The sequence below is a fragment of the Halopseudomonas xinjiangensis genome, assembly GCF_900104945.1.
GTDB classification, from domain to species: Bacteria; Pseudomonadota; Gammaproteobacteria; order Pseudomonadales; family Pseudomonadaceae; genus Halopseudomonas; species Halopseudomonas xinjiangensis.
The window spans coordinates 803,406-918,748 of sequence record NZ_LT629736.1; the positions used below are offsets into that span (position 1 = coordinate 803,406).

Annotated in this window: 93 protein-coding genes and 3 tRNA genes (2 of these 96 cut by a window edge); 58 read left to right on the plus strand and 38 right to left on the minus strand. The window is 60.4% G+C overall.

Going from position 1 to position 115,343, the window contains the following annotated elements; translation table 11 throughout:
• The 10 genes from galU to BLT85_RS03690 form a co-directional block, all read left to right on the plus strand.
• Positions 1-124, plus strand: partial view of a UTP--glucose-1-phosphate uridylyltransferase GalU gene (galU, locus tag BLT85_RS03645; RefSeq protein ID WP_231701530.1) — the 3' end only. It extends 755 nt beyond the left edge of the window; 124 of the gene's 879 nt are visible here — the last part of the coding sequence; the start codon falls outside the window, past its left edge; its stop codon occupies positions 122-124.
• Positions 125-133: 9 nt separating this feature from the next.
• On the plus strand, positions 134-1,432 hold the full coding sequence (locus BLT85_RS03650; protein ID WP_093391875.1) for a UDP-glucose dehydrogenase family protein: 1,299 nt from the start codon (positions 134-136) through the stop codon (positions 1,430-1,432).
• Positions 1,432-3,081 carry a glucose-6-phosphate isomerase gene (pgi, locus tag BLT85_RS03655; RefSeq protein WP_093391876.1) on the plus strand — a complete coding sequence of 550 codons (1,650 nt, stop codon included), beginning with the start codon at positions 1,432-1,434 and terminating at the stop codon, positions 3,079-3,081. Before BLT85_RS03650 ends, pgi begins: the two co-directional genes overlap by 1 nt.
• Positions 3,082-3,092: 11 nt before the next feature.
• Positions 3,093-4,487, plus strand: coding sequence for a phosphohexomutase domain-containing protein (locus BLT85_RS03660; protein WP_093397360.1), 1,395 nt, complete (start codon positions 3,093-3,095; stop codon positions 4,485-4,487).
• Positions 4,488-4,602: 115 nt separating this feature from the next.
• Positions 4,603-6,609, plus strand: a complete 2,007-nt coding sequence (locus BLT85_RS03665; protein ID WP_093391877.1) for a polysaccharide biosynthesis protein — start codon at positions 4,603-4,605, stop codon at positions 6,607-6,609.
• A gap of 231 nt (positions 6,610-6,840) precedes the next feature.
• On the plus strand, positions 6,841-7,527 hold the full coding sequence (locus tag BLT85_RS03670; RefSeq protein ID WP_093391878.1) for an NAD-dependent epimerase/dehydratase family protein: 687 nt from the start codon (positions 6,841-6,843) through the stop codon (positions 7,525-7,527).
• Positions 7,517-8,500 carry a glycosyltransferase family 2 protein gene (locus tag BLT85_RS03675; RefSeq protein WP_093391879.1) on the plus strand — a complete coding sequence of 328 codons (984 nt, stop codon included), beginning with the start codon at positions 7,517-7,519 and terminating at the stop codon, positions 8,498-8,500. The genes BLT85_RS03670 and BLT85_RS03675 overlap by 11 nt, the downstream gene beginning before the upstream one ends.
• Positions 8,497-8,895 carry a GtrA family protein gene (locus BLT85_RS03680; protein WP_093391880.1) on the plus strand — a complete coding sequence of 133 codons (399 nt, stop codon included), beginning with the start codon at positions 8,497-8,499 and terminating at the stop codon, positions 8,893-8,895. The genes BLT85_RS03675 and BLT85_RS03680 overlap by 4 nt, the downstream gene beginning before the upstream one ends.
• Positions 8,896-8,909: 14 nt before the next feature.
• Positions 8,910-10,241 (plus strand): NAD(P)/FAD-dependent oxidoreductase, encoded by a 1,332-nt coding sequence (locus tag BLT85_RS03685; RefSeq protein WP_093391881.1) that lies wholly within the window; start codon positions 8,910-8,912, stop codon positions 10,239-10,241.
• A complete protein-coding gene (locus tag BLT85_RS03690; RefSeq protein ID WP_093391882.1) occupies positions 10,242-12,233 on the plus strand; it encodes a hypothetical protein in 1,992 nt (663 codons plus the stop codon).
• 102 nt (positions 12,234-12,335) lie between these two features.
• On the opposite strand, the gene glmS is transcribed toward BLT85_RS03690, so the two are convergent.
• Entirely contained in the window at positions 12,336-14,165 is a 1,830-nt protein-coding gene (glmS, locus tag BLT85_RS03695) for a glutamine--fructose-6-phosphate transaminase (isomerizing) (RefSeq protein ID WP_093391883.1), read from the minus strand.
• 220 nt (positions 14,166-14,385) lie between these two features.
• Entirely contained in the window at positions 14,386-15,945 is a 1,560-nt protein-coding gene (locus BLT85_RS03700) for a methyl-accepting chemotaxis protein (protein WP_093391884.1), read from the minus strand.
• Between the two features lie 177 nt (positions 15,946-16,122).
• Here BLT85_RS03700 and acnA point away from each other — a divergent pair, with 177 nt between their 5' ends.
• The gene (gene acnA, locus BLT85_RS03705) at positions 16,123-18,837 is read left to right on the plus strand and encodes an aconitate hydratase AcnA (protein WP_093391885.1); all 2,715 of its coding nucleotides are present in this window, start codon (positions 16,123-16,125) and stop codon (positions 18,835-18,837) included.
• 81 nt (positions 18,838-18,918) lie between these two features.
• On the opposite strand, the gene BLT85_RS03710 is transcribed toward acnA, so the two are convergent.
• Together BLT85_RS03710 and BLT85_RS03715 are read right to left on the minus strand one after the other, a co-directional pair.
• Positions 18,919-20,577, minus strand: a complete 1,659-nt coding sequence (locus BLT85_RS03710; protein WP_093391886.1) for a Vgb family protein — start codon at positions 20,575-20,577, stop codon at positions 18,919-18,921.
• A 133-nt stretch (positions 20,578-20,710) separates the two neighbouring features.
• Positions 20,711-21,436: an SOS response-associated peptidase gene (locus BLT85_RS03715; RefSeq protein ID WP_093391887.1), complete on the minus strand. Its 726-nt coding sequence runs from the start codon at positions 21,434-21,436 to the stop codon at positions 20,711-20,713.
• A 189-nt stretch (positions 21,437-21,625) separates the two neighbouring features.
• Between BLT85_RS03715 and BLT85_RS03720 the strand changes: the two genes are divergently transcribed.
• Positions 21,626-22,744 carry a GGDEF domain-containing protein gene (locus tag BLT85_RS03720; RefSeq protein ID WP_093391888.1) on the plus strand — a complete coding sequence of 373 codons (1,119 nt, stop codon included), beginning with the start codon at positions 21,626-21,628 and terminating at the stop codon, positions 22,742-22,744.
• 19 nt (positions 22,745-22,763) lie between these two features.
• On the opposite strand, the gene BLT85_RS03725 is transcribed toward BLT85_RS03720, so the two are convergent.
• Positions 22,764-23,198, minus strand: coding sequence for a 3-phosphoshikimate 1-carboxyvinyltransferase (locus BLT85_RS03725; RefSeq protein ID WP_093397363.1), 435 nt, complete (start codon positions 23,196-23,198; stop codon positions 22,764-22,766).
• 149 nt (positions 23,199-23,347) lie between these two features.
• Positions 23,348-24,223 carry a PhzF family phenazine biosynthesis protein gene (locus BLT85_RS03730; RefSeq protein WP_093391889.1) on the minus strand — a complete coding sequence of 292 codons (876 nt, stop codon included), beginning with the start codon at positions 24,221-24,223 and terminating at the stop codon, positions 23,348-23,350.
• A 378-nt stretch (positions 24,224-24,601) separates the two neighbouring features.
• Here BLT85_RS03730 and BLT85_RS03735 point away from each other — a divergent pair, with 378 nt between their 5' ends.
• From BLT85_RS03735 to BLT85_RS03780, 9 genes are all read left to right on the plus strand, one after another.
• Entirely contained in the window at positions 24,602-25,627 is a 1,026-nt protein-coding gene (locus BLT85_RS03735) for an alpha/beta fold hydrolase (RefSeq protein ID WP_197673883.1), read from the plus strand.
• Positions 25,628-25,834: 207 nt separating this feature from the next.
• Entirely contained in the window at positions 25,835-28,639 is a 2,805-nt protein-coding gene (locus BLT85_RS03740; protein WP_093391891.1) for a bifunctional glycoside hydrolase 114/ polysaccharide deacetylase family protein, read from the plus strand.
• Positions 28,617-32,174, plus strand: coding sequence for a tetratricopeptide repeat protein (locus tag BLT85_RS03745; RefSeq protein WP_093391892.1), 3,558 nt, complete (start codon positions 28,617-28,619; stop codon positions 32,172-32,174). The genes BLT85_RS03740 and BLT85_RS03745 overlap by 23 nt, the downstream gene beginning before the upstream one ends.
• 26 nt (positions 32,175-32,200) lie before the next feature.
• On the plus strand, positions 32,201-32,719 hold the full coding sequence (locus BLT85_RS03750; RefSeq protein WP_093391893.1) for a penicillin-binding protein activator LpoB: 519 nt from the start codon (positions 32,201-32,203) through the stop codon (positions 32,717-32,719).
• Positions 32,719-34,086, plus strand: a complete 1,368-nt coding sequence (locus BLT85_RS03755) for a PelD GGDEF domain-containing protein (RefSeq protein WP_093391894.1) — start codon at positions 32,719-32,721, stop codon at positions 34,084-34,086. Before BLT85_RS03750 ends, BLT85_RS03755 begins: the two co-directional genes overlap by 1 nt.
• Positions 34,064-35,050 (plus strand): transporter, encoded by a 987-nt coding sequence (locus BLT85_RS03760; RefSeq protein WP_093391895.1) that lies wholly within the window; start codon positions 34,064-34,066, stop codon positions 35,048-35,050. The genes BLT85_RS03755 and BLT85_RS03760 overlap by 23 nt, the downstream gene beginning before the upstream one ends.
• Positions 35,047-36,573: a GT4 family glycosyltransferase PelF gene (gene pelF, locus BLT85_RS03765; protein WP_093391896.1), complete on the plus strand. Its 1,527-nt coding sequence runs from the start codon at positions 35,047-35,049 to the stop codon at positions 36,571-36,573. Before BLT85_RS03760 ends, pelF begins: the two co-directional genes overlap by 4 nt.
• Complete coding sequence (gene pelG / locus BLT85_RS03770) at positions 36,573-37,943, plus strand: exopolysaccharide Pel transporter PelG (RefSeq protein WP_093391897.1); 1,371 nt, start codon at positions 36,573-36,575, stop codon at positions 37,941-37,943. Before pelF ends, pelG begins: the two co-directional genes overlap by 1 nt.
• Before the next feature lie 375 nt (positions 37,944-38,318).
• Positions 38,319-39,173, plus strand: a complete 855-nt coding sequence (locus tag BLT85_RS03780; RefSeq protein WP_093391899.1) for a hypothetical protein — start codon at positions 38,319-38,321, stop codon at positions 39,171-39,173.
• Positions 39,174-39,987: 814 nt separating this feature from the next.
• Here BLT85_RS03780 and BLT85_RS03785 read toward each other — a convergent pair.
• From BLT85_RS03785 to BLT85_RS03805, 5 genes are all read right to left on the minus strand, one after another.
• Positions 39,988-40,830 (minus strand): PA2778 family cysteine peptidase, encoded by an 843-nt coding sequence (locus BLT85_RS03785; RefSeq protein WP_093391900.1) that lies wholly within the window; start codon positions 40,828-40,830, stop codon positions 39,988-39,990.
• Positions 40,818-41,219: a PA2779 family protein gene (locus BLT85_RS03790; RefSeq protein ID WP_093391901.1), complete on the minus strand. Its 402-nt coding sequence runs from the start codon at positions 41,217-41,219 to the stop codon at positions 40,818-40,820. The genes BLT85_RS03785 and BLT85_RS03790 overlap by 13 nt, the downstream gene beginning before the upstream one ends.
• 125 nt (positions 41,220-41,344) lie before the next feature.
• Positions 41,345-42,628 (minus strand): NAD(P)/FAD-dependent oxidoreductase, encoded by a 1,284-nt coding sequence (locus BLT85_RS03795; RefSeq protein ID WP_093391902.1) that lies wholly within the window; start codon positions 42,626-42,628, stop codon positions 41,345-41,347.
• A gap of 91 nt (positions 42,629-42,719) precedes the next feature.
• Positions 42,720-44,267, minus strand: a complete 1,548-nt coding sequence (locus BLT85_RS03800) for a DHA2 family efflux MFS transporter permease subunit (protein ID WP_231701531.1) — start codon at positions 44,265-44,267, stop codon at positions 42,720-42,722.
• Positions 44,260-45,291 carry an HlyD family secretion protein gene (locus BLT85_RS03805; protein ID WP_093391903.1) on the minus strand — a complete coding sequence of 344 codons (1,032 nt, stop codon included), beginning with the start codon at positions 45,289-45,291 and terminating at the stop codon, positions 44,260-44,262. Before BLT85_RS03805 ends, BLT85_RS03800 begins: the two co-directional genes overlap by 8 nt.
• Before the next feature lie 106 nt (positions 45,292-45,397).
• On the opposite strand from BLT85_RS03805, the gene BLT85_RS03810 reads away from it, so the two are divergent.
• From BLT85_RS03810 to BLT85_RS03830, 5 genes are all read left to right on the plus strand, one after another.
• Positions 45,398-46,324 carry a LysR family transcriptional regulator gene (locus tag BLT85_RS03810; protein ID WP_093391904.1) on the plus strand — a complete coding sequence of 309 codons (927 nt, stop codon included), beginning with the start codon at positions 45,398-45,400 and terminating at the stop codon, positions 46,322-46,324.
• Between the two features lie 45 nt (positions 46,325-46,369).
• Complete coding sequence (gene gltX, locus BLT85_RS03815; RefSeq protein WP_093391905.1) at positions 46,370-47,845, plus strand: glutamate--tRNA ligase; 1,476 nt, start codon at positions 46,370-46,372, stop codon at positions 47,843-47,845.
• Between the two features lie 164 nt (positions 47,846-48,009).
• A tRNA-Ala gene (locus tag BLT85_RS03820) sits at positions 48,010-48,085 on the plus strand.
• An 84-nt stretch (positions 48,086-48,169) separates the two neighbouring features.
• A tRNA-Glu gene (locus BLT85_RS03825) sits at positions 48,170-48,245 on the plus strand.
• A gap of 43 nt (positions 48,246-48,288) precedes the next feature.
• Positions 48,289-48,364, plus strand: a tRNA-Ala gene (locus BLT85_RS03830).
• A 70-nt stretch (positions 48,365-48,434) separates the two neighbouring features.
• Here BLT85_RS03830 and BLT85_RS03835 read toward each other — a convergent pair.
• Positions 48,435-50,684, minus strand: coding sequence for an Orn/Lys/Arg family decarboxylase (locus BLT85_RS03835; protein WP_093391906.1), 2,250 nt, complete (start codon positions 50,682-50,684; stop codon positions 48,435-48,437).
• A 154-nt stretch (positions 50,685-50,838) separates the two neighbouring features.
• Between BLT85_RS03835 and BLT85_RS03840 the strand changes: the two genes are divergently transcribed.
• On the plus strand, positions 50,839-51,288 hold the full coding sequence (locus BLT85_RS03840; RefSeq protein WP_093391907.1) for an acyl-CoA thioesterase: 450 nt from the start codon (positions 50,839-50,841) through the stop codon (positions 51,286-51,288).
• A 104-nt stretch (positions 51,289-51,392) separates the two neighbouring features.
• On the opposite strand, the gene ppnP is transcribed toward BLT85_RS03840, so the two are convergent.
• Positions 51,393-51,674: a pyrimidine/purine nucleoside phosphorylase gene (ppnP, locus tag BLT85_RS03845; protein WP_093391908.1), complete on the minus strand. Its 282-nt coding sequence runs from the start codon at positions 51,672-51,674 to the stop codon at positions 51,393-51,395.
• 141 nt (positions 51,675-51,815) lie between these two features.
• Here ppnP and BLT85_RS03850 point away from each other — a divergent pair, with 141 nt between their 5' ends.
• The gene (locus tag BLT85_RS03850; protein WP_093391909.1) at positions 51,816-52,094 is read left to right on the plus strand and encodes a DUF5666 domain-containing protein; all 279 of its coding nucleotides are present in this window, start codon (positions 51,816-51,818) and stop codon (positions 52,092-52,094) included.
• Between the two features lie 77 nt (positions 52,095-52,171).
• Positions 52,172-53,044 (plus strand): NAD(P)-dependent oxidoreductase, encoded by an 873-nt coding sequence (locus BLT85_RS03855; RefSeq protein ID WP_093391910.1) that lies wholly within the window; start codon positions 52,172-52,174, stop codon positions 53,042-53,044.
• Here BLT85_RS03855 and BLT85_RS03860 read toward each other — a convergent pair.
• Positions 53,028-53,375: a DMT family protein gene (locus BLT85_RS03860; protein ID WP_093391911.1), complete on the minus strand. Its 348-nt coding sequence runs from the start codon at positions 53,373-53,375 to the stop codon at positions 53,028-53,030. The two genes, BLT85_RS03855 and BLT85_RS03860, sit on opposite strands and share 17 nt — an antisense overlap.
• Positions 53,376-53,454: 79 nt before the next feature.
• Here BLT85_RS03860 and BLT85_RS03865 point away from each other — a divergent pair, with 79 nt between their 5' ends.
• Complete coding sequence (locus BLT85_RS03865; protein ID WP_093391912.1) at positions 53,455-53,706, plus strand: YkgJ family cysteine cluster protein; 252 nt, start codon at positions 53,455-53,457, stop codon at positions 53,704-53,706.
• Between the two features lie 112 nt (positions 53,707-53,818).
• Here the strand turns inward: BLT85_RS03865 and gltA are convergent, their stop codons facing one another.
• Positions 53,819-55,093: a citrate synthase gene (gene gltA, locus BLT85_RS03870; RefSeq protein WP_093391913.1), complete on the minus strand. Its 1,275-nt coding sequence runs from the start codon at positions 55,091-55,093 to the stop codon at positions 53,819-53,821.
• 361 nt (positions 55,094-55,454) lie between these two features.
• On the opposite strand from gltA, the gene sdhC reads away from it, so the two are divergent.
• The 11 genes from sdhC (at position 55,455) to BLT85_RS03925 (ending at position 68,180) form a co-directional block, all read left to right on the plus strand.
• Complete coding sequence (sdhC, locus tag BLT85_RS03875) at positions 55,455-55,829, plus strand: succinate dehydrogenase, cytochrome b556 subunit (RefSeq protein WP_093391914.1); 375 nt, start codon at positions 55,455-55,457, stop codon at positions 55,827-55,829.
• Complete coding sequence (gene sdhD / locus BLT85_RS03880; RefSeq protein ID WP_093391915.1) at positions 55,823-56,191, plus strand: succinate dehydrogenase, hydrophobic membrane anchor protein; 369 nt, start codon at positions 55,823-55,825, stop codon at positions 56,189-56,191. The genes sdhC and sdhD overlap by 7 nt, the downstream gene beginning before the upstream one ends.
• Positions 56,192-57,964 (plus strand): succinate dehydrogenase flavoprotein subunit, encoded by a 1,773-nt coding sequence (gene sdhA, locus BLT85_RS03885; protein WP_093391916.1) that lies wholly within the window; start codon positions 56,192-56,194, stop codon positions 57,962-57,964.
• A 9-nt stretch (positions 57,965-57,973) separates the two neighbouring features.
• Positions 57,974-58,678: a succinate dehydrogenase iron-sulfur subunit gene (locus BLT85_RS03890; protein ID WP_093391917.1), complete on the plus strand. Its 705-nt coding sequence runs from the start codon at positions 57,974-57,976 to the stop codon at positions 58,676-58,678.
• Positions 58,679-58,985: 307 nt separating this feature from the next.
• Entirely contained in the window at positions 58,986-61,823 is a 2,838-nt protein-coding gene (locus BLT85_RS03895) for a 2-oxoglutarate dehydrogenase E1 component (protein ID WP_093391918.1), read from the plus strand.
• A gap of 38 nt (positions 61,824-61,861) precedes the next feature.
• On the plus strand, positions 61,862-63,115 hold the full coding sequence (odhB, locus tag BLT85_RS03900) for a 2-oxoglutarate dehydrogenase complex dihydrolipoyllysine-residue succinyltransferase (protein WP_093391919.1): 1,254 nt from the start codon (positions 61,862-61,864) through the stop codon (positions 63,113-63,115).
• An 85-nt stretch (positions 63,116-63,200) separates the two neighbouring features.
• Complete coding sequence (lpdA, locus tag BLT85_RS03905) at positions 63,201-64,637, plus strand: dihydrolipoyl dehydrogenase (protein ID WP_093391920.1); 1,437 nt, start codon at positions 63,201-63,203, stop codon at positions 64,635-64,637.
• 210 nt (positions 64,638-64,847) lie between these two features.
• On the plus strand, positions 64,848-66,014 hold the full coding sequence (gene sucC / locus BLT85_RS03910; RefSeq protein WP_093391921.1) for an ADP-forming succinate--CoA ligase subunit beta: 1,167 nt from the start codon (positions 64,848-64,850) through the stop codon (positions 66,012-66,014).
• Positions 66,015-66,896 (plus strand): succinate--CoA ligase subunit alpha, encoded by an 882-nt coding sequence (sucD, locus tag BLT85_RS03915; protein ID WP_093391922.1) that lies wholly within the window; start codon positions 66,015-66,017, stop codon positions 66,894-66,896.
• A 145-nt stretch (positions 66,897-67,041) separates the two neighbouring features.
• Positions 67,042-67,788, plus strand: a complete 747-nt coding sequence (locus tag BLT85_RS03920) for a DUF599 domain-containing protein (protein WP_093391923.1) — start codon at positions 67,042-67,044, stop codon at positions 67,786-67,788.
• Entirely contained in the window at positions 67,785-68,180 is a 396-nt protein-coding gene (locus BLT85_RS03925) for an MAPEG family protein (protein WP_093391924.1), read from the plus strand. Before BLT85_RS03920 ends, BLT85_RS03925 begins: the two co-directional genes overlap by 4 nt.
• Before the next feature lie 43 nt (positions 68,181-68,223).
• Here the strand turns inward: BLT85_RS03925 and BLT85_RS16615 are convergent, their stop codons facing one another.
• The gene (locus tag BLT85_RS16615) at positions 68,224-68,610 is read right to left on the minus strand and encodes a hypothetical protein (RefSeq protein ID WP_157718116.1); all 387 of its coding nucleotides are present in this window, start codon (positions 68,608-68,610) and stop codon (positions 68,224-68,226) included.
• A gap of 140 nt (positions 68,611-68,750) precedes the next feature.
• On the opposite strand from BLT85_RS16615, the gene BLT85_RS03935 reads away from it, so the two are divergent.
• The 11 genes from BLT85_RS03935 to BLT85_RS03985 all read left to right on the plus strand — a co-directional run bounded on the left by BLT85_RS03935 (position 68,751) and on the right by BLT85_RS03985 (position 83,194).
• Positions 68,751-69,221, plus strand: a complete 471-nt coding sequence (locus BLT85_RS03935; protein ID WP_172829851.1) for a PaaI family thioesterase — start codon at positions 68,751-68,753, stop codon at positions 69,219-69,221.
• Positions 69,222-69,226: 5 nt separating this feature from the next.
• Entirely contained in the window at positions 69,227-69,661 is a 435-nt protein-coding gene (locus BLT85_RS03940) for a PaaI family thioesterase (RefSeq protein ID WP_407920168.1), read from the plus strand.
• A gap of 21 nt (positions 69,662-69,682) precedes the next feature.
• On the plus strand, positions 69,683-70,678 hold the full coding sequence (locus BLT85_RS03945; protein WP_093391928.1) for a hypothetical protein: 996 nt from the start codon (positions 69,683-69,685) through the stop codon (positions 70,676-70,678).
• Between the two features lie 95 nt (positions 70,679-70,773).
• Positions 70,774-72,678 (plus strand): molecular chaperone HtpG, encoded by a 1,905-nt coding sequence (gene htpG / locus BLT85_RS03950; protein ID WP_093391929.1) that lies wholly within the window; start codon positions 70,774-70,776, stop codon positions 72,676-72,678.
• 107 nt (positions 72,679-72,785) lie between these two features.
• Positions 72,786-73,568 carry a dienelactone hydrolase family protein gene (locus BLT85_RS03955; protein WP_093391930.1) on the plus strand — a complete coding sequence of 261 codons (783 nt, stop codon included), beginning with the start codon at positions 72,786-72,788 and terminating at the stop codon, positions 73,566-73,568.
• A 291-nt stretch (positions 73,569-73,859) separates the two neighbouring features.
• Entirely contained in the window at positions 73,860-74,855 is a 996-nt protein-coding gene (locus BLT85_RS03960) for an efflux RND transporter periplasmic adaptor subunit (RefSeq protein WP_157718117.1), read from the plus strand.
• Positions 74,856-74,871: 16 nt separating this feature from the next.
• On the plus strand, positions 74,872-78,000 hold the full coding sequence (locus BLT85_RS03965; protein ID WP_093391932.1) for an efflux RND transporter permease subunit: 3,129 nt from the start codon (positions 74,872-74,874) through the stop codon (positions 77,998-78,000).
• 288 nt (positions 78,001-78,288) lie between these two features.
• Entirely contained in the window at positions 78,289-79,638 is a 1,350-nt protein-coding gene (locus tag BLT85_RS03970) for a hypothetical protein (RefSeq protein ID WP_093391933.1), read from the plus strand.
• Between the two features lie 372 nt (positions 79,639-80,010).
• A complete protein-coding gene (locus BLT85_RS03975) occupies positions 80,011-80,736 on the plus strand; it encodes a hypothetical protein (RefSeq protein WP_093391934.1) in 726 nt (241 codons plus the stop codon).
• 185 nt (positions 80,737-80,921) lie between these two features.
• Positions 80,922-82,712, plus strand: a complete 1,791-nt coding sequence (locus tag BLT85_RS03980) for an ABCB family ABC transporter ATP-binding protein/permease (RefSeq protein WP_093391935.1) — start codon at positions 80,922-80,924, stop codon at positions 82,710-82,712.
• Between the two features lie 77 nt (positions 82,713-82,789).
• Positions 82,790-83,194, plus strand: coding sequence for a nuclear transport factor 2 family protein (locus tag BLT85_RS03985; RefSeq protein ID WP_093391936.1), 405 nt, complete (start codon positions 82,790-82,792; stop codon positions 83,192-83,194).
• Between the two features lie 52 nt (positions 83,195-83,246).
• Here BLT85_RS03985 and cobA read toward each other — a convergent pair whose 3' ends face one another.
• From cobA to pyrC, 12 genes are all read right to left on the minus strand, one after another.
• Positions 83,247-84,002, minus strand: coding sequence for a uroporphyrinogen-III C-methyltransferase (cobA, locus tag BLT85_RS03990; RefSeq protein ID WP_093391937.1), 756 nt, complete (start codon positions 84,000-84,002; stop codon positions 83,247-83,249).
• Between the two features lie 76 nt (positions 84,003-84,078).
• Positions 84,079-86,775, minus strand: a complete 2,697-nt coding sequence (locus BLT85_RS03995; protein WP_093391938.1) for a nitrate reductase — start codon at positions 86,773-86,775, stop codon at positions 84,079-84,081.
• Between the two features lie 82 nt (positions 86,776-86,857).
• A complete protein-coding gene (nirD, locus tag BLT85_RS04000; protein WP_093391939.1) occupies positions 86,858-87,184 on the minus strand; it encodes a nitrite reductase small subunit NirD in 327 nt (108 codons plus the stop codon).
• Positions 87,181-89,637 (minus strand): nitrite reductase large subunit NirB, encoded by a 2,457-nt coding sequence (gene nirB, locus BLT85_RS04005; RefSeq protein WP_093391940.1) that lies wholly within the window; start codon positions 89,635-89,637, stop codon positions 87,181-87,183. The genes nirD and nirB overlap by 4 nt, the downstream gene beginning before the upstream one ends.
• A 372-nt stretch (positions 89,638-90,009) precedes the next feature.
• A complete protein-coding gene (locus BLT85_RS04015) occupies positions 90,010-91,677 on the minus strand; it encodes a bifunctional protein-serine/threonine kinase/phosphatase (RefSeq protein ID WP_093391942.1) in 1,668 nt (555 codons plus the stop codon).
• Positions 91,678-91,679: 2 nt separating this feature from the next.
• A complete protein-coding gene (locus tag BLT85_RS04020) occupies positions 91,680-92,891 on the minus strand; it encodes a nitrate/nitrite transporter (RefSeq protein ID WP_093391943.1) in 1,212 nt (403 codons plus the stop codon).
• A gap of 195 nt (positions 92,892-93,086) precedes the next feature.
• Positions 93,087-93,659 (minus strand): ANTAR domain-containing response regulator, encoded by a 573-nt coding sequence (locus BLT85_RS04025; RefSeq protein ID WP_093391944.1) that lies wholly within the window; start codon positions 93,657-93,659, stop codon positions 93,087-93,089.
• A gap of 9 nt (positions 93,660-93,668) precedes the next feature.
• A complete protein-coding gene (locus BLT85_RS04030; protein WP_093391945.1) occupies positions 93,669-94,892 on the minus strand; it encodes a CmpA/NrtA family ABC transporter substrate-binding protein in 1,224 nt (407 codons plus the stop codon).
• A 142-nt stretch (positions 94,893-95,034) separates the two neighbouring features.
• Positions 95,035-97,593, minus strand: coding sequence for a TRAP transporter permease (locus BLT85_RS04035; protein ID WP_407920169.1), 2,559 nt, complete (start codon positions 97,591-97,593; stop codon positions 95,035-95,037).
• A 114-nt stretch (positions 97,594-97,707) separates the two neighbouring features.
• Positions 97,708-98,682 carry a TAXI family TRAP transporter solute-binding subunit gene (locus tag BLT85_RS04040; RefSeq protein ID WP_093391947.1) on the minus strand — a complete coding sequence of 325 codons (975 nt, stop codon included), beginning with the start codon at positions 98,680-98,682 and terminating at the stop codon, positions 97,708-97,710.
• A 224-nt stretch (positions 98,683-98,906) separates the two neighbouring features.
• Positions 98,907-99,593 (minus strand): ribonuclease T, encoded by a 687-nt coding sequence (rnt, locus tag BLT85_RS04045; RefSeq protein WP_093391948.1) that lies wholly within the window; start codon positions 99,591-99,593, stop codon positions 98,907-98,909.
• Positions 99,594-99,619: 26 nt separating this feature from the next.
• The gene (gene pyrC / locus BLT85_RS04050) at positions 99,620-100,654 is read right to left on the minus strand and encodes a dihydroorotase (RefSeq protein ID WP_093391949.1); all 1,035 of its coding nucleotides are present in this window, start codon (positions 100,652-100,654) and stop codon (positions 99,620-99,622) included.
• 134 nt (positions 100,655-100,788) lie between these two features.
• On the opposite strand from pyrC, the gene BLT85_RS04055 reads away from it, so the two are divergent.
• The 4 genes from BLT85_RS04055 to BLT85_RS04070 all read left to right on the plus strand — a co-directional run bounded on the left by BLT85_RS04055 (position 100,789) and on the right by BLT85_RS04070 (position 104,757).
• Positions 100,789-101,640 (plus strand): flagellar protein MotY, encoded by an 852-nt coding sequence (locus BLT85_RS04055; protein WP_157718118.1) that lies wholly within the window; start codon positions 100,789-100,791, stop codon positions 101,638-101,640.
• Between the two features lie 389 nt (positions 101,641-102,029).
• Entirely contained in the window at positions 102,030-103,247 is a 1,218-nt protein-coding gene (locus BLT85_RS04060) for an argininosuccinate synthase (protein WP_093391951.1), read from the plus strand.
• A 234-nt stretch (positions 103,248-103,481) separates the two neighbouring features.
• Entirely contained in the window at positions 103,482-103,886 is a 405-nt protein-coding gene (gloA, locus tag BLT85_RS04065) for a lactoylglutathione lyase (RefSeq protein ID WP_093391952.1), read from the plus strand.
• 19 nt (positions 103,887-103,905) lie between these two features.
• The gene (locus BLT85_RS04070) at positions 103,906-104,757 is read left to right on the plus strand and encodes a nitrate- and nitrite sensing domain-containing protein (protein WP_093391953.1); all 852 of its coding nucleotides are present in this window, start codon (positions 103,906-103,908) and stop codon (positions 104,755-104,757) included.
• Here BLT85_RS04070 and BLT85_RS04075 read toward each other — a convergent pair.
• The gene (locus BLT85_RS04075; RefSeq protein ID WP_093391954.1) at positions 104,744-106,072 is read right to left on the minus strand and encodes a deoxyguanosinetriphosphate triphosphohydrolase; all 1,329 of its coding nucleotides are present in this window, start codon (positions 106,070-106,072) and stop codon (positions 104,744-104,746) included. The two genes, BLT85_RS04070 and BLT85_RS04075, sit on opposite strands and share 14 nt — an antisense overlap.
• Positions 106,073-106,205: 133 nt before the next feature.
• Between BLT85_RS04075 and BLT85_RS04080 the strand changes: the two genes are divergently transcribed.
• A complete protein-coding gene (locus BLT85_RS04080) occupies positions 106,206-106,469 on the plus strand; it encodes a glutaredoxin family protein (RefSeq protein WP_093391955.1) in 264 nt (87 codons plus the stop codon).
• 1 nt (position 106,470) lies between these two features.
• Complete coding sequence (locus BLT85_RS04085; protein ID WP_093391956.1) at positions 106,471-106,923, plus strand: YcgN family cysteine cluster protein; 453 nt, start codon at positions 106,471-106,473, stop codon at positions 106,921-106,923.
• 402 nt (positions 106,924-107,325) lie between these two features.
• On the opposite strand, the gene BLT85_RS04090 is transcribed toward BLT85_RS04085, so the two are convergent.
• The 9 genes from BLT85_RS04090 to rsxC form a co-directional block, all read right to left on the minus strand.
• Positions 107,326-108,099: an MlaA family lipoprotein gene (locus BLT85_RS04090; protein WP_093391957.1), complete on the minus strand. Its 774-nt coding sequence runs from the start codon at positions 108,097-108,099 to the stop codon at positions 107,326-107,328.
• On the minus strand, positions 108,086-109,390 hold the full coding sequence (locus tag BLT85_RS04095; RefSeq protein ID WP_093391958.1) for a hypothetical protein: 1,305 nt from the start codon (positions 109,388-109,390) through the stop codon (positions 108,086-108,088). The genes BLT85_RS04090 and BLT85_RS04095 overlap by 14 nt, the downstream gene beginning before the upstream one ends.
• Before the next feature lie 82 nt (positions 109,391-109,472).
• Entirely contained in the window at positions 109,473-109,661 is a 189-nt protein-coding gene (locus BLT85_RS04100) for a DUF2061 domain-containing protein (RefSeq protein ID WP_231701576.1), read from the minus strand.
• Between the two features lie 189 nt (positions 109,662-109,850).
• Complete coding sequence (locus BLT85_RS04105) at positions 109,851-110,033, minus strand: PA3496 family putative envelope integrity protein (RefSeq protein ID WP_093391959.1); 183 nt, start codon at positions 110,031-110,033, stop codon at positions 109,851-109,853.
• A 104-nt stretch (positions 110,034-110,137) separates the two neighbouring features.
• Positions 110,138-110,773 (minus strand): endonuclease III, encoded by a 636-nt coding sequence (gene nth, locus BLT85_RS04110; protein ID WP_093391960.1) that lies wholly within the window; start codon positions 110,771-110,773, stop codon positions 110,138-110,140.
• A 263-nt stretch (positions 110,774-111,036) separates the two neighbouring features.
• Complete coding sequence (locus BLT85_RS04115) at positions 111,037-111,750, minus strand: electron transport complex subunit E (protein WP_093391961.1); 714 nt, start codon at positions 111,748-111,750, stop codon at positions 111,037-111,039.
• Positions 111,737-112,393, minus strand: coding sequence for an electron transport complex subunit RsxG (gene rsxG / locus BLT85_RS04120; protein WP_093391962.1), 657 nt, complete (start codon positions 112,391-112,393; stop codon positions 111,737-111,739). Before rsxG ends, BLT85_RS04115 begins: the two co-directional genes overlap by 14 nt.
• A gap of 1 nt (position 112,394) precedes the next feature.
• Positions 112,395-113,459, minus strand: coding sequence for an electron transport complex subunit RsxD (rsxD, locus tag BLT85_RS04125; RefSeq protein WP_093391963.1), 1,065 nt, complete (start codon positions 113,457-113,459; stop codon positions 112,395-112,397).
• Positions 113,459-115,343 carry the 3' portion of an electron transport complex subunit RsxC gene (gene rsxC, locus BLT85_RS04130; protein WP_093391964.1) on the minus strand. It continues 488 nt past the right edge of the window, so 1,885 of the gene's 2,373 nt are visible here — the last part of the coding sequence; the start codon falls outside the window, past its right edge — the gene reads right to left on this strand; its stop codon occupies positions 113,459-113,461. Before rsxC ends, rsxD begins: the two co-directional genes overlap by 1 nt.

Genomic DNA, 115,343 nt, shown 5'->3' on the forward strand with positions numbered 1-115,343 from the left:
TATTGCCGGCCGCTCGTACGACTGTGGCAGCAAACTCGGTTACCTTGAAGCGACAGTCGCTTATGGCGTCAAACATCCCAAACTCGGTGAGGGATTTCGGGACATTCTAAAGCAATACACCTGAGGGTCGCGCATGTTCATCGATGTGTATGGAGACACGTTGTGCGCTTTGGTGAGTGCCGCTGCCCTGGCCTCTACCGGACATAACGTAACAATGCGGGTCCCCAAGGGGCCTGCGGCAACCACCCTGGCCAGGGGCGGCTGCCCGTTTCGCGAGCCGGGTCTGGCCGAAATGATAGCCGAGCAGACCACCGCGGGACGCTTCAAGCTGGCCCGCGTCGATGAGCCGGTTGACGACAAGACCTCTGTCGTCTGGCTCGCGCTTTCCCCCAATGACATCGATATCGCCTACGAGGCGATCGCGGCGTTGCCATCGGGGCCTGAGCGCAGCTGGTTGCTGATCAACCAGTCCACTTTTCAGGTCGGCACCACCGAGGCGTTACAGAAAGCCCTGCGCGAGCTTCCCGGAGCGGAGACCGCGCAGCGTGCAGCAGTCTCGGTCCCTGATCTGCTAACTGAAGGATCTGGGTTGCAGAGCTTCACCCAGGCGTTGCAATGGCTGGTCGGTTGCGACTCGGACTGGGCACAACGTATGACCGCCGAAATCCTTCGGCCCTTCAACCGCCGCGTTGATCGCATGATGTTCATGCTCCCGCGTGAGGCGGAATTCACCAAGCTGGCGATCACCGGGATGCTGGCGACCCGCCTCAGTTTCATGAACGACATGGCGAATCTGGCCGACATGCTCGACGTGGATATCGAGCGGGTTCGCCGCGGCATGGGGGCAGACAAACGGATCGGTGAAGGTTATCTCTATCCTGGCTGTGGCTTTGGCGGGCTGAGTTTTTCTCGTGACGTCATGAGCCTCGCTTCGACTCTCCAGCTGAGTGGTATCCAGGCGCAATTGCTCGATCAGGTTCTGCGCATCAATGAGCGGCAGAAAGAATCCTTGTTCCGCAAACTCTGGCGCTACTACGGCACCGACCTGCGCGGGCGCAAGATCGCTATCTGGGGGGTGGCGTTCAAGCCGGAGACGGCACGAATCGACAATGCACCCGCACTTCGCTTGATCGAAGCCTTGTGGGCCCAGGGCGTGCAAGTCCATGTGCATGACCCTCGCGCGATGCCCGCACTGGCGGAATGGGCCGGCGGGGCACGCGAGGATCTGGTTTTGCACCAGGATCCGTACGCTGCGGTGGTCGACGTTGATGCGTTGATGCTGGTTACCGAGTGGAAAGCCTATTGGAGCCCCGACTTCACCCACGTCAAGGCCAGCATGAGACATCCATTGCTGCTTGACGGCCGAAATGTGTGGGACCCCGAATACATGAAACAAATCGGGTTTGAGTATTACGGAATCGGACGACGCTGATGACTGACGCCAAGAAACGCCAATGGGATGAGTTGCTCACGCATGGAGCGACGGCCAGCAAGCAGCATCTTGCCGATCTGTTCGCTGAGGACCCCGACCGGTTCACCAAGATGCACCGGCAGTTCGGACCGCTGATGTTCGATTTTTCCAAGCAGCGTGTAACCGAAGAAACCCTCAATCATCTGTTCGAGCTGGCGCGTACGCATGAGCTGAACGAATGGATCGCTCGTCTGTTCGCCGGTGAAAAAGTGAACGACACCGAAGGACGTGCGGCCATGCACTGGGCCTTGCGGCTTCCGCAGGACGCTATATGCGAGGTCGACGGCGAAAACGTCACCGCACAGGTGCATGAACAGCTTGCACGCATGGAGCGCATCGTAGAGAAGATCCAGGCCGGCCAATGGCGCGGTGCCACGGGTGAAGTCATCACCGACGTGATCAATATCGGCGTCGGCGGCTCCGACCTCGGGCCATTGATGGTGACAGAGGCCCTCGCGGATTTCTCCACCCGGACGCGCCATCGCCTGAATATTCACTTCGCTTCCACGATCGACGGCAGCCAGCTCTCACAGCTGTTGCGGGACAAGAAACCGCAGACCACGCTGTTCATCGTATCGTCAAAATCGTTCACCACCATCGACACGCTGACCAACGCTTCTACCGCATTGCAGTGGCTGCAGCGGTCCTTCGGTCGCCGGGCGAGCTCAAGCATCCTGCACTGTCACTTCGTCGGCGTTTCCGCCTCGCCGGACAAGATGACCGAGTGGGGCATCGCCGAAGAGAATCAGATCGGCTTCTGGGGATGGGTTGGTGGCCGCTATTCGATGTGGTCAGCGATTGGTCTGCCGATCGCACTCAAGATTGGCGTGCAGGGCTTCCGCGATTTCCTTGCGGGTGCTTATGACATGGATGAACACTTCAAGAATGCCCGCTGGGAAGACAACCTGCCGGTGCTGATGGCGATGCTTGGAGTGTGGAACACCAATGTGCTCGGCATCAATGGCCTGGCGATCCTGCCGTACGATGGCCGGCTCAAGCAGCTCCCTCTTTATCTCGAGCAGCTGGAGATGGAATCGAACGGCAAGAGCGTGACCCGAGAGGGCGAACCGGTGGAACGCGCGACCTGCCCGATCATCTGGGGCGACGTCGGACCGAATGCACAGCATGCGTTCTATCAGCTGTTGCATCAGGGCACCGAGGCCGTCACCTGTGACTTCATCGTGCCGGCGCGCCGGTATCACGAGTCGCTCCATCACGATGCGGCGGATGAGCTGATTGCCCAGCATCAGCTGGCATTGGCGAACTGTCTTGCTCAGTCGCGGTTGCTCGCGCTGGGCGATGCTGCGTTGAAGGATGCCGAGAACGAGCCCCTGTACAAGCGCTATCGCGGGAATCAGCCGAGTTCGACCTTGCTTCTCGACGAGCTTGATCCGTACAGCCTCGGCGCGTTGATCGCTCTCTACGAACACAAGGTATTCGTTCAGTCGGTGATCTGGGGCATCAACCCGTTTGATCAGTGGGGCGTGGAGATGGGCAAGAAGATCGCCATGACCACCCTTGGCAAGATCCGCGGGGAAGACAACGAGCTGGATGACACCGACGTCTCCACAGCCGGCCTGCTACGCCGGATTCGCGCAGAATGGAAATAATGGGAAACGACATGACACAGCTGACCTGTTTCAAGGCTTACGACATTCGGGGCCAGCTTGGCACCGAATTGAATGAAGACATTGCTTATCGCATCGCCCGTGCTTTCGCCAGATTCCTCAAGCCCCGGCGCATCGTACTGGGCGGAGATGTTCGTAAAACGTCTCCAGAGCTGAAAGCGGCTTTGGCAAACGGTCTGCGCGACGAAGGCGTGGACGTGCTCGACCTGGGGCTCGCCGGTACGGAAGAGGTGTATTTCGCTACTTTCCATCTTGAGGTGGATGGCGGCATCGAAGTGACTGCCTCGCACAACCCGATCGATTACAACGGCTTCAAGCTGGTGCGTGAAGGCTCTCGGCCTATATCCGCAGATACTGGCCTGGCTGATATTCGCCAAACGGCGGAAGAAATGAACATCGAGCTGCAGGACGGCCGCGATCCCTCAGTGCCTGACAGCGCTCGGGGACAATACGAACAGGTCGATACGCGGAAAGCCTTTGTCGAGCACCTGATGGGCTATATCGAGCCGGATAAATTCACTCCGCTCAAGCTCGTTGTCAACGCAGGAAACGGCGCCGCCGGCCCGGTGATCGATGCGATCGAGCAGGCGTTCAAGGACAAGCAGATCCCGGTCACCTTCATCAAGATCTGCCATGAGCCCGACGGCACCTTCCCGAACGGCATTCCCAACCCCATTCTGATCGAAAACCGAGAAACCACCAGCAAGGCGGTACTCGAACACGGCGCGGACATGGGTATCGCCTGGGATGGTGACTTCGATCGTTGCTTCCTGTTCGACGAACAGGGTCGCTTCATTGAAGGTTATTACATCGTAGGCTTGCTGGCAGAGGCATTCCTGAAAAAAGAGCCGGGCGCCGCGATCATCCACGACCCACGGCTCGTCTGGAATACGGTTGAGCAGGTCGAAGAGAACGGTGGCCGGGCGGTACAGACCAAGGCGGGCCACGCCTTCATCAAGGAACGCATGCGCAAGGAAGACGCAGCTTACGGCGGTGAAATGAGTGCGCATCACTATTTCCGCAATTTCGCCTATTGCGACAGCGGTATGATCCCATGGCTGCTGGTGGCTGAACTGCTGTGCCGCAAGGGAGGACCGATGTCGGAAATGGTCGGAGAGCGTATTGCCGCTTATCCGTCTTCTGGTGAAATTAATCTGAAGGTCAATGATGCACCCGCGGTGCTCAAGTCCATCGAGCAGCAGTATGCCAAGGATGCGCTCGACGTCGACTACACTGACGGCGTCAGCATCTGCTTTGCCGACTGGCGTTTCAACCTGCGTGCGTCTAATACGGAACCGGTGATACGTCTCAATGTAGAGAGCCGCGGCGACTTTGATCTGATGGAACGGGAGACTCAGCGGCTGCTGGAGGCCATCAAAGCCTTGTAAGGTGTGCGGATCAATTGAGACAATTTGGTGTCAGTACTGACGACGGAAGTTCTACGGCACTTTCCTGACACCATTTCTCTTACCTGCCCTGCAACTTGGGCGCGAAGGTGGACCATTGATTCGAGAGCGGTTAGCGAACCTCAGCTACAGCCAGAAGCGCAGCATCCAGATCGTCCTCGACGTGTTACTCCTCTGGCTGGCGCTATGGACCGCATTTTATCTCCGCCTTGGTACTGAGGAGGGTTGGCTTTGGCCAGAGCATGGGCAAGGTTGGATTTTCATCCTCGCTCCAATTCTCGCCATTCCTTTCTACATACGCCTGGGTATGTACCGTGCTGTCCTGCGGTATTTCGGCAATGACGCGCTCAAATGCATTGCCAAGGCGGTAACGCTCGGTTTCGTCGCGCTGGCCGCCACCATGTATATCCTGCGGGAAGTAGGTATGGAAGTCCTTCTCTCCCGCTCTGTTTTCTTCATGTATTGGTGCCTCAGCCTCTGCCTGCTAGGCGGTCTTCGCTTGGCGGTGCGGGAGTACTTTCTCGGCGACTGGTTCACTGCCGGTAATCCGTTCGAAAAAAGTCTGGTCGACCGCGATGTCGGCAGACCAGTGGCAATCTATGGCGCAGGCGGTGCGGGCAACGAGCTGGTTGCTTCGCTAAAGATCAGCCGCATGTACAAACCTGTTGCCTTCATAGATGAAAATCCATATTTGCACGGACGTACCGTGCAGGGGCTACCGGTATATTCGTCTGAACAGATCGGCGAGATGATCCAGGACACAGGAGTCAGAGATCTGTTTCTCGCAATTCCATCTGCTAGCCGTTCACGGCGTCGGGAGGTGCTCACAACATTGGAGCAATACCCGCTCCACGTGCGGAGCATGCCCGGTATCATGGATCTGGTGACGGGGAAGGTGAAGGTGGACGATCTGCAAGAGGTCGACATCGCCGATCTCCTCGGGCGCGATGCCGTGCCGCCGGATCCTTCGTTGTTCGCTCGTTGCATCACAGGCAAGACCGTGATGGTCACCGGGGCGGGCGGCTCCATCGGCAGCGAACTTTGCCGGCAGATCGTATCCTCGCTTCCTTCCCGCCTGGTCCTATTCGAACACAGCGAATATGCGCTGTATAAAATTCACGCCGAGCTCAAACACTGGCTCGGCAACCGTTTAGGCAACGTGGTCATCGTGCCTATCCTTGGGTCCATCCGCAACGAAGCGCGGCTGGAGCAGGTTATCGAACGCTGGGAAGTCGAAACGATCTATCACGCGGCTGCGTATAAACATGTGCCGATCGTGGAACATAACGTGTCCGAAGGGGTGATGAACAACGTATTCGGTACTCTCAACGTGGCGCAGGCAGCGATTCGCTGCCAAGTGGAGAGCGTTGTGCTTGTCTCGACCGACAAGGCGGTTCGACCTACGAATGTAATGGGCTCGACTAAGCGTCTCGCGGAGATGGTTCTCCAAGCTCTGAATACCGAGCAGGCTCCGCGATTGTGGGGCAAAAGCTCATCAGTCAACCACCTCAATCGCACACGTTTCGAGATGGTGCGGTTCGGGAACGTCCTGGATTCGTCAGGTTCTGTCATCCCCCTGTTCCGTGAACAAATTCAACAGGGCGGCCCGGTCACCGTCACGCATCCGGACATCACTCGCTATTTCATGACCATTCCCGAGGCCGCGCAGCTCGTAATTCAAGCGGGTGCCATGGGGCAGGGTGGGGATGTATTCGTACTGGACATGGGTGAACCCGTCCGCATTCTGGATCTTGCTCGCAAGATGGTATTGCTCTCCGGGCTCAGCGTTCGAGACGAAAGCAGTCCCAAAGGTGATATTGAAATCGTGTTTACTGGTCTGCGGCCCGGTGAAAAGCTCTACGAAGAGCTGTTGATCGGTGATAATCCCGAGCCGACGATTCACTCCAAGATCCGGCGAGCGAATGAGGCGCATCTCTCTTGGGACCGGCTTCTAGGCGTGCTTGACGAGCTTGAATCGGCTGTACGGCAGGAAGACCCTCAGCGAGTGCGGGAAATGCTTCTTGCCACGGTCCAGGGTTACACCCCCGGCGTCGACATCGTAGACCTGCTCTACGACGAGCGTTTTCGCAAGGACGGAGCGTGATCGCTGGCCGTGCGAGCCCCCGTGCTGAGATCTATCTGGACTAACCTATCTCCTGTGTGTCTGGTCTCGCAGTGAAGAGCGCGGCTATACTCCCCGGCGGTCAGGAGGGTATCGCGCTTCTGGTTATTGCCGGCGTGCTTGGTTGTCCTCGATTCAAACTTGGTTGGAGAGCGAGCCGGCAAATGCCTGCGGCAAGCTGAACTAAAAAATTACTGAATACGGAAGACGCTGATGGTGGTTGGACGAGGTCTGCTTGCAACTGCTTTTGCGTTGGAGCTCGGAGAGCGAGACGACCTGATCGTCTTTGCATCGGGGGCGGCCAATTCAAAGGGGCGCGATGCGGAAGCTTTTCTTCGTGAACGACGGATGCTCGAAGAGTGTACGCGCCAGGGCCGCCGGCTCGTGTATTTCGGCACCTGCAGCGTCCATGATCCTGAACTGCATGATTCGCCATATACACAACACAAGTTGCGCATGGAGGAACTGGCGAAGCAGTCTGCCCGCTATGCGATTTTCAGACTCCCCCAGGTTGTAGGTCCTACGCAGAATCAACACACGCTGACGAATTACGTTCGGACGATGATCATGTCGGGCCAGCCATTCACTGTCTGGCGTGGCGCCCGAAGGAACATCATCGACGTGACGGACGTAGCTCGCATCGCTCATGTGATGCTCGATGACGCCCCTGCGGACAGTTGTTTCACCGTAAACATCGCCAATCCCCGTTCGATTGCGGTGACCGAACTGGTACACACCTTCGAAACCGTCCTCGGTAAGAAAGGTACATACACCGTGGTCGAAGGGGGCGGAGCTTACGAGATCGACACTTCAAGATCCTCCGAGGCAGCCGTGCGTGCCGGGATCAACTTCGATACACACTACGTTGAAAATGTTCTGAGGAAGTATTATGGCAAGTGAGCCGCCGCGCGAGGTGTCGATAGTCATCCCGGTGTATGGGAGCGAAAAGATCCTGGCTGAGCTGGTAAGACAGGTCGATGAGGTGATGACCGAGAAGGGCCGGCATTACGAAATCATTTTCGTATGCGACCAGTCACCCGACCAAAGCTGGAATGTGATCACCCGGCTTGCTCAGGAATACGAGACTGTGCGAGGCATCCTGTTACGGATGAACGCAGGTCAACACAATGCGCTGATGGCGGGACTTGCTCAGGCTCAAGGTGAAATCATCGTAACGATGGATGACGATCTGCAGCATGCACCCCGGGATATCCCCTCTCTGGTCGAACAGGTCGAGAACGGTTTCGATGTCGCTTACGGCCGCTTCACTTCCCGTAAGCATCCGCTCTGGAAGATCGTAGGTAGCCGCATCAACAATCTGGTTGCCGGCTATCTCATGCACAAGCCGATGGATCTATACCTCTCTCCGTTTCGAGCGTTCAAGGCGGTCATTCGTGACGAGGTGCTCCGTTACCAGGGTCCTTATGTCTACGTGGATGGGCTGATCCTGACGGTGACCCGCAACATCGCCCAGGTTGATGTGGCACATCAGGAGCGGCACGCGGGGGATAGCCGATATGGCTTGGCCAAGTCACTTTCGCTCTGGATGAAAATGGCGACCAACTTTTCCATCGTCCCGTTGCGAATAACGTCGTTCCTGGGGCTGGTTTTTGCTGGCGTCGGTTTTCTTCTTGCGCTTGTACTCATCATCCAGAAATTCACCTTGGATCTCATGCCGATCGGCTGGTCGTCGCTGATCGTTACCGTGCTCATCATAGGTGGAGTACAGCTTTTGGCGGTCGGAATGGTGGGAGAGTATCTCGGCCGAGCACTGTTGACGCTGAATGCCAGACCGCAATACGTCGTGGCTCAGCGCGTCGGCGGTGATGGCGCTGATCCAGGCGCGGTAGAGCAGGAGCAGAAGTCTGCATGATTCGATTTGCGCTGTATTGTTTTTGCGGTGGCATCGGCGTCTTGAGCGATCTTTCCCTCTACTATGTGCTGTTGGCGTTCGGCGTTCCCTATCAGGCTGCCAACGCCGCCGGTTACATGATGGGCACCCTGATCAGTTTTATTCTCAACCGACGGATAACCTTTGGCGTCCGCGATCAGCTGCTGCGACGGCTAGCCATGTTCTTCGGCGTTGCCGGGGTGGGCTATCTTGCCTCCGCGCTGATGCTGTGGGTAATGATCGACCGCTTTCACATTGACGCGGCTCTGGCCAAGATCCTTACCCTGCCAGTCGTCGTCATCATCCAATTTTCCTTGAATCGTTTGCTCACGTTTCGTCAGAACCGGACGGGCGTAGACGCAAGCGAATCGATTTGAACAAGGAGTGTTTCGTGGCAAACACCTACGACGCGGTAATTATTGGAGCCGGGTTCACCGGTCTCACAGCTGCCTTCGCGTTATCCAAGCAAGGCAAGAAAGTATGCGTACTTGAAGCCGATGACAGGCCTGGCGGCCTCGGTGGAACCTTTGAATTCGCCGATGGGGTGACGCTCGAGAAGTTCTATCATCATTGGTTCAACAATGATGTATACGTGCCGGAGTTGGTCAAGGAGCTAGGGCTCGAGGGCGACATCATTACGTTACCGTCGCGTACCGGGATGTACTTCAACGGCAGGATGTGGAAGCTGTCCACGCCGCTAGATCTCTTGCGCTTCACGGCGCTGTCCTTCGTTGATCGCATACGGTTGGGCCTGCTGGTGTTCCAGGTTCGACGCATCAAGGACTGGAGAGCGATTGAGCACCTGTCGATTCGCGAGTGGTTGGAGCCTCTTTGCGGTAAGCGCGTATACAAGGTTGTATGGGAGCCGCTGATCGACTCGAAGTTTTCCGTCTACGCCGAAGCGGTTAACGCTGTCTGGATGTGGAAGAAGCTGGTTTTGCGCGGAAATACGCGCAACGACAAGGGTGGTGAGGAGCTGGCCTACTTCAAGGGAGGCTTTGGTAGGCTCGCGCAGGCAATGGCTGACGCTATCACGACGAACGGAGGGGTGGTCCGGTACTGTGAAGAGGTGGTTAAGGTAGAGCCGGACGGCAAACAACTGCGTGCAGTACAACTGGCGACAGGAGAGCGGGTGGAAGCAGAACAGTTTCTGTTCACGCCGGCTTTTCCGCTCATCGCCCGGATGTTCGAGGGTGCTGCCGATGAGACATGGCTCAAGTCGCTGCGCCGGGTGAAGTATCTGGGTAACATGTGTCTTGTACTTCGCCTCAAGCGGAGCCTATCCCAAACGTATTGGCTCAACGTCAACGATCCAGGGTTCCCCTTTGTGGGAGTCATCGAGCATACCAACTTCGACGCACCGGAAAATTACGCTGGCTCGCATATCGCCTTCCTTTCCCGTTATCTGGCAGTCGAGGATCCGGTCTGGTCGTATTCCGACGAACAATATGTCGATTTTGCTTTGGAGCATTTGCAGCGGATGTTCCCCGAAATGGACCGCAGCTGGATCATCGAGCACCGTGTTTGGCGAGCCGAGTATGCACAACCTGTGACCGAGCGCGGGTATTCGGAATATGTGCCTGGGCAGGAGACTCCGTTCGATAACGCATTCATTTCCACTATGGCGCAAATCTATCCCGAGGATCGAGGGACGAACTACGCTATCCGGGAAGGGCGCGCCATTTCGAAACGACTAGTGGAGCAGAAGAAGGTAAGCCGGTAAATGCGCGTTCCCAAGGAAAGGGCGCTCACTATACTCGCGCTGGCATTCGCTTTTGCCGGCGCCTGTGTGTTTCTGCTCCGCGTACATATAGGGCTTTCGCTTCTCGAATTTGGTGATGAGGCGGAAAAATACGTTGCCGCCCAGCTGATTGTCGCCGGAAAGAAGCTCTATCTAGATATTTTCGCGCACCACGGTCCGGTGCCGTACATGCTGTCGCATTGGTACGCTGTGCTCTACAGCGATAGCGACTTCACTTATGCCCGGGTCATCGTCATCGCTCTGGCGCTAATGGCGGCGTTCTCGATTTTCGTCTCCCCAGCGTTCCGGAGTTGGTCGGCCAGGGGCTGGGCGACCGGCTCGTTTTTGCTGATCATCTCTTCCATATGGGTGTTGAGCAGCATTCAGATGCTGCTTTACCAGCAAATCACGGCATTCCTGGCACTGGTCGCGGTGTTCCAGCTTCTCTTGCCTACGATGATGGGCCGGGTTCCGACTCGTGTGGGTAGCTGCGCGGCAGGGGCGGCGGTTACGTTGGCGTGCTTCGCTTCGTACGCAGTGGGCCCCGCAGTGGTATGTCTCGTTCTCGGTGCGTTCGTCCCGCTGATAAAAAATCACGCGGTTTTGAAACGAGTGCTGCTCCCGTTCCTTTTGGGCGTTCTGATCTCCCTCGCTGTGGTCTTGATCTGGATGTTCTCCTACGGCGATTTGACAGGTTACTTCGCCTATCATTTTTACTTCAACCAGGTCATCTATTCGAAGTTTATTGATGTGTCTCTGGGCGATATGAAGGATCTTTTTGCATTCGAACTGAAACCCATCTCATATACGCAGGATCTTTCGGTTGTATGGTTGTTGGCGGCGGCTGCGCTATTGAGTGTTGTTGTCATGCGAAGCAGTACTCAGTTGAAGGCTTTCAAGCTGCTCGCTGTGCTGCTGACCATCTTCTTTGCCTTGTTGCTTAACCCCCGTGGCAAATATGGATTTCACGGCACTGCATTTGTCTTGGCCAACTGCGCTCTTTTCATCGCGGCCATCGCCCTGTTGATAGATCGTGCCTTCGTGAGCTGGAACTTGCGACGACAGGCGTTCTGGGTGGCCGTGCTAGCCATTTCAGTCATTGGAATGGAAGCTGTCAGCCGCATCTCCATCTCTTCGCCGCACGGTATTCTCAAGCGCGATCTCGCTTCGAACCGGGTGACTTTGAGACCTCCGCCAGGCGGTGAGCTCGGGTTCGTACGCTCGATCACTGAAAAAAACGGCGACCTGTTGGCGTTGGTATTCAACCCGAGCGTTTATCTGCTGACCGATAGGAGACCGGCCTCCGGCCATTATTATTATCTCCCTTGGCAGGCTGCGTATAAGCGCAACCCGATCCTGGGACACAATATTGATATCTGCGCTGATATCGCTAACAACTCGCCAGCCGTCATCTGGTTCCATGATTGGAAAGTGTGGGATCAATATGCAATTGCTGACTATGAGCCATGCGTACCTCAGCTGCTCAGCGAACGGTATGCTCCGTTGCAACCTGACGGTCATTGGTACCTACGCAAAGACATCCACGCGCAGGAGCGGTGGGTACCGCCGACTGCGGCCACTGTGCTGCAGCCAAGCCAGCCGCTGGCACCGGGCAATAACATCGAGGTTATTTTCCCGGACCGTCACGTTTCGGAGGGTGCAGCCCTGCAACGGGTAGGGGTTCTGTTCGGCACCTATGCCAATACTGGTAGGGGCAAAGCCGAGCTGCGGCTGGAAGGCCCTGGGGCGGATGCATATCACGCCGAGTTCGATCTGGCTCAGCTTGACGATAACCAGTATCGCTTTTTCGATGTGAACGGTGGCCACTTTGATCGCGGCACCATTGAAGCGGTTTCTGGTGGCGGTGTAAGCAGCTGGGAAAACCACAGCCAAGCGGAAGCCGTCCTCACGTGCGTGGCGCTCGACTATGTCGACGGAACTCGGCGAGTGACAGCTGGCTGTCCGTTTCACTGAGGAGCGGGTCGCTCTCTACCAGCTCCGGACGTATAAGCTGGTAGGGAGGTGGGGCTGTCGCAATCGAGCTGAGCGGGTCATGCCCGAACAGTTCGAGCCGCGCTATTCGACTGTAACCGACTTCGCCAGGTTGCGCGGCTTATCCACATCAGTGCCCTTCACCAACGCTACGTGATAGCTCAACAACTGAAGTGGAATGGTATAGAGAATTGGCGATATGCAATCCTCCACCCATGGCAGCGTAATAGTCTGCGCCGTGCCTTCCTCGGCGTGCTCGACCCTCTCGCAGGCAAACGTAATCAACTGTCCGCCACGCGCACGAACTTCTTCCAGGTTGGATTTGAGCTTCTCCAGCAGACTGCCGCTGGGTGCGACGCTGACGACGGGCATGTTCTCATCGACTAACGCTAACGGTCCATGCTTCAGCTCGCCAGCGGCGTACGCCTCAGCGTGAATGTACGAGATTTCCTTGAGCTTGAGCGCACCTTCCATGGCAATCGGGAAGTGCGTACCGCGCCCGAGAAAGAGTGCGTGATGTTTATTGGCGAAGCGCTCGGCAAGTTCGGCAATGCGTGTGTCGAGCTGCAACGCCTGCTCGACCATGCCGGGGAGCGATTTCAGCGCATTGATGTTGGTGATGATTTGCTGCTTGTCTCCACCGCGAGCCTGTATCAGAGCAGTGGTTAACCAAAGCAGGGCGACCAGCTGGGTGGTGAACGCCTTGGTCGAGGCGACGCCGATTTCCGGGCCGGCATGGGTCAGCAGCCGCCAGTTTGCCTCCCGCACAAGTGAGCTGCCCGCGACGTTACACAAAGCCAGTGTCGCCAGGTAACCCTGATCCTTGGCAAAGCGCAGGGCGGCCAGGGTGTCGGCGGTCTCGCCGGACTGGGAGATGGTGATCAGAAGCGTGTTTTTCGGCACGACTACGGTGCGGTAGCGATACTCACTGGCCACTTCCACCTGGCAGGTGATGCCGACCTGTGCCTCAATCCAGTAACGGGCCACGAGACCGGCATGGAAGCTCGTGCCGCAGGCGACAATGTGGACGTGTTCGATGTCGGCCAGGCGCGTCTCGGCTTCCGGGCCAAGCAGGGCGGTGAGAACGTGGTCGTCGCCCAGGGTGCCGGCCAGGGTCTGAGTAATGGCTTCGGGCTGCTCGTAGATTTCCTTGAGCATGAAGTGGCGATACTCGCCCTTGTCCAGGCTATGGGCTGCATGCTCGTAGCGCTTCACCGGCCGCTCGACCGCTTCATGCTTGATGTTCCATATGTCGCACTGCTCGCGGCTGACCCGAGCGTAATCGCCTTCTTCCAGGTAGCGGAAGCAGTCGGTTACCTGCAACAGGGCAAGCGGGTCTGAGGCGATGTAGTGCTCTTCGACGCCCTCGCCAATGACCAGCGGGCTGCCCATGCGGGAGCAATACAGGGTTTCCGGCTCGTCTTCGTGAATCACGGCGAGCGCATAAGCGCCGTGGATTTCACCGAGCGTTTGGCGGAATGCCTCGAGCAGGTCCTTGCTTTGACCGTAGTGATAAGCGAGCAAATGGGCGACGACTTCGGTGTCGGTTTCCGAAGTGAAGGCGTAGCCAAGCTCCTTGAGCTTCTTTCGCAGCGGCGCGTGGTTTTCGATGATGCCGTTGTGAACGACGGCCAGGCCATCGGAAATGTGCGGATGCGCGTTGTGTTCAGCTGGTTTGCCATGCGTCGCCCAGCGAGTGTGGGCAATGCCCAGGTGGCCGAGCGCTGGCGTTTCGCTCAGGCTCTTTTCCAGCTCGATTACCTTGCCGACGGCGCGAACGCGCTGAATGCTGTGATCGTCATTCATCACCGCCACCCCGGCCGAGTCGTAGCCGCGGTATTCGAGGCGCCGCAGGCCTTCAATCAGGATGGGAGTGATATTACGTTGAGCGATGGCGCCGACGATTCCGCACATGGGGTGTCCTTGGGGCGAGCTGCAAAAGGGCGAAGTTTAGCATCGCGCTATAGGACAAGGTAGCGCCGGTGGGATTGGTCGGCCTGGTCCGTCATCCGGCGGTTACGGATATTGTCGGCGAGTCTGCTTTCGCGCCCGGGTGCGCTCCTGCAATGTTCATGTAGGAGCGCACCCGAGCGCGAACAAATGCGTTCATCACGACCGACTGAGATTTGCTGGGCTACCGCTTGGCAAAGCGCTCCACCAAAGCCGTCTGTTGCCTGGCGGTTGCTGCCAGCTCAATACCCACATCCGCGCTGCGTGCAGCCTGAGAGGCGGTGCTGTCCGACAGGCCGGCAATATTCACCACGTTACGGTTGATCTCGTCGGCCACTGCGCTCTGCTCTTCTGCCGCAGCAGCGATTTGGCCGGTCATCTCATTGATTTGGTCGATGGCGGTGCGAATGCCGTCGAGCGCCTCGTCCGCTTCGACGACGCGGCTAACACCGATCTCGGCCTGCTCGTGGCCGGAATGCATGGTCGTTACGGCGCGCGCGGCGGCCGTCTGTAGATTCTCGATCAGCTTGTGAATCTCTTCGGTCGAACTGGCGGTACGACTGGCCAGCGCGCGGACTTCATCAGCCACCACGGCAAAGCCGCGGCCCTGTTCGCCGGCGCGTGCCGCTTCGATCGCCGCATTGAGTGCCAGCAGGTTGGTTTGTTCGGCAATACCCTTGATTACGTCCACGACACTGCCGATCTCCCTCGCATCGAGCGATAGTTGATTGGAAACGTTGGCGGCGGAGCGAACGGATTCGGACAGCACTTCGATAGCATCCCGCGCCTGGCTGGCTACCTGCTTTCCACGCGTTGCCAGTGCACTCGCTTCGCGGGTCGCATCGGCAGTGCGCTGGACGTTGCCGGATACTTCCTGGGTGGCTGCAGCCATCTCGTTGATGGCGGTGGCGACCATATCGGTCTCCTGGCGCTGGCGCGACAGGCCGTCGCTGCTGCTGCGCGCCAGCTGGCTGGATTCCTCCGCTTGCTTACGCAGACCCTCGGTACTGTCCATGACGCGGGTCAGGCACGTGCGCAAGCGTGCCTGCTGGCTGTGCATGGCCATTTCCAGCTGGCCGAGCACGCCGCGATGGGGTGTGTACATGGTCGCTAGCAGCGGATCGATGATCGCATCGTCTGCAGCGCCGATGGCGCGCTGCATGCGGTTATCTCCGATCTGCTTGTAGACCCACGCCGCTGGGATGCTGGCTGCGCACGCGACAGCCGCGCCCATGCCGCCAAAGGCGATCGTCAGGCCGCCGCCGATTGCCGCAGCGGAGATGCCAAACGCGGCCGGCAACACTATCCCAGCCCAGTCGGTAGTATGCGCTGAGCGGCCTTCATTCAATCGACGGTACAACGCCTCGGCGCGCTCGACCTGGGCCGCGGTGGTACGCACGCGCACCGATTCGTACCCGGTAACCTGACCGTTTTCCCAGATGGGCGTGGCGTAAGCGTTGACCCAGTAGTGGTCACCATTCTTGCAGCGGTTCTTGACGATGCCCATCCAGCTGCGGCCGTCTTTCAGGTCCGTCCACATATGCGCAAATACCGCTGCCGGCGTGTCAGGGTGACGTACCAGGTTGTGAGGGCTGCCGATCAGCTCCTCACGGGTGAATCCGCTGATATCGACGAAGGCATCATTGCAGTAGACGATCTGACCCTTCAGATTGGTTGCAGAAATGAGGCGTTGCTCGGGCTTGAAGGTACGTTCACGTTGAGTGATCGGGAGATTGTTGCGCATTGAAATCCTGGTCTGGAAAAAGGCGGGAGCGGAGAGCGGTATTTTGTTGTCTATGATGACTGTATCGCCCGAGCACGCAGAGGCTTTAGCTTCTGTTACGAAAGTATTAAACACACTGTTTCGAAGTTCGCTTCAATCCGGCGCACGCCGTCGGCATACGAGAAAGGAGAGTCGCAGATGTCCCAAGGCAATAGTCTGGATACGCTGAGCACGCTGCAGGTGGGGGAGACGACCTACCACTACCATTCATTGCCGAAGGCGGCCGAGAAACTCGGCAACATCGATAGGCTGCCCGTATCGCTCAAAGTGCTGCTGGAGAATCTGCTGCGCCACGAGGACGGCGTGACCGTCACGCGAGACGATATCCAGGCGATGGCCGACTGGTTGAAGACGCGCTCGTCCGACCGGGAAATCCAGTACCGACCTGCGCGTGTCCTGATGCAGGACTTCACCGGCGTTCCGGCGGTGGTCGACCTGGCTGCGATGCGCGACGCCATGGCCAAGGCCGGTGGCGATCCGCAGCGCATCAATCCGCTGTCACCCGTGGATCTGGTCATCGACCACTCGGTGATGGTGGATCGCTTCGGCTATGACGATGCCTATGAAGACAACGTCGATATCGAGATGAAGCGCAATGGCGAGCGCTACGAATTTCTGCGCTGGGGTCAGAAAGCCTTCAATAATTTCCGCGTGGTGCCGCCGGGCACGGGCATCTGCCACCAAGTGAACCTGGAATACCTGTCGCAGAGCGTCTGGGCTTCCGAAAAGGATGGCAAAACCTGGGCCTACCCGGACACGCTGGTAGGTACCGATTCACACACCACCATGGTCAACGGCCTGGGTGTGCTGGGCTGGGGCGTCGGCGGCATCGAAGCAGAGGCAGCCATGCTCGGCCAGCCGGTATCGATGCTGATTCCGGAAGTCATCGGCTTCAAAATGACTGGCAAGCTGCCCGAAGGCATCACGGCCACTGACCTGGTACTGACCGTCACCCAGATGCTGCGAGCGAAGGGCGTAGTCGGCAAGTTCGTGGAATTCTACGGCGACGGTCTAGCCGATCTGCCGTTGGCCGACCGCGCGACCATCGGCAACATGGCGCCGGAATACGGCGCCACCTGCGGCTTCTTCCCCATCGACGAAATCTCTCTGGGTTACCTGCGCATGACCGGGCGCCCGGATGAAGTGATCGATCGTGTCGAAGCCTACTGCAAGGCGCAGGGCATGTGGCGGGAACAGGGCATGGAGCCGGAGTTTACCGACAAGCTGGAACTCGACCTCAGCGAAGTCGAAACGAGCCTGGCCGGACCCCGGCGCCCACAGGATCGCGTTTCGCTGGGCGGCGTAAGCAAGGCGTTCCAGGAGCTGATGGATCTGCACCCGGCGCCGCGCGACCAGAATCAGGTCGAAGAGGACGGCGAAGGCATGGGCCGTGGCCAGGCCAAGGTCAGCATGAACGGTGAAGAGTTCACGCTGGAGCACGGCGCGGTGGTCATTGCTGCGATCACCTCGTGCACCAACACGTCCAACCCGAACGTGATGATGGCGGCAGGCCTGGTGGCGAAGAAGGCGGCGGAGCTGGGATTGCAGCGCAAGCCGTGGGTGAAATCTTCGCTGGCGCCGGGATCCAAGGTGGTGACCGATTACCTGGACCGTGCCGGCCTCACGCAGTATCTCGATCGGTTGGGCTTCAACCTGGTCGGTTACGGTTGCACCACCTGCATCGGTAACTCCGGCCCGCTGCCTGACGAGATTGCCCAGGCCGTCACAGACCATGATCTGGCCGTATCGTCGGTATTGTCGGGTAACCGTAACTTCGAAGGTCGCGTACATCCGCAGGTTCGCGCCAACTGGCTGGCTTCGCCGCCGCTGGTAGTGGCATACGCGTTGGCCGGCAACGCCCGGATGAACCTGCTGGCTGAACCGCTGGGGCACGACAGCAACAATCGCCCAGTCTTTCTCAAGGACATCTGGCCCAGCAATGCCGAGATCGCCGAGGCGGTCGCGCAGGTCGATGGCAGCATGTTCCGCAAGCGCTACGCCGACGTGTTCAGTGGCGACGAGCACTGGCAGTCTATCCGCGTCACGGAAAGCGATACCTACGCCTGGAACAACGAGTCGAGCTACGTGCAAAACCCGCCGTACTTCGAAACTATCGATCAGCCGCTGCAGCCGCTGAAGCCGATCCAGGGCGCGCGTGTGCTGGCGGTCTTTGGTGACTCGATCACTACAGACCACATCTCCCCGGCAGGTAACATCAAGGCCTCGTCTCCGGCGGGTCGCTATCTGCAGAGCCTGGGCGTCAGCCCCGAGGACTTCAACTCGTACGGCTCGCGCCGCGGCAACCACGAGGTGATGATGCGCGGCACCTTCGCCAACATCCGCATTCGCAACCGGATGCTCGGAGGCGAAGAGGGCGGCGAGACAATCCATGCGAGCAGTGGCGAGCGCATGTCGATCTACGATGCGGCCATGCGTTATCAGAGCGAAGGCACACCATTGGTGGTGCTGGCCGGCAAGGAATACGGTACCGGCTCGAGCCGTGACTGGGCAGCCAAGGGAACCAACCTGCTGGGCGTGAAAGCGGTCATCGCTGAGAGTTTCGAGCGTATCCACCGCTCGAATCTGGTCGGCATGGGCGTGCTTCCGCTGCAGTTCGTCAACGGTGAGAGCGTCGAATCGCTGGGAATCGATGGGTACGAAACGCTGGACGTGCAGGGTATCGACGACAACCTGGTGCCTGGCCAGACGCTGAAAGTCGTCGGCAAGCGCAAGGATGGCGGCGACATTCAGTTCGACGTTCTGTGCCGTATCGACACCCGCAACGAGATCGACTACTTCAAGGCCGGCGGGATTCTGCACTTCGTGTTGCGAGACATGAACAGCAAGGGCTGAAAAGACGGACCAGGCAGGCGTCTGCCTGCCTGGTCACGGGCGCCGCGATGGCGGACTCGCCTGAGTTGGCCGCTCCCCTGATTATGGTTGTTCCGACTTGTCTGCAACGGCGCGCTCGGGCTCGACGATTACCGGTTCGATCTTGTATAGCCCGTTATCGATATCCGATCCGAAATAGATAACCCCGTTGGCGTCGACCGCGACGCCCGTGGGAATACCACTTGGCGGCATTCCGGGCCCGGTGGGTAAGCCTATCGGCAGGTCCTCAGCCAGCACTTCGCGCTCCCCACCTTCGAGATCAAGCACCGAAAGCCTGCGTTCGGCGGTTTCCGCGATGACGAAATCGCCGTTTTGCAGCTGTGCCAACCCCTCTGGCATTGCCAGATCCTTGGCCACGCGAGTCAGCTCGCCAGTCTTCGGATTGACCCGGGTGAGAAACCCGGCTGCCTCGGTCAGGTAGATGTTCTCGTCCTGGCCCATGATCATCTGCACCGGCCCGTGCAATCCCTCGGTAAGGTCAGTGCGCTGGTCGTATTTCTCGCCGCTTAACTTAACCAGTTTGCCGCTGGCCATCTCGCTGACGACGATGCTTCCATCGGGCAGCTCAACCGCCGCGCTTGGTGCGTTCAGGCCGTGCACCAACGCGCGGGTTTCATGCGTTTTCTCGTCGATGATCTGCAATGTTCCCGTCGAGGTGCTGGTCAGCAGGAAACGACCCTGCCCGGACGCTACGGAGGAGGGATACTCCAGATCTGAGCCATGGGCGCGGCGAATATCGGTGACCTGGCCGTTATCGGTATTGATCGAGCGAAAGGCAAAGATGTCGGCGATATACAGGGTCTTGCCATCCTCGTTGATGGTCAGGCCTGCCGGCACCGCCAGTTCACCTTTGGTGATCACCCGTGTCTTGCCGGAGGAAGGGTTGACCATCTCGATGGAATTGTCAGCCATGTTCGAGACGAAGATGCGGTCGTCCTTGTCGATGGCAAGGTTATCAAGCGAGGTATCCAGCGTCGCGACCACGTTGGTTTCGCCTGTCGCAACATCGACGCGGTTGAGCGTACCGGCGTGCGTGTCCAATACGTACAGGTTGCCCTTGGAATCGAAGTTGACCGCCGCCGGCGTGTCGAAGCCTTCGGCAATCACCTGCGTTTGCCCATCGGCCGGATTGAGCTTGACGACCTGGCCCTTGAACCACAGAGGCCCATACAGCCAACCGTCTGAGCCCACTTCGAAACCATTGAACCCGCCCAGGTCCTCGGCTATCTGCCGCGGCTCGCTGTCGCCAGTGAGATCGATCTCCCACACTGCATCGCCGAGAAAAACCTGGCTTGCATAGAGCTTGCCGGTGTCCTGATCGAACGCGATTGAGTTGATGCCCGGCAGTCCTTCCGCCAGAACCTTGATGGGGGCGTCATCGTTTTCGCGGTAGAACACCTTGCCCAGGTAAAAGCCGGTCCACGCCATTTCGCCATTCGGCCCGATAGCGATGTCGTCTGCCTGGCCTTCGGGCGGTCCGATGAAGGTCGTCACGTCACCGCTCTCGATATCCACCTGATACATCGTCGCGCTGACGACGCTGCCTGCTAGCAGCCGCCCCTGTTGATCCATGGCCAGGCCATGCACACCCTTGAACGCGGACGGGGCGACCAGCGCCTGGGGAGGTTGATAGGTGTTGTCGGCAAACGCAGGCGCGCCGATGAACGCGGCAAGCAATGCGAGGGGAAAAACGGGTTTCATGGTCGAATCCTTCTTGTTGTTATCGGGAATGTTCGGATGGTTTTGATTCTAGCGAACCATATTGATTTGGCAGCCTCAATCGAGCCGCGTTATGACCTTACATGCATCTTCGTCAGCAACGCGATTCACCGCTTCAGCTATCGAACAGGTCCAGCGTGTGCGGTGCAGGTCGGCACGGCTCAATCAGATGCGGACCGTCGTTGCGCACGTTGCCCACCGCGGTGTCGACCGCGTGCCACGTGAAAGCATCGGCTGGTGTCGCATGATGTCGCGCCAGTTCCTGGGCTTGCTCGGCAGGCAGATCCGGGTCGAGCCATTGGCGCGCCACCTTTGCGGGTAGCGCCACTGGCCTGCGATCATGAATGTCAAGCATCCCACCTTCGCTGTCGGCAGTGATGATGGCAAAGCCTCTCTCTTGAGGTATCGCTTCGCACGGGCCCCTCGGGAAGCGGCCGATTGCGGCGAGAAACATGGGATCGGTGCCTGGCAGATGAATGAAATATGGTTGGCGGCTTCGCGCTGCGTCGGAATCACCTACCCATTCGAACCAGCCATCGACCGGAACCAGACAGCGCCCACTGGCCCAGACGTCCTGCCAGTACTTGCTGGTCGCAGCTGTTTCTAGGCGAGCGTTGATAGCAGGCGTTCTGTCTACGGCCCACAGTGGCGCGTAGCCCCAGCGCATCGCACTGAAGCGTAGCCCATCGTCATCCTGATGCAGCACGCTGATGTTAGTCTGGGGTGCCACGTTGTAGCGATCGCTATCCTCGCTACCAACCGGACCCGGCACCGGCAGCTGGCTCTTGAGCCATTTCAGGTATTTTTCTTCGGATCGAAAGTGGGCGATGCGACCGCACATCTGCCTTCCCCTGTGTATCTACCTTGCCCCAGCCTAGTTCAAACTCGACAGTCACGTCCCGGCGTCGTCTTGCCGACCTGAAGTGACGGGGATAGACTCGACGAAACGTGACATGGCGGCTGGCCCGACGGGTGGCCGATCAGCGTGGGCGTCAGCGCCCCGGCACCCTCCATCAAGGCGTGAAGTCGATTGCCGTATATCAATAACGAAACGCAGCGAAACTTCGAGCTTTACTATAACCATCGCTTCCTCAATCGAATCCGCTGGGCGCAGATTGCGGCGATATTGCTCGTAGTGCTGTTCGCCATACTCGACGTGCTCTCGCTGCCCTCTCATGTCTGGCACCAGACGCTGATGATCAGGTTTTTCATCATCCTGCCGGTCTTCGTTCTGGTATGGCGGGCCTCGTTCATCGAAGCGCTACATCAAAGACTCCAGTGGGTAATCACTGCGGCGGCGGTGATCGCTGGGCTGGCGATAGTGGGCATTCTGTGGGTGGCGAGACGGGAGCAGACCCCGCTTCCTTATGAAGGCATCATCCTGGTCACGATTTTCTTCTATTTCCTTGTCGGGCTTCGTTATCGCGGCGCGATGGTGTGCGGTTGGCTCACCTGTGTGGCGTACATCGTCATGGAGGCCCAGGCAGGGCTGAGCGGCGAGCAGTTGTTGTACAACTCGATGTTCCTGATCTCCGCTAACGTCATCGGCTCCGTTGGTTGCTATTTTCTCGACTCCGCCACCCGGCAGGGTTTTCTGGCCGAACAGGCTCTGCGCAATCTGGCCGAGCGCGATCCGCTGACCGGCCTGTTCAATCGCCGTGCGTTCGACGAGCGCGCCGAGCGATCTCTCCGTCAGGCCGTGCGCGAGCGCAGCCCGATTGCGGTAGCGATGATCGATATCGATTTCTTCAAGGCTTACAACGACCATTACGGTCACGCGGAAGGTGATGAGGCGCTAAGCCAGGTCGGCGAAGTGATACGCCGCAACGTGCAGCGGCCGCTCGATCTTGCCGCGCGCTACGGTGGTGAGGAGTTTATCGTCCTCTGGTACGGGCTAAGCGAAGCCGACGCGCTGGTTATGCTTGAAACCATACGTCGCGACGTAGAGGAACTCGGGATTGCCCATGCGCGTTCCGATGTCGCAGACGTCATCACATTGAGTGCGGGAGTGGTCGGCTTTGTGCCGGATGGCGTGGAAGACTTGAGGCAAAGCCTGCGCAGCGCCGATCAGGCGCTGTATCAGTCCAAGCAGAGCGGGCGCAACCGGGTACAGGGTGCAGACACCGAAGCCAGCGGCTTTGCGCGCTAGCGTAATGCTGCGTCGGCCGTCAGTTGCTTTTCAGCCAGTCCCACAAACCCAGTGAAGTATTCGGTAGAAGGTTAATCCCCAGCGCAGACTTGAGTACGTAAAGCACCAGCAGACCGACCAGAACCGAAAACAGCAAAAACCCCAGCAGTGAAAGCGCGCCGACCAGCCGGGAAATTCTCTCTTCGCTACGCGTGAGCTCGCGTCGGTTGCGACCAATCAGCAACACAAAGTAGTACCGCCAGCGCCAGAGGTTGAGCGTACCGCGCAAATCCACCGGGTGGCGCCCCCAGCGGCGAGCACCGAACGCTACCTTTAACGCCTGCAGTTGCTGCTCGCTGAAAGACTCTCTGACATCGTCGGGCAAGCGGTCTTTTAATCCTTTGGCGAACCAGTCCTCGCGAGACGGGCTGTGACGTGAATCCTGTTTGCTCAACGGGTTGGTCTCTAAGGGCATTGCGGTTGCGGAAAGCTGGGGTCGTGCTGGCAGGCATTGCTGCGAGATTGACTGACCGACAGCGAAGCGCGACATGGTATCGCGCCCGGGTCGCAAGCCCAAGCTCAAGCGTCGCCTTCCGACGGCGAGCCCGAGAGCAACCTCTGCGTTTATAGCGCGATGTGTCCCTCAATGCAGGTCACTGCCTCACCGCCAATCTGAATGCGCCGTTCCTCGATGGTGATGTCGATCAGACCCGCCCGGCCGAGGGCGGCACCTTGGGAGGACACGAATCTGGAGCCAAAGTGAGCTGTTTGACCAGTTGCCCGGATGAAAGCAGCCAGGCAACCATTGCCGCTACCGCAGACCGGATCCTCCTCGATGCCGGTGGCAGGGCCGAAGGCACGGGTTTCGACGCGGGCCGGTGAGCTTTCAGGATACTCACCGAAGATCACCACGCCGGTAGCCTGCGCCTTGATGTCCTGTTCTCGCATCCGCAGAAAGTCCGGCTTGCAAGCCAGCACCGCTTCCGCCGAAGGTAATTGGGCAACGATCCAGCGCGCACCGACATCGATCAAGCGCGGAGCGGCCTCGCGAACGATGGGCGTATCGAGGAGCTCTTCGAGTTCGTCGATCTGCGACGGGTTGAATGCGGTGAACGCCGGCTCCGGCAGTTCGAAGGCAATGGAACATGGAGTGCCTGATTCCGAAACGTTCAATGCGACCAGCCCTGCCGCACACTCCTGTACCAGACGGCCATCACGCGCCCGGATCCGACCAGCCTCGAGCAGCGCGTGCGCCGTGCCGATCGTCGGATGTCCTGCAAAGGGCAGCTCGGAGACTGTGGTGAAAATGCGCACCTTGTAATCCGCATCCGAGGTAGTGGCAGGGAGCACGAAGGTAGTCTCGGACAGGTTGGTCCAGTTCGCTATCTGTTGCATCTGGGTGTCGGACAGACCCTCTGCGTCGAGCACCACCGCTACGGGATTGCCTTTGAACGGCGTGTGGGTGAAAACATCAACCTGTTTGAACGGGACGCGGCGCATGGGGTGATCTCCTTATGATTCGCTGATGCTACCGGCCTGTCGCCCAACGATACAGAGACAGTGGCGAGCGGGTACGTCGGAACAGTTGGTCGGACAAGGTCGTTGAGCGTTGGTCACCTGGTTGTCTCCACGCGCACAGCAAAAAGCCTAAACCCTTCGCGGTCATGCCCGCTCCTACAAAGGACTGGCTGGTTTTGATGTAGGAGCGCACCTGGGCGCGAAAGCGGAGCCCGAAGCCCGTCGCGGTCATGCCCGCTCCTACAGGTTTCGTTCGGCAGGATTCAATCCGCACCTCCGATGCTGCGCCTGGTATCTATACTCCTTCTTGTTTTCCGCCAAGCCGTTCATCACCGCACAGGAGTTCTCGCGTTCATGTCCATTCGTACCGCAGTCATCAGTTCAGCGTTGCTATGCGCAAGCATGGTCCAGGCCGACACCCGCCCGACGTACGGGCCGCAGTTGGAAGGTTTCGACTATCCGCACGCCGTCGAGCGCTTCGACTTCACCTCGCAACGGCAGGAATTGTCGATGGCTTACATGGATGTCGCGCCAAGCGGAGAAGCAAATGGCCGGACTGCAGTGTTGCTGCACGGCAAGAACTTCTGCGGCGCTACCTGGGAGCAGACCATCGAGGCCCTGAGCGAGGAAGGCTTCAGGGTGATCGCGCCCGACCAGATCGGATTCTGCAAATCGAGCAAGCCGGAAGGGTATCAGTTCAGCTTCGGTCAGCTCGCCGCCAATACCGCGCAATTGCTCGAACACGAGGGGATTGATGAGGCGATCGTCATCGGTCATTCGATCGGCGGCATGCTCGCGGCGCGCTTCGCTCTGGATCATCCGGAATTGACCGAGCAACTGGTGATGGTGAACCCGATCGGTCTGGAGGACTGGCTCGCCAAGGGCGTTCCGTATGCCCCCATTGACGAGTTATACGAGGGTGAGCTGAAGACAGATTACGAGCGTATCAAGGGCTACCAGACAAAGTTCTATTACAACGGCCAGTGGAAACCGGAATATGACCGTTGGGTGGAGATGCTAGCCGGCATGTACAAGGGCCCGGGCCGTGAAATCGTTGCCTGGAACCAGGCGCAGACTGCTGAAATGCTATTCACCCAGCCGGTAGTTCAGGAGTTTCCCAACATTGATGTTCCCTCCGCCTTGATGATCGGGCAAAAAGACCGCACGGCGCCAGGCGCCAACCGGGCTCCAGAGGAAGTGGCCAAGCAGTTGGGCAACTACCCCGTGCTCGGGCGCGAGGCTGCCGCCGCGATCCCCGAGGCCGAGCTGATCGAGTTCGCCGAACTAGGCCACTCGCCTCAGGTGGAGGCGCCGGAGCAGTTTCATGAGGCGTTGTTGAAGCTGCTTACCGGGGGGAGCGACGAAGCCAAAGCAAACGCTGGATAACCGTCGGCTGACGGGCGGTTCGGCTAGTTGTCGGCGAGTTATTGACGTAGTGGCATGTAATGCCATACTGACATCAAATACGCTGCCGGTCAGTTATGCCGGCGGTCTCATGACCGGGAGATCGCGCCTGTCCGGCCATATTTCTGTCAGCCATTCGAGCCGCTGGGCGCGTCCAAGGGAAGTGCGGTTCGAATCGCGGGGATGTAGATGGGGTCGAGGACGAGTCGTAGGCCACAGGGAAGGGCCTGGTGTCGCATCGCAGCCGGACTGGTTCTGCTGTGCTCGGCACTGGCATCCCCGGCTGCCAATCTTCCCAGTGTCGCGTTCTGGTACGCTGCCGAGCCGCCGCTATCAGAACTTGCCCAGTTTGACTGGGTGGTGCTGGAGCCTGCGCATCTCTCCGCCAACGACGTAAGCTTCCTTTTGGCGCAGGGCGCCGCCCCATTTGCTTATCTCTCGGTCGGTGAGCTCGACGCAACCGAGGCCGAGCAGTTTCCTGACGTTGCTCTTTCTGCCTCCACTGATGTAACCAATCACGGCTGGAACAGCCGGGTCATGGACCTCACATCGCCAGTCTGGCGTGATCACCTTCTGCAGCAGGCACGCTCTTTACGGCAACAGGGTTATGCCGGTCTGTTTCTCGACACGCTGGACAGCTTTACCCTATTGCCGAAACAACAGCATCAGCTGCAGCGAGATGCCCTGGCGCAGCTGTTGAAGGATATGCATCAGGCCGAGCCGGATCTGAAGTTTTTCTTCAATCGTGGATTTGAAGTACTGCCGGAACTGGAAGGGCAGGTCGCTGCCGTTGCCGCGGAATCCCTGCGAGCTGGCTGGAACGCATCAGCGAACCAGTATCGAGACGTGCCCCCGGAGGATCGCAGTTGGCTGGAAGGCAAGCTTGACCCGATCCGTGACCGCGGTACTCCTGTCGTCGCCATCGAATATCTTCCGGGCAATCGTCGCGACGAGGCTCGTCAGCTTGCAGCAGAACTGACCACGCAGGGATACGTGCCCTATGTCACCACTCCGCAACTCGACTCGATCGGCGTGGGTGCAATCGAAGTTCACCCGCGTCGCATCGCCGTGCTATATGACCCGCGCGAGGGGACGGTGTCACGTAACGCCAGTCACACGCTGCTCGGCGGCTTGCTGGAATACCTTGGTTATCGGGTGGATTACCTGCCTGTCGACGGTACACCGTTGCCTGCTCAGCCGGTGGGATTGTACGCGGGGGTAGTGGTATGGATGACCAGTGGGGCGCCGCAGAACGCCTTCTCGTTCAACGAGTGGCTCGGCACACGCCTCGACGAGAAATTGCCCATCGCTTTCATCGCGGGCCTACCCGTTGACGACGCAGCTCTGCTTTATCGGCTCGGACTGCGTCGAGCCAGCGAACCACCACGTTCCGGTCTTACCATCGTGGAGCATGACTCGGCCCTGCTCGGTTCATTCGAAGCGCCCGTGGTAGCGCGGGCCCGTGGGATGATGGGCATCTCGCTGCTTCCTGGTGGGCCAGTGGCGGCGTTGACCGTTGCCGGTCCTGACGGAAGACTGTTCAATCCGGTCGCGATTGGCGAATGGGGCGGTATCGCATTGGCTCCCTACGTGCTGGAAGAAGGCGCGGAGCGGAGGCGGTGGATCCTCGATCCTTTCACGTTCCTGCAAAGTGCCCTGCGCTTGCCGGCCATGCCGCGAGCAGATGTGACGACCGAGAACGGGCTGCGGATCGCCACCGTGCATATCGACGGCGACGGCTTCGTCTCTCGTGCGGAGGCGCCGGGCACGCCGTATGCGGGTCAACTGGCGCTGGATCAGTTCATCAAGCCCTATCCGCTGCTGACTTCCGCTTCGGTGGTGGAAGGCGAAGTCGGCCCGAAAGGGATGTATCCATATCTGGCGCCGCAACTCGAGCCGATCGCCCGGCGCGTCTTCGCGCATCCACGTGTGGAGGTCGCTACGCACAGCTTTAGCCACCCATTCTATTGGCAGCCGGAGCTTGCAGCGCAGCGCGAAGGCTTTCACGCCGAGTACGGTTTGAATATGGCCATCCCCGGGTACGAGGCGATGGACATCGGCCGAGAGGTCATCGGCTCGCGTGATTACATAAACCAGCGGCTGACCACCCCGGACAAGCCGGTGAAGATGATCTTCTGGTCGGGTGATGCGTTGCCGGATGAGCAGACCATACGCCTCGCGTACGAGGCCGGCCTGAGCAACGTCAACGGCGCCGCAACCATGTTGACACGTGCCGATCCATCGCTGACCGGTCTCTATCCCTTGCTCCGGCCTACCCCTGGCGGGCTGCAAGTCTACGCGCCGATCATCAACGAAAACGTCTACACCAACCTGTGGCGCGGCCCGTTCTACGGGTTCAAGGGTGTGCTGGAAACCTTCGAACTGACAGACATGCCGCGACGGCTCCGGGGCATGCATCTGTACTACCACTTCTACTCGGCGACCAAGCAGGCCTCCATCAACACGATGCGCGAGATTTACCAGAGCATGCTGGCGCAACAGCCATTCTCGCTTTGGATGAGCGATTACGTCGAACGCGTCCACGGTCTGCATTCGGCTAGCCTCGCGCGGCGGGTTGACGGAGCCTGGCAACTCAAGGCGCTCGATGGCCTGCGCACCGTGCGGCTGGATGCCGACATGGGTTGGCCGGATCTGTTGCAGTCCGATGGCGTCGCGGGCGTTCGTGACTTGCCGCAAGGGCGCTATGTGCATCTGAGCAAGCCGGTCGCCACACTGGCCCTGCGTTCGGAACGCGATCCGCGGCCGGCGCTGGAATACGCCAATCTGCCGCTGCTGGCCTGGCACTACGAAAACCCTGAGCGAGTCCGGTTTTCCTTTGCCGGGCAGTTTCCGTTGCGCTTTGCGGTGAGAGCAAAGGGGCGTTGCGAAGTTCTGCATGCGGGGAAAACCTACGCCGGCCGAGGCACCGGCGGGGTCTGGGAGTTCGATATACCGATGGAACGGGTGAACGATGCGCAACTCACCTGCAGATAGACCGATCAGGCTGGTTCAACCCTGGACCCTGGTCGCTATCGCCGGAACCATCGGCGGTGTGCTTGTGCTCACCTATACCGGCGAGGACATGCTCCTGCCCGAAGGGCGCGAGCCGGATGCCGTATCGGCGAACTACGCTGAACTCCTCGTGGCTGCGCGGCCGGAAGAGGGCAACCGGCGCGTCGAGCTTATCGAATTGCTAGTTTACCTCGGCGAGTACGAGCGAGCGCGCCAGCAGCTCCAGGCGTGGCCTGATCCGGACCGGGAAGAGGCCGGTTACCTCGACCTGCATATCGCGATCGCCCAGGCGCTCAGCGCTACCGATGCGACGCGGCTGGACGAGGCGAGCGGACGCCTGCAGACCTACGACAGCAGTGCGCTTTCGATCGCTCGCCAGCAGCGTCTGGCTGATGATGCGTTGAAGCTCGGCCTGCCATTGGTCGCAGCCGATCTGTACCGGCGCCTGGCCGACCGGCAGCCCGAGCGGCGTGCTGCTCTGCTGGAACAGTCGGCGACCTGGTATCTCGCCGGTAACCGCCCGGCTCAGGCTGCCCAGGTGTACCTGGAAATGCTCCACGCGGCCGGCGATGCAGAGCAGCGTCCGGCTCTGGTAAGGCGCGCTTACGACGGACTCGTCGCGGTGGGGGAACACGCCGAGGCGTCGAGACTGCTGGTCGGGGAAATGGAGCAACTGCCGGTCAACGAGGCGCTGTCGTCCTGGCTGGGCCAGGGTTTGAAGGTGGCCATGGGAGCTCAGCGTCTGGATCTGGCGGGCAGAATCGTGGAGTACTGGCGCGCTGCGTTACCCGACAGCGAAAAGGCGCTCGATGCTGAGCTGCGTCTGCATCTCGCTTCAGGAAACATTCAAAGCGCCTGGCACGCAGGTGAACGATTGGCGCTCTTGCGTCCTCGAGATGCGGCACTGCAGCGCCAGATGGCGTGGCTTGCCGAGTGGACCGGTCACGGACCGGCCGCCCTGGACTATTGGCAGGCCTGTCTTGCGCTCGAGGCCGACCCCGAGGCGCTGGCCCATGCCTGGCGTCTGGCTTTCCAGCTATTCGACTACGAGCGCGGTATTCAGTGGCTCGAAGCTGCGGCCGCATCCACCCGTCTGAGTGATGCAGACCTTGATGCGCTGATCTACGCGCACGAACAGCGCGGAACGCCGGACCATGCTGAACGCTGGCTGCGTCGATATCTGCTGCGCCATCCGACGCATCGCCTTGCCTGGTCCCGGTTGGGTCAGAATCTGGAGAATACCCAGCAACTGCAGGCCAAGGCTGCGGTGTTTCGCGGTATGGCGCGGCGCTTCGAGCTGTCACCGGCCGAACGGGTCGACTGGGCTAGCACTGTCTGGCGGCTGCACGATCCGGAGGCTGCCTGGGAGCTGTTGGAAGCGGACAGCGACGGCATCACCGATCCGGACTATTGGCGCACCCGGGCAGCCCTCGCCTGGACACTCGAGCGCCCGGCCGACCTGCAGCGGGCTTACGAGGCGCTGGCCGCCAGCGGCACGCCGCTACTGCGCAGCGAGGAAGCTGAACTCATCGAAAGTTACCGCGACCCGCGACCGGAGCATGCGCTTGAAATGCTGGTTGACAGCTGGCGACGCTGGAGGGATGCGTCGCATCTCGTCGCTGCCCTGGAGTTGGCCGATGAACAGGGAAATGTCGAGCTGTACCGGTCGCTGATCGCCGAGGGCGAAGCAGATCCAAACGTCGCCGACAGTTCCCGAATGCTGCTGGCGCGGGCCACCCTGGCCGAGCGTGACGAGCGCTTCGACGAGGCCGAGCGACTGTATCGGATCGGCCTGGAGCGCTTTCCGCACGACTATGTTTTCCACGAGAGCCTCCTTTGGCATCTGATAGACCGACAGCGAGTCGCCGAACTACCGACGCTGCTGGCGCGCTGGAACCAGGCTGCGAAACGGGTCGGCGCGCTCTGGCTGCCGTTTGCTACCGCCAACCAGATGCTGCAGCGTCATGAGCAGGCTCTGGCCTGGTTTCGGCTGTATCTGCGGGCCAACGCTGACGACTGGCTAGTCCAGGCCGCCTACGCCGATGCTCTGGACGCTGCAGGGCGCAGCGATCAGGCCTACCGCCTGCGCGGCGCACTGGTTCAGCGTCTGGACGGGCATGCGCTTAGCGCTTCGCCCGAGCGCTATGCGGTCTGGCTGCGCCTGCTCGCCGCGACCAATTCGCCACTGGACGCCCAGCAGCAGGCGATGCGTTGGCGTAACGGCTCGTCTGCGATGATGCAGGTCTGGTTCGACCGGCTGTTGACGCAGCTGGACCTCACCAACCAGGCGGCGCAGAAGGACCAATGGCTGGCGTGGGCGAGGCGCAGCGGCCTGCGTGTGAATCAGGACAACCAGCTGCAAGAGGCGTTGCGCCAGACCAGCCGGGCGAACCTTGACCGGCTGCTGACCGACAGCGAGCTCGACCCGGCCCAGCGCGTAGCGGCGCTTGATCGGCTGGGTCATGGCTATAGCGCGCTCGGTGTGGCTCTCGGCAGCCTGGGCACACGCCAACCAACGGTGGTGGCCGAGCAGCTTCGGCGACAGGCAGCAGAGCTCCATGAGCGACACCCGCAGGGCGTGAGCCTGGGTTGGGCGCGCCAGGATTTTGGTGGCTTCGATCGCGAGGGGCCGCAAATCAGACTCGCCCGCAATCTGGGCGGAAATCTTTATGCCTCGCTTGATTTGCAGAAGGCGCGCTATCGCAGTGAGCTGCTCGAGCCGGCTCGCCTGGATGACGAGCTGGACGCCGTCATCAGGCTTGAACGACCGCTGGTTGACGGCGTCGCCGAGGTCACCCTGGATACGAGTCTGCGCGAAACGGACAACCGGGTTGGGCTGGGCATCCGCCGCAGCTGGCTGCTTGGCAATCGGGACGAGCTTCAGCTGTCGCTGGACTGGGACCGTTCCAGCGTGGAAAGCGGGATGATGCGCGCATTCGGCAAGCAGAGCGGAATCGCGCTCGCTGGCCGGCACGGTTTGTCGGCGCGAGATCAGGTTGGCTGGACCGTACGGCACAACCGCTACGAGACCATCGACGGCCAATCGCTGGGCGCTTCGGAGGCGTTTTCCACCGAGTGGACCCAGGTGCAGCAGTTCTCGGGCCCGACCTGGATCGTCCGATCCGGAATCGACTACCAACGCGCACGCTTGGACAGCGAGCCGCTCGACGGGCTGACCGTAGCCGAAGGCGGCGCGCTGCGGCTGGACTCGGTAGCAGCCAATACATTCCTTGATGAAGAGTTTGGCCGGGTATACGCCGGCACGTCGATTCAGCGCGGCATACCCGGGGCGCTGAATCGAACCCGCGCGCAGTACACCTGGTCGCTCGATCTGCTGGCAGGTTGGCAGTTCATCAACAGCAGCTTCGTATACGGAATCAATGCGGGGATCGGCATCGAGCTTCTCGGCGATGACGAACTCGCCATCACCGGCGGCTATCAGTCGGCTCCGCGGGGTAGCGGTGGCGAGCCGGGCGGCACCTTGGGATTAACTTACAGCCACCGATTCGGACGCTGAGCGTGGCATTCAACAGGAGAGATACTATGCAATGGTTTCGTTATCTGGCGCTGGCAGGCGCAGCGGTGCTGATCGGTGGCTGCGCGAACTTCACCGGCGAGCGCGGCGAGGCGCTACCGCGCGAGGCGCAGTGGGGGTTGGTGCCCATGGTCAACTATTCGCAGACACCGCTGGCAGGTGAGCGCAGCGAACAGATCCTGCTCAGCTCACTGACTCGCAAGGGACTGACGCCACGCGTTTACCCACCGACTCGCCAGGGCGATCTGTTTCTCATCGATGATCGCGAACGTTTGGCTGCAGCGCTGGACTGGGCCCGGCAACAGCGCCTCGATTATGTGATCAGCGGCAGTGTGGAAGAGTGGCAATACAAGAACGGTCTGGATGGCGAGCCGGCCGTGGGTCTCAGCCTCCGCGTTTTGGAGCCGTCGACCGGGCGCGTACTCTGGAGCAATAGTGGTGCGCGGGCTGGCTGGTCACGCGAGAGTCTGGCCGGCTCGGCGCAGAAGGTGATCGATAAGCTCGTCGACGATTTGCAGCTTCAGTAATGACCATCGACTCGCCGCACAAGGATTTCAGTCTCGCGCCCAGCGCAAGCGGCATAAGCGCCTGGCTGGAAACGCTGTTGATTACTGGCGTGACCATCGGGCTCGCCTGGTGGTTGTCGCCAGACGACCCACTGCAGGCAAATGACTTTCCCTGGTCGATGCTGGCACCGCTGCTGATCGGGTTGCGTTACGGCTTCGTGAAGGCCCTGGCCAGTGCGCTGGTTCTGGTGGGCGCGGTCGTGGTGCTGCATCGACAGGGTGGGGCGCTCTACGCCGAGCTCCCGTCAGCGTACATCGTCGGTACGCTGGTGGTTGCCATGCTCGTCGGGGAATTCCGCGATCGATGGGAGCGGCGACTGCAAAAGCTGCAGATGGCCAACGAATACCGGCAATACCGGCTTGATGAATTCACGCGGGCGCACCAGATCTTGCGGCTCTCCCACGACCGGTTGGAGCAACGGGTAGCCGGTGGCGACCAGAGCTTGCGCAGCTCGCTGTTGCTACTGCGAGAGGAGCTGCGCGGGCTCGAGCGCCGGGGCGAGGTTCTCGAGAACATGGCCGAAGCGGTGGTCGGAGTGCTGGGCCAATACGGATCGCTACGCGTCGCAGGTCTATACCGGGTGCTCGACAATCATCGGGTCGAGACCAGGGCCCTGGCGACGGCAGGCGAAATGGCGCTGCTCGATCCGGATGATCAATTGGTGCAGCTGTGCATCGCGCAGCGCAAGCTGGTCAGCGTGCGTGAGATGTTCATCGAAGGCGGAGAGTGGAAGGGTTTCACCTCGCTCCAGGCATGCGTTCCACTGATTGATGCCGAAGGACGGCTGCTGGCGGTACTGGCAATCAGACAAATGCCATTCTTTGCATTCAACGACCGCACCTTGAGCCTGCTCGCGTTGCTGGCCGGTCATGTCGCTGACCTGCTCAATAGCGATCCGGCGTCGCTGCGTCTCGACGATGCGGACGCGCAGTTTTTCTCTCAACAGTTGAAACGATCACTGACCGACGCCGAGCAACACCAGCTGGCGGGAACGCTGTTCGCGGTGGAGCTGAGTGCGCCCAATGAAGAGCTGGTCAGGGTGCTGATTGACAGCCAGCGTGGGCTCGATCTGCAGTTGCGGCTGGTAAACCGGCATGGCCGTGACTGCATGCTGGTTCTCATGCCGCTCACGTCGGCGGAGGGCACCGGCGGCTACATCAACCGCCTGCAATATCTGCTCGGCGAGCGATTCGGCCAGGGCAGCCGGCTGGAAGACTTCCAGGTGCGAACGCTGCACTACGAACTCGATCCATCTGGCCAACGCCAGGGATTGCACAATTTTCTTTATAACGAGTGTGGCCTGAATGCTAGCCAAGTGGCTGTTTAGCGGGGCGCTGGCGTTCGAGGCGAGCAGCTGGGCTGGTCTCGCGTCGAACCCCGGGTTGCAGGAAGGACTATTGGTGGCCGTGCTTCCGCATGCTGCTGCGAGCGCCTTGCTTGCCCTGGCGGTATGGCGATTGCTGCCGACACGCTATCGTCGTCCGCTACCCTGGGCGCCGCTGTTTCTGTTCAGTCTGGCGTTCTTCATACCGGTGCTGGGTGCCATGGGCGTGGTGGCTGCGGTCTTCCCGGCGCTCTACACGCAACGCCAGCATGGCGAGCAGATGTGGCAGGCAATAGGCGTGCCGAAGCTGCCTTTTCGGCCTCTGGAAAACAGACGCTCGCCCATGTTTCACGATGGCGGCTTGCAGGACGTGCTCCATCTGGCTTCCGACCCGGAACGGCGCCTGGCTGCGCTGATGGCGACCCGACGTATGCCCGATCATGACTCGATTCCGGTTCTGAAGCTTGCATTGCGAGACCCGGCGGACGATGTGCGACTGTTGGCGTACTCCATGCTCGACCAGAAGGAGAGCCGCATCAATCAACGCATCGAGCGGCTGCTTGGGGAAATCGGTCCAGAAGGGGCTGGTTCTGCTGCCCAGCACGCCGCCCTGGCTCGCTGGTATTGGGAACTGGCGTATCTGGGACTGGCACAAGGCAGCGTCCTGGAACACGTGCTCATGCAGGCTTGGAACAACGGTATGCGTTCGCTGGAGCTTGAACCGAATCCGGAGCTGGAATTGCTCGCCGGCCGCATCGCGCTGGAGCGCGGCGAGGTCGTTACCGCGCGCCATCAATTCAACATGGCGCGCGTACAGGGTGTCAGCCCGGACAAGGTAGTCCCGTTTTTGGCGGAGGCCGCGTTCGTCACTGGCCGGTACACCGAGGTCAGACGTTTGCTCGCCAGCCTGCCGGCCGAAGCGGTCCTGCGGCCGCCGTTCTCCGATGTCGCCAGGTACTGGACATGACTGCTGTCGCCTCTCCCAACGAGCCCGTGACGGCGGATATTTGTCTGCTGCTGGAAGGTACCTGGCCCTATGTGCGCGGTGGGGTTTCGTCCTGGATCAACCAGATGATCCTCGGCTTGCCGGAGCTCACCTTCTCGGTGTTGTTCATCGGTGGCGAGCAGGGCGCCTATCCCAAGCGCAATTACGACATCCCGCCCAACGTGGTGCATTTCCAGGAGGTCTTCATCGAAGCTGCGTGGCGGCCGGGCAAGAACCGACACGCCAGGTCCCGCCCCGGCGTGGAGGCGGATCTGCAGATGCTCTACGGGTTTTTCCACCATCCCCAGCAGCCTGACCAGTCGATGGCGAACGCCGTGCTGGACGCACTGGCCAAAGGCCGGGTCTCGTTAAGCGACATGCTGCGTAGCCGGCACAGTTGGGAAACCATCGCCCGCGGATACCGCGACCATTGCAGCGACCCTTCCTTCATCAATTACTTCTGGACGTTGCGTACCATTCAGTCTCCGGTGCTGATGCTGGCCGAAGCTGTGCAACGCATGCCCCGTGCGCGGATGCTGCACACGATCTCCACCGGCTACGCTGGACTAGCGGCCTGCATTCTCAAGCGCCGCTGGGGCTGTAGCCTGATCCTCAGCGAGCATGGCATCTACACCAAGGAGCGCAAGATCGACCTGGCGCAGGCAGGCTGGGTGCCGGAAAATCCTGACGAAGCCCTGAGCAGCAGCATGGATACCGAAACCGGTTACATCCGTACGCTATGGATTCGTTTCTTCGAGCGGATCGGCCTGCTCGTCTACCGCTCCAGCGATCCGGTCGTTTCGCTCTACGAAGGCAATCGCCAAAGGCAGATCAAGGATGGCGCCGATGCCGAACGGACCCGGGTGATTCCGAACGGTATCAAGCTGGATCGCTGGGCCGAGGTGGTTGCCAACCGTCCGGAGGGCATACCTCCTGTGGTAGGACTGGTCGGGAGGGTCGTGCCGATCAAGGACGTCAAAACTTTCATCCGCGCCATGCGCGGCGTAGTCAGCGCACTGCCCGAGGTGGAAGGCTGGGTCGTCGGGCCGGATGAAGAAGATCCCGATTACGCCGCCGAGTGCCGCAGCCTCGTAACCAGCCTGGGCCTGGAACGCAACATGCGGTTCCTCGGTTTTCAGCGCATAGAGGAGGTGCTGCCCAAGCTCGGCGTGATGGTGCTGACGTCCATCAGCGAAGCGCAGCCGCTGGTGATTCTGGAAGCCTGGTGTGCCGGTACGCCAGTAGTGACTACCGACGTGGGCTGCTGCCGCGAGCTGATCGAAGGCGCCGACGCTGCGGACCGCGAGCTTGGTGTGGCAGGGGAGGTCGTTGCAATTGCCGATCCCCAGGGGACCGCGAAGGCCGTGCTCAAGCTGTTGCGCAACCAGGCGGCCTGGACCAGGGCGCAGCAGAGCGGGCTCGCCCGCGCACATCGCTATTACGGTGAGGCGCTGATGTTGCAGCGATATAAGGACATTTACCACACCGCCGTGGAGCACAACTGATGGCAGGCATTGGCTTCGAACTGCGCAGAATTCTGGCCCGCGACTCCTATTCCGCCACGCTGCGCGCCTATGTGTACGCCGGCTTGATCAGCTCAGGACCCTGGGTACTGTCGATAATCAGCGTCATGCTTATCGGCTTTCTCAGCCTGGGTATCGTCCTGCCCAGCACGCTGGTCAGGCAGTTTCTGGTGACCGTCACCTACCTCATGGCCAGCTCGCTGATCATCACCGGCGGACTGCAGTTGTTCTTCACGCGATTCGTGTCGGATCGGCTGTTTGAGAAACGCTTCGATCTGATCCTGCCGAACCTGCTCGGGGTGTTGTTTCTTATCACCGTGGGCGCCGGCCTGCTCGGCGCGGCAGTGTTGATACTGCTTTTCGATCAGAGCTTCACCTACCGCGCGCTGGTGCTCGCCAACTTCGTGGTGCTGTGCAACCTGTGGATCGTCATCATCTTCCTGTCGGGAATGAAACAGTACAACCGTATCCTGATCATCATGTTCTGCGGCTACGCATTGATGGTCGTCAGCGCATTGCTGCTTCGCCACTGGCAACTCGACGGTCTGTTGCTGGCGCTGCTCCTGGGCCATGCCTCGCTGTTGTTCCTGTTCCTCTTCGATATCCTTCGCGAGTACGGCTCGGACCGACTGATCGCCTTCGACTTCTTCGCCCGCGGCAAGGTGTTCGTCAGCCTGTTGTTCACCGGGCTCTGCTACAACCTCGGGATATGGATCGACAAGATCCTGTTCTGGTTCAACCCCCCCACTTCGGATGCGGTAATCGGCCCGCTGCGCGCATCGATGTTATATGACCTGCCGATTTTTCTCGCCTACCTCGCCATCATTCCCGGCATGGCGGTGTTTCTGGTGCGCATCGAGACCGACTTCGCCGAATGGTACGAACGCCTGTTCCGCGCGATCCGCGAGGGCGAAACCCTGCAGCACATCGGCCAGCTGAAAAACGAGATGACCCTCTCGATCCGCCAGGGCCTGCAGGAAATCTGCAAGGTGCAAGGCATCACCATCGTGTTGCTGTTTCTGTTCGCACCGAGCCTGCTCGACTGGCTGGGCATCTCCCACTACTACCTGCCGCTGTTCTACATCGATCTTGTTGGCGTGAGCATCCAGGTCGTGTTCATGGCACTGCTCAACGTGTTCTTCTACCTCGACAAGCGCGCCGTAGTGCTCCAGTTGACAGCGTTGTTCGTGCTGCTGAACGCGGTGTTCACCCTGATCAGCCAGTACCTCGGCCCGAGCTTCTTCGGGTACGGGTTTACGCTCTCGTTAGCTTGCTGTGTGCTGGCGGGGTTGATGCAGCTGAGTAGGGCGTTGGATGAGCTGGAGTATGAAACGTTTATGTTGGGGCGGTGAGAAGGGGGCATTTATTGAACCTAGCGATCTTGTCGATATGGAGCGAATTTGCGGCTCGAAGCGACTGCTATCGGCCAAAAGCGGACTGATGCGCTTTTGACTAAAGCGGTTCATAGGCGTCCGGAAGGACCGGCCTTTTGATTATAACGTTAGATCATTTTGCTGGGATATATCTAGCGGTCCCCAATAATAGAGAGGGACTTCGATCCACGAGGCATCGCGCCATAGAGATGCTCTGCGTCAATCGAGTCTGCATCGAGGACGACGGCGTGATCGTACTCCAGGCCTTCAACCAGCAATGTTGGGTAGCATACTTGATGACGCAGTATCATCTTGATATTGTTGAGTTTCACGAAGATCACAAGGAAGTTCTCAGTGGCTGAAAAGACATACGATCCGTTTAAAGAGTTCAACGCAACGCTGCTCCACCTAATCCAGAAAGCAAGCGAAGTTTTTCCGCTTGCTTTTAACGTAGAGAGTTCCGGTGTTTTGCCGTCTAAGCCTGTGCTGCGCGGAAACCCGGAAAATGTAAAAGATGAAAACACTGCAGGAGGCTATCGCACTCCGTACGAGATCTCCTCATACCTATCCGCGCATAACTTCAGAGATGATCATATCTTCTCGAACCGAGAGCTTGATGAGATTGTTGAAGGCGTGATGAAACCGTATGAGATCTCTGAGTCCGAATTTTCCGAGCAACGCTTGAAGTTTCATCTGGAGTTGATGACACGGGGCGGTAACCTCGCCGTAGAAGAGTTTCAGAAAGAAGCTCAAAGGCGGACTCAGATCGACCTAGGGAACCGTTACGAAGGAAAAACCGAGACGCAGTCCAAGCTGGATACTTGGACACGTGCGCAGAAAAGATTAGCCGAAGAGACACGTGAGTACTCAGAGGAAAGAGAGCGCTTGGCATTTATTATGATATTTTTATGTTCTGAAGGGTTCTTCAAAATATTGGATCTTAAAGGAAAAGAACATGTCGCTGTTAATCCGCATGTCGCTATAAAAGGTCCAACTGAGGCAGGCTATATATATAATTATATGGAAAACACGAGCTTCATTCTGACAAGTCGTGCTTTAGCTAGGCTGAATGTATCGCTTGATGATGACCCAAGGCAAACGTTGATTCAGCGAATACACGAATGGTCCAATCCGGTCGGCGCTGCCTCATCAGTTCTCGCTTCCGGAGCAAGCCTCGGAACATATCTGGCGTCCTTCTTTTTAGGGTGATGATCCCCCTATTCATCGAGGGGCCGCTCGAATTCACTAGAGTGGAAGCTGAGCGAAAAAGTCAAAAGGAAACAGATCCCCTTTCGTGTTCGAACGTCCGCTTTTGGCCGGAAGCGGACGTTCCTGACGGGCCGCTGTTGATCGTGCGCGGCCATCCGCCTCGAACCACGGTTCCTGTGTAGAGGCCTGCTCTCTGGTATAGCTGTATACGTCGTGATCAAGTCATTTGATTCGAAGAAAAACGACTCTAGGCTGATCATGTGGAGCCCAGGAGCAACATCTCTTTGAGCACAAGCGATCGACCCGGCCATTAGCCAGGCGTTTGCGCAGACACAGAGGTGAACTCTTCAGTGGGTGTCTGGTTTCCAACGGCGATCAAGGGATGGCTTTGCTCTACTAGTCTAATTTTAGACTCACATGACTGGTCGGCCGGCTACGCCCAACGGCGCTGCATATCACCGCAGGCCTTCATGCCTCGCGGGCCAAGCGCCAGCGCCGCAGCAGCTGCGATGTTAACCACCGCCAAGAATGCAGTTATGCCAAAGATGATCAAGGATCGTCCAACGTGAGCGGTTTGGTGTGGTTGCAAAGCGAGTTCCATTTCGCCAAATGAAAAGACATTCAGCCAAGGAAGTCGCGGTCACCTTATGAAGATCACCCTGACGGGTGATTTACCGGCTTTCGCACGATGGTTGATATTGCGTCGCAAACGGCGAGGAGATTACTTCGGTCCAACCTCTGATGTGGGGGAACAGGTCACAGATCAAAGCAATGTGTTTCGACCTGGATGCGGATGATTCTAACCAAGCATTATTTAGAGGCCGAGCAGAGAGGTACCCTCTCGATAGTTGTTCCACCCAGGCCCAAACTCCGGATGCTCTTCGGTAAGCGTGCGAAACTCCCCAACCGCTTCCTCCCGCTTCCCCTTCGCCCACAACACATTGCCCAATCCAAACCGCGCCGTGGGCTCATCCGGCCACTTCATCAGCGCGGTACGGTAAGCCTGTTCTGCTGCCTCCAGTCGACCCGTTTGCTCAAGATCCGCGGCGGCCTTGAGATACGCCAGCGGCTCGGCTGTAGCCGGTAGTTGCGTCGGCCTGATCATGGCCCGCGCCCAGCGATCGGCGCGGTTCCAGGTGTGGGTAAATACTGTGAGGGACTGGCTTTTTGCTTGGTCCAGGCCGCTATGCAGGATGAGTACGTCGCGGTTCAGGTCGTAGCCGATCGCGACCGCGTAATGCCATTGCGGGTACCAGTCGAAGCGCAGATTCTGCATTACCAGTACCGGGTTCCCGGCAGCCAGTTCGGTGAGCAGCGATTCGATGTTTCCTTTGAGCGGGTAGGCCAACAGATCCTGTTCGCGCGCGGCGGCGACCATTTCGATTTGCAGGCTGCCTTCGCGACCCGGGATGTAGACGCGGTCGGTCAGGTCTTTCGGCTCGGTTGGGATCAGATGATGGTTGAAGATCATCGCCAGTGCGGCGGGGCCGCATTGGAAGTCATCCTGAGCGTGGAAGGGGACGTCGATCAATACCTGGCGTGGCAGGTGGGCGAGCTGGTCAGGCGAGGGGAGGTTCGGCGCCTTGCCTGCACAGGCTGACAGCAAAGCTGCCAGCCCGAGCAGGACGAGGGTGCGCGGGAAGATCAGCGTGCGCAATTGACGATGTTGTAGATGTCGGTCAGACAGAGGATGTCGGTGACCACGAAGATCAGCAGGAATAGCACCAGTACGCCGACGATGCTGCCGCCAGCTGCCCCATCCTCCAGCTGCGCATTGAACTCGGCGAGTTCTTGCGCGGTAAGGCTGTCGATACGCTTTTCAACATCTGCGGCAGACACACCCATCTCGGTCATCTTTTCCTGCACCGCCTGGTCGGCGAGCATGTCCTTCAGCGCCTGACGATCAACGCTCAGTTGCTGTTCAGCGACGACTTCATGGGTGCCGATCATGGTTGCCTGGGCTTGCAGACTGGCCATGCTGGTGAGCATGAACAGGGCAGTCATGAAAGCGGACAGATAACGTCTTGCGGTGCGCGTGAGGGTCATGATGCGTACTCCTGATTATTGATTATGGTCTTTCCTGTTGCGACAGGCTGTGCATCGCAATTGACTGAGTCTACGCCGCTTCGGTTCCGCTGTACGGTCCGTTCTCACTATCTGCCAAATGTTTCTCAAATGCCCAGTTTGTCGCGCATCTGATAGTACCAGGCGCCCATCGCGGTGAAGGGTACACGCAGCAGTCGCCCCCCCGGGAACGGGTAGTGAGGGAGAGCGGCGAACGCATCGAATCGTTCGGCCTGGCCACGCAGCGCTTCGGCCAGAATCTTCCCGGCGACGTGGGTGAAGGTGACCCCGTGTCCGCTGCAACCTTGGGAGTAATAGATGTTGTTGCCGATACGGCCGACCTGCGGCAGACGCGATACGGTCAGTAGAAAGTTGCCGGTCCAGGCGTAGTCGATCTTCACGTCCTTCAATTGCGGGAAGGTCTTCACCAGATTCGGGCGTACCAGCGAGACTACGTCAGCCGGATCGCGCGCCCCGTAGACGACGCCGCCGCCGAAGATCAGCCGGCGATCGCCGGACAAACGATAGTAGTCGAGAAGATAGCTGCAATCCTCCACGCAGTAATCCTGCGGCAGGAGCGCGTGCGCCATTTCAGGACTCAGCGGTTCGGTAGCCACCACCTGGGTGCCGCAGGGCATGGATTTGGCGGCCAGCTGCGGAATCAGATCCCCGAGATAGGCGTTGCCGGCAACCACCACGAACTTGGCCGTTACTTGACCTTGCTCGGTGTTTACCACCGCCCTGGCGCCCTGGTCCACCCGGATGACTCTCGATTGCTCGTGAATGATGCCGCCGAGCGATTCGACCGCGGCGGCTTCGCCAAGCACCAGGTTGAGCGGATGGATATGTCCGCCGCTCATGTCCAGCATGCCGCCCACGTACAGATCGGTATTCACCACGTTCTGGATGCCTGCCGTGTCGAGCATCTGCAGTTCTGTGTGTCCGTAGCGTTCCCACAGTTGCTTCTGGGCCTGCAGGTGATCCATCTGCTTCTGATTGAACGCGGCAAAGACGCCGCCGTCCTTCAGGTCGCACTTGATGCCATAGCGCTTGACCCGGTCGCGGATGATCCGGCCGCCTTCGAAGGCCATGTCGCCGAGCATGCGCGCCTGATCGTTGCCGAGGGTACGTTCAATGACATCGATGTCGCGGCTGTAGCTGTTGACGATCTGTCCGCCGTTGCGCCCGGATGCGCCGAAGCCGACTTTGGCGGCCTCGAGCACCGTGACCCGGAAGCCATGTTCAAGCAGGAACAGGGCGGTGGAAATACCGGTGTAGCCGGCACCGATGACGCACACATCCGTCTCATGGCTACCTTGCAACGGAGGCCGTTCGGGGGAGGGGTTAGCCGAGGCCGCGTAATACGAACCGGTATGCTCTGTGTAGCTCATCATGCACCCTATGTTGAAAATATTTTACAGATTAGGGCGATGCTAACGTGCCTGCGCGACCATTTCCAGCCGGTGATCGATAAAAACTACATCACTTCGCAGGTTTCGGGAGTGGGCGAACCAACAGAATGCAGACCATGGAAAATGCCAGCATCACGCCGATCAGATGAAAAGCATCGTTGTAAGCGAGAATGGCCGCCTGTTGATGAACCTGTTGGTTCAGCGCCATGAGCGCGGAATCGGCGTTCCCCAATTGCTGCGTCAGGGCGTCGAGGCGGTCCTGCACCGCCGGGTTATCCGGGCTGACATGCACTCGCAGATAATCGAAATAGTACTTGGCGCGGCTGTCGAGGATCGTCGCGAGTGCGGCGATACCTATCGCGCCACCGAGGTTGCGCAGGATGTTATACAGACTCGAGGCTGAACCGGCCTGCGACGGCGGGATCATTGCCGTCGCAAGAATCGACATAGGTACCAGCACCATTGGCTGGCCGAGTGCCCGGAAGATCTGAATGCCGATGAACTGGTCGCCGGCGAAGTCCAGATTGAGCGTGCCGCTATAGAAGCTGGCGAAGGCGAACAGGGCGAAGCCGGTAGCGCAAATCAGGCGCGCGTCGATAAAGCGCATTATGACTGGCACCAGCGGGATGATCGCCAACTGCGGAATGCCCATCCACATGATCACCTGGCCGATTTGCAGCGCGTTGTAATTCTGAATCTGCGCCAGATAGACCGGCAGCACGAAGACCGTGCCATACAGGCCAACGCCCAGTCCGACGTTGGCGAGACTGCCGAGGAGAAAATTCCGCTCTTTGAACAGCCGCAGGTTAACCAGGTGATTGTCACGCGACAGCTGCAGAATGACGAACACGGTGAGGCTGATGAACGCGGTCACTGCCAGGGTGACCATGAGGTCCGATTCCAGCCAGTCTTCCCGATGGCCTTCCTCAAGAAATACCTGCAGCGTGCCGAGGCCGATCGCCATGGTGATGATGCCGGCGTAGTCACCCTTTTTCAGCATGTGCCATTGCGGCGCGGTTTTCTCCAGACCGTAAAGCAGCCCGGCGATCATCAGCAGACCCGGGAATATGTTGATGTAGAAAATGTATTCCCAGCCGAAGTTTTCAGTCAGCCAGCCGCCGATGGTCGGCCCTATGGACGGGGCGAAGGTGGCGGTGATGGCGAACAGCGCCATGCCCTTGGGGCGCGACGCTGGTGGGAGCTTGGTCAGTACCAGCATGAACGCGAAGGGGATCAATGCGCCGCCGGCCAGTCCCTGCAGCACGCGGAAGATGATCATGCTTTCCAGGCTCCAGGCCATCGAGCAGAGCAGGGACGCGATGACGAACAGGCTCGAGATCACCACGGCGAAGCGCCGCGGCGACATGACCACGGTCAGCCAGGCCGCCAGCGGGATGATGATGATCTCGGCCACCAGATACGAGGTCGAGATCCACGACCCTTCCTCGATTGTCGCCGACAGTGCGCCCTGTATGTCCTTGAGCGACGAATTGATGATCTGGATATCCAGAATTGCCATGAATGCGCCGAGAATGGCGCTGAGAATGGCGATCCAGTCGCGTCGGCCGGGTGGTGGAATCTCTTCCTGGTTTACGCCCGCAACGACGGCTTCAGCCACGCAGGTCGACCTTCACCGTGACCGACATGCCCGGGCGAAGCTTGCCCGCCAGGGGATGCTCGGGATCGACCATTACCTTGACCGGGATGCGCTGGACCACCTTGGTGAAGTTTCCGGTGGCATTCTCTGGCGGAAGCAGGCTGAACTGGGCACCGGAGGCAGGGAACAGGCTGTCGATGCGCCCCGGCACCTCTTCATCAGGGAAGGCATCAAAAAGCAGGGTTGCTGGCTGGTCGTCGTGCATCCGCTGGATCTGGGTTTCCTTGAAGTTAGCCTGTATCCAGATTTCCGTTTGCGGCACCAGGGCCATCAGGTGCGCACCGGGCTGCACGTTCAAGCCGCTGCGTACGCTGCGCTGACCAATGCGACCAGCGGCGGGGGCGGTGATTTCGGTTCGGCTCAGATCGAGCTCGGCCTGGGCGATTTCCGCTTCGGCGGCGTCTATCAGCGCGCCGAACCGGTTGACGTCGGCCTGCAACGTGTCCTTGGTAAGGCGTTGTGTTTCGACGTCGGCTTCGGCGCGGCGCACCTGTGCCTTGGCCACGTCCAGTTGCGCACGGAAATTGCTCAGTTGTTCTTCCGAAGCGTATCCGGACTGGCGAAGGGGCGTGATGCGCTTGATATCCGCCTCGACCCGGCGTTGCTCCGCCTGGCGCGCGGCGACGTCGGCCAGGGCGGCTTCGATCAGGCTATCCTGCTGAGCGAGCCGGGATTGGGCTTCGACGCGTTCGGCTTCGCGAGTGGCGAGATTGGCGCGGGCGCGCTTCAGGGCTATGTCGTAATCGCGGCTATCGAGGCGTACCAGTAGGTCTCCGGGAGCTACCAATTGATTGTCGGTGACCAGAACGTCGGTTACCTGGGCGCCGAGCTGGCTACTGATTCGGGTAATCTCGCCTTGTACATAGGCGTTGTTGGTGCTCTCGAAGTGACGTCCGATCAGCCACCAGTGAGCGAAGAAAGCGGCACCGACGATAGCGACCAGAAGCAGGAAGATAGACAGGCGAATACGCACGCGGGAGGACATTAAGCTCTTCTCGATTTTGTTATTGGAAGCACTCTACCACTGTTCCCCTCAGGTAAAGAGGGGGTAGAATCCGGACACTTTGTTGCATCACAGGAACAGTAACGCCATGGGTTTGGATGACGCTCTGATTTTCACCCGCGTGGTGGAGTGCCACAGTTTTACCAGTGCTGCGCTCACGCTGGGCATGCAGAAATCCACTGTCAGTCGCCGAATCGCTCAGCTTGAGGAAAGGCTGGGTGTGCGGTTGCTCAACCGGACCACGCGCAAGCTGCGCCTGACCGAAGTCGGCCAGGCCTATTACGAGCGCTGCCGCCAGATCATGCAGGAATTCGCCGAAGCCGAACAAGCCATCATGCAGCTGCAGCGCGAGCCTACCGGGTTGCTGCGAGTCAGCTCCCCGATCGAATTCGGCCAGCTGTTTCTCGGCGGCGTGGTGGGCGAGTTCATGAGTTGCTATCCCGCCATTCAGGTTGAGGTCGAACTGACCACGCGCATCATCGATCCGGTGGAAGAGGGCATAGATGTAGTGATCCACCGCGGGCGGCCGCAGGACTCCAGCCTCGTCGCCCGGCCGATGATGAGCAGTCCGCGGCAGTTGTATGCCAGCCCCTCCTATATAGCGCAGCACGGTATGCCCCAGCGACCGGAGGAGCTCACCGGGCATCGCTGCATCAACACCATGGATAGTGGGCGCAAGTGGCATTTCCTCGAGCCTAACGTCAGCGTCTTGATCAATCCTGTGTTGACCGTCAACAACATCACCTTCGCTCGCGAGGCAGCGATCTCCGGAGCCGGCATCATCAACGTTCCGGCGTTCATCGCCGAACCACAGGTCGAGCAAGGGTTGCTGGTGCAGGTGCTGCCCAATGTGGTCCTACCGTCAAGCGAACTGTATGCGCTGTACCCATCGCGCCGGTTCCAGGCGATGAAGGTCAAGGCGTTTATCGACTTCATGATCGAGCGGCTGGAAAAACGCCTGATTACCGAGGTGGAGCAGCATGGGGAAGCGCTGGTAACATCGTCGGTTTCATAGCAAGCCGGGCCCGGCGCCTGCCGGGCACAACCGATGAGACCATCCATGACCGTTCGTACCCGTATCGCCCCGTCACCTACTGGTGACCCGCACGTAGGCACCGCCTACATTGCCTTGTTCAACCAGTGCTTCGCCCGCCAACACGGCGGACAGTTCATCCTGCGTATCGAAGACACCGATCAGGTACGCTCCAGCGCCGAGTCCGAAAAGCAGATTCTCGACTCGCTGCGCTGGCTGGGACTGGAATGGGACGAAGGTCCGGACGTAGGCGGCCCGCACGGCCCGTATCGGCAGAGCGAGCGCAGCGCGATCTATGTCGAGCACAGCGAAACGCTGATTCGCAGCGGGCATGCCTTCCGCTGTTTCTGTACTCCCGAGCGCCTGGATGCGTTGCGCGCCGAGCAGATGGCCAACAAGCAGACACCGGGCTATGACGGTCACTGCCTGACGTTGCCCAACGCCGAGGTCGAGCAGCGCGCCAAGTCGGGCGAGCCGCATGTGGTGCGCATGAAAGTGCCAACCGAAGGTGTGTGCGTGGTCAAGGACATGCTGCGCGGGGATATCGAGATTCCCTGGGAGCAGGTCGACATGCAGGTCCTGATGAAGGCGGATGGATTGCCGACGTACCATCTAGCGAATGTCGTCGATGATCATCTCATGGGCATCACCCATGTGCTGCGGGGGGAGGAGTGGATCAACTCCGCCCCCAAGCACATGCTGTTGTATCAGTACTTCGGCTGGGACATGCCCGAGCTGTGTCATATGCCGCTGCTGCGCAATCCGGACAAGAGCAAGCTCTCCAAGCGCAAGAACCCGACCAGCATCACTTTTTACGAGCGCATGGGTTATTTGCCCAAGGCGCTGCTGAACTACCTCGGTCGTATGGGCTGGTCGATGCCCGATGAGCGCGAGCAATTCACACTGGACGAGATGGTCGAACATTTCGACATCCAGCGTGTATCGCTGGGTGGACCCATTTTCGACGTGGAAAAGCTGGCTTGGCTGAACGGCATGTGGATTCGCGAGTTGTCCGAGCAGGATTTCGTGAACGCGGTACAGGCATGGGCACTGAACGCAGAGTATCTTCGTCCGTTGGTGCCGCTGGTTCAGGCGCGCGTGGAAACCTTCAGTGATCTGCTGCCGCTGGCTGGCTTCTTCCTGACCGGAAAGGTCGACCCGACCCCGGCATTGTTTGAACACAAGAAACTCTCGAACGACGAAGTGCGCAAGGTGATGCAGCTGCTGCTGTGGAAGCTCGAAGCGCTGCGCCAGTGGGACAAGGACAACATCACGGCGACCATCCAGCGTGTCGCGGAAAGCCAGGAGCTCAAGCTGCGTGATCTGATGCCGCTTCTGTTCGCCGCCATCACCGGGCAGGCCAGTTCCGTGTCAGTGCTCGATGCAATGGCTCATCTTGGCCCGGATCTGTCGCGCTTCCGTCTGCGCCAGGCGCTGGAGCTGATCGGTGGTGCGTCGAAGAAAGAAGTGAAGGCCTGGGAAAAGCTGCTGGCCGAGATCTAGAACCCGGCCCGCGGGTCTATGTAGGAGCGTCCTCTGGGCGCGAAAGCGGAGCCGCCGGCGGGCACGTTGCGCCGGGGCGACGCTCCCACATAAGTCGCTGTTTTACTGAAAATTCTGTTGACAGTATTTGGCTGCAGACCTAATATGCGCCCCGTCATCACGACGGGGCTATAGCTCAGCTGGGAGAGCGCCTGCATGGCATGCAGGAGGTCAGCGGTTCGATCCCGCTTAGCTCCACCAAGTTTTTTAGGTCAGTGCTTCGGCGCTGACCTGTTTTCCACGATGCCTGGAGCGACTCTCGCTTCGACGCATAGAAGGGTTTGCGTCCCCTTCGTCTAGTGGCCTAGGACACCGCCCTTTCACGGCGGTAACAGGGGTTCGAGTCCCCTAGGGGACGCCATTATCAGTAACCGGCACAGGAACGTGCCGGGGTCGCAAGACACGGGGCTATAGCTCAGCTGGGAGAGCGCCTGCATGGCATGCAGGAGGTCAGCGGTTCGATCCCGCTTAGCTCCACCAATCAGAAAGGCCGACAGCGATGTCGGCCTCTTTTTTTGTGTTTTTTTCACCTGGGTCGGATTGGGTCGGTTCACTCCTTCAAGCAGTCGACAAGATAGCGTCGCTCCCCATTCTCGCTCTGTACCGGACGCGCCCCGTGGATGTCACTTTCGAATCCGGGGAAGCGCGCGTCCTGTATAGCGGCGATGCGCAGGTAGTCGGCAATCGCGGCGCTGTCGGTAGGGAAGCGTTCGCCCGGCATGATCACAGGGATGCCCGGCGGGTAGGGCACCACCATCACCGCAGCGATGCGGCCCGCCAGCGCTTCCACCGGAACCATTTCGACCTGGCCACGCACCATCTGCTGGTAGGCATCAGCGGGGCGTACCACTATTTCCGGCAGCTCTGTATATATCTGCCGCAGCGTCCTCACCATCCGCTGCTCTTTATAGAAGCGATGCAGTTGCTGGCAAAGGTCCTGCAGGCCCATGTCGCGGTAGGCTTCCACATTCGCAACGCTAGGCAGGGTCATTTCCAGCGGCGCGTTGTTGTCATATAGCCGCTTGAACTCCTGCAACTCCGAGACCAACGTGCTCCACTTGCCCTTGGTGATCCCTAGCGAGAACAGGATCAGAAACGAGTAGAGGCCGGTCTTTTCTACCACCAGCCCGCGCTCGGCGAGAAAGCGCGTCACGATAGCTGCGGGAATGCCGCTCTTGGCGAGTCGGCCTTTTTCTTCGACGCCAGGGGTCAGCAGGGTGACCTTGATTGGGTCGAGCAGGGCGTAGTCTTCGGCCATATCGCCGAAGCCGTGCCAGTCAGCCTGGCTGTCGAGGGTCCAGTCAGCGGGCTGGAGTTCGTCGGTGGCGAGTGCCTCTTCCGGTTCCCATACATCGAACCACCACTGGTCTTCATCCAGTCGTTCCGCGGTCTGCTGCATTGCGCGGCGGAAGGAGAGCGCCTCATCGAGTGTTTCCTGGACCAGCGAGCGGCCCGGTGCGCCGGCCATCATGCCGGTGGTGACGTCAATCGACGCGATAATGCCGTAATGCGGTGAAGTCGAGGCATGCATCATGAACGCCTCGTTGAAGCGCTCTTCGTCCAGCTCCTGCTCGTCGCTGTTTTCGGCGAGGATAATTGACGCCTGGGACAGCGCGGCCAAGACCTTGTGCGGCGATTGCGTGGCGAACACCATAGGATGTTTCGCCCGCGGAAAGCCCCGTTTGCGCCCCATGCCGTGGCGCCCTGCGTAGAATTCATGGAAGGCCGCATAGCCGTACCAGGCTTCATCGAAGTGAAGCACATCCACGGCATCCTCAAGCTCGTCCTTGATCTGTTCGGCGTTGTAACACAGCCCGTCGTAGGTGGAGTTGGTCAGCACGGCGAGGCGAATGCGCGGCTCGCGACCTTGCAGCAACGGGTGCTCGGCGACACGTTCGCGGATGCGTGCCGGAGAGAACGACTCCAGGCTGATCGGCCCGATGATGCCGTAATCGTTACGCGAACCGGTCAGGTACACCGGAATGGCGCCGGTCATGATGATGGCGTGGAGGATAGACTTGTGACAGTTGCGGTCGACCAACACCACGTCATCGCGCGTGACATAGGCATGCCAGATCACCTTGTTTGCAGTCGAGGTCCCGTTCACCACGTAAAAGCTGTGGTCGGCGCCGAAGGTACGGGCCGTGTTGTTCTCTGCAGCGGCGATGGGACCGTTGTGATCAAGCAGCGAGCCGAGCCCCGGCACCGAAACAGACAGGTCGGAGCGCAGCGTGTTTTCGCCGAAGAAGTCATGAAAGGCACGGCCTACCGGGCTTTTGCGAAAGGCTACGCCGCCCCCGTGCCCTGGGGAGTGCCATGAATAGCTCGCGCGACCCGTATAGTCGAGCAACGCCTTGAAGAACGGCGGCAGCAGGTTCGAGAGATAGGATCGGGCGGTCCGGGCGATCTGGCCTGCGATGAACGGCAGGGTATCCTCGAAGAGATAGATGATGCCGCGCAGCTGATGTAGCTCTCGTAGTTCGGCCAGTTGGGCATTGTCCAGATTCTGCCGGGTCGTCAGCGCCATGATCGGTAGCTCGGGTGAGCGCGAATGCGCCGCTTCGAACAGCGCCCTGATGGGCGCCAGGCCGTCCGCGGTATCAGCGGTGAACAGAATGCACGATAGTCCACGGTGTGCCTCGGCGATCAGTCGACCCTCGTCGATCGATGCGGTAGCGAGTACTTCCACCCCTTCCTGCTTCAGTGCCTTGAACAGCTCTGCCAGCTGGGTGCCGGCGACGTCGTCCTTGCCGATGTGGGGGTTGATGACCAGAATCGGGAAATGCAGATGCTTGAACATGGAGCCTCGTTCTTCGGGGGTCTGGTTCAAGGTTAGCCTAGAGCGATCCGCGGCACACGGGTTTGGCCACTGCGTGTGCCTTGGCTCAGTGGTATCCTGCGGGGCCTTGCCATTCAACCGCTGAGCGAAAAGCGACGAGACGAGAGGAACGCGCGTGAATTGGGATTTCGAAAATCCGCACACTTACGACATCACCGTACAAGCCGATGATATCGACGAGCTCGGGCATGCAAATAACGCCATCTACGTCCGCTGGCTGGAGCGCTGCGCCTGGCAGCACTCAAAGTCGCTGGGCCTGGGCCTGGACGAATACCGCGAGCTGGATCGCGCCATGGCCATCGTTCACCACCAGATCGACTACCTCGCTGCTGGTTACGAGGGCGATGAACTGACAATGGCGACCTGGATCGTGCATTGGGACAAGAAGCTGCGCATGACGCGCCACTTTCAGCTATGTCGCAAGAGCGATGGCGCGACGCTGCTGCGTGCCCGTACCACCTTCGCCTGTATTGAACTCAGCACCGGCCGGCCTAAACGCATGCCAGCCTCGTTTATCGACGGCTACGGCAAGGCCATAAGCGCTGATACAAAGGCCGAGCCATAACTGGCCGACCGTGCCGGAGCGGATCAGTCGGCGCCCCCACAATCCCGAGCAGGCGCAAGAAAGATTGTGGGAGGCGCGACCCGCGGCGACCAGCGATGTCAGGCTTAACGATATTCGCAGAGGTAGGCGGTGTCCTGCTCGACCTTGAGCTGGAATTTGCTGTTCGCCGGCACGGTGAATTGCGATCCACCGGCATAATCATTCCATTGTTCACTCCCCGGCAACTTGACGGTCAGCTTGCCGGTCACCACGTGCATGATTTCCAGCTGGCTGGTACCGAACTCATATTCGCCGGGTGCCATCACGCCGATAGTGGCGGCGCCTTCCGGCTGCTGCAAAGCGATGGAAGCGACCTTGCCTTCGAAATACTGATTGACCTTGAACATCGAAAACTCCTGGGCGGATGACGAATGGGGCGCCATTATGCCGAGCCGCGGTGCGCCTCGGCAATCATCCGCACCGAACTCCGATAAGCTTTGCGCTGCCTCTTCTATACTGTCCGGATCTACCTCTACCGGAGCGACCTCATGAATCGGACAATGTTGGCCTTTACCCTGGGTCTGGCAGTCGTACTCGGTGCCGGTACAGCGCTGGCGGCAGAGATCGTTGGCCCCGTGCAGAACATCGATGCCGAAGAAGGTACTGTGACCGTTGAAGGGATCGAGTTCCTGATTGCCGAAGACACCGATTTCGATATGGCTTTGGGAAGCTACGCGGATCTGGAGGGGGGGCAAACGGTCGAGATCGATTTCGACGTGATAGATGGCCGTCACGTGATCAACCAGATCCGGCCGGAGCCATTCTGAAGCTTGGTTTAAAGCTCAATCGCTCTGATAGTATTGCGCGCTGATACAGCTTCGACTGGGCGCGCCGGGAGGGTCGCATGGCAAATATCGCATTCATTGGTTTGGGCGTCATGGGCTACCCAATGGCTGGGCACCTCAAGCGTGCCGGCCACAATATGGCTGTGTACAACAGAACCTCGGAAAAGGCTTCCCGCTGGGTCGAGCAGCATGGTGGCGAAGCCCGTGAGACGCCGGCTGACGCCGCCTGCGAACAGGATATGATCATGCTTTGCGTGGGTAATGACGACGATTTGCGCGAAGTCGTCGCCGGTCCGCAGGGCGTTCTTGCTGGCGCCCGCAAGGGTACGGTGATCGTCGATCACACTACGGCTTCGGCGAACGTCGCTCGGGAGATGGCCGCGCTTTGTCGCGAAAAAGGCATCGGCTTTCTCGATGCACCGGTATCCGGCGGTGAGGCTGGAGCGGTGAACGGACAGCTGACTATCATGGTGGGCGGTGACGAGTCGGTCTACGACCTGGTCCGACCGGTGATCAATTCATACGCCAAGATGACCCGGCATATGGGTGAGGTCGGTAGCGGCCAGTTGACCAAGATGGTCAATCAGATCTGTATCGCTGGTCTGCTGCAAGGGCTGTCCGAAGCGCTGCACTTCGCCCAAGGCGCCGGCCTGGATGGTGAGGCCGCCATGTCGGTTATCAGCAAAGGTGCTGCGCAGTCGTGGCAGTTGGAGAATCGTCACAAGACCATGCTCGCCGGGGAATTCGACTTTGGTTTTGCCGTGGACTGGATGCGCAAGGATCTGTCGATCGTGCTGGATGAGGCGAGGCGCAATGGCTCGCAGTTGCCGGTCACCGCGCTGGTCGACCAGTTCTACGCCGACGTGCAGGCCGCTGGAGGCGGGCGCTGGGACACATCGAGCCTGATCACTCGCCTTAACCGCGGAAAATGAAATACACCGCGCCGAGCAGACATAGGCCGGCCCATAGATAGTCGAGCTTCAACGGCTGTTGCAGAAAGTAGACCGCGAAGGGTACGAACACGCACAAGGTGATGACCTCCTGCATGATCTTCAGTTGCGCTACGTTCAGCTCGGTGTAGCCGATGCGGTTGGCTGGCACCATGAGCAGATACTCGAACAGGGCTATGCCCCAGCTGACCAGTGCCGCTATGATCCACGGCTTACTGTTCAGTGCCTTCAGATGCCCGTACCAGGCGAATGTCATGAATACGTTGGACAGGGTAAGCAACAGGGCGGTCTGGGCCCAGACAGGTAAAGACATTAACGCCAGCTCCGGTAGTTTTGTGGCGCGAGCATAGGCGCAAGCGGGATTTTCGCCAAGAGGGTAACGAGTCGTGAGCATGAGCTGTCGGCAGGGGTGTGGTGCGTGTTGTGTGGCGCCGTCGATTTCTTCCTTTATACCTGGCATGCCTGGCGGCAAGCCGGCCGGGACGCCGTGTTTACACCTGTTGCCGGACAAGCGCTGCGCGATCTTCGAATCCCCCGAGCGGCCGAAGGTATGCGCCGCGTTCAGGGCGGACCTGGCGGTATGCGGTAGTAGCGCCGAGGAGGCCATGCAGATACTCGGATGGCTCGAGTCGGAGACGGCCTGATTCTGAGGAAGGCCCCGGATCGCAAGCCGGGACGTCGAGCGCGGTGCCTTCGGGTTCGCCGAACGGATACAAAAAAGCCCCGCATCGGCGGGGCTTTTTCATGGCAGCGACATTACTTCGAAGGGTAATCGCGCTTGGTGGCGCCGGTATACAGCTGACGCGGGCGACCGATCTTGTACGGACCGCTGATCATTTCGTTCCAGTGGGCAATCCAGCCCGGGGTGCGGCCGGTGGCAAAAATCACCGTGAACATCTCGGTGGGAATGCCGATGGCTTTCAGAATGATGCCCGAATAGAAGTCGACGTTCGGGTACAGGTTCCGCTCGATGAAGTAGGGGTCGGTACGGGCGATTTCTTCAAGCTTCATCGCCAGCTCCAGCTGCGGATCGTTGATACCCAGCTCGCTCAGTACTTCGTCGCAGGTCTGCTTCATGACCTTGGCGCGCGGATCGAAGTTCTTGTAGACGCGGTGGCCGAAGCCCATCAACTTGAACGGGTCGTCCTTGTCCTTGGCCTTGGCGACGAACGTGTCGATGTTCGATACATCACCGATTTCGTCGAGCATGCGCAGTACGGCTTCGTTCGCGCCACCGTGAGCCGGTCCCCACAGGGCGGCGATGCCGGCTGCGATACAGGCGAACGGGTTGGCACCGGACGAACCGGCCAGGCGGACGGTAGAGGTTGAGGCGTTCTGCTCGTGGTCGGCATGCAGAACGAAAATACGGTCCATGGCCTTGGCCAGCACCGGATTGATCTTTTTCTCTTCACAGGGCGTGTTGAACATCATGTGAAGGAAGTTTTCCGAGTACGACAGGTCGTTGCGCGGGTACATCATGGGCTGGCCCATGGAGTACTTGTAGACCATCGCTGCCAGCGTCGGCATCTTGGCAATCAGGCGAGCGGCTGAAATCTCGCGATGATGGGCGTCGTTGATGTCCAGCGAATCATGGTAGAAGGCAGAGAGGGCGCCCACTACGCCACACATGATGGCCATCGGATGCGCGTCGCGACGGAAGCCGTTGAAGAAGGTCTTCAGCTGCTCATGAACCATGGTGTGGTTCTTGATCGTGTTGTCGAACTGCTGCTTTTCCTCGGCGCTGGGCAGTTCGCCCTTGAGCAGCAGGTAGCAGGTCTCCAGGAAGTCAGCCTTCTCGGCGAGCTGTTCGATGGGGTAGCCGCGATGCAGCAGAACACCCTTTTCACCGTCGATGAAGGTGATCTTGGATTCGCACGAAGAGGTAGCCATGAAGCCGGGGTCAAAGGTGAAGATCCCCTCGGAGGTCAGGCCGCGAACATCCACTACATCCGGACCAAGGGTGCCAGAATAGACTGGCAGGTCAATGGGGGCAGCGCCCTCGATGATCAACTGCGCCTTTTTGTCAGCCATGAATGGCCTCCTGTTTTGCTGTATCGAAAGTGTGACCCCCCACGCAGGGCCCGCATCACTATAAGGTGATAATCCCGTTTGTCAATTCTACTGATAGTGAATGGATATCACCGCCATAAATGACTTTTATAGACGCCCTAAATAGGGGCGATAACCGCGCAACGGCGCGGCTCGGCGGGTCTCGCAAGGCTGGTGTTTGCATTGTAATCAAGGGGGCAACTCTCTATACTCCATGACCGGCAAAGTGACCCATCCCGGCTTCCACTGGAAGCTGCACCACGGGTCATTGGGGTACCCACTTAGTTAGTGCACCTTCCTATAATCCAGCCCTGTCCACAGGGCCATGAGTGTGAATATAGCCGTGAAAAGCAAAAGACCTGTCAACCTAGATCTCAGGACAATCAGACTTCCTGTCACAGCCTATTCGTCTATCGCTCACCGTATTTCGGGCGTCATCCTGTTCATCGCCATCGCTGCCCTGCTTTGGATGCTGGACCGGTCGCTCAGTTCCGAAAGCGGGTTCGAGCAAGTCGGGGCAATTCTTCAGCATCCGCTGGCCAAGCTGACCCTGTGGGTCATCCTGTCCGCACTGCTGTACCACCTGGTCGCGGGTATCCGCCACCTGCTGATGGATGCGGGGCTGGGTGAAAGCCTGGAAGGCGGCATTCTCGGAGCCAAAGTGGTTCTGGTGCTGTCGGCCGTTCTGATCGTTCTTCTGGGGGTTTGGATATGGTAACCAGCGTCACCAACCTGTCTCGTAGCGGCTTGTATGATTGGATGGCGCAGCGGGTATCCGCCGTGCTGCTGGCTGTCTATACGCTTTTCCTGCTGGGCTATTTCCTGGTGAATCCGGACCTGACCTATGAGCAGTGGGCCGGCCTGTTCAACCAAACCTGGATGCGCATCTTCAGTCTTCTCACCCTCGTGGCGCTTGCTGTCCACGCCTGGGTCGGAATGTGGACCATTTCAACCGATTACCTGACTCCGATGGCCATGGGCAAAGCTGCCACCATCGTGCGTTTCCTGTTCCAGGTCGCATGCGGACTGTTGATGTTCGTGTTGTTCGTCTGGGGCGTGCAGATTCTGTGGGGTTTCTAAATGGCTAGCATCCGTACACTGACTTTCGACGCCATCATCGTAGGTGGCGGCGGCGCCGGCATGCGTGCCGCGCTGCAACTGGCCCAGGGTGGTCACAAGACTGCCGTGGTCACCAAGGTATTCCCGACCCGCTCGCACACCGTATCCGCTCAGGGTGGCATCACCTGCGCCATCGCTTCGGCCGATCCGAACGATGACTGGCGCTGGCACATGTACGACACCGTCAAGGGCTCCGACTATATCGGTGACCAGGACGCGATCGAGTATATGTGTTCCGTTGGTCCAGAAGCCGTGTTCGAGCTCGAACACATGGGTCTGCCGTTCTCGCGTACCGAACAGGGCCGCATCTATCAGCGTCCGTTCGGCGGCCAGTCCAAAGGTCCGGACAACCCGACCCAGGCAGCGCGTACCTGTGCCGCAGCCGACCGTACCGGTCATGCTCTGCTGCACACCCTGTATGAAAACAACGTCAAGCACGACACTACCTTCCTTAATGAATGGTACGCAGTCGATCTGGTGAAGAACCAGGACGGCGCGGTAGTGGGCGTCATCGCCATCTGCATCGAGACTGGCGAGACCGTCTACATCCGCTCCAAGGCCACCGTCCTCGCTACCGGCGGGGCAGGTCGTATCTATGCATCGACCACCAACGCTCTGATCAATACCGGCGACGGCATCGGCATGGCGTTGCGTGCAGGTGTTCCCGTTCAGGACATTGAAATGTGGCAGTTCCACCCGACCGGTATTGCCGGCGCGGGTACCCTGGTGACCGAAGGTTGCCGTGGTGAAGGCGGCTACCTGATCAACAAGCATGGCGAGCGTTTCATGGAGCGTTATGCTCCGAACGCGAAAGACCTTGCTGGTCGTGACGTGGTTGCACGTTCGATGGTCAAGGAAATCCTCGCGGGCAATGGCTGCGGTCCGGATGGTGACCACGTTATGCTCAAGCTCGATCACCTGGGTGAGGAAGTGCTGCACAGCCGCCTGCCGGGTATCTGCGAACTGTCCAAGACCTTCGCCCACGTCGATCCGGTCACCGCGCCGATTCCTGTCGTACCGACCTGCCACTACATGATGGGCGGCATCGCCACCAACATTCATGGTCAGGCGATTACCCAGGACGCCAGTGGCACCGATCAGATCATTCCCGGCTTGTTTGCCGTGGGCGAGGTCGCGTGCGTATCGGTACACGGTGCCAACCGCCTGGGCGGCAACTCGCTGCTCGACCTGGTTGTGTTCGGCCGCGCTGCCGGCCTGCATCTGGAATCAGCGCTCAAGGAAGGCATCGAATACCGCGGCGCCTCCGAGTCCGACATCGACGCCTCACTGGCTCGGCTGTCCAGCCTCAACGAGCGCGCCAGCGGCGAAGAGGTTGCCCCGCTGCGCAAGGAACTGCAGAACTGCATGCAGAACTACTTCGGTGTATTCCGTACCGGCGAATTCATGCAGAAGGGTATCAAGCAACTGGCTGACCTGCGCGAGCGTATTGCTACGGTCAAGATCAATGACAAGAGCCAGGCGTTCAACACTGCGCGCATTGAAGCACTGGAACTGCAAAACCTGCTCGAAGTTGCCGAAGCGACCGCCATCGCGGCGGAAGCTCGCACCGAGAGCCGCGGTGCTCACGCTCGTGAAGACTACGAGGATCGTGACGACGTGAACTGGCTGTGCCACAGCCTGTACATGCCGGCGACCAAGGAGTTGAAGAAGCGCGCTGTGAACTTCACGCCGAAGACCGTTCCAGCATTTGAACCCAAAGTGCGTACTTACTAAGGTGACCCTATGTTGCAAGTGAGTGTCTACCGTTACAACCCGGAGACTGACAAGGCTCCTTACATGCAGGACTTCCAGGTCGATACCGGCGGGAAGGATGTCATGGTTCTCGACGTACTCGCTCTGGTCAAGGAGCAGGATGTCGGGATGGCTTACCGTCGCTCCTGCCGCGAAGGCGTGTGTGGCTCGGACGGCATGAACATCAACGGCAGAAACGGCCTGGCGTGCATCACTCCGCTGTCCGCGGTGGTGAAGAACAACAAGCTGGTTTTGCGCCCGTTGACCGGTTTGCCGGTTATTCGTGACCTCGTCGTCGATATGAGCATCTTCTACAAGCAATACGAGAAGGTTCAGCCGTATTTGCAGAACGAGACGCCGGCGCCTGCTATCGAGCGCCTGCAGACTCCGGAAGAACGCGAGAAGCTGGACGGACTGTACGAGTGCATTCTGTGTGCTTGCTGCTCGTCCTCCTGCCCTTCGTTCTGGTGGAATCCCGACAAGTTCATCGGTCCTGCTGGTCTGCTCAAGGCTTACCGCTTCCTGGCGGACAGCCGTGACACCAAGACCGAAGACCGTCTGGCGGCTCTGGATGACCCGTTCAGTATCTTCCGCTGCCGCGGCATCATGAACTGCGTGAACGTGTGCCCCAAGGGTCTGAATCCGACCCGCGCTATCGGTCACATCCGCAACATGCTGCTGCAGAGCGGGACCTGATCGGTCCGACTCTGCATTACGTTTGGCCTGTGCTGGCTCCTGTACCAGGAGTCAGCCAGTATTTTGATCGAGCCGCAGCCCACAAAGCCGCGGTTTGTTTGTACGTAAAAACCAACAGGGGCAATCGGGTAACACCCGAACTATCTGTCGGGGCCGGCAATACTCCGGTTTTGCAGAGCCTGATGGGGCAGGAGCATCAGCGACACTGATGTGGGCCAGCTCCGGATGTTCTGCACGGATGGCAGTGTTTTTGCCAGGTTAATGGTCTTGGAGCCAGGTGGTGTCCCCTTATAGAGGGTGACCAAGCATGCCAGACAGCGAAATGCAGCAGCTGTGGAGCACCTCCCATCTATCGGGTGGGAATGCCTCCTATGTTGAAGAGCTTTACGAGCTCTATCTGCACGATCCGAATAGCATCGCCGATGAATGGCGCAGCTATTTCCAGAAACTGCCGCAGGTAAACGGCCACGCCGCCTCGGACGTTTCTCATTCCACTATCCGCGAACACTTCCTTTCTCTGGCCAAGGGTCAACGCCGGCCCCAGGCAGCCGTTGGCGGTACCGTCAGCAGCGCTCACGAGAAAAAACAGGTGGATGTTCTCAGGCTGATCCAGGCCTACCGGATGCGCGGCCACCAGGCTTCTTCCCTCGATCCGTTGGGCCTCTGGCAGCGCGAGGAAATCGTTGATCTGACGCTGGCTGACTATGGCCTGACCGAAGCCGACCTCGACACGGCGTTTCGCACCGGCGAGATGTTCATCGGCAAGGAAGAAGCTACCCTCCGCGAGATTCTCGAAGCGCTGAAGTCGACCTATAGCTCGACCTACGGCGCGGAATACATGCACATCGTTGATTCCAACCAACGCCGCTGGTTCCAGCAGCGCCTGGAAAGCGTGCGTGGCAAGCCGCAGCATTCTGTCGAGAGCAAGCGCCATCTGCTCGAGCGCCTGACTGCAGCCGAAGGCCTGGAAAAATATCTGGGCACCAAATACCCGGGCACCAAGCGTTTTGGCGTGGAAGGTGGCGAAAGCCTTATCCCCATGCTCGACGAGATCATCCAGCGTTCCGGCTCCTATGGCACTCAGGAAGTAGTCCTCGGCATGGCCCACCGCGGCCGACTGAACGTACTGGTCAATACGCTGGGCAAAAACCCGCGTGACCTGTTCGATGAGTTCGAAGGCAAGAAGCAGATCAACCTTGGCTCCGGCGACGTCAAATACCACCAGGGTTTCTCCTCGAACGTTATGACCTCGGGCGGCGAAGTTCATCTCGCTCTCGCGTTCAACCCGTCGCACCTGGAAATCGTGTCCCCGGTTGTGGAAGGCTCCGTACGGGCCCGCCAGGACCGTCGCAAGGACTCGAGCGGCGACAAGGTACTGCCGATCAACATCCATGGTGATGCGGCGTTCGCTGGTCAGGGCGTGGTCATGGAGACTTTCCAGATGTCCCAGACCCGTGCCTACAAAACCGGCGGGACCATTCATATCATCGTCAACAACCAGGTCGGCTTCACCACCAGCCGTCAGGATGATGCGCGCTCTACCGAGTACGCCACCGACGTCGCCAAGATGATCCAGGCGCCGATATTCCACGTGAACGGTGACGACCCCGAAGCGGTTCTGTTCGTTACCCAGCTGGCTGTCGACTACCGTATGCAGTTCAAGCGTGACGTGGTCATCGACCTGGTCTGCTACCGCCGTCGCGGCCATAACGAGGCCGACGAGCCATCCGGCACCCAGCCGCTGATGTACGAGAAGATCGCCAAGCATCCGACTACGCGCGACATCTACGCCGAGCGTCTGGTGCAGGAGGGCGTGCTTACGTCCGACCAGGTGCAGGAGCGCATCGAGGAATACCGCACCGCCCTCGATAATGGCGATCACGTCGTCAAAAGCCTGGTCAAGGAGCCGGATCGCAGCTCCTTCGTGGACTGGGCTCCGTATCTGGGTCATACCTGGACCGCGCGGCACGACACCCGTATCGAGCTGAAGACGCTGCAAGAGCTGGCTAACCGGTTGAACACGCTGCCAGACGGTCTGGTGCTGCAACGTCAGGTTGGCAAGATCGTCGAGGACCGTCGCAAGATGGCAGCCGGCGCTCTCGCCATGAACTGGGGCTTCGCCGAGACCATGGCCTACGCCACCCTGCTGCACGAAGGTCACCCGATCCGTATTACCGGTCAGGACGTCGGGCGCGGTACCTTCTCGCACCGCCATGCCGTCCTGCACAACCAGAAGACCGGCGATGCCTACGTTCCGCTGGCGAATCTGGCGGAAAACCAGCCGCGTATCGACATCTATGACTCGCTGCTCTCTGAAGAAGCGGTTCTGGCATTCGAATACGGTTATGCCACCACCACGCCCAACGCGCTGGTGATCTGGGAAGCGCAGTTCGGCGATTTCGCCAACGGCGCCCAGGTGGTCATCGACCAGTTCATTACCAGCGGCGAGCATAAGTGGGGTCGCCTCTGCGGTCTGACCATGCTGCTGCCGCATGGCTATGAAGGGCAGGGTCCGGAGCACTCGTCTGCACGCCTGGAGCGCTTTCTGCAAATGTCGGCCGAACACAACATCCAGGTTTGCGTACCCACTACCCCGGCACAGGTTTATCACATGCTGCGCCGCCAGGTAATCCGTCCGCTGCGCAAGCCTCTGATTGCCATGACACCCAAATCGCTGCTGCGCCACAAACTGGCCACTTCGAGCCTGGAAGATCTCTCGGACGGTTCGTTCCAGACCGTTATCCCCGAGATCGACACCATCGATCCGAAGAAGGTCGATCGCGTCGTCCTGTGCAGCGGCAAAGTGTATTACGACCTGTTGGAAAAACGCCGCAACGAAGGCAACGAGTCGACTGCGATCATCCGTATCGAGCAGCTGTACCCGTTCCCCGAAGACGATCTGGCGGAAGTGCTGGCGCCGTATACCGAAGTCAAAAAAGTCATCTGGTGTCAGGAAGAACCGATGAACCAGGGCGCCTGGTATCCGAGCCAGCATCACATGCGTCGGGTCATCGCGCAGCACTCGGTGAAGAATCTGTATCTGGACTACGCTGGTCGGGAGGCCTCGGCCGCGCCTGCCGGGGGTTATGCGTCCGCACATGCCGAACAACAGGAAAAACTCCTGCAAGACGCCTTCACCATCTAAGCGCCTGGCAGACATCAAAGAATCGATAAGGATCGACAATGGCTATTGAAATCAAAGCCCCGACTTTCCCGGAATCGGTTGCCGACGGCACCGTCGCGACCTGGCACAAGCAACCTGGCGACGCCGTCAAGCGCGACGAACTGATCGTCGACATCGAGACCGACAAGGTTGTGATCGAAGTATTGGCCGAAGCCGATGGCGTCCTGGGCGATATCGTCAAGGGTGAAGGCGAGACGGTTCTCAGTGAAGAACTCCTGGGCACCCTGAACGAGGGCGGCGCCGCTGCGCCCGCTCCGAAGTCCGAAGCCAAGGAATCCGCGACTGCTGCGGCTCCGGCTCAGGCCCAGTCCGCCGCCAGCTATGCTGGCGAGGCGGCAGACGAACCCATGCTGTCACCGGCTGCACGCAAGATTGCAGAAGAAAACGGTCTGTCGGTGTCGGAGATTTCCGGTACTGGCAAAGGCGGACGCGTGACCAAGGAAGACGTGGTCGCTGCAGTCGAAGCCAAGAAGAACGCCCCGGCCAAGCCGGCCGCTCCGGCAGCCAAGCCGGCTGCAGCTGCACCATCGGTATCGCTGGGGGAGGGCGACCGCGTCGAGAAGCGCGTGCCGATGACCCGCCTGCGTGCGCGTATCGCTGAACGCCTGGTCGATGCACAGTCGAACATGGCCATGCTGACCACCTTCAACGAGGTCAACATGAAGCCGGTCATGGACTTGCGCAGCAAGTACAAGGACCTGTTCGAGAAGAAGCACAACGGCGTGCGCCTGGGCTTCATGTCGTTCTTCGTCAAGGCAGCTACCGAGGCGCTCAAGCGTTTCCCGGCAGTCAACGCGTCGATCGACGGCAACGATATCGTCTACCACGGTTATCAGGACATCGGCGTTGCGGTGTCAAGCGATCGTGGCCTGGTCGTGCCGATCCTGCGCAATACCGAGTTCATGAGCCTGGCAACCATCGAAGGCACCATTGCCGACTACGGCCGCAAGGCACGTGACGGCAAGCTGTCGATGGAAGAAATGACTGGCGGTACATTCACCATCTCCAACGGTGGTGTTTTCGGCTCGCTGCTGTCTTCTCCGATCGTCAACCCGCCGCAGGCGGCCATCCTTGGCATGCACAAGATCCAGGAGCGCCCGATGGCGGTCAACGGCCAGGTCGTCATCCTGCCGATGATGTATCTGGCGCTGTCCTACGATCACCGCCTGATCGACGGCAAGGAAGCAGTGAGCTTCCTGGTCGCCATCAAGGAACTGCTGGAAGATCCGGCTCGCCTTCTGCTGGACATCTGATCCGGCTGTAACACGCCAGCGCTAAGCTGCCCGAGCCGTTTTGCTTCGGGCAGCCTTCTACACCGGCTTATACAGAGGACTGGATATGAGCGACAAATTTGATGTGATCGTCATCGGCGCAGGCCCCGGCGGCTATGTCGCGGCCATCCGCGCTGCGCAACTGGGTCTGAAAACCGCCTGCGTCGAAAAATACGTGGGTAAGGACGGCAAGCAGGCTCTTGGTGGGACCTGTCTGAACGTCGGCTGCATTCCTTCCAAGGCGCTGCTGGACAGCTCCTGGAAATACCATGAAGCCCAGGAAGGCTTCGAATTGCATGGCATCACCGCCCAGTCGGTGAGCATCGACGTCGAGAAGATGGTCGACCGCAAGAACAAGATCGTCAAGCAATTCACCGGCGGCGTTGCCACCCTGTTCAAGGCCAACGGTGTGACCACCATCGAAGGCCACGGCAAACTGCTCGCGAACAAGCAGATTGAAGTGACCGGGCCCGATGGCAACGTCACTACCTATCAGGCTGACAACGTGATTCTCGCGTCCGGCTCGCGTCCGATCGAGATTCCTCCGGCTCCGCTGACCGGAGACGTTATCGTCGACTCCACCGGCGCACTGGATTTCACTAGTGTTCCCAAGCGCCTTGGCGTCATCGGTGCCGGTGTGATCGGCCTCGAGCTGGGTTCGGTCTGGCGTCGTCTGGGTGCCGAGGTCGTCGTCTTCGAGGCGCTGGACAAATTCCTTGCCCTGGCTGACGACATCATCGCCAAGGAAGCGCTGAAGACCTTTAACAAGCAGGGTCTGAACATCCGCCTGGGCGCTCGTGTCACCGGCACCGAGGTCAAGGGCAGCGAAGTCACCGTCTCGTTCACCGATTCCGAAGGCGAGCAGCAGCTGACCTTCGACAAGCTGATTGTCGCTGTTGGTCGTCGTCCGTACACCGAGAACCTGCTGGCTTCCGATTGCGGTGTGGATCTGGACGAGCGCGGCGTGATCTTCGTCGACGACTACTGCGCGACCAGCGTGCCCGGTGTGTACGCGGTGGGTGACGCAGTACGCGGCCCGATGCTCGCGCACAAGTCCTCGGAAGAGGGCGTGATGGTTGCTGAGCGCATTGCCGGTCACAAGACTGCAATGAACTACGATTTGGTGCCGTCGGTCATCTACACCCATCCGGAAATCGCCTGGGTCGGCAAGACCGAGCAGCAACTGAAGGCGGAGAGCGTGGAAGTCAGCGTGGGTATTTTCCCATTCGCTGCCAACGGTCGTGCTGTAGCGGCCAATGAAACCACCGGCATGGTCAAGGTCGTCGCCGATGCCAAGACCGATCGTGTCCTGGGCGTTCACGTGCTGGGCCCGGGTGCCGCCGAGCTGGTGCAGCAGGGTGCCATTGCCATGGAGTTCGGCTCAAGCGCCGAAGACATCGGCATGATGGTCTTCTCGCACCCGACAGTGTCCGAAGCATTGAAGGAAGCGGCTCTGGCGGTAAATGGCCACGCCATACATGTGGCCAACCGCAAGAAGCGTTAAGATAGCGCCCCTATGACCGGCAGGTCGCGGTTTTACCTGCCGGTTCCGGAGCACTGTCACTGGCAAGGGTCGGTTCATCGGCCATCACCCGGGGGGGTGACATGCGGATGCGGCACATCGAGGCGATGTCCGAATCTGCCATAGGCGACAGGGGTGCGGGTAGGGCCGCTGTCAGACGTAATTCCTACACGATCAAAACGGTAGATAAGCATGAATCTTCACGAATATCAGGGGAAGCAGCTGTTCGCTGAGTACGGCCTTCCTGTATCCAAGGGCTTCGCTGTCGACACTCCCGAAGACGCGGCAGCTGCCTGCGACAAGATCGGCGGGGACATGTGGGTCGTCAAGGCCCAGGTCCACGCTGGTGGCCGCGGCAAGGCCGGCGGCGTCAAGCTGGTCAAGTCAAAGGAAGATGCCAAGGCTTTCGCCGAAAAGTGGCTCGGTCAGCGTCTGGTAACCTACCAGACTGATGCCAGTGGCCAGCCGGTTTCCAAGATCCTCGTTGAGTCCTGCACCGACATCGCTCAAGAACTGTATCTGGGCGCCGTAGTCGATCGCTCCACGCGTCGCATCGTTTTCATGGCTTCCACCGAAGGTGGCGTGGAAATCGAGAAAGTCGCTGAAGAAACCCCCGAGAAGATCCTCAAGGCTACCATCGACCCGCTGGTCGGTCCGCAGCCTTTCCAGGGCCGCGACCTGGCGTTCCAGCTGGGCCTGAAGGGCGACCAGATCAAGCAGTTCACCAACATCTTCGTAGGCCTGGGCAAACTGTTCGCCGATTACGATCTGGCTCTGCTGGAAGTCAACCCGCTAGTGATCAAGGAAGACGGCAACCTGCATTGCCTGGACGCCAAGATCAACATCGACAGCAACGCCATGTACCGCCAGCCCAAGCTGCGCGCCATGCATGATCCGTCTCAGGACGACCCGCGCGAAGCGCACGCTGCCAAATTCGAGCTCAACTATGTTGCGCTGGAAGGCAATATCGGCTGCATGGTCAACGGCGCCGGTCTGGCCATGGGCACCATGGATATCGTCAACCACCACGGTGGCAAGCCGGCCAACTTCCTCGACGTAGGCGGTGGTGCAACCAAGGAGCGCGTCACCGAAGCGTTCAAGATCATCCTGTCCGACAGCAATGTGCAGGCCGTTCTGGTCAACATCTTCGGCGGTATCGTTCGTTGCGACATGATTGCCGAAGGCATCATCGGCGCGGTGAAGGAAGTCGGCGTGAAGGTGCCGGTCGTCGTGCGTCTGGAAGGCAACAACGCCGACCTGGGCGCCAAGGTCCTGGCCGAAAGTGGTTTGAACATCATTGCAGCAACCAGTCTGACCGACGCTGCCCAGCAAGTCGTCAAGGCCGCGGAGGGTAAATAAATGAGCATCCTGATCAACAAAGAAACCAAGGTGATCTGCCAGGGCTTCACCGGCTCGCAAGGTTCCTTCCACTCGGAACAGGCCATCGCCTACGGCACCAAGATGGTTGGCGGCGTAACACCGGGCAAGGGTGGCTCCACTCACCTGGGCCTGCCGGTGTTCAACACCGTTCGTGAAGCGGTTGAAGCCACAGGCGCCGAAGCCAGCGTGATCTACGTTCCGGCTCCGTTCTGCAAGGACTCGATCCTGGAAGCGGCTGAAGGCGGCATCAAGCTGATCGTCTGCATCACCGAAGGCATCGCGACTCTCGACATGCTCGACTGCAAGGTCAAGTGTGACGAGCTCGGCGTGCGCCTGATCGGGCCGAACTGCCCGGGTGTCATCACCCCCGGCGAGTGCAAGATCGGCATCATGCCTGGTCACATTCACCTGCCAGGCAAGGTCGGCATCGTATCGCGCTCCGGCACCCTGACGTACGAAGCGGTCAAGCAGACCACTGACGCCGGTTTCGGTCAGTCCACGTGCGTCGGTATCGGTGGCGACCCGATCCCGGGTTCGAACTTCATCGACATCCTGAAGATGTTCCAGGACGACCCGAAGACCGAAGCGATCGTCATGATCGGCGAGATCGGCGGCAGCGCCGAAGAAGAAGCAGCAGCCTTCATCAAGGCCAATGTGACCAAGCCGGTTGTGTCCTACATCGCCGGTGTGACTGCTCCGGCAGGCAAGCGCATGGGTCATGCTGGTGCGATCATCTCCGGCGGCAAGGGCACCGCTGCCGAGAAGTTCGCGGCACTGGAAGACGCTGGTGTGAAGACCGTTCGTTCGCTGGCGGACATCGGCAAGGCACTGGCTGAACTGACTGGCTGGGCCATGAAGTAAGCTAAGGACTCGTCCGAAGCCTCAACAAAACCCTGCCTCGGCAGGGTTTTGTCGTTTCTGGCCGCTATTCGGTGTGTGGCGGTCATGGCTATACTGCGTTGTCAGCCTGGCTGACGAGACAACAAGCGAGCGACAAGGAACATGCATGCTCACGCTTCCCGATGCCGGAGCCGCCTGGCTCAATCTCAGCGCCTTCCTCTGGTTCATGTTCAGCTGGGTGGGTTATACCTATTATGCCCAGCACAAGGCCAAGGACACCGCTTGCCTGGCCAGCGTGCTTCATCTCTATCGCAAGGACTGGATGACTCGCCTGATGATGCGCGAGCAGCGGATCGCCGACGCCAGCGTCATTGGCAACCTCGAGCGTAACACGGCGTTTTTCGCATCCAGCACTTTGCTGATCCTCGCCGGTCTGTTGACCGTCATGGGCGCGACTGACCGCGCCCAGAGCCTGTTGCAGGATCTGCCGTTCGTGGCCAAGGTCAGCCGCGAGGTGTCTGAGATCAAGTTGTTGGTGATGCTGGGCATCTTCGTTTATGCCTTCTTCACCTTCTCCTGGGGCATGCGGCAATACAATTTCGCGTCCGTGCTGCTGGGCTCGGCACCATTGGTTGGCGAGAAGACGGTCACCGAGGCGGAACGCAAGGCGTATGCCGAGCGCGCCGCAAGAGTGCTTTCCATGGCCGGCCATGAATTCAATCTGGGCTTGCGGGCGTATTACTTCGCCCTGGCAACGCTCAGCTGGTTTATCAATCCGCTGCTGTTCGTGCTGACCACGTCCGGTGTGGTGTATGTGCTGTATCGCCGCGAGTTCCATTCCGCAGTGCTCAGCGCCATGCTCTTCACGCCTACGCCGTTCGCTGAATCAACCAACCAGGAGAAGTCCGAATGAGCTTTCCCTTGTGGTGTCTGTTCTTCGCCGCGCTGATGCTGGTTCTGACCAAGTTTCCGGTCGCTGTGGCCATGGCACGTATCGATGGCAGAGGGTATGACAATCGACATCCCCGCGATCAGCAGGCGGCCCTCAGTGGCTGGGGCGCTCGCGCGTTGGCGGCTCACCAGAACATGTTCGAGGCGTTTCCATTGTTCGCGGCAGGGATTCTGGTAACTCAGGTCACCAATGTGCAGGGGCTGACGATAAATGTGCTGGCTGGCGTGTTCGTTGTCGCGAGGGTGCTCTACACCCTGTTCTACCTGACCAATACACACGCGTTGCGCAGTGCGGTCTGGATGGTCGGCTTCGCTTCTTGCCTGGCATTGCTCCTGGCGCCAGCGCTGATTTGAACGATGGCAGGTCGTCGCAACGGCCTGCCTCGTCGATTGCGGCTTACTGCTGTTGAGTAGTGCCGCCGGTGCTTCCAGTGCTGCCGGTGCCGGTGCCCTGGGTGCCGGTACCAGTACCGTCAGTGCCGGTGCCCATGCCGCCAGCAGTGCCGCCGCCAGTCGTGCCACCGGTACCGCCAGTGGTCGAGCCGCCCATGGTTCCGCCGGAGCCGGTGGTGCCGCCAGTCGTGCCAGTTGTGCCACCGGTAGTGCCGGTGTTGGCGCCCATGCCGTCCATGGTTTCGCCGGTACCCGTGCCGGTACCTGTGGTCCCCATGCCGCTTTGAGTCGCTGGTGGTGCTTCGACGGGCTCGCGCTCTTCTTCTCCGCCGCAAGCGGTGAGCAGGCCGAAACTAGCTATCAACATGGTTGTCGCGAATACTTTTTTCATGGAAGTCTCCAAGTGGATTGATTCCTGTATTTGGTCTGGCTTTACACAGGTTAGTTCCTCGCTCCCAAGGTGCCACCTGGTTACGCGTCAGTGATCTGATACTATGCGCAGCCGCATTCCGCGATGTTGAAGGAACGAGAATTGCGATGAGTACGATTGAACAGCGTGTACACAATTTCCTGTCCATCCTGCGCCACTGCCAGCGACTGGGCATGAGCGTCGAACGAGCAGACGAGCGTGGCCTCACGCTGAAGCTGCCCTACAGCGACGCGATCATCGGCAACCCGGTGACCGGTGTCGTGCATGGCGGTGCTATAACCACCCTGATGGACACCTGCTGCGGAATCTCCACCGTCTGCTTTTTACCCGAATTCGAAATATGCCCAACGCTCGATCTGCGGATCGACTACATGCATCCGGCGACCCCGGGCAAGGCAATCTACGGCTTTGCTGAATGCTACCGGCTGACCTCGACGGTCATATTCACCCGCGGGGTCGCTTATCACGACTCGCCTGACGAGCCGATCGCGCATGTTGTGGGCACGTTCATGCGCATGGGCAAGCCGGGTCGCAACGGAATGCTCGCAAGCATCGATGGAGGTGTGGCATGACCGACATGGCCGACATCGAAAAGCTCGTGAGCCGGGGCCATGAAAGTGGCGACTATCTGCCGTTGATCGAAGCGATCCCCTACGCATCGCTGATCGGCTTGCGGGTGCACCGCGAAGGCGACAACGTCATGTTCCATCTACCGATTTCGCCAGACAACATCGGCAATCCGGTACTGCCCGCGATTCACGGCGGGGTGATTGCCGGGTTCATGGAGCAGGCCGCAATGCTGCACCTGATGATTTTCATGAACAGTTCCAGCTTCCCCAAGATCATCGACTTTTCCATCGACTATCTGCGCGCCGGGCTGGCCCGTGAAACCTACGCCAGTTGCCAGGTCTGGCGCCAGGGTCGGCGAGTCGGTAATGTGGCTATCACTGCCTGGCAAACCGATCCCAACGAACCCATCGCTACTGCCCGGGCCCACTTCAAACTCGATTAGCAGTCGGCAGGACAGGGCAACATGGACGCCTTATTGATTCTGAGCGGTATCGTGCTCCTGGCTATCGGCTGGGTCTGGCTGGTTATCGGCTCGTTGCGTTTGCCTACCGGCAGGCTCGTGGTCGCGATACTGCTGCCGTTAGTCACCCTGTTCCGTCGCGATCAGGGTTATCCGCGCGCGCCGCGACTGGTTCTGGCTGTTGGTTGTCTCGCTGCGCTGGCCGGTCTGGCCACGTTGTTCCATCTGCATCCTCATCGTTTCGAACGACTGGTGAGCGGCCAATGGCACGTCGAGCAGCCGGAGAAGCAAGGGATAGCCGGCGAGATCATGGGCCAGCAGTTCCGACCCGACCGGGTGTTCTGGCGCGGCGATGATCTGGTACTTGAGGAAGGCCCGACCGAGCGAGTCCGCCGCTCGCTGACCATTCGCTTCGAGAGTGCCCGTCAATTGGTCAACGGCGACAGCATAGCGTTATTGCCGACTGATACAGGACGCTGGCCGGAGGTGCTTCTGCAGTGGCATGCCGGTGCGCTCGAAGCCCCGGGGCTGCGCAGAATCACCGGCCAGTACAGCCTCGACCTGGACCTGCTCCCCTCGGTGCAGAGCAGCTCTCGGCTCCGGCTGCATCTGGCGCTGCCCTCGCAACATCAGACCTGGGTAACGGGGGAGGTTTTTGTGGAGCAGCTGCCGGCCTGGCTTCGTCAGGCGCAGCGGGGCGAGGCGCAGCCGAAGCGCGCCACGACGCCTTCGAACCCTTCATCAGACCAGGCGATGAAGCCAGAATTGCCACGCTGGGAGCCGGTCAGTGTTTTGGCGCTCGTCGATGAGCCACGTATGCTGACTGACGCCAGCATACGCGTAACCACCGTCTCTGGCCGTTCGCACGAGGGCCGGTTCAAAGGCGTTACCGACGACGGACGCATCGTGCTCGCCAAGTCACATGGTCCGAATCAGGTGGACTTCCAGTTCCACCCGGTGGACATCCAGCTGCTCGAGGCACAGCACAGCCGCCGTTGAACCGCACTTGAAATAACCGCCGCTCATCCCCATCAAGGGTCCATCCGGAAGCCTGTGCAACAGGCCAGCCTCAACCTGATGGAGATCAATCAACCATGACCGTGGAAGCTCATAAGGAAACGCTTGGATTCCAGACCGAGGTAAAGCAACTGCTGCACCTCATGATCCATTCGATGTATTCGAACAAGGAAATCTTCCTTCGCGAGCTCATTTCCAATGCCTCGGATGCCTCCGACAAGTTGCGTTTCGAAGCCATTGCCAAGCCCGAGTTGCTCGAGGATCAGCCTGATCTGGCCATCCGCATCAGTCATGACGAAACCGCCAAGACCCTGACCATCGAAGACAAAGGCATCGGCATGACCCGCGATGAGGTGATCGAGAACCTCGGCACCATCGCCAAGTCGGGTACTGCCGCGTTCATGCAACAGCTGACCGGCGACCAGAAAAAGGACGCCAGCCTGATCGGCCAGTTCGGTGTCGGCTTTTATAGCGCGTTCATCGTCGCCGACAAGGTCGAAGTCTTCACTCGTCGTGCTGGCGCTGCGCCGGAAGAGGGAGTGCGCTGGGAATCGGCCGGCGAGGGCGAGTTCACCATCGAAAACGTCGTCAAGCCCGAGCGCGGTACGCGGATCGTTCTGCATCTCAAGTCTGCCGAAAGCGAATTCGCCGATGGCTGGCGCCTGCGCAATGTGGTCAAGAAGTATTCCGATCACATTTCCCTGCCCATCGAGCTGCCGAAACAGCACCACGGCGACGAAGCAGACAAGCCCACGGAAGTCGAGTGGGAAAGCGTCAACCGTGCGAGCGCCTTGTGGACCCGTCCGCGTACCGAGATAAAGGACGAGGAATACCAGGAGTTCTACAAGCACGTCGCGCATGACTTCGAGAACCCGCTGTCCTGGAGCCACAACAAGGTCGAGGGGAAACTTGAGTACACCAGCCTGCTGTACGTGCCCGGTCGTGCCCCGTTCGACCTGTATCAGCGTGAGGCGCCGCGCGGTCTGAAACTGTACGTGCAGCGCGTCTTCATCATGGACGACGCGGAGCAGTTCCTGCCGCTGTACCTGCGTTTCATCAAGGGTGTAGTCGACTCCAATGACCTGTCGCTGAACGTTTCCCGCGAGATCCTGCAGAAGGATCCGGCCATTGACAGCATGAAGTCCGCACTGACCAAGCGCGTGCTGGACATGCTCGAGAAGCTGGCGAAGAAAGAGCCGGAAAAATATGCCACCTTCTGGAAGGCTTTCGGCAGCGTCATGAAGGAAGGGCCGGCGGAAGATTTCGCCAATCGCGAGAAAATCGCCGGCCTGCTGCGCTTCGCCTCGACCAACCAGAGCGACGATAGCGAAGTGGTCAGCCTGGACAGTTACATCGAGCGTATGCAGGAAGGCCAGGAGAAGATTTACTACCTCACTGGCGAGCGCTACAACCAGATCAAGAACAGCCCGCACCTGGAAATCTTCCGCAAGAAGAACATCGAAGTGCTGCTGATGACCGATCGTATCGACGAGTGGCTGATGAGCCATCTGTCCGAGTACCAAGGCAAGGAATTCGTCGACATCGCTCGCGGCGATCTGGACCTGGGCAAGCTCGAAGGTGAAGAGGACAAGCAAGCGCAGGAAGAGGCTGCCAAGTCCAAGGCGGATCTGGTCAAGCGCGTGCAGGACGTGCTGAGGGACGATCTGGAGGAGGTGCGTGTCTCGCACCGTCTGACCGATTCCCCGGCTGTGCTGGTGATCAATGAAGACGGTATGGGTCTGCAAATGCGCAAGATCCTTGAGGCCACCGGGCAGCAGGCGCCGGAAACCAAGCCGATTCTGGAGATCAATACCAGCCACCCGCTGCTGGAAAAGCTCGACGCCGAACAGGACGAGGAACGCTTCGCCGATCTGGCGCGAGTTCTCTTCGACCAGGCTGCGCTGGCTGCTGGCGAAAGCCTGCAGGATCCGGCTGCTTACGTCCGCCGCCTCAACGCGTTGCTGGTCGAGCTCAGTCGCTGATCGATGGACGCTTCGCTGTAACTGGAAAGCCTGCCGCGTGCAGGCTTTTCAGTTTCTGCACACCGGCTATGCTTAGGGCCGGACTCAAATGCCAAGGAACCTGATAAATGAAAAAGACACTTTCGACCCTGATGATGCTCGGCGCTGCCGGAATGGCCAACGCGGCGATGGTCACCCGCGAGGTAAGCTATGAAATTGACGGCGAAGCCTACCAGGGCATGCTGGTCTACGACGACGCTGTCAAAGAGAAGCGTCCCGGCCTGCTGATGGTGCCGAACTGGATGGGCGTCAACGAGAACGCCGCGAAGAAGGCCTTCCGTGCTGGCGGCTCCGAGTACGTGGTCTTCGTTGCCGACATGTATGGCAAGGATATCCGCCCGGAGAATTCCGACGAAGCCGCCAAGGCTGCCACCACTGTACGTTCCGACCGCGACATGATGCGCAAGCGCGTCAATGCCGCGCTGGATGTGTTCCGCGAACAGGCCGATAGCGTGCCGCTGAACGCCGATCAGATCGGTGCGATCGGCTTTTGCTTCGGCGGCGGAGTAGTTCTTGAAATGGCACGCTCGGGCACAGACATCGCTGGCGTAGTGTCGTTTCACGGCAATCTGGACACACCGGACCCTGACGATGCGAACAACATAACGATGCCGGTACTGGTGCTGCATGGCGCCAACGATCCGTTCGTGCCGGACGAGCAGGTGGCTGCGTTCAAGGATGAGATGCGTAAGGCAGACGTTGACTGGACCCTGATCAGCTACGGGAACGCGGTGCATTCGTTTACTGACCCGACCGCCAGTATGCCCGGCAAGGCGGAGTACAACCCGGTGGTAGCCGAACGAGCCTTCGGTGCAATGCGTCAGTTCTTCAACGAAACCATGGCCGACTGAGGCCGCCCGACCGCTCTGGGCTTGGCTGGAAGCCCGTTCTCCTGGCAATTTAGGCATGGTAAAACCCGGTGCGAACGGTCATGATAACCGCTCGCATTTGGGCTGGGTGTTTCTCGACACTCATGCATGGTCTCCTGCGCCGGTCCTGGCGCTGTTCAGGGAATTCGAAGGATGTCGTATCTGACCAGAGCGTGCCGGCAAGTCGCGCTAGGACTCCTGTTCGCGGCGGCGGCGGGCGCTGTGACTGCACAGCAGTCCCCATTGCCGGTTGTAGTATCTGCTGTACAAACCGTGACAATCGCGGATCAGATTCAGGCGCTTGGCACCTTGCTTGCCAACGAGACCGCAGTGCTTTCGGCCAACCTTACCGAAACCGTCTCGGCCATCGATTTCACTTCTGGCCAACGTGTCGAGGCCGGCGATCTGTTGGTATCGCTGACCAGCCGCGAACAGAAAGCCCAGCTTGCCGAGGCTCAGGCGAGCGTCGACGACGCCGAGCGGCAACTGGAGCGTGCTCGCCAGTTGGTCGATAGCCGATTCGTCTCGGCGCAGGAAGTGGACAATCTGGAGCGTGAACGGGACATCGCCCGTGCCCGGCTGCGTGCTGTCGAGTCGCGCCTGGCCGATCGGTTGATCCGGGCGCCGTTCGATGGGGTGGTAGGCTTCAGAGAGATAAGCGTCGGTACGCTGCTAACGCCGGGCACGCCCGTCGCCACACTGCACGACGACAGCCAGATGAAGCTCGATTTCAACGTACCCGAGGTACATCTGTCGAAAATTGCCCCGGGGCAGCCCGTGGTCGCAACCAGTCGCGCCTATCCGGACCGCCGCTTTACCGGCGAGGTGGCCGTGGTCGAAAACCAGGTCGATCCGGTAACCCGATCCGTTCGCGTGCGCGCAATGCTTCCGAACCCGGAGGGGCTGTTGCGTCCCGGCATGCTCATGGCGGTACAGGTGGCTTCGTCAGAGCGCGAAGCGCTGGTCATCCCTGAAGAAGCGCTGCTGCCGCAAGGCAGCCAGCAGTTCGTCATGTTGATTGTCGAGGGCACAGATGGTCTGGTCGCGGAGAAACGTCAGGTCAGCATCGGTGAGAGACAGCCCGGACAGGTGGAGATTCTCGAAGGCATCGAAGCCGGCCAGAAAGTGATCACGCACGGCAATTTCCGCGTGCAACCAGGGCAGACAATACAGATCAAGGCCGAACACGCCATCGGTGAGTCGGCGGAGGCGGTGCTGTCGGAGCAAAGCGACCAGCTGCCGGCGTCTTCGCCGGCGGATCGGCGATGAAAGGCGGCGGAGCGTCATGATTCTTTCCGACACGTCGGTCGTCCGCCCGGTCTTCGCTACGGTATTGGCGCTACTGCTGGTGATCTTCGGCGTGGTGGCCTACGGCATGCTGCCGCTGCGCGAATATCCCGATATCGATCCCCCTGTCGTGACCATCGAGACCAACTACATCGGCGCGGCGGCGACGGTCATTGACTCGCAAATTACCCAGGTGATCGAAGAACGCATCGCCGGGATCGAAGGCGTGGACTTCATCGAGTCCCAGAGCGAAGACGGCCGCTCGCAGATTACCGTACGCTTCAAGGTCAACCGCGACATCAACGAGGCAGCGAACGACATTCGTGATCGTGTTTCCAGCGCAGCGGAAGATCTGCCGCCGGCAGCCGATCCGCCGGAAGTGCAAAAGCTCGATGCCAACCAGGACGTCATCGTCTGGTGGAACCTCACCAGCGACAGGTTGACTCTGCCGGAGCTGACCGACTATGCCAATCGCTACCTCGTCGATCGCTTCTCCACGCTCGAAGGGGTGGCTCGGGTACGTATCGGTGGCGAGCAACCCTATGCCATGCGCATCTGGCTGGACCGCGATGCGCTGGCGGCGCGCAACCTGACGACCGAAGACGTCGAGCAGGCGCTGCGTAACGAAAACGTCGAGCTGCCCGCCGGGTCTGTAGAGTCGATCAGCCGTCAGTTCACCGTGCGCGTCGCCCGCGCGTTCAGCACCGCCGAGGATTTCTCCCGGCTGGTTATCGGTCGCGGGGACGACAATTCGTATCTGGTGCGGCTGGGCGATGTTGCCAGGGTCGAGCGCGGCACCGAGGAAGATCGCAATCTGTTCCGCGGCAACACCGTGCCGATGGTTGGCCTGGGGCTGGTGCGGCAGTCAACCGCGAATACGCTGGAAGTGGCTCGCGCCTCGCGGGACCTGGTAGCGGAGCTCAACCCGACGCTGCCCGAAGGCATGCAGATAATGCCCAGCTTCGACAGCTCGGTGTTTATCGAAGGCGCCGTCGAGGAGGTGTACAGCACCCTGGTGATCGCCTTGGTGCTGGTCGTTGTATCGATCTTTCTGTTTCTCGGCAGTCCGCGTGCCATCCTCGTTCCCGCCGTGACCCTGCCGGTGTCGATTACGGCGACGTTCATCGCGTTGCTGCTGTTTGGTTTTACCGTGAACCTGTTGACGCTGCTCGCATTGGTTCTGGCGATTGGCCTGGTGGTGGACGATGCGATCATCGTGCTGGAGAACGTGCGCCGGCGGATAGACGAGGAGGGCGAAACGCCACTGGTCGCGGCCTACTACGGTTCACGGCAGGTCGCCTTCGCCGTCGTATCGACGACGCTGGTGCTGGTCGCCGTGTTCGTGCCGATCGCCTTTCTGCAGGGTGACGTCGGCCGGTTGTTTTCCGAGTTTGCGCTGACCATGGCAGCGGCCGTAGTGTTTTCCAGTTTCGTTGCGCTATCGCTGTCGCCGATGCTGGCCTCGAAGCTGCTCAAGGCGAACGAGGGCGAGAACCGTCTTCATCGTTGGGTCGAACGTACGCTCGCACTCAGCCGAAGGATCTATGCACGCATGCTGCGTGCCGTGCTGCGCACGCGCTGGCTGGCGCTCGTGGTTTTTGCCGGCCTGCTCGGCTTTACCGTCTGGCTGTTCAACGAACTCCCCACCGAGTACACGCCGCGCGAGGATCGCGGTGCCTTCTTCGTCATCGTCAACGGGCCGGAGGGAGCGACCTACGATTACATGAACGCCTATATGGACGAAATCGAGGCGAGAATGATGGAGTTCGTCGAGGCAGGCGAGGTGACTCGGCTGCTCGTGCGTGCTCCGCGCTCCTTCGGTGGCGTGACGACGTTCAATACCGGGATGGCGATTGTCGTGCTGGACGATTGGGATAACCGTCGTGCCGGCTGGGAGATCATGCGCGACGTGCAGGAGCGGTTGTCCGATCTCACCGGCGTGAGGACGTTCCCGATCATGCGCCAGGGCTTCGGTGGAGGGCAGGCGCAGCCGTTTCGCTTCGTGCTCGGCGGGGCCAGCAGTTACCAGGAGCTGGCCGAATGGCGCGACATCCTGCTCGCACGCATCGCCGAGGACAACCCGGGTCTGGTCGATATCGACAGCGATTACAAGGAAACCCAGCCGCAACTGGAGGTGCACATCGACTACCAGCGCGCCGCCGATCTGGGCGTGAACGTCGGTGTTATCGGGCGGACGCTGGAGACCATGCTCGGCTCCCGCCGCGCGACCACCTACATCGATGCTGGCGAAGAGTACGATGTGATTCTCGAGGGCGAGCGTGACGACAAGCGCCGCGCGGCGAGCCTGCAGAATATCTACGTCCGGTCGGATACCAGCGGGCAGCTCATTCCGCTATCCAACGTGGTCACGCTCGAGGAGTACGCTGGTTCAACCACGCTCAACCGCTACAACCGCAACCGCGCGATCACCCTGGATGGTGCGCTCGAGGAGGGTGTGGCGCTGGGCGACGCACTGGATCATGTCGAGCAGCTTGCGCGCGAACATCTGCCGGAAACCCTGGTGATCGACTACAAGGGGCAATCGCTCGACCTGAAGAAGGCCAGCGGCTCGCTATTGTTCGTTTTCGTGCTCGGCCTGGTCGTGGTGTTTCTGGTATTGGCGGCGCAGTTCGAAAGCTTCGTGCACCCGCTGGTGATCATGCTGGGCGTACCGCTGGCCATCGGTGGTGCACTGTTCGGGCTTTGGATAACCGATAACAGTCTCAACCTGTACAGTCAGATTGGTCTGGTGATGCTGATCGGGCTGGCGGCGAAGAACGGCATTCTCATCGTCGAATTCGCCAACCAGCTGCGCGACGCCGGAAAGCCGTTCGAGGATGCTCTGATCGAAGCCAGTATCCTACGGCTGCGCCCGATTCTGATGACCGGTGTGACGACTGTCGCCGGCGCCATTCCCTTGGTATTGGCGCTGGGTGCCGGTGCGGAAACCCGTTCGGTCATCGGTATCGTGGTGGTGTCTGGCGTGAGTGTATCGATGGTCCTGACGCTGTTCGTTATTCCCGTGCTGTATAGCTTGCTGGCGCGCAATACCGGCTCGCCACAACGGGTCCGCCGCAAGCTTGAAGCAGAACAAAGTGCTATCGAGGCCTCCGATACGGTGAAGTGAAGCCTTGGCAGGCGGGTTATTCATGAGTGTGATAATGCAACCGCGGCCTGAGCGGCAGCCGGCTTTTGCTTTTTAGCTATAACCGGTGCGCTCCGGAACCCGCGCGGGGGCTCGCTCGCAGCCCGGCCAGCAGCTTTGACGAGTTGGCTGCAGCCGCTCTGGGACGGCTTTGTCGGTTGGTTATACCGGCATGTACTTTTGTCAGGCAGTGGCCATAATTAAGTGGTACGGGCAGCCAGGCGCGACCCGGACACGATAACAATAAGTCCAAAGCCAATGGAGTCACGTATGTCTCGACCCGAACTGCCCGGCTGGCGCTGGGGCCCGTTCACGTTCCGCCTGCCGTTCTATCACACCCGGTTCTATTGGCCCGAAGCCCTCCAGGGCTTGTTCATCGCGGCTGCGACCGGTCTGGCTATCGTTCCCTTGATGACCGCTTTCTTCGGTCTCAGCTTCGAAGAAGCCGTAGCGGTGTCGATGATCCATTCGATACTGATCGGTTCTGCACTCATCTTCTTTGGCGAACCCTACGCACCGGGCTGGATCACACCCGCGCTGCCGCTGGTACTGGCATTCGTGCTGGGTGGGTCGGAGGACCCAACGACGCGCTTCCAGGCGATGACCGCGGTGTCGCTGAATTTCGCCGCCTTGCTGTTCATCCTTGGCGTGACCGGTCTGGGCAAGCGCTTCGTATTCTGGCTGCCCGATACGTTGAAAGCGGGGATCATTCTTGGCGCTGCGATCGCGGCGTTGAAGCGCGTGTTCATTGACGACGCAGAACGCTTTCTGTTGCAGCAGCCGATAGCCACGGGCCTGGCTTGCGGCGTCTGCCTGATCTTCGCCTTTTCCATCCCCATGCAGCGCTTGAAGGAAAAATACCGCTTTTTCGCCATCCTCGGTGCCATGGGGCTGCTGCCGGGATTCCTGCTGGCAGCCATTGTCGGGCCACTGGTCGGTGAGGTCAGCTACGACATCCAGTGGGGCATCCTCATCCCGCCGGTTGCCGAAGCCTGGGCCAAGGTTTCGCCCTTCGCCATTGGCTGGCCGTCGCTCGAGTTGTTCATCCAGACCATGCCGCTGGCGATCATCACCTACGTGATTCTCTTCGGCGACCTGGTCACCGGGAACGAGGTGATCCGCGAAGGCCTGGCCGTCCGTGATGATGAACATATCGACATCAACCCGACGCGCTCGCACCTGTCGCTGGCGATCCGCAACGCGCTGATGGGTATCAGTGCTCCGTTCTTTCCGACCCAGGGCGCACTGTGGACCGGGGTGCATGTCATCATCATGCAGCGCTGGAAGCAGGGGACGGGTGCGATGAACAGTCTGCACAGTGGCTTGCATTCCTACTACTTGATGGGCATTCCGATTCTGTTCTTCCTGCTGCCGCTGTTGACCGGGCTGCGTCCACTGCTGGGCATCGCCCTGTCACTGACCTTGGTGCTGACTGGCTTCGCCTGTGCCTATATCGCCATGGCGATTCCCAAGAGCAATACCTCGCGCGGCACAGTTGTGCTGATCGGTGCGGGTCTGGCGTTCTTCGAGCCTTGGGTCGGGCTTCTTTTCGGTCTGGCAGCAACCATCCTGCTCGTCGGGTGGGACCGCAATACTGATCCGATTCCGCAAGAAGACTGATTGTCTCTCCCTTGAAAAAAGGCCCCCCAGGGGGCCTTTTTTGTTGCGTCACGCTCGGGCTGGCTGACAGCGATGCTGAGCGGCTTCTCAGGAAACGTTCGTATCTATCTGAAATGCCGACTAAAAAATGACCGCCGATCGGGCTGCACGGAACACAGGCGTTTATTTGAGTTCTCTTAGATATCCGGCGCCTGAACATCGGGCTGGATCGGTTGGCAATACGGCTTTAGTCGACTGTACGAGAAGTCCTAGCAAGACGGTTGGCGTGATGCGGCCTGCTGATGCGTGTCCAGGTCAGAGGGCAAGGTTGTATCACGCGCGATCGAAGATCGAACCCCGTGCCAGAGCACATCACTTACAGGAAACAAAAACATGCCTACGTTTAACGAATCTCTACAAACTGCCTATGCACAGAAACGCGTCTCGTGGGGCGCCATTTTCGCCGGTGTTGCGGTTGCATTGGTCATGCACATTCTCCTCGGCGTGCTCGGTATTGCCGTGGGCGCCACCGTGGTCGATCCCGCAGAGGAAAGCAACCCAATGTCCGGCATGGGCATCGGCGCTGGGATTTTCTTCGTAGTAAGCGCTTTGATTGCACTGTTCTCCGGCGGCTATACAGCTGGAGCCCTGGCGATCATTCAGGACCGTACCGACCGCACCCTGCACGGCCTCACCACCTGGGCAGTGGTCACCATCCTCACTTTCTACCTGATCTCCAGCGGCATCGGCAGCATCATCGGCGGTACTGCCAGCGCATTGGCTGGCGGCGCTCAGACTGCGACCGAAGCCGCCGCGCAAGCCGAAGGCTCGCCGGTAGACAAAATCATGGCCGAATTGCGTGAGCGCGGCATCCAGCCTCAGCAGGCCATCGAGGAGCAGCGTCAGCAAATGGAACAGATGGATCCAGAGGAAGCTGAGCAAGCTGCCCGTGAAGCCGGTCAGACCGCAGCGGAAGGTGTCTCCAGCGCCGCCTGGTGGACCTTCCTGATCCTGCTGCTCAGCGCTGTTGCAGCGGCGGTAGGTGCCAACGTCGGGTCGAACCGTACGGTTACCGTTCGTGAGCACGACCGGGCCGACACTACCCATCCGCGCCACTGACCTGGCCACCCGGTGACGGGCCGAGTTCGGCCTGTCCGCAGGGTAGGATGACGAAAAGCCTCGACGGGAAACCGCCGGGGCTTTTCGCGTAAAGGGCTCGCGTATACCACAAGGCAGGTCAGGGATCGGCCCCAAGCGTCCCCCAACGTCGTACACTGCAGGTTTACTGCGACAGGACCTCAGACGTGCGCCCACGAAGCGACAGTCAGTACGCCGGCGGACCGGTGAACTGGCGCATCATCACCAGCCTGATTCCCTATCTAAGCGAGTTCCGCGGCCGGGTTGCCCTAGCCATGGCGTTTCTGCTGGTTGCCAAACTCGCCGGCGTAGCCATTCCCTGGGCGCTCAAGCTGATCGTCGAGCATTTCGAACGTGCCGGTGACGCGCTAGCCGTGGTACCAGTGGTGCTGCTGGCCGGTTACGGGCTGCTGCGGTTTTCGTCGGTATTCTTCTCGGAACTGCGCGACGCCGTATTCGCGCGTGTAGCCGAACGAGCCATGCGCCGGATATCGCTGCGCGTGTTCGAGCATCTGCATCGGCTGGATCTCGGCTTCCACCTGGCGCGGCGTACCGGTGGGTTGGCGCGTGACATCGAACGCGGAACCAGCGGCATCAGCTTTCTGATGCGCTTCATGGTGTTCAACATCCTGCCAACGCTGGTCGAAATTGGTCTTATAGCGGCGATTTTACTGATCAACTTCAGCCCGCTGTACGCACTGACCGTGCTCGGCGCAGTCATCCTCTACGGCGCTTTTTCGATCTGGTGCACCGAATGGCGCAATCGCTTCGTGCGCGAAAGCAACCAGATGGACAATCGCTCCAATACCCGCGCGGTCGACAGCCTGCTGAACTACGAGACCGTCAAATATTTCGGTAATGAGCGTTTCGAGGCGGATCAGTACGACCGCAATCTGGCCGGGTGGGAAGCGGCACGGATGAAAAATCGGCTCTCCCTCGCTGCGCTCAACTCCGGGCAGGCGCTGATCATTGCCGGCTCGGTGACGTTGATGATGTTCATGGCGGCCGGGCAGGTCTCGGCAGGCGAAATGACCTTGGGCGAACTGGTGATGATCAACGCCTACATGATCCAGTTGTTCGTGCCGCTGAACTTCCTCGGTTTCATCTACCGGGAAATCCGCGAGGCACTCACCAACATCGAGCGCCTGTTCGGCCTGCTGGGCGAGCCGCAAAAGGTCGCGGACGCTCCCGATGCCGAGCCGCTGCGCCTGACGGGTGGATCGGTATCTTTCAGCCAGGTTCGCCATGCCTACCACTCGGAACGGACGATCCTGCACGACGTTTCGTTCGACATCCCGGCCGGACAGACCCTTGCGGTGGTCGGCCCGAGTGGTGCCGGCAAGTCCACGTTGGCGAGGTTGCTGTTCCGTTTCTATGACGTCGACGGCGGTAGCATCCGGATCGACGGGCAGGACTTGCGTGCCGTGACGCAGGACAGCCTGCGCCGGGCGATCGGCGTGGTGCCGCAGGACACCGTACTGTTCAACGACACCATCGGCTACAACATCGCGTATGGCAGCCCCGGGGCCAGCCAGGACGACATCTGGCGGGTGCTGCGGCTGGCGCAGCTCGAGGATTTCGTGCGTCGCCTGCCCGAAGGGTTGGAGACTCAGGTGGGCGAGCGCGGGCTGAAGCTGTCGGGTGGCGAGAAACAGCGCATCGCCATCGCACGGGTGCTGCTGAAGGACCCACCGATACTGATTCTCGATGAAGCGACTTCATCGCTGGACAGTCACGCGGAACGCCTGATCCTCGATGCACTCAATGTGGTGGCGCGCAAACGCACCACCCTTGCTATAGCGCATCGGCTGTCTACCATTGTCCACGCGGAACGCATCCTGGTCCTCGATCAGGGCCGGGTGGTCGAGCAGGGCAGTCATGCCGAGTTGCTGGCTGCCGGTGGTGCGTACTCGCGACTCTGGGCCGACCAGCAACGCGACGACACTCACGCACAGTGAGTTATTTGACCGCTTCGTCGCTTGAACGCAGGCGGCAGGCGCAGCAGACTTTAGCCTTACCAAGGAGGCCCGCAAACATGAGCAACGTCATCGAAACCTGGCATCGAATCGTCGAAACGCTGGACCCATCACTGATGGACACGCTACTCGACGAGGACGTGGTATTTCATTCGCCGGTGGTGCATACGCCGCAGGTGGGCAAGCGCATCACCAAGCTGTACCTGACCGCGGCCATGCAGGTGCTCAATGCGCCCGGGCATTTCACGTATCGCCGCGAAATCATCGATGGAAACGTGGCCGTACTCGAGTTTGAAACGCTGATCGGCGATGTCACGGTCAACGGCGTCGATATGATCGAGTGGAACGATGAAGGCAAGATCATCGATTTCAAGGTCATGGTGCGCCCGTTGAAGGCAATCAACGCCATCCATCAGGCGATGGGCAACATGCTCGAGTCGATGAAGGCCAAGGGCGAGGTTTAGCCACACCGCCCCTGTAGGAGCGGACCTGGCCGCGAAGGGGTCCGACGCTCGATCAGCCTTCTGCCAACTGCTTTGCTTCAGGGCTGACGGCTAACATGGCCGATGCGGCTACCACGTCGCCGATCACCAGCACTGCCGGGCTTTGCAGACGGAATGCGGCGGCCTCATCGCACAATTGGTCGAGCTGACAGATGCTCTGCCGCTGTTGCGCTGTGCTGGCCCGCTCGATCATCGCGACCGGTGTCGTTCCCGCCATTCCGCCCTCGAGCAACCCGCGCTGGATCTGCGCCAGACGCGCCACACCCATGTAGATCACCAGCGTCGTGCCGCCATCGGCAAGTCCCTGCCAGTTCAGATCGCTGTCGTCCTGGGTATGCGCCGTTACCAGCGTCACGCCGCGGCTTACGCCGCGCAGGGTCAACGGAATGCCACACTGGGTGGCCCCGGCCAGCCCGGCGGTAATGCCGTTGACGATTTCCGACTCGATGCCGCGCTCGGCAAGCCAATCCGCTTCCTCGCCAGCACGCCCGAAGATGCACGGATCACCACCCTTGAGACGCACCAGCACCTTGCCCTGACGTGCGTAGCGCAACATTAGCCGGTTGATGAACGCCTGCGGGGTCGAGCGGCACCCACCGCGCTTGCCGACCTTGATAATGCGTGCCTGCCGGCAGTGCTCGAGAATGTCTGGATTGACCAGATCGTCGACCATGACCACGTCAGCCTGGCCTAAGGCGCGCACGGCCTTGAGTGTCAACAGTTCCGGATCGCCGGGACCCGCTCCAACCAGCCAGACTTTTGCGTTCATTGCGTTGTCCTCACAGGGTCTATGTCACGGGACGTTCTTTCGAACCGCCGAGTACCTGCTCGGCGGCAGTTATCCTTCAAGCCGGTTGCGCTGAAGTCGCCAGCATGCGGCGAATTTCCGGCACGCATGAGCCGCATTGCGTGCCGCAACCGAGGCTTTGCTTGAGGCCATCCAGATCCTGACCGCTCTCGATGCCCGCACGGATCCGGCTGGCGCTGACGTTCATGCAGCTGCAGATGGTCTTGTCTGCCACCGCACCGCCCCCCGGCGGTGAGCTGAGCGGGGCGAGAAACCAGCGCCGCAGTGCCGCGTCCGCTTCGCCGCTTTGCCATACGCCATGCAGCCAGTCGCGCGCTGCGGTTTCGCCTGTCAGGCGAATCGCGGTGATACGTCCGTCCTCGATTTTCACGCGCTTGCCGATCGAGCGGCGAGCGTCGTCGTAAACGATTACCGGCCCCTCATCCAGGCCGAGCAGCCTGTCGATCGTGCTCAAAACGGCAACGTCGGGCGCGGACTGGTGCGCGACGCGCATGACCAGAGCAGGCCGCTCGCGACCGGTCAAAGCAAAGCTGGCGAAGGCGAACTGTTCGCACATCGGCCGCAACGCTTCAAAGCGCTGCTGTACATCGCCCTCGACTAACACATACAGCTCCCACGGCAGCGCTACCGGGGTGACGCTGATGCTGGCCTGCTTCAGCTCGGGCTGCTTCGAAATCGGATCGAATGCCGGTTGGGTCAGCACGTTCACGCCCAGCCCCTTGAGGAAGCGATCGCCCCAATGCATGGGAATGAATGCCTGTCCGGGACGGATCTGCTCATCGGCGGTCACCGGCAGAATGATCTCGCCGCGCCGGCTCCTGACGGAGACCAGCTGGCCGTCACGCAGCCTACGGCTGCGGATTTCGTCCGGGTGGAGGCTCAGTTGCGCCTGCTCGACGTGCCCGAACAGCTGCGCCGCGGTGCCGGTACGGCTCATGCCATGCCATTGATCGCGCAAACGTCCGGTATTCAATGTCAGCGAGAAGCGCGCATCGCGTTGCTCTTTAGCCGGGATAAAAGGCTCGCTGACGAAGCGCGCACGACCGTCGTCGGTGGCAAAATGACCATCGGTATATAACCGTGCCGTACCGTGCCCGGTGATAGCCCGAAACGGCCACTGTTGTGGACCGAGCTGATCGATCAGCGCGTGGCTGAGGGTGCTGTAGTCCAGATCTCGTCCCGCAGTGAGCCCCTTGAATTCGTCGAACAGCTCGGCAGGCGACTGGAAGCCGAACAGGCTTGGCTGTCCGGGACGCAGCTGTTTCTCCAGTCGTCTGGCCAGATCACAGACGATCGCCCAGTCCGCGCGTGCTTCGCCAGGTGCGGTGATGGCCGGGCGTACATGGCTGATGCGCCGCTCGGAATTGGTCACCGAACCTTCCTTTTCGCCCCAGCTCGCCGCCGGCAGCAGCAGATCGGCAAACTGGCAGGTTTCGGTATTGCCGAAAGCCTCCTGCACCACAACGAACGGACAATTCTGCAGCGCTTCGCGCACCAGCGTCTGGTCCGGCATGGATTGCGCCGGGTTGGTGCAGGCGATCCATAGTGCCTTGACCTTGCCGACACGCACCGCCTCGAACAGCTCGATGGCCGACAGGCCAGGGGAGGCGGGTACGCTGTCCACGCCCCAATAAGCGGCTACCTCTTCGCGGTGCGCCGCGTTACCCGCGTCCCGGTGCCCGGGCAGAAGGTTCGACAGGCTTCCGGTTTCGCGGCCGCCCATGGCATTCGGCTGCCCGGTGAGCGAGAAAGGCCCGCTGCCCGGCTTGCCGATCTGACCGGTCGCCAGGTGCAGGTTGATCAGCGCGTTATTTTTCGCGCTGCCCGCAGTCGACTGGTTCAGCCCCATACACCACAGCGAGAGGAAGCTGGGCGCGCTGCCAATCATCCGCGCCGCAGTCTGCAGATCGTCTCGATCGATCCCGCAGATGCTGCTCACCATGGCCGGGGTGTAGTCCCGCACCAGGCTCTTGAGCTCGTCGAAGCCCTGGGTATGGCCGTCGACGAAGGCGCGGTCGGTCCAGCCTTCCCACAGCAGAATGTGCAGCAGACCATGAAACAGCGCGACATCCGTTCCGGGTTGCAGCGCCAGATGCAGGTCAGCGATTTCGCAGGTGTTCGTGCGGCGTGGATCGATAACGATGATGCGCTTGTCGGGATTCTCCGCCTTCGCCTGTTCCAGACGGCGGAACAGCACCGGGTGGGCGTAGGCCATGTTGCTGCCGACGATGAGCACACAGTCGCTCAGCTCGATGTCCTCGTAGGAGCAGGGCGGTGCGTCGGCCCCCAGGCTGCGCTTGTAGCCGACGACCGCGCTGGACATGCACAGCCGCGAGTTGCTGTCGAGATTGTTGGTACCGACGACGGTCCGAGCCAGCTTGTTGAACGCGTAGTAGTCCTCAGTCAGCAACTGGCCGGATATATAGAACGCCACGCTATCCGGGCCGTGCTCGGCGATGGTCGTGCCGAACACCTGTGCTGCATGCTCCATCGCCGTGTCCCAGTCCACCCGCGAGCGGCCCATTGCCTTGCCCAGGCGCAGCTCGGGATAGAGCGCGCGGGCGGCGATATCACCGGTCTTGTGCAACGTCGAGCCCTTGCTGCACAACCGGCCGTAATTGGCCGGGTGGTTCGGATCGCCCTGTACATCGAGGATTCGCTCGCCGTCATGCTCGATCAGCACGCCACAGCCGACGCCGCAGTAGCAGCAGGTTGAAGCAGTTACTTTATTCATCTGTGCTCTCGATACACTGAGGATTGAAAACGGCGTCTATGGCCGGCGACGCCTGCACGAGCCAGCAGCCCGGACCTAGACATCAAGCCGGCTCCGCTACGTCGGAAAGCGTCAGCTGCACCCGCCCACCCTCGACGCGGGTAGGGTAACGGTGAGCGCAGCCGACATCTGGCGCGACCGCTTCGCCGGTCTCGAGCTGGATTACCCAGTTATGCAGCGGGCAGGTCACGCTCTTGCCGAAGACGATGCCCTGCGACAGTGGGCCGTTCTTGTGCGGGCAACGATCGTCAACCGCGAACACGTCATCATCGCTGGTGCGAAAGATGGCGATGTCACCCTTCGGGCCCGTTACCACTCGCGAACCGAGCTGCGGAATGTCGTCCAGCGCGCAGATATCGAACCAGTTCATACCGAGGCCTCCGCGAGTTCCTTCACCGCGATCCGCTCGAATTCCTGCTTGAGCTCGTCGCGCTCGATCCGCTCTTTCCAAGGGTCCTTGTCGAACGACAGCGAGAACACCAGCCGTTCGTGCAGCGCCTTGCGCCGCTCGGCGTCCTCGAGAACCGCGCGCTTGATGTGTTCCATGCCCACGCGATGCAGGTAGTGCACGGTACGCTCAAGATAAAAACCTTCTTCGCGATACAGTTGCAGGAAAGCCATGGTGTATTCCATGACTTCTTCGGCCGTTTTCACCTTGGTGAAGAACTCGCCCGCTTCGGTCTTGATGCCGCCGTTACCGCCTATGTAGAGCTCCCAGCCGGAATCGACACCAATCACCCCGACATCCTTGATACCTGACTCGGCGCAATTGCGCGGGCAGCCGGAGACCGCCAGCTTCACCTTGTGCGGTGACCACATGTAGCTCAGCGCCAGTTCCAGATCGATCCCCATCTGAGTCGAATCCTGGGTGCCGAAGCGGCAGAAATCGGTGCCGACGCAGGTCTTCACCGTACGAATCGACTTGCCGTAGGCGTGGCCGGAGGGCATGTCCAGATCCTTCCAGACCTTGGGCAGATCTTCCTTGCGAATCCCCAACAGGTCGATCCGCTGGCCGCCGGTCACCTTGACCATTGGTACCTGATACTTGTCCGCCACATCGGCGATTCGGCGCAGCTCGGAGGCATTGGTCACACCGCCCGCCATGCGTGGGATCACCGAGTAGGTGCCGTCCTTCTGGATATTCGCGTGGGCGCGTTCGTTGATGAAGCGCGACTGTGGATCGTCTTTCGCCTCACCTGGCCAGGTGGATATCAAGTAGTAGTTCAGGGCCGGGCGGCAGGTCGCACAGCCGTTCGGCGTGCGCCAATCCATGAAGCGCATGGCATCGGGAATGGTCAGCAAATGATGCTCGCGAATCGCCTTGCGTGCCTGACCATGGTTCAGGTCGGTACAGCCGCATATGGCTCGTTCGCTCTTCGGTTTCACGTCGGCCGCGCCGCCAACGGTATTGAGCACGATCTGTTCGACCAGCCCGGTGCAGGAGCCGCAGGAGCTCGCCGCCTTGGTGTGCTTTTTCACGTCATCGACGCTGAACAGCCCGTGCTGCTGGATCGCCTTGACGATGGTGCCCTTGCACACGCCGTTGCAACCGCAGACCTCCATCTCATCAGGCATGTTCATGGCCTTGCTCTGGCCCTGATGGCCGGTGTCGCCTATCGCATTTTCGCCGAACATCAGGTGATCGCGGATCTCGCGGATGTTCTGGCCTTCCTTGACCATACGGAAATACCAGCCGCCGTCTGCGGTGTCGCCATACAGGCAGGCGCCAACCAGCACGTCGTCCCTGATGACCAGCTTCTTGTAGACGCCGCCGATGGGGTCGGAGAGGGTGATGATTTCGCTATCGTCGTCGCCGGTGAAGTCGCCGGCGGAAAACAGGTCGATGCCGGTGACTTTCAGTTTGGTGGAGGTCACCGAACCTTCGTAGCGCCCATAGCCGAGCATGGCCAGGTGATTGGCGCATACCTTTGCCTGCTCGAACAGCGGGGCGACCAGACCATAGGCGATGCCGCGGTGTGCCGCGCACTCGCCAATGGCGTAAATCTTCGGGTCATAGGTCTGCAGCGTGTCGCTGACTAGGATGCCGCGATTGCAGGCCAGGCCGGCTTTTTCAGCCAGCTCGGTATTGGGGCGGATGCCTGCGGCCATGACCACCAGGTCCGCAGGGATCTGCGTGCCATCCTTGAACTTCACGGCGCAGACGCGACCCTTGCCGTCATCGATCAGCTCGCTGGTGAACTGCGGCAGCATGAACTTCAGGCCACGGTCTTCCAGCGACTTCTGCAGAAGTTTGCCCGCGGTGCTGTCCAGCTGGCGCTCGAGCAGCCACTCGCCGATGTGCACCACAGTGACGTCCATGCCGCGCAGCTTCAGCCCGTTCGCCGCCTCGAGCCCGAGCAATCCGCCACCAATGACCACGGCGTGCTTGTGCGTTTTGGCCGTGTCCATCATGGCCTGGGTATCGGCAATGTCACGATAGCCGATCACCCCGTCGAGCTGGTTGCCCGGCACCGGCAGGATGAACGGATTGGAGCCGGTGGCCAGCAGCAAGCGGTCGTACTCGGCTTCGGTACCGTCATCGGCGATCACCTTGCGCCGGATGCGGTCGATCTCGACCACCTTGCGTCCCACATGCAGAGTGATGCCGTTGTCGCGGTACCAGTCGAGATCGTTCAGCACGATCTCTTCGAATGTCTGTTCTCCGGCGAGCACCGGGGATAGGAGAATGCGGTTGTAGTTCGGGTGCGGCTCAGCGCCGAATACAGTGATGTCGTACAGGTCCGGGGTCAGCTTGATGAGTTCTTCGAGCGTGCGAACCCCGGCCATGCCGTTACCAACCATTACCAGTTTTAGCTTTTGCATGGGTAGCTCCAATGCGGAAGCGGAAACAAAAAAGGCATCCTCACCGCGCACGCGGCAAGGACGCCTTTGTCCAGGTCCTGATCAGTCAGGCAGCTGCCCCATCGCCATTGAAGGAGCGGCCAGTAATCTTGTCCCAGTTAACGTTGCACAGGCTGTGCCAGTTGAGCCTATGCAACAGAATCAACGGCTTGAGCGGAGTTTCTCAAGACAAGGTCGCGAATATGTGCACCGCAATATGGCAGGGCGCACGGTGCTGGTGCGGAGGCGTCCGCCACACAGCGATGAAAAGGTTCCTGGAAATGCCGCACTCCATCCCGGTCATGGGGGGTACTTGGCAGACCACCGAAACGCAGCTTGGCATTCCCAGGGAACTCAGTGAAACATGACGGCGAGCAGTACGATATTCAGCGCCAGAGCGCCGAGTGCGACGCTGCGCCAAACCAATAGCGGCTCGCGCTCAAGCAAGGGTGCCGGTTCCCGCTTCAGGCTTTGCCGCTCCCCATGCTCAAGAGCCAGGAGCCATTCCTCGGCGGTTTCGTAGCGCTTCGCCGGATCGGCTTCCAGCGCCTTGAGCAGGCAATCATCCAGCCACGGCGGGATGTCCGGTCGATAGCGGCTCGGTGGCGTCGGCCGGCCAAATCGAGGACGTTGAAAGGCTTCGACTTCGCCGTACGGGTAGTGCCCGGTCAACAGATAGAACAGCGTAACGCCGGCGCTGTAGAGATCCTGCTGCGGCGCCGGCTCGGCGCCGGCGAATAATTCCGGCGCGATATAGCTCGGCGTGCCAGGCGCGCCGGCCCGCTCCGGGCTGGACAGGCCAGGGCAGAACGCCAGTCCGAAGTCGAGAACGCGCAGCACACCGTCGTCATCCAGCAGCAGGTTGTCCGGCTTGATGTCGCGGTGTACCAGATTGCGTCGATGCAGCAGGCCGACGCCGCGGATCAGCTTGGCGGCGATCTGCTGGCAAAGCGGAACACTGAGCAGGCCATGTTCGCGCTTGTGCTGTTCCAGGGTGATGCCCGCATGCTCGCGCATAACATAGTACAGATGCTGCCGTGCGGGTAGTGGATGCAGTTCCGGCGTCTGCTGGCCTGCGACGCGCCGCATGAACCACTCTTCCAGCACCAGGTCGCGGCAGGCGTCCGCATCGTCGTGCCGGTGGGGCGGTACGGTCTTGAGTAGCCAGTTCTGCTGCAAAGGATCACGTACCCGGTAAAGGATCGACTGGCGCGACTCGGCCAGGTCGCCAACCACCAGCCAGTCCTCGAACATCTGGCCCGGCTTGAGCCGAGGCGGTAGCGCCCGCTCGTCGATCGGATCGAGTACGTCGGTAAGATTGGCTTCCGGTACCTCGTCGACCACCACCAGCAGAGCACTGGCATTGTCCTGGCTGCCGCGCTGCAATGCAGTTGATACCAGGGTTTCACAGGTGGTTTGCGGGTCCTGGTCGAGGAGCAGCTGCGCATGCACGGTCAGGTCGTCGAGACTGGCCCAGACGCCATCGCTCAGCACAACGAAGCGATCGCCTGCACGCAGGTCACCCTCGCAATAGTCCATCAGCAAATGCTCGTCCAGCCCCATCGCGCGCTTGAGCACGTGCTGCATCCCGGGCTGCTCCCATACGTGCTCGAGGGTCAGCTTGCGCAGTTTCCCATTGCGCAGCATGTAGGCCCGGCAGTCCCCTATGTGAGCCAGAGTATACCGGGTGCCGCGCATGACCAGAGCGGTGAGCGTGGTAAGCAGCGGCTGCCCGCCGCCGTTGGCCCGCAACCACCGGTTATGCGCGGTGAGCAGCTTCTCCAGCGCCTGGACAACCGACCAGGTCTCCGGCGTCGAATAGTAGTCCAGAGCCAGCGCCTGCAGCGTTGCGCGAGCCGCGAGCCCGCCGTCATGGCATTGGCTGACACCGTCGGCCAGCGCCATGAGATGGCCCCTGCTCGCCGCCAGGCGCGGTGCGGGCGTCACGATGCGCACCGCATCCTGATTGTCCTTCCTCGGGCCGGCGGAGCTGAACTCCGCCGTGCGTAGCTGCAAAGGCATGGTTATACCCGCGCGGCGGTCATTGCAGATGAACCCCAAGTGGTGCGCCAGCGACGCTTGACGTTGAGCAGGCCGAACCAGGCCAGCGCACCCAGGCTGGCGAACAGCCAGAGGCCAAGCTGGTAGTCACCGGTATGTTGTTTGATCGCACCGAGTCCGGCCGCCAGCACGAAGCCGCCGACACCGCCCGCCATCCCGACCAGACCGGTCATGACGCCGATTTCGCGGTGGAAGCGCTGCGGGACCAGCTGGAACACCGAGCCGTTGCCCGCGCCCAGGCCGAGCATGGCGGTCACGAACAGGGCCAGCGCGGCCAGCGAACTGGACAGATGGAAGCCGACCAGGGCGATGCACACCGAAGCGACGCCATACATGAACAGCAGCGCGCGGATACCGCCGATACGGTCGGCCAGAGCACCACCCAGCGGCCGCATGAAGCTGCCAGCCATCACGCAGGCCGCGGTATAGTAGCCGGCGACCACCGGGTTCAGCCCGTACTGATCGCTGAAATAGCCGGGCAGGGCGCTGGCCAGTCCGATGAAGCCACCGAAGGTCACGCTGTAGAAGAACATGAACCACCAGGTGTCGCGGTCATTCAGAGCAACCATATAGTCGTGCGCGGACTTGGGCTTGGGGCGCTGCGGCGAGTTGCGCGCGCAGACGATGAAGATGATCAGAGTGATACCCAGCGGGATCAGCGCCAGGCCGAACACGTTTTCCCAGCCGAACAGGTACGCCAGACCCGGGGCAAAGACAGCGGCAAGGACCGTTCCGGAGTTGCCTGCGCCGGCAATGCCCATCGCGGTGCCTTGATGTTCCGCCGGATACCACTGCGAAGCCAGCGGCAACGCCACAGCGAAGGATGCACCGGCGAAGCCAAGGCCCAGGCCCAACAGCAGCGCCTGATGATAGCTGTCCACGCCTAGCAGCCAGGCCAGGCTCAACGCGGTGATGACCACCACCTGGCCAAAGATGCCGGCTGTCTTCGGCGACAGGCGATCAGCCATGAAACCTAGCAGCAGGCGAAGTATTGCGCCAGCAAGAATCGGTGTGGCGACCATCATGCCCCGTTCCTGTGCGCTCAGGCCCAGATCTGTAGCAATCTGCACCCCGAGCGGGCCCAGCACATACCACACCATGAAGCTCAGATCGAAATACAGAAAGGCTGCGAACAGCGTCGGCTTGTGTCCGGCTTTCCAGAAACTCTTGTTCATGCGGCATCCCTCGAAAGTACTGTAGATAGGGGTTCGGAGCTTTTACCGACTGCGTCACGGCAAAAAAAAACGTCATCCCCGGTCCGGTGCACAGGCTCCGGTTGAGGACGACGTCGTTGTCGAGTGGGCAACCGCCATTGGCTGCCTGAACTATCTAAAGCAGGATGTGTGCCAGCGAGGGGCTGGCAGAGCGGGTTACTGAAGCATGTCGTGCATGGCGATGATCTGGTCGGCTACCTGGATCAGCTTCTGCTGCTTGCTCATGGCCTGGCGGCGCATCAGCGTATGGGCTTCGGGCTCGTCACAGTTGCGCATCTTCATCAGCAAGCCTTTGGCTTTCTCGATGCGCTTGCGCTCTTCCAGCTGTTGCTCGCGGGCCTGCAGTTCGGCGCGCAGTTGCTGGTCACTCTCGAAGCGTGCCATGGCGACGTCGAGGATCGACTTCAAGCGTGTACTCTGAATCCCCTCGATCACGTATGCACTCACGCCGGAGCGGATCGCCCTGCGCATATGCTCCGGGTCCTTGTCATCGGTGAACATGACGATCGGCCGCGGCTGGTTGCGGCTGACAAGAACGACTTGTTCGAGTACGTCGCGCCCCGGCGAGTCGCTGTCGATAAGAATCACATCGGGCTTGCTGCTCTGCACGCGCTGCGGCAGGTCGATGGACAGACCGGATTCGTCGATGACCTCGAAACCGGCCTCGATCAGCGACTCGCGTAGCCGCCCGACCTTTTTCGCGGTGTCATTGATCAGGAGAATTCGCATCGAGGCATCTCATTCAGCGATTGTCGAAGGGGCAGAGGGTGTGCCCGCCAGCGCATGCAGGGCGAAGCCGTGGGCGTAGCCGACCGGATCGCTGCCGTCCCAGAGCGTACCGTCGCCGAGGATGCTGCTGCGCATCGGACTGGCGGGCACCTCAATGCCCAGAGCGCCCGCAGCCTGGCGATACAGTTCGAGCTGCTGGACCTCGCCGGCAATGCCCAGGTAGTCCGGATCACTGTCGAGCAGGCCCCAGCGGCGAAACTGCGTCATGAACCATATGCCGTCGGACAGGTAGGGTACGTTCACCGTTCCCGCACCATGGAAGCGCAGCGGGTGGCCATCCTGCCAGATGCGCCCGGCTCCGTCATCATATTCCCCGAGCATCCGCGGGGTCAGGGTGGAGGGCTTCGCCGAGACAAATTCGGAGCTGGCAATCAGCTGAGCGGTGCTTTCGCGGTTCGCTTCGCTTTCGTCGATGAAACGGCTCGCGTCGAGCACCGCCATGACCAGCGCACGCGCCGTGTTCGGATAGCGCTCGACGAAGGCCCGAGTGGTTCCGAGTACCTTTTCCGGGTGGTCCGGCCAGATCGACTGGCTGGTCGCGACCGTGATGCCCATGCCTTCTTCGATCGCGCAGGCTCCCCACGGCTCGCCAGCGCAAAAGCCGTCAATGCGGCGCGCGCGCAGATGCTCGACCATCATCGACGGCGGTACCACCTGGGTGTTCACGTCACGCTGCGGATGAATGCCATGGGCAGCCAACCAGTAGTTAAGCCACATGGCGTGAGTGCCGGTCGGAAAGGTCTGCGCCAGGCAGAGTTTTGCACCGCTCTGGTGCACATGGCGAGCGAGTGCCTTACCGTCGGTCACGCCCAGGTCACGCATCCCGTTGGAAAGATTGATGCTCTGGCCGTTCTGGTTGAGTCCCATGAGCACCGCCATGGGCGTGGCCGGCGCGCCGAGCCCGAGATGCATGCCGTATATCAGGCCGTACAGTCCCTGAACCGCATCCAGCTCGCCGCTGCGCAGGCGATCGCGCACACCTGACCAGGACGCCTGACGGCGGAGATTGAGCGTAAGACCATAAGGTTGGGCGAAGCCCTGCGTGGCCGCGACGATGAGCGAGGCGGAGTCGGTCAGCGGCAGGTAGCCGATGTTCAGGTTGGGCTTTTCTGGTGCGTCGCTGCCGTCTGCCCAGGCCAGGGCGTCTGCGCGCGGCGTATCGTATTGATTCATGGCAATTCCGTAGGCGAAAAAAAAGCGTCGTGCTCGACAGACGTCTGAATCCGTCTTGCCGGGCACGACGCCATTGTCGTTTTGAGCGCCTGCGCTGGCGCTCGCTACGGATTACCAAGCAAAAAACAAGCCACTGACTGGCTCAGGCAGACTGCGGCCGCGACGGTGCGGTGGCGGCAGGGTCGTCACGCCGGCGCCACTGCAAGCCGACTACCAGCGCGAATACCAGCAGGGCCGGAATCCACATCCATTCCTTGGCCCAGCGGTCGACCGGAGCCTGAATTTCGAGAATTTCCTGGTCGAATGCAAACCCTAGGTCAGCAGCCAGGCTACCGTAGGTGACCATGTCAACGATGACCCGGTCGCCATCCTGCATCAGCATCAGGCCCAGGTTATCCAGGCGCTCTTCGCCGGTTTCGCCTTCGGGGATCGGAACCAGTAGATAGAATTCCCGTTCGTTGCCGATCTCGTCCTCGCCGCGGATGTGCATGCGCAGGCTGCTGTCTTCCTCGACCGAGCCCATGGCTTCTGCGAGCTGCGCAGGCGGCACCGCCTCGTAGGGATCGTGAATCACGTCCATCCAGAAGCCCGGACGGAACAGCGTGAACGCCACCAGCAATAGCAGCAGGCTTTCGTACCAGCGGCTGCGTACGACCATCCAGCCCTGGGTCGCTGCGGCGAATATCAGCATGGCGACCGTGGCGACGATAAAGATCAGCACGCCATGGGCAAAGTCCACGTTGATCAGCAGCAGGTCGGTGTTGAAGATGAACAGGAATGGCAGGGCAGCGGTGCGCAGGCTGTAATAGAACGCCTGAAAACCCGTGCGGATCGGATCCCCGCCGGACACCGCCGCCGCGGCGAACGACGCCAGCCCCACCGGCGGAGTCACGTCGGCCATGATGCCGAAATAGAACACGAACAGGTGCACCGCGATGAGCGGCACGATAAGCCCGTTCTGCTGGCCCAGCGTCACGATCACCGGCGCGAGCAGTGCCGACACCACGATGTAGTTCGCCGTGGTGGGCAGGCCCATGCCGAGGATCAGGCTCAGCACAGCGGTGAGCAGTAGCATGAGCATCAGGTTGCCCATCGACAGCATCTCGACCAGATCGGCAAGCACCAGGCCGACGCCGGTTTGTGCCACCGCGCCGACGATGATGCCCGCAGTGGCCGTGGCGATGCCGATACCGATCATGTTGCGCGCGCCGGCTACCAGGCCTTCCCACAGCTCATACAGGCCGCGCCAGACGTTGCTGCCCAGTCGATTATCGCCGCGGAAGATGCCAAGCAATGGCCGCTGGGTGAGGATGATGAAGATCATGAAGACTGTCGCCCAGAAGGCGGATAGCCCGGGCGACAGACGTTCCACCATCAGACACCAGACCAGCACCACAACCGGAAGAATGTAGTGCAGCCCCGAGAGCACGGTCGGCCGCGTCTGCGGCAGCGTGATCAGCGGCGAGTCGGGCTTGTCCAGTTCCAGCTCCGGGAACTGCGAGCCGAGCTTGAGCAGTGCCACGTACACCACCGCCAGCCCGGCGGAAATCACCCAGCCGGCGGCATCGCCGAGTACCGGTTTGAGCCAGCCCAGCCCGTAATACACGCCGAACGACAGCGCCATCAACAGGATCAGTCCGGTCAGAAAACCGATGATCTTGCGCAGGAGCGGCCGCGGTGGGTTGCTGCTCTGCAGCCCCTGCATGCCGGCTTTGAGCGCCTCCAGATGCACGATGTAGATCAAAGCAATATACGAAATCACCGCAGGCAGGAAGGCGTGCTTGATCACGTCCACGTAGGAAATGCCGATGTACTCGACCATCAGGAACGCCGCAGCGCCCATCACCGGTGGCATGATCTGCCCGTTCACCGACGACGCGACTTCCACGGCGCCGGCCTTTTCCGAGGAAAAGCCCACCCGCTTCATCATCGGGATGGTGAAGGTGCCAGTGGTGACGGTATTGGCGATCGACGAGCCGGAAATCAGCCCGGTCATGCCCGAAGCCACCACAGCGGCCTTGGCCGGGCCGCCGCGATAATGGCCGAGCAGTGAGAAGGCGACCTTGATGAAGTAGTTGCCCGCTCCGGCTTTATCCAGCAGCGAGCCGAACAGCACGAAGAGGAACACGAAGCTGGTGGATACGCCCAGAGCGATACCGAACACGCCCTGGCTGGTTAGCCATTGGTGATTGGCCAGTGCTTCGAGGCTGACGCCGCGATGGGCCAGCACGCCGGGCATCCAGGGGCCGGCGACAGAATAGATGATGAAGACCAGCGCGACGATCATCAACGGTGGTCCCAGCGCCCGGCGGGTGGCTTCGAGCAGCGTCAGTAGACCGATTATCGCGACCACCACGTCGTAGGTGGTCGGGTTGCCGGGGCGAGTGGCCAGCTCGGAGTAGAACAGAAACAGGTAGGCTGCGCAGAAAGCGGCTATCGATGCGAGTAACCAGTCGGCAATCGGCACACGGTCGCGTGGTGAGCGCTTGAACGCAGGGAAGGCCATGAAGCCGAGAAATACCGCGAAGGCAAGGTGGATCGAGCGTGCCTCGGCGCTGTTGAACACACCAAAGCCGAGCATGAACGGCAAAGGCGAGGCGATCCAGAGTTGGAAAAGTGACCAGAGAGCGGCGAGCGAGACCAGCAGCTTGCCGGGAAAACCATGGGGTGTGCGTGCGCCGGTGTCGGCGCTGGCGACCATGTCTGCCACATCAGTGGGATGGACGCGTTGCGAGCTTTCGTTTGTCATTGGAGCCTGTCCGGGTTAGGCGGGTGCAGATGAAGCTCGGGCCGCGCTAGGCGGCCCGGGACAGGATTACATCCAGCCACGTTCCTTGTAATAACGCACCGCGCCGTCGTGCAGCGGTACCGAGAGGCCTTCCTTGATCATCTGCTGCGGATCAAGGGTGGCGAACGCCGGGTGCAGACGCTTGAAGCGGTCGAAATTCTCGAACACGGCCTTGACCGTCTCATACACTACTTCTTCGGAGACATCGGTCGAGGTCACCAGCGTGGCGCGTACGCCGAAGGTTTCCACGTCCTCGTCATTACCACGGTACAGACCGCCGGGGATGGTTGCCTTGGCGTAGTAAGGACGATCTTCGATGAGCTTGTCGATCTCTTCGCCGCTGACCGACACCAGTTTCGCGTCCACGGTGGTGGTGGCTTCCTGGATCGAGCCGTTCGGGTGGCCGGCGACATAGACCATCGCATCGACGTTGTTGTCACCCAGCGCAGCTGCCTGTTCGGCGGCGTCCAGCTCGGAGACCATGCCGAAGTCGTCACGCGTCCAGCCGAGGGCTTCCATCACCACGTCCATGGTGTCGCGCTGGCCGGAACCGGGGTTGCCGATGTTGACTCGCTTGCCCTTGAGGTCCTTGACGTTGCTGATGTTGGCATCGCTACGGGCGACGATGGTCAGCGGCTCGCCATGCAGCGCGAAGATGGCACGCATCTTCTCGAAGGCACCCGCGTCCTCGAAGTTCTGTACGCCTTCGTAGGCCTTGTACTGGATATCGGACTGAACCACGCCCATGTCCATCTCACCACCGCGGATGGCATTGACGTTGGCAACCGAACCACCGCTGGACGGGGCGTTGCAGCGTATGTTGTGTTCGTTGCTGTTGCGGTTCAGCAGACGACAGATCGACTGACCGACCACGTAATAGACGCCGGTTTGACCGCCCGTGCCGATGGTGACGAATTTTTCCTGAGCGACTGCCGGGGTAGCGGCGAGCGTAGCGCAGCCAAAGACTGCAGTGAAAAGTACGGCAAGCGACTTGCGTTTCATGACGGGGTGACTCCTTCTTCTGGTTATCCACCAGCGACATGTTTCGACGCTGGTTTCCGTTCACGACCGGGTTGGTCAAGTGTCTGGATCACAGACAAAGTGTAGCGGACGATTCCGCTGGTCTTGGAAAATAACCGCAGCGGCCGGCGAGGGCAAGTTGCCATGCCGGCTATGTGCTTGAATCGGATGGAAAATGCCCCGCATGAAGCGGGGCATTTGAAAGGTCAGACTGGAGGCCAGCCACCCATCTCGCGCCAACGATTGACGATGGCGCAGAACAGATCAGCGGTCTTTTCCGTGTCGTAGCGGGCCGAATGGGCCTCGCGACCGTCGAATTCGATACCCGCCGCGGCGCATGCCTTGGCCAGGACGGTTTGCCCGTAGGCCAGACCGCCGAGGGTGGCGGTATCGAAACAGGAGAACGGGTGAAACGGGTTGCGCTTGATCTGGGTGCGTTCGACGGCGGCGTTCAGAAAACCGAGGTCGAAAAAGGCGTTGTGACCGACCAGCACGGCGCGCTTGCAGCCGGCCGATTTAACCGCCTTGCGCACATGCTTGAAGATTTCGGTCAGCGCATGCTCTTCCTTCACTGCCATGCGCAGCGGATGGTCCAGCTTGATGCCGGTGAACTCCAGCGCCGCCGGTTCGATGTTGGCGCCGTCGAAGGGCTCCACGCGAAAGAAGTAGGTCTGGTCGGGGTAGACCATGCCATCTTCGTCCATGGCTATGACGGTTGCGGCAATCTCCAGCAAGGCGTCGGTCGCCGAATTGAACCCACCACATTCCACATCGACCACCACCGGCAGGAAGCCACGGAAGCGATAGGCGATGGGCGTCTTGTGGCTGGATGGCGCAGGTGCACCGTCAAGCTCGTCTTGATCGTTTTCGCTGTCGTAGTCAAATTCGCTCACAGGCGATCCCTTGCTTCAGGCGGGTTCTATTCCACTCGCCAGTTGATAGTCTCGCCGGCGCGCAATGGAATGACCATATGATCTCCAAAGGGTAGCTGATCCGGCGCGGTCCAGCTCTCGCGGACGAGGGTGATGGTGTCGGTATTGCGGGGCAAACCGTAGTAGTCGGGGCCATTGAAGCTGGCGAAGGCTTCCAGCTTGTCGAGCACGCCGAGCGAGTCGAACGCCTCGGCGTACAGCTCGATGGCCGCATAAGCGGTATAACAGCCAGCGCAGCCGCAACTGGTCTCCTTGGCATGCTGGGCGTGCGGTGCCGAGTCGGTGCCAAGGAAAAACTTGTTCGAGCCCGATACCACGGCGTCACACAGCGCCTGTTGGTGACGCTGACGCTTGAGGATCGGCAGGCAATAGAAGTGCGGGCGGACGCCACCGGCGAGCAGATGATTGCGGTTATATAGCAGGTGGTGGGCCGTGATGGTCGCGCCGATGCGATCCGATGCGCCTTTCACGAACTCGGCCGCGTCAGCGGTGGTGATGTGCTCGAACACCACCTTGAGTGTCGGGAAGCGCTCCACCAGCTTGATCAGCTGCTGATCGATGAAGGCTTTCTCGCGATCGAAGATATCCACATCGGAATGCGTCACTTCACCGTGGACCAGCAAAGGCATGCCGACGTCGGCCATGGCTTCCAGGGCAGGGTAGATGTGCTCGAGTGCGGTAACACCGGAACCGGAATTGGTGGTGGCGCCGGCCGGATACAGCTTGGCGGCAATCGCCTGACCCTTGCTGTAGGCGGCGCGGATGATTTCCGGGCTGGTCTGGTTCGTCAGGTACAGCACCATCAGCGGCTCGAAGATCGAGCCAGCAGGCCGTGCGGCCTCGATACGTTCCCTGTAGCCCTGGGCCTCATCGCCGTTGCGGACCGGCGGGACCAGGTTGGGCATGATGATCGCCCTGGAAAATATGCGTGCCGCATCGCTCACCGTGTTGCGCAGCACTTCGCCGTCGCGCAGGTGAATATGCCAGTCATCGGGGCGGATGATAGTCAGGCGATCGGTCATCGAGGGAGTTCCAGACGGTTGCAATGCCGGCAATGCTACCGGAATCGTCCCGTCTTTCACACCGGCGGCAGGGTAAAGTTTTCCCCGAGCCAGCCGACTTAAGGTCCATAGCACTTCTCATGCCGGAGCCGATTGTGACCCGACTGTTGTCCCTTGTTTTGCTCGCGTTGGCCCTACCGGCGCAGGCCATGACCTTCCAGACGCGCATGGAAGAGGTCAAGTGGTCGGTCGACGGGGACAAGTTCGAGTGTCGTCTGAGCCAGGCCGTGACTGGCTACGGCGAGGCGGTTTTCGTGCGACGTGCGGGCGAGCGGCCGACCTTTCAGCTCAAGGCCTGGAGCAATCTGATGCAGCCCGGCCAGGCCCAGCTCTATAACGATGCGCCGAGCTGGCGCAGTGATCGACGCGCCCGCGTGCTTGGACAGGCGACGGTGAAGGACGGCCCGGTCACGCTGGAAGTGCCCTACCAACAGGCCGGCCAGATGCTCGCGGGCCTGGCTGACGGCTTGCTGCCGACCATTCACCGCGCCGGCTGGGCGAATGCCCCCGATTCCGTTCGGGTGGTGGTGTCCAGCATCGGCTACAAGCAGGCCTGGAGCGAGTTTCAGAACTGCATCAGCGGTCTGTTGCCGATGAACATCGACCAGATATCCCGCAGTGCCGTGAGCTTTGCCAGCGGCGGCACCAGGCTGGATCCCGGCGCGAAATCCTTGCTGGATACTGCTCTGGCTTATCTGGAAGCCGATCCGGATATCGAGACAGTGCAGCTCGATGCGCATTCCGACAACGTGGGTGACCGGCTGACCAACCGCGAGCTGTCCCGCCAGCGGGCACTGGCCGTGCAGAGCTACCTGACCGAACATGGCGTAGCGGAAGAGAAGATCACCATGCGGTTTCATGGCGATCGCTATCCGGTAGCCAGCAACGCCACAGCCGTGGGCCGCGCCAAGAACCGCCGCGTAACCCTGCGACTGGAAAAGCCCTGACGGCCCCGGTCGCCGCGAGTCGCGCCTCCCACCAAACATCTGCCGTGCTTCCGTGACCCGCGGCCAGGTGCGCTCCTACGGCGCACATCGCTGTCTTTATATGTAGGAGCGGGCATGACCGCGAAGCAGCTTGCACGGTTGCCGTTTTTCCCGCCTCCGCTTTCGCGCCCAGGTGCGCTCCTACGATGCAAATCGCTGTCTTTATGTAAGGGCGGACCTGGCCGCGAAGAAGAATCCGCAGAACCCCTTCGCGCCCAGGTGCGCTCCTAGACGACCGGCATTTACCCTGCGCTCGGCGTCCCCTGTCAATCACAGCGCCCGGACGCTAGAATGGCGTCCTTTGGCCGGCGCGGCTGCGACGGCGGGGCGAATCTTCAAGGGAGCGCGTAATGTCTGATGTGAAAAAAGTCGTACTGGCTTACTCCGGTGGCCTGGATACGTCGGTAATCCTCAAGTGGCTGCAAGATACCCACAACTGCGAGGTCGTTACCTTCACGGCTGATCTGGGGCAAGGTGAGGAAGTCGAGCCTGCCCGCGCCAAGGCGAAAGCCATGGGCGTCAAGGAAATCTACATCGATGACCTGCGCGAAGAATTCGTCCGCGACTTCGTGTTCCCGATGTTCCGCGCCAACACAGTCTATGAAGGCGAGTACCTGCTGGGCACATCCATCGCCCGTCCGCTGATCGCCAAGCGTCTGATCGAAATCGCCAACGAGACCGGCGCTGACGCCATCTCCCACGGCGCGACCGGCAAGGGTAACGACCAGGTTCGCTTCGAGCTCGGTGCCTACGCACTCAAGCCTGGCGTGAAAGTGATCGCGCCCTGGCGTGAATGGGATCTGCTCTCGCGCGAGAAGCTGATGGATTACGCCGAGAAGCACAACATTCCGATCGAGCGTCACGGCAAGAAGAAGTCCCCGTACTCGATGGACGCCAACCTGCTGCACATCTCCTATGAAGGTGGCGTGCTGGAAGACACCTGGACCGAGCACGAAGAAGACATGTGGCGCTGGACCAAGTCGCCCGAAGCCGCACCGGACACCCCAACCTACATCGAGCTGTCGTACCGCAACGGTGACATCGTCGCCATCGACGGCAAGGACATGAGCCCGGCCGACGTGCTGGCCTACCTGAACAAGGTCGGTGGCGAAAACGGCATCGGCCGGTTGGACATCGTCGAAAACCGCTTCGTCGGCATGAAATCCCGCGGCTGCTACGAAACCCCCGGCGGCACCATCATGCTCAAGGGCCACCGCGCCATCGAGTCGATCTGTCTGGACCGCGAAGTCGCGCACCTGAAAGACAGCCTGATGCCCAAGTACGCCGAGCTGATCTACAACGGCTTCTGGTGGAGCCCGGAGCGCCTGATGCTGCAACAGATGATCGATGCATCGCAAGCCAATGTGAACGGAGTGGTGCGTTTGAAGCTCTATAAGGGCAACGTCATCGTCGCCGGCCGCAAATCGGATGATTCGCTGTTCGATGCGAACATCGCGACCTTCGAAGATGATGCTGGCGCGTACGACCAGGCCGATGCGGGTGGCTTCATCAAGCTGAACGCCCTGCGCATGCGCATTGCAGCGGGCAAGGGTCGCAAGCTGCTCTAAGGCGTCTACGGGCTGCGTGCATTCTTGTTCGCGGTCATGCCCGCTCCTACAAGGTCCGCGCTTGGCTGAGGGGTTGTTGTAGGAGCGCACCTGGGCGCGAAGGGGTTTGGTGCATTCTTCTTCGCGGTCATGCCTGGGCGGCCCCGCCCGCTCCTACACGGTCCGTCCGCTCCTACGGGCCTGGATTTTGCATTCATCTGGCAGGCAACGTTCTGCTGCAAACGGGGGAACACCATGCGCATACTCCATACCATGCTGCGTGTCGGCGATCTGGAAAAATCCATCGCCTTCTACACCGAAGTGCTGGGCATGACGTTGCTGCGGCGCAAGGATTATCCCGACGGTCGCTTCACCCTGGCCTTCGTCGGCTATGGCAACGAAGCCGAGAACAGCGTGCTCGAACTGACGCACAACTGGGACACGGATCATTACGACCTGGGCAGCGGCTACGGCCATATTGCCATCGAGGTCAAGGACGTCTACCTGGCCTGCGAGCAGATCAAGGCCGCTGGCGGCAAGGTCGTCCGCGAGCCCGGCCCGATGAAACACGGCACCAGTGTGCTGGCCTTCGTCGAGGATCCGAACGGGTACCGTATCGAGTTGCTGTCTGGCCGATCAGGCGCGGCCGCTAACAGCTGATTCCAGGCGAGGGCAGGGCATGAACCTTGGGCTGATTGCCGTTGTCTCGCTCATCTTCCTCGGCATGTACTATCAGGCGCGCCGGCGCAAGCGCGCCGAGTATGTGCGCGGGCGCGCCAAGGCGTTTGAGCTCGTCAAGCTGTTGCGCCGCTTGCTGGAACATACGCAGCGTCACCGCGGCCTCTGCTTCGGCGTGATGTCTGGCGAGTCGATCCTTGATGGGGAACGTTGGGCTTCTGAGCAGCAAGTGCTCGCCATCCTGACCGAAGCCCAGGAATTCGAAGCCAGCCTGAAGTGGTACGACAGCTGGCAACAGGCCGCCCATGAGTGGGATGAGATCCAGCGAAGCCAGGCAGAAAAGGCTCCGGCTGAGACGGTATTGGTGTTGCATCATCAGATGATAGGCCACCTGCTCGACGTCGTCCGGGCTATCGCCATCCCCCACGATCTGGTGCCCCTCGGCGCGTTGTCGGCGACGCCGGCCGGCAGCTGGCTGGAACTGCTCGAGCACACCGAGCTGGTCGGTAAGGCTCGTGCCATCGGCACCGGCATCGCTGCGCACCGCCAGAACACCTCCTCCCAACGGCACGAGCTCGCTCGGCTGCGGCAACTTCTCAGCAAGCAACCCTATGAATGCCTGGCCCAGCTGGATGGAGATCCGGAGTTACGACCATTGGTCAATCAGGCCGTAATGGAGACCGAACGCCGCCTGGATCTGTTGCTGGATCTGATCGACAAGCTACTTGCTGCGGCCGCGGGTAAAAGCGTGCATTCCGCCGTTTACTTTCGCACGGCTACGCAGGCAATCAACGGCTTGCTGGGCTTGGTGGATTTGCTGCTGGACCGTCTCGAGCTGCCTAGCCAGGCGTAATCCCGCGAATCCGCGTAGCTATATCAGCCGCATACAGGTCAGTCATGCCTGCAATGAAGTCGATCACTCTCAGATAGCTCGAATACAGGTCCCAGCCCTGCTTGGGCGCGTTGTTGCCCATCAGATCGAGAATGCGCTGGTGCTTGAAGCTCAAGTTCTCGCCGGCATGCAGCTCGTTCACTGCACCACAAAAGGCATCGAGCAGCGTTTCGAGCGTGCTGTAGGCGCCAATCTCGTGCAGCGTTTTGCGTTTGTCCTGGAAGATACGCTCCCGCGCCATGTTCTTTGCCGCCAGCACGCAGCGGCGGGCGTTGTCATGCATGTGCTCGACCAGATCACCCTTCAGCGTGCCGGCCAGCAGGGCAGGTTGTTGCTCAAGGAATGCCTGGGCTGCGGCGTTGACCAGATGTTCGATGGCCTTGCCGCGCAGAATCGCCAGCTTGCGCCGAGTCGAATCCTTAGGGCCCAGCTGGCGGTAGGTTTCGGGGAGGTCACCGTCAACGAGATCCAGTAGCAGCCGCTCGACCTCGGCATAGTCGAGCAATTCCATTTCCATGCCGTCTTCCAGATCGATCAGGCCGTAGCAGATGTCGTCGGCTGCTTCGACCAGATACACCAGCGGATGACGGCCCCAGCATTGTTCCTCCTGCATCGGCAGGCCGAGCTTCTCGGCAATCTGCTCAAGCAGCGGAAACTCGGCCTGGTAGCAGCCGAACTTGTGCTTCTTGTAGCCCAAGCTGTCAGCGTGGCGCGATGTCCAGGGATACTTGAGATAGGCACCCAGCGTGGCATAGGTCAGGCGCATGCCGCCTTCGAACTGGTGATATTCCAGCTCGGTCAGCACGCGAAAGCCCTGGGCGTTGCCTTCGAAATTCAGAAAGTCGCTGCGCTGGGCATTGGTTAGAGGATCGAGCCAGCCCTGCCGTGCGGCCTGATGGAACCAGTGGCGTATGGCATCTTCGCCCGAATGACCGTATGGCGGGTTGCCGATGTCGTGGGCCAGGCAGGCGGCCTGGACGATCACGCCGAGATCGGCCGGCTGGCACCATTCGGGCAGGTCGCCACGCAGCATCTCGCCAACCCGCATGCCCAGCGATCGACCGACGCAGCCGACTTCCAGGCTATGGGTGAGGCGCGTATGGATATGGTCGTTACTGGAGACCGGATGCACCTGGGTTTTCTTGCCCAGTCGGCGGAACGCCCCAGAAAAGATGACCCGGTCGTGGTCCTTGTGGAAGGGCGTGCGCCCCAGTTCATCGCTGGCGGCGGCCAGCTTGCCCAGGCGCTCGCGGCACAGCAGTGTTTCCCAATCCATTCGGTCCTCCCGTCTGACCGTTGAGTATGTGTGATGCCGCCGGCGCTGCCAAGCGTCGCCCAAGTGCTCGCGCCGGTTCTGTAGCGAATCGATACGCGCTAGAATGCGCGCCTTTCCACCCCCGCGGACCGCCATGACCACCACGCTGCAACTCACTCTGTTCGGTACCCAGGCCTGCCATCTGTGCGAGGAAACGCTCTATATTCTCCGGCCGCTGACGGGCAATGGCGTAGCTGTGCGTGAGGTCGACATCGTCACCGATCAGACCCTGCTGGAGCGCTATCAGTTGCGCATTCCAGTACTGCGTCGTGAAGACACCGGCGAGGAGCGTGACGGTCCGTTCACGCTTGGCCAGCTGCTCGATTGGCTGGGCGATGCACTGGGGGAGGAGGGCTGACATGGCGCAACGAGTGACCGATTTTTGGAAACGCAAGACTCTCGCCGAGATGGATCAGGACGAGTGGGAATCGCTGTGTGATGGTTGCGGACTCTGCTGCCTGCAAAAGCTCGAAGACGAGGATGATCCACAGGCGATCTATTACACGCGTATCGCCTGCAAGCTGCTGGATCGCAAGTCCTGCCAGTGCAGCAACTACGCGAACCGCCGCCAGCAAGTGCCTGATTGTATTCAGCTAACACCCAAGGATGCCGAGGATTTCGGCTGGCTGCCGCCCACCTGTGGTTATCGTCTGGTGGCGGAGGGCGAAGATTTGCCGCCGTGGCATCATCTGGTGTGTGGGGACCGCCAGGCCGTGCACCACAGCGGCATATCCCAGTCCGGACGCATGCTGGCCGAAGATTCGGTTGCCGAAGACGATTGGGAAGAGCACATCATCTTCCGGGTGGGTTAAAAACCATCGCGCCGAGGGGGCGTTCCTACTGATTCCATGCGCACGGCAGGCTGTAGGAGGCGCGACTCGCGGCGACCGGGTCGGGCCAGTCACGCAGAACAGGACGCGTAGCGAACACCGTCACGGCGGGTCGCCCCTCCCGCAAACCGGAAACCAACCGCCCGGCTCACAAGCCGCAATCGCATACTGGGCCCGCTATGGGGTCTGCGCCCGATTCGGCGTTGATGCTGTTGGGAAACCCTTCGCGGTCATGCCCGCTCCTACGACAGCCCAGGCCGGACGTTCTGCGGTAGGAGCGCACCTGGGCGCGAAAGCGATGCCCAATATGTACTCCGCGCCCAAAATCAAACCCCATCTCGCCAAGGGCGGCGCTTCTACAGAGGGCACCGCCCGGGGCCAGACCTACTGCTGAATCTGCAGGTCCCGGAGTTTGATATACAGGTACCGAATCTGGTCGTACTCGAACGGCGTATCCAGCGCACCATAGCGGAACGGGGTGCGATAACGCAGATCGATGGCGTACAGAGGATAGGTCCAGGTATTGTCGTTCATGAACTCGCTGGCATGCAGCGGATCCAGGCCGCTGTGAATGCCCCAGTCGACAACCCGCCCGGTGGTATCACGCAGGGTCGAAGGTCCGATGAAAGGCAGCACCAGGTAAGGTCCAGCCGGCGAGCCATAGAACCCCATGGTCTGGCCAAAATCTTCCGACTCCTGGGGCAGTCCCATCTTCTCCGCCACATCGAACAGCCCCAACACACCCAGCGTGCTGTTGAACAGCAACCGTGCGGTGGTACGCATGCCTTTCTCGACCTTGCCCTGGGCCAGGCTGTTTGCAAGGTTGGGCACGTCGTTGATGTTGCGGAAGAAGTTGGATACACCGCTGCGGACAAAGCGCGGCGTGACGGTTACGTAGCCGCGGACCACCGGGATGTACACACGCTCGTCGAATTCGGCGTTGAAACGATAGACGTAGCGGTTGAACCCCTCAATCGGGTCGTGAACATCCAGCGCTCTCAGGCTGGAGCGTTCGAACTGGAACTCGGTGTTGTCGTTTCGATCGATTGAGAGGCTTTCGAGCGGATCGCGGTACTCCGGAATCTCGCGGTCCTGAGCGGTGGCGGAAACCGTGACGCAGGCCAGGGCCAGCGCGGCCAGATGCTTATTGCTGATCATCGGCTGCTCCTTGTACGAACGACAGCATGCGGCTCACGACGTCCTTATGTTGAAGATTGCCGCCATGCCCCCCTCGTGGGTACAGGAAGGCGCGCTCGCCGAATACATCGGCCAGGTAGTAATAGTCCTCACGACCGAGGATGAAATCGTCCGCGGCGGTGACAACGGCGATGTGCTCATTACCGCGAAGATAGCTGTCGATGCTCTGCAGACTGGTGCGGTAGGCCATGTCTTCAACCGACAGGCCAGCGTTGCGCGACTGCCAGTCGGGCCAGAGCTGGGTTTCCATATAACAGCCGAAGTCACAGAACAGCGCGCGGCGCAGATATGGCGTCAGGGAGGTGCCCACGGTGAGTTCTTCCTTCGGCGGCGCGTACTGTCCACCACCGGAAATCAGATCGGCCATGAAATTCAAATCAGCCGCGGCGAAGCGGAACACCGCCCCGATCAACAGTGCCAGTTCCTCGTCGGTCAACGCCTCGCCGGACTCCTGAATCTCGTAGAACAGACCGGCACCTGGATCGATGCCCCCACGGGCGGCGAAGTAGCGCGACAGCTTGCCGAAAATGTGTTCGTAGAAGCTGTCGCCGCCATCGACGCCCTCGACCTCGGTATACGCCAGCCGATCCAGTCGCTTCACCGAGTTGAAGAGATCGACCGGCGGGTTCATCAGCATGATGCGGTCGAAGTTGAACTGACCCAGATGAGAGTCCAGCTCGCCGACAAAGGCGGCGTGCAGTGCGCCGAGACTGAAACCGGACAGGTGATACTTGGTGATTTCGATATCCTTTTCTTCGCGAGCCTTGTCCACCGCTCGGGACATCGCCGTGTGCAGATCTCTCGCGTCCAGATAACCCAGGCCGGGGAGACCGGTGGTCGACGCTGCTGCGATGAAGTCGTAATTGCTCGGCGATGACAGCACGATCACGTGCATCCCGGCGGCCCAGTACAGACGCTTGAAGTAGTCCATGCGCTGGGTGTCGAAGCCGGACCCGGTGCCGGCGATGAGGAACATCAGCGGGGCGGGTTCATCCTGCCAGGCGAGATTGAAATGCAGACGTTCGAATTCCGAAATGAGAGGCGGCAGGTCGCGCTCCGGAATAACCTGCACCGACAGTTCTTCCTGCTGAACGTCTCTTTCCCGCGGTACTTCGGCCATCTGCTCCGCGGGCGCGCCGGAGATGGTGGCTACGAACGCATTGGATTCATTGAAGGAAAAATCATCCGCCGATAACGCCGGCATCCACAAGCTGGCGAATACCAGACTGACACTCAGAACCACACGCTTCATGGGCTATCCCTGTTGTTTCGACAAACGTACCTGTAACGGCTTTGCGCGGCTACGGTACCTGCATGACAACCAGGCCGGCCCATCACGCCTGGAAAATGGGCGGCGGCAGGCTGCTACTGTTGTTGCGTCTGGTTTCGAACCGCTTCCAGGCCTTCTCGTGGAAGTAGAAAGCCACGGTGTTCACGGCCGGCTCGATCAGAGCGACAGCTCCGCCGAGCAGCAAGCTTCCGGTCATCGCGTATACGACACCAAAAGCGATGGAAAAGTGCATGACAGCGAAGGTTATAGTCTTGGTCACGGCGTTCACCCCTGAATTCGGTTAATGGGAATCATTCCCGATGAATTCACTATAGGGTGCCGCAAGATCTCGCGGAAACAGAATTGTGCAATGACCCTGATTGTGTCGCTATATCGAACCCGTTTCCGACGAAAAACCCCGCTCTAGCGGGGGTTTACGGAATCACAGATCGAAGTCGTAATCGGAGAGCTGCTTTTGCAAGCGACGCTCTTCGAGGTAATTGTCGATGAGTCGACGCTTGGTGAGACTGGCCTTGGTATTCAGGGAGGGATCCGCCTCAGGCGCATCGTCCTCTTCCACAAAGTCCTCGTCGTCCAGCTCGATCTCGGTTTTCGCTTTGGCCATGACTCAACTCCACAATGAAGATGCCATTTGCGCACCTTATAGCGGCAGCCGAGATTCTGCGGAAATAAAATTTTTCAATCAGACGATAGATATTTCGAAGATTCTCAGTCGCTGGTCTTGTGGCGGTATTCGCACAGGTCCTCGATCCGGCAACTACCGCATTGCGGCTTGCGCGCCTTGCACACATAACGGCCGTGCAGAATCAGCCAGTGGTGCGCGTCGACCCGAAATTCCTTCGGCACGACCTTCAGCAGCTTCTTTTCCACCTCCACCACGTTCTTGCCCGGCGCAACATTGGTGCGATTGCTGACGCGGAAGATATGGGTGTCGACGGCCATTTCGGGGTGGCCGAAGGCGGTGTTGAGAATGACATTAGCCGTCTTGCGACCAACGCCGGGCAGCGCTTCGAGCTGTGCGCGGTTTTCCGGCACCTGGCCGCCGTGCTCGTCGATCAGCATCTTGCAGGCAGCGATCACGTTGCGCGCCTTGGTGTTGTAGAAGTTGATGGTCTTGATGTAGTGCGACAGACCTTCGACGCCCAGGGCGTAGATCGCCTCCGGCGTGTTGGCAACCGGGAAGAGTTTGTCGGTGGCCTTGTTCACGCCAACGTCTGTGGCCTGCGCCGACAACGCCACCGCGACCAGCAGCTCGAAGGGCGAGCTGAACTTGAGTTCGGTGGTGGGGTGGGGGTTGTCTTCGCGGAAGCGGCGGAAGATCTCGTAGCGTTTTTCTTTGTTCATCGATTTTTGGCGTCGCGGGCGATGCGCGATTCTAGCGCGGCGAGGGCGCGGATCCTACCCGGCAAGCCCCCAATGTAGGAGCGGACCTGGCACGAAAGCGGAGTCCGAGCATCCTTCTTCGCGGTCATGCCCGCTCCTACGAGGGCGGGCGCTTCGGATGTAGGAGCGCACCTGGGCGCGAAGGGGTTTGGTGCGTTCTTCTTCGCGGCCGGGTGCGCTCCTACAAACACCGGGGGTAGAAGTGGTAGCAACCCCGCCCGATCTCAACCGATCGTCCCGGTCACCCGCACCCGCTTGGCTCCACCAACCGGTTTCGCCGCATTCGCCGCCGCCCGCGCCTTGATATGCGCATCGATCCCATTCTTCATGGCAATCAACAACCCCATGAAAATGAACGCCCCCGGCGGCAGGATCACGAACAGCACTTCCTTGTAATTCGGAAACACCACCACTTCCCAGCTCGCCGCCATCGGCCCAAGCAGCAATTCCATGCCGCCGAACAACCGCCCAAAGCCGACCAGTTCACGCAGCATGCCCAGCACCAGCAGCACCAGCGCAAACCCCAGACCCATCATGAAGCCATCGGTCAGCGACGGCAGGATCGGGTTCTTCGAGGCATAGGCATCCGCCCGGCCAAGAATGGCGCAGTTGGTCACGATCAGCGGAATGAAGATACCGAGAATCTGATACAGCTCGAAGGTGAACGCCTGCATCAGCAGTTCGATACAGGTGGTCAGCGCGGCGATGATCATGACGAACGCCGGCAAACGGACAGCGTCGGTCACCGCACTGCGGATCAGCGACACCGCCAGGTTCGAGCCGGTCAGTACCAGAATGGTCGCAATGCCCAGGCCCAGCGCATTGACCGCCGTGCTGCTCACACCCAGCAGCGGGCACAAGCCGAGCAACTGAACCAGCCCGGGGTTGTTATGCCACAGGCCGTCAGCGGTGATGTCGGTGAACTCAGTACTGGCCACTAGTAGGCTCCTGTTCCAGCTGCAGCAGCTGGGCACGGTTTTCTTCGAAGTACTGCAGGGCACGATACACCGCCTGCACCACAGCGCGGGGGGTGATGGTCGCACCGGTGAAGGAGTCGAACTCGCCGCCATCCTTCTTCACCGCCCAGCCGTCCGGCTCGGGCATGCTCAGGCTGGTGCCATTGAAGCTCAAAATCCACTCACTTTTGGCGCGCTCGATCTTGTCACCCAGCCCCGGCGTTTCACGGTGGCTGAGCACCCGCACCCCGGCTACGTCGCCATTGGCGCGAATGCCCACCATCATGTCGATCCGCCCGCTGTAACCATCCGGCGCGATCACCGGCAGGATCACCGCAACCACCTCGCCATCCTGCCGTCCACGGTAGGCCACGGAGGGGCGGGGCAGGTTGAGGTATTTCTGGTCCTCGACGACAAAGGTGTCTTCCAGCAGGTCGTTGTCATGCTCCGAGTGCGGCAGAATCTCGACCAATGCGCTCATTTGCGCACGACGTTGTTCGTCGGCGATGCGCCCGGCGGTGCCTTGCTGGGTAACAGCGATCAGCCCCACCGTGACCATGGCGAACACGCCAAGGATGACGCTGTTGCGCAGGACCGAACCGCCGGCTGTGATCGGGTTTTCCATGTCAGTCCGCCTTGCCCATGCCGCGCGGCGCCTTGCTGTGGCCGTAGGTTCGCGGGGTGGTGTAGTAGTCGATGGTCGGTGCGGCCAGGTTCATCAGCAATACGCCGAAGGCGACCGCGTCCGGATAGCCGCCCCAGGCGCGAATCACGTACACCAGAATGCCGACGCCGGCGCCAAACACGATGCGCCCCAGCTTGCTGGTGGCCCCGGAAACCGGGTCGGTGACGATAAAGAACGCACCGAACATCGCCGCACCGCTGAACAGGTGAAACAGTGGCGAGCCGTTGGAATCCGACCCCGAGCCGCCCCAGAACAGCAGGCTCATCACGAACAGCGCGCCGAGCATGCCGGCCGGCGCATGCCAGCTGATGATGCGCTTGTAGATCAGCACCAGCCCGCCGACCAGATAGGCCAGGTTGACCCACTCCCAGCCAAAGCCACCTAACGAGCCAAACACCGGGCGCGCCGCTTCCAGCTCGGCGATGGTCAGCGCTTTGTTGTTCTTGAGAATATCCAACGGCGTGGCCACGGCCCAGGCATCGATCGGCTGGCCGCTGCCGAATACGCGCTGCAGCGCCTCGGTGATCGACGGCAGCGCAGCGGAAATATCCGCCAGCGCCTCGGCGCCGCGGGCGATCGGCCAGGTGGTCATCTCGACCGGGAAGGAGATCAGCACCACCGCGTAGCCGATCATCGCCGGATTGAACGGGTTCTGCCCCAGCCCGCCATACAGCTGCTTGCCAAAGATGATCGCCACCGCGGTCGCCACCAGCACCACCCACCACGGCACATAGGGTGGCAATGCGAGTGCCAGCAACCAGGCAGTGACCAGCGCGCTGCCGTCACTCAGAAAGAAGCCCACCGGACGCTTGCGCAACTTGAGGATCAGCGCCTCGGTAAGCAGCGCGAATACGCTCGCCAACACGATGTTGACCAGCGTGCCGATGCCGAACAGCCAGGTCATCACCGCCACGCCAGGCAACGTCGCGCCGAGGACCCAGAGCATGATGGTCTGCGTGCGGTTATTGCCTCGCGCGTGCGGCGAGGTGATGCGAACCAGCGCCATCAGCGCGTCTCCTTGGCAGACATGTACTCGGCGAAGGCCTTGGCGGCCTTGTCCAGCGCCTCGCGGGTGTTGAGCAACTGCGCTTCGGCAGCATCGATGTCGCCACCGTCGTCGCGCGCGTCCTGCACGTCGCGTTCGGCCTTCTTGAACGCGGCCTTGGCCGTGGCCATGTCGGTCTTCAGCTGGCGCAGGGTTTCATCAACCGGCTTCTTGTCGACCAACTGGCGCTCAGGCGGCGGAATGGGGCTGCTGGCTTCCGCCTGCTCCAGTGCGCGCAAGGCCTCGAGCTGGCGCTGACGCAGCGGCTCGATTGATTGCTGCAGCTCGGCGTCATCCGGGTTGGCTGCCAGCGCTTTCTCCGCCTTCTTCAGTTCAGCCTTGGCCATGGCCAGCTCGACCTTGGCCTTCTTCAGATTCTCGTCCACCGGCTTCTTCGCTGGCTCGTCTTTCGGCAGGCGCGCTTCGGCGACTGCTACCTGCTCGCGCAGGGCATAGAGTTCCTTTTCCTGCTCTTCGGTCGGCGTGTCGCCCGCGGCGCGTTCGGCTTTTTTCAGCGCCGCGCGGGCCATGGCGGCTTCGATCTTCAGGCGCTTGGCTTCATCATCTGCCGGTGCTGCGGCGGGAGGTGGCGTCGGCTTGACTGAAGTATCGCCGGCAGCGGCATCGAACGCGGCCTGCGCATCCTTCCAGGCCTGTTCCAGTACCGGAATTTGCGCCTGCAGGTCGACGTTGTCCGGGTTGGAAGCGATTTGCTTCTGCGCCTTTTTCAGCGCCATTTGCGCGGTCGCAGCAGCGATCTTCAGCTGCTTCTGTTCAGGCGACAGTCCGCTGGGCTTCTGCGCCTCGACGCGCTCGACGTCCGGCGCGGACACTGGCGGTGCAGCCGAGGCTTCGGCCGCTTCGGCTTCCTTGGCTGCTTTGAGGCGCGCGGCCTTTTCGGCGCGCTGCTGGCGCTCCAACTCCTTCTGCTCGGCCTCGCGCTGCAACCGCGCCTGGCGCTGCTCGAAGCGTTGCTTGGAGTGGTCGGCCTTGTGCGCCTGCAGATCCAGCGCGCGGATTTCCGCCTTGGAGGCGCGGTAGTACTGCACCAGCGGAATGCTGCTCGGGCACACGTACGAACAGGCGCCGCACTCGATGCAGTCGAACAGGTTGAGCCGATTGAGCTGCTCGTATTCCTTGCCCAGCGCAAACCAGTGCAGCTGCTGCGGCAGCAGGTTGGCCGGGCACACTTCCGAGCAGAAGCCGCAGCGAATGCACGGCTGCGCCACCGGAGGCGGGGGGAGCTCTTCCAGAGTGCCGGCGAGCAGGCAGTTGGTGGTCTTGACGATGGGCGCGTCCATGCTCTGCAGCGTGAAGCCCATCATCGGCCCGCCCATGACCAGCCGATACAGCTTGTCTGCCTGCAACCCGGCGAAGGCCAGCAGCTCATGAATCGGCGTGCCGATCAGCGCCTCGACATTGGTCGGGCGCTGTAGCGCGGCGCCGGTCAGCGTGGTGATGCGCTTGACCAGCGGCTGGCCGAGCAGCACCGCGTCATGCACCGCAATCATGGTGCCGATGTTCTGGCAGACCATGCCGATATCCGCCGGCAGGCCGCCGCTGGGCACTTCCTTGCCGGTGAGAATCTGGATCAGCTGCTTCTCGCCGCCGCTCGGGTATTTGGTCGGGAACGACACCACCTGCATCGCCTTGCCTTCGCAGGCGGCGCGCATCGCCTCGATGGCTTCGGGCTTGTTGTCCTCGATGCCGATCAGCACCGTCTCCGGCTGCAGAATGTGCGCAAGAATCTCGATACCAGCGACGATCTCGGCGCTCTTGTAGCGCATCGCCGTGTCATCGGCGGTGATGTACGGCTCGCACTCGGTCCCGTTGATGATCAGCGTA

Bases quoted from the DNA above. Each gene is read 5' to 3' on its own strand.
- BLT85_RS03955 (WP_093391930.1), top strand. From the start codon at position 72,786: ATGAAAAAGACACTTTCGACCCTGATGATGCTCGGCGCTGCCGGAATG.
- odhB (WP_093391919.1), top strand. From the start codon at position 61,862: ATGGCTATTGAAATCAAAGCCCCGACTTTCCCGGAATCGGTTGCCGAC.
- BLT85_RS04090 (WP_093391957.1), bottom strand. From the start codon at position 108,099: ATGATCAGCAATAAGCATCTGGCCGCGCTGGCCCTGGCCTGCGTCACG.
- rsxG (WP_093391962.1), bottom strand. From the start codon at position 112,393: ATGGAAAACCCGATCACAGCCGGCGGTTCGGTCCTGCGCAACAGCGTC.
- BLT85_RS03710 (WP_093391886.1), bottom strand. From the start codon at position 20,577: ATGAAACCCGTTTTTCCCCTCGCATTGCTTGCCGCGTTCATCGGCGCG.
- BLT85_RS03835 (WP_093391906.1), bottom strand. From the start codon at position 50,684: ATGTTCAAGCATCTGCATTTCCCGATTCTGGTCATCAACCCCCACATC.
- BLT85_RS03715 (WP_093391887.1), bottom strand. From the start codon at position 21,436: ATGTGCGGTCGCATCGCCCACTTTCGATCCGAAGAAAAATACCTGAAA.
- BLT85_RS04030 (WP_093391945.1), bottom strand. From the start codon at position 94,892: ATGAATCAATACGATACGCCGCGCGCAGACGCCCTGGCCTGGGCAGAC.
- BLT85_RS04035 (WP_407920169.1), bottom strand. From the start codon at position 97,593: ATGGTCGCCAGCGCCGACACCGGCGCACGCACACCCCATGGTTTTCCC.
- BLT85_RS03860 (WP_093391911.1), bottom strand. From the start codon at position 53,375: ATGTCTTTACCTGTCTGGGCCCAGACCGCCCTGTTGCTTACCCTGTCC.
- BLT85_RS03965 (WP_093391932.1), top strand. From the start codon at position 74,872: ATGATTCTTTCCGACACGTCGGTCGTCCGCCCGGTCTTCGCTACGGTA.
- nirB (WP_093391940.1), bottom strand. From the start codon at position 89,637: ATGCAAAAGCTAAAACTGGTAATGGTTGGTAACGGCATGGCCGGGGTT.
- glmS (WP_093391883.1), bottom strand. From the start codon at position 14,165: ATGTGCGGAATCGTCGGCGCCATCGCTCAACGTAATATCACTCCCATC.
- BLT85_RS04105 (WP_093391959.1), bottom strand. From the start codon at position 110,033: ATGGCCAAAGCGAAAACCGAGATCGAGCTGGACGACGAGGACTTTGTG.
- BLT85_RS04070 (WP_093391953.1), top strand. From the start codon at position 103,906: ATGAACCTTGGGCTGATTGCCGTTGTCTCGCTCATCTTCCTCGGCATG.
- nth (WP_093391960.1), bottom strand. From the start codon at position 110,773: ATGAACAAAGAAAAACGCTACGAGATCTTCCGCCGCTTCCGCGAAGAC.
- BLT85_RS03790 (WP_093391901.1), bottom strand. From the start codon at position 41,219: ATGACCCTCACGCGCACCGCAAGACGTTATCTGTCCGCTTTCATGACT.
- BLT85_RS03995 (WP_093391938.1), bottom strand. From the start codon at position 86,775: ATGAATAAAGTAACTGCTTCAACCTGCTGCTACTGCGGCGTCGGCTGT.
- BLT85_RS03985 (WP_093391936.1), top strand. From the start codon at position 82,790: ATGAGCAACGTCATCGAAACCTGGCATCGAATCGTCGAAACGCTGGAC.
- pgi (WP_093391876.1), top strand. From the start codon at position 1,432: ATGACTGACGCCAAGAAACGCCAATGGGATGAGTTGCTCACGCATGGA.
- BLT85_RS03755 (WP_093391894.1), top strand. From the start codon at position 32,719: ATGACCATCGACTCGCCGCACAAGGATTTCAGTCTCGCGCCCAGCGCA.
- BLT85_RS03730 (WP_093391889.1), bottom strand. From the start codon at position 24,223: ATGCGCCGCGTCCCGTTCAAACAGGTTGATGTTTTCACCCACACGCCG.
- BLT85_RS04080 (WP_093391955.1), top strand. From the start codon at position 106,206: ATGACCACCACGCTGCAACTCACTCTGTTCGGTACCCAGGCCTGCCAT.
- lpdA (WP_093391920.1), top strand. From the start codon at position 63,201: ATGAGCGACAAATTTGATGTGATCGTCATCGGCGCAGGCCCCGGCGGC.
- sucD (WP_093391922.1), top strand. From the start codon at position 66,015: ATGAGCATCCTGATCAACAAAGAAACCAAGGTGATCTGCCAGGGCTTC.
- rsxD (WP_093391963.1), bottom strand. From the start codon at position 113,459: ATGGCGCTGGTTCGCATCACCTCGCCGCACGCGCGAGGCAATAACCGC.
- BLT85_RS03945 (WP_093391928.1), top strand. From the start codon at position 69,683: ATGGACGCCTTATTGATTCTGAGCGGTATCGTGCTCCTGGCTATCGGC.
- BLT85_RS04095 (WP_093391958.1), bottom strand. From the start codon at position 109,390: ATGAAGCGTGTGGTTCTGAGTGTCAGTCTGGTATTCGCCAGCTTGTGG.
- BLT85_RS03745 (WP_093391892.1), top strand. From the start codon at position 28,617: ATGCGCAACTCACCTGCAGATAGACCGATCAGGCTGGTTCAACCCTGG.
- BLT85_RS03940 (WP_407920168.1), top strand. From the start codon at position 69,227: ATGGCCGACATCGAAAAGCTCGTGAGCCGGGGCCATGAAAGTGGCGAC.
- BLT85_RS04040 (WP_093391947.1), bottom strand. From the start codon at position 98,682: ATGAAACGCAAGTCGCTTGCCGTACTTTTCACTGCAGTCTTTGGCTGC.
- BLT85_RS03680 (WP_093391880.1), top strand. From the start codon at position 8,497: ATGATTCGATTTGCGCTGTATTGTTTTTGCGGTGGCATCGGCGTCTTG.
- pyrC (WP_093391949.1), bottom strand. From the start codon at position 100,654: ATGACCGATCGCCTGACTATCATCCGCCCCGATGACTGGCATATTCAC.
- gltX (WP_093391905.1), top strand. From the start codon at position 46,370: ATGACCGTTCGTACCCGTATCGCCCCGTCACCTACTGGTGACCCGCAC.
- BLT85_RS03670 (WP_093391878.1), top strand. From the start codon at position 6,841: ATGGTGGTTGGACGAGGTCTGCTTGCAACTGCTTTTGCGTTGGAGCTC.
- BLT85_RS04085 (WP_093391956.1), top strand. From the start codon at position 106,471: ATGGCGCAACGAGTGACCGATTTTTGGAAACGCAAGACTCTCGCCGAG.
- BLT85_RS03920 (WP_093391923.1), top strand. From the start codon at position 67,042: ATGCTCACGCTTCCCGATGCCGGAGCCGCCTGGCTCAATCTCAGCGCC.
- BLT85_RS03865 (WP_093391912.1), top strand. From the start codon at position 53,455: ATGAGCTGTCGGCAGGGGTGTGGTGCGTGTTGTGTGGCGCCGTCGATT.
- BLT85_RS04020 (WP_093391943.1), bottom strand. From the start codon at position 92,891: ATGAACAAGAGTTTCTGGAAAGCCGGACACAAGCCGACGCTGTTCGCA.
- BLT85_RS04060 (WP_093391951.1), top strand. From the start codon at position 102,030: ATGTCTGATGTGAAAAAAGTCGTACTGGCTTACTCCGGTGGCCTGGAT.
- ppnP (WP_093391908.1), bottom strand. From the start codon at position 51,674: ATGTTCAAGGTCAATCAGTATTTCGAAGGCAAGGTCGCTTCCATCGCT.
- BLT85_RS03740 (WP_093391891.1), top strand. From the start codon at position 25,835: ATGGGGTCGAGGACGAGTCGTAGGCCACAGGGAAGGGCCTGGTGTCGC.
- BLT85_RS03750 (WP_093391893.1), top strand. From the start codon at position 32,201: ATGCAATGGTTTCGTTATCTGGCGCTGGCAGGCGCAGCGGTGCTGATC.
- BLT85_RS03690 (WP_093391882.1), top strand. From the start codon at position 10,242: ATGCGCGTTCCCAAGGAAAGGGCGCTCACTATACTCGCGCTGGCATTC.
- BLT85_RS04015 (WP_093391942.1), bottom strand. From the start codon at position 91,677: ATGCCTTTGCAGCTACGCACGGCGGAGTTCAGCTCCGCCGGCCCGAGG.
- BLT85_RS03855 (WP_093391910.1), top strand. From the start codon at position 52,172: ATGGCAAATATCGCATTCATTGGTTTGGGCGTCATGGGCTACCCAATG.
- BLT85_RS03925 (WP_093391924.1), top strand. From the start codon at position 67,785: ATGAGCTTTCCCTTGTGGTGTCTGTTCTTCGCCGCGCTGATGCTGGTT.
- BLT85_RS03650 (WP_093391875.1), top strand. From the start codon at position 134: ATGTTCATCGATGTGTATGGAGACACGTTGTGCGCTTTGGTGAGTGCC.
- BLT85_RS03810 (WP_093391904.1), top strand. From the start codon at position 45,398: ATGGGTTTGGATGACGCTCTGATTTTCACCCGCGTGGTGGAGTGCCAC.
- BLT85_RS03760 (WP_093391895.1), top strand. From the start codon at position 34,064: ATGCTAGCCAAGTGGCTGTTTAGCGGGGCGCTGGCGTTCGAGGCGAGC.
- pelG (WP_093391897.1), top strand. From the start codon at position 36,573: ATGGCAGGCATTGGCTTCGAACTGCGCAGAATTCTGGCCCGCGACTCC.
- BLT85_RS03795 (WP_093391902.1), bottom strand. From the start codon at position 42,628: ATGAGCTACACAGAGCATACCGGTTCGTATTACGCGGCCTCGGCTAAC.
- BLT85_RS03700 (WP_093391884.1), bottom strand. From the start codon at position 15,945: ATGCGCAACAATCTCCCGATCACTCAACGTGAACGTACCTTCAAGCCC.
- BLT85_RS04025 (WP_093391944.1), bottom strand. From the start codon at position 93,659: ATGCGAATTCTCCTGATCAATGACACCGCGAAAAAGGTCGGGCGGCTA.
- htpG (WP_093391929.1), top strand. From the start codon at position 70,774: ATGACCGTGGAAGCTCATAAGGAAACGCTTGGATTCCAGACCGAGGTA.
- acnA (WP_093391885.1), top strand. From the start codon at position 16,123: ATGTCCCAAGGCAATAGTCTGGATACGCTGAGCACGCTGCAGGTGGGG.
- gltA (WP_093391913.1), bottom strand. From the start codon at position 55,093: ATGGCTGACAAAAAGGCGCAGTTGATCATCGAGGGCGCTGCCCCCATT.
- nirD (WP_093391939.1), bottom strand. From the start codon at position 87,184: ATGAACTGGTTCGATATCTGCGCGCTGGACGACATTCCGCAGCTCGGT.
- BLT85_RS03805 (WP_093391903.1), bottom strand. From the start codon at position 45,291: ATGTCCTCCCGCGTGCGTATTCGCCTGTCTATCTTCCTGCTTCTGGTC.
- BLT85_RS16615 (WP_157718116.1), bottom strand. From the start codon at position 68,610: ATGAAAAAAGTATTCGCGACAACCATGTTGATAGCTAGTTTCGGCCTG.
- BLT85_RS04075 (WP_093391954.1), bottom strand. From the start codon at position 106,072: ATGGATTGGGAAACACTGCTGTGCCGCGAGCGCCTGGGCAAGCTGGCC.
- pelF (WP_093391896.1), top strand. From the start codon at position 35,047: ATGACTGCTGTCGCCTCTCCCAACGAGCCCGTGACGGCGGATATTTGT.
- BLT85_RS03850 (WP_093391909.1), top strand. From the start codon at position 51,816: ATGAATCGGACAATGTTGGCCTTTACCCTGGGTCTGGCAGTCGTACTC.
- BLT85_RS03970 (WP_093391933.1), top strand. From the start codon at position 78,289: ATGTCTCGACCCGAACTGCCCGGCTGGCGCTGGGGCCCGTTCACGTTC.
- BLT85_RS03675 (WP_093391879.1), top strand. From the start codon at position 7,517: ATGGCAAGTGAGCCGCCGCGCGAGGTGTCGATAGTCATCCCGGTGTAT.
- BLT85_RS04100 (WP_231701576.1), bottom strand. From the start codon at position 109,661: ATGCACTTTTCCATCGCTTTTGGTGTCGTATACGCGATGACCGGAAGC.
- BLT85_RS03975 (WP_093391934.1), top strand. From the start codon at position 80,011: ATGCCTACGTTTAACGAATCTCTACAAACTGCCTATGCACAGAAACGC.
- BLT85_RS03725 (WP_093397363.1), bottom strand. From the start codon at position 23,198: ATGCCCTTAGAGACCAACCCGTTGAGCAAACAGGATTCACGTCACAGC.
- cobA (WP_093391937.1), bottom strand. From the start codon at position 84,002: ATGAACGCAAAAGTCTGGCTGGTTGGAGCGGGTCCCGGCGATCCGGAA.
- sdhA (WP_093391916.1), top strand. From the start codon at position 56,192: ATGGCTAGCATCCGTACACTGACTTTCGACGCCATCATCGTAGGTGGC.
- sdhD (WP_093391915.1), top strand. From the start codon at position 55,823: ATGGTAACCAGCGTCACCAACCTGTCTCGTAGCGGCTTGTATGATTGG.
- BLT85_RS03890 (WP_093391917.1), top strand. From the start codon at position 57,974: ATGTTGCAAGTGAGTGTCTACCGTTACAACCCGGAGACTGACAAGGCT.
- gloA (WP_093391952.1), top strand. From the start codon at position 103,482: ATGCGCATACTCCATACCATGCTGCGTGTCGGCGATCTGGAAAAATCC.
- BLT85_RS03895 (WP_093391918.1), top strand. From the start codon at position 58,986: ATGCCAGACAGCGAAATGCAGCAGCTGTGGAGCACCTCCCATCTATCG.
- BLT85_RS03660 (WP_093397360.1), top strand. From the start codon at position 3,093: ATGACACAGCTGACCTGTTTCAAGGCTTACGACATTCGGGGCCAGCTT.
- sucC (WP_093391921.1), top strand. From the start codon at position 64,848: ATGAATCTTCACGAATATCAGGGGAAGCAGCTGTTCGCTGAGTACGGC.